Genomic DNA, 85,466 nt, shown 5'->3' with positions numbered 1-85,466 from the left:
TAACCCGAAGGTCGTAGGTTCAAATCCTGCTCCCGCAACCAGACATCAAGAAGAAAGCCACTCTTAGGAGTGGCTTTTTTCGTTGCGCCAGAGAAACTGCTTCAGCAAATCTTCGCCCCCAGGAAGAAATCCTCCCGAGGGACTTGGGAAAACGCGCCACTGCCCCTACTCTGTCGCGCAAAATCGATGAGGTGCCCGATGAGCGCCACCCCCTCCGCACCAGACAGCCCCGCCGCCGGCGAACAGCCGCAGCGCAACGGACTTCTGCACTGGATCAACGCCCATCGCCAGGCGATCGGCCTGGGGGTCACGCTGCTGCTGTTCAGCCTCGCGCTGATCGCCTGCTACCACCTGCTGCGCGACATCGATGCCTATTCCCTGCACGACGCCATCCTCGACGTCCCCACCGCCTCGCTCGCGGGCGCCTTCGCCGCCACCGTCGCGGGATTCATCACCCTGCTGGGCTACGAATGGTCGGCCACCCGCTTCGCCGGGGTGAAACTGTCGCCCTCGGCGCTGCTCACCGGCGGTTTCTCGGCCTTCGCCATCGGCAATGCCGTCGGCCTGTCGATGCTCTCCGGCGGCTCGGTGCGTTACCGCCTCTATGCCCGCCAGGGCCTGGGCGCCGCCGAAGTCGCGCGGATGACCCTGTTCGCCAGCCTCTCGCTGGGCTGCGCCCTGCCGATACTGGCCGCGCTGGCCGCCCTGAGCGACCTGTCCGACGCCGCCCTGGCCCTGCACCTGCCGAGCTGGCTGGTGGCCGTGCTCGCCCTGGGCATCATCGCCTTCTGCATCCTGCTGGTGGTGGGCATCGAGCGCCGCCGCCTGCCGGAACAGCCGTCGCCCGACAGCCACCTGGTGCGCATCGGTCGCCGCACCGTGCGCCTGCCGGGCCTGCGCCTGTCGCTGCTGCAACTGCTGATCACCGCGCTGGACGTGGCCGCCGCCGCCACCGTCCTCTACCTGCTGTTGCCGGAAGCCCCGCCCTTCGGCGCCTTCCTGCTGGTCTACCTGATCGCCCTGGCGGCCGGCGTGCTCAGCCACGTCCCCGGCGGCGTAGGCGTCTTCGAGGCGGTGCTGCTGGCGGCCTTCGCCGGGCAACTGGGTGCCGCACCGCTGGCCGCAGCTCTGCTGCTGTACCGCCTGATCTATGTGGTGCTGCCGCTGATCGTCGCCTGCCTGCTGCTGCTGTTTCTCGAAGCCCGCCGTGTCCTGGTGGCCAGGCAGGCGGTGCGCGTGGCCTCAGGCTTCGCCGCACAGATTCTCTCCCTGCTGGTATTCATCTCCGGCGTCGTGCTGCTGTTCTCCGGCGCCACGCCGTCCATCGATACCCGCCTGAATGAAATCGGCTTCCTGGTGCCGCACCGCCTGATCGATGCCTCGCACCTCGCCGCCAGCCTGATCGGCGTGCTCTGCCTGCTGCTCGCCTACGGCCTGCGCCGCCGCCTGTCCGCCGCCTGGGCGCTGACCCTCGGCCTGCTGGTGGCCGGCGCCGTGCTGTCGCTACTCAAGGGCTTCGACTGGGAAGAAGCGCTGATCCTGAGCGTCACCGCCGTCCTGCTGGTGATCTTCCGCAGCGCCTTCTACCGCCGCAGCCGCCTGATGGATCTGCCCTTCTCGCCGCTCTACCTGGGCGCCGCGGCCTGCGTCATCGGCGCATCGATCTGGCTGCTGCTGTTTGCCTACCAGGACGTGCCCTACAGCCATGAGCTCTGGTGGCAGTTCGCCCTGGATGCCGACGCCCCGCGCGGCCTGCGCGCCGCCCTGGGCAGTTGCCTGCTGCTGGCCGCGCTGGCGCTGTACTGGCTGCTGCGCACCGAGCCGCCGGCGATCCTCGAACCCAGCCGCGAGGAGCTGGATACCGCCGCCGGCATCCTGGCCAACTCGTCGCAGCCGGACGGCGGCCTGGCCCTGTCCGGCGACAAGGCGCTGCTGTTCCACGAAGGCAACGACGCCTTCCTGATGTATGCCCGCCGCGGCCGCAGCCTGGTGGCACTGTTCGACCCGGTGGGGCCGACACAGTCCCGCGCCGAGCTGATCTGGCAGTTCCGCGACCTCTGCGACCTGCACCATGCGCGCCCGGTGTTCTACCAGGTGCGGGCGGAGAACCTGCCGCTGTACATGGACATCGGCCTGACCGCCCTCAAGCTCGGCGAGGAGGCGCGGGTCGACCTGCGCCGCTTCGACCTGGAGAACAAAGGCAAGGAAATGAAGGACCTGCGCTACACCTGGAACCGGGGTCAGCGCGACGGCCTGAGCCTGGAGTTTTACGACGCGGGCCAGGCGCCGATGGAGGAACTACGGGCGGTCTCCGATGCCTGGCTGGGCGGCAAGAACGTCCGCGAGAAGGGTTTCTCCCTGGGCCGCTTCACCCCCGAGTACCTGAACTACTTCCGCGTCGTGGTGATCCGCCACGAAGGCCGTGCCGTCGCCTTCGCCAACCTGCTGGAAACCGCCAGCAAGGACGTGGCGAGCATCGACCTGATGCGCGTGGCGCCTGACGCGCCAAAGCTGACTATGGAATTTCTCATGCTCGGCCTGATCCTGCATTACAAGGAAAGCGGGCACACCCGCTTCAGCCTCGGCATGGTGCCGCTCGCCGGCCTGCAGCCGCGCCGTGGCGCGCCGCTGACCCAGCGCCTGGGCGCCCTGGTCTTCCGCCGGGGCGAGCAGTTCTACAATTTCCAGGGGCTGCGCCGCTTCAAGGACAAGTTCCAGCCCGACTGGGAGCCCCGTTACCTGGCCGTGCCCGCCGGACTGGATCCGCTGGTGGCCCTGGCCGACACCGCCGCGTTGATCGCCGGCGGCCTGAGTGGATTGGTGAAACGCTGAAATGTCGAAACGTCGCTGGCGGCATCTGCTCGCCCTGCTCCTGCTGATCCTCATCGCCGCCGGACTGTTGCTGTGGAGCCGCCCCGCGTCCCAGGCGGTCGTGGAACACCACCAGTTGCCCGACGGCAGCGCCGTCAGTCTGGCCATCCCTGGCAAGCAACCCAATACGCGCGTCCTGCTGGCGGTACAACCGGACCAAAAGCTGGACGACGGCCAACTGCTGGCCCTGGCTCACGACAGCGGGGCCCGCGTGGTGCAGTTCGTCTTCCCGGACAAGGATTGCGCCGCCCAGCAGGCGCGCATCAAGGCCGCTGGCGAGTTGCTCGACGGCCAGCCGACCCTGGTTGCCGGCATCGGTCCGGGCGGCACCTATGCCTGGCGCTGGCTCGCCGGGCAGAGCGACGACAAGGCCCGCGCCCTGTCGGTCGGTTTCTCCCTGGAAAAGCCCGACTGCGCCGCCACACCCCTGCCGCAAAGCGCCGCTCACGGCCACTGGCTGGCCGCCTGGAACGACAACCCGGATGATCCCAGCGCACGCTTCGCCCGTGGCCTGCAGAATGCCGAGACGGTAATCGCCGACTACGACACCCCGCTGCCCAAGGTACTCGCCGACCAGTTGCGCCACCTGCTGCAAGGCGGCAGCGATAACGTGCCGGTAGTGGAAGTCCCCGCTGCCAAGCCGTCGGAAACCGTCACCCTGTTCTACTCCGGCGACGGGGGCTGGCGCGACCTGGACCGCGACGTCGCCGCGCAGATGGCCGAGCTGGGCTACCCGGTGGTGGGCGTCGATGCCCTGCGCTACTTCTGGGAGCACAAGAGCCCCGAGCAGAGCGCCGCCGACCTTGCCGTGCTGATGCAGCACTACCGCGAGAAATGGGGCGCCAAGCATTTCGTGCTGGCGGGCTACTCCTTTGGCGCCGACGTGCTGCCGGCGATCTACAACCGCCTGCCGGCCGACGCCAAGAAGGACGTCAGCGCGGTAATCCTGCTGGCCTTCGCCCGTAGCGGCAGCTTCGAGATCGAAGTGCAGGGCTGGCTGGGCAAGGCCGGTCAGGAAGCCGCCACCGGCCCGGAAATGGCCCGCCTGCCAGGGCCCAAGGTGCTCTGCGTGTACGGTATCGAAGAGAAGGACGAGAGCGGCTGCACCCAGCCGCAGTCGGTCGGGGAGAATCTCCAGCTCCCCGGCGGCCACCACTTCGACGAGAATTATCCGGCCCTTGCCAAGCGCCTGGTCGACGCCATCCGCTCCCGCCAGGCCACCGACAACGAGGGTTGACCTCGATCAAAGGGCCGCGCCAGGCGGCCCTTTCTCCATGCTCCGATGCAGCTTCAGGCTGGCTTAAGGCTCTATGCTGACACTGTCAGCCCCGTCACCGGAACGGGGTCCGTGAAGCCACACAAGGAACCGTCATGAGCCTGACCCGAAAACCCTCCCGTTACGGAAGCCTGTCGATCGCCATGCACTGGCTCATGCTGCTGCTGATTGCGGCGGTATATGCCTGCATAGAACTGCGCGGGAACTTCCCGAAGGGCAGCGAAACCCGCGAGTTGCTCAAGCAGTGGCACTTCATGCTCGGTCTGAGCGTCTTCGTGCTGGTCTGGCTGCGCCTGATCGGCCGCTTCATCTACCCGACTCCGCCTATCCTCCCCGCGCCGCCGAGCTGGCAGATGGTACTGGCCAAGCTGATGCACGTGATGCTGTACGTCCTGATGATCGGCCTGCCGCTGGCCGGCTGGGTGATCCTCAGTGCCGCCGACAAGCCGGTCCCCTTCTGGGGGCTGGAGCTGCCCCACCTGGTGGGCAAGAATCCGGACCTGGCCAAACAGGTCAAGGGCTGGCACGAAAGCATCGCCGTGCTGGGCTACTGGCTGATCGGCCTGCACGCCGCCGCCGCGCTGTTCCACCACTACATCAGCCGCGACAACACCCTGGTGCGAATGCTGCCGGGCAAGGGTGAGGCGAAGCCGGAGTAAGACTCCGCCCTTCGCAGGGCGTGCTTCCGTACAAGCGAGCCTCGTCCGCGATCTCTTCCGGCGCGACGCGGGACAGTAGCGGACGGAAGCCGCTCCTGCATCGTGATTGCCGGTGACTGTGGGGGCCATGCCTGTGATTTGCCCCCAAGGAGCGCTTCTGCAGAAGAGTGCAGCGTTGTGCCGTGCGGTTCGCGAGCGAGCTCGCGCCCACACTACCGGCATACACCGGAGTGCTCTTCGTAGGAGCGAGCTTGCTCGCGAACCCACCCAACGCAGACCCTGCCGACGAGTCGCGGACAAAGTCCGCGACTACCCAATACACCCCAAAGAAAAAGCGCGCCAATCGGCGCGCTTTTTCATGCAGCGAAAACTCAGATCTCCACCTGCGTCCCCAGCTCGATCACCCGGTTCAGCGGCAAATTGAAGTAGCGCAGGTTGCCGTTGGCGTTCTTCAGCAGGAAGGCGAACAACGCCTCGCGCCAGCGCGCCATGCCAATCAGCTTGGATGGGATCACCGTCTCGCGGCTGAGGAAGTAGGTGGTGCGCATCGGGCTGAAGTCCAGCTCGTTGAGGTGGCAGAGCTTGAGCGCCAGCGGAATATCCGGGTCCTCCATGAAACCGAAGTGCAACACAACGCGGAAGAAGCCCTCGCCATAGGCGTCCACCTCGAAGCGGCGATCCGGGCTGACCCGGGGGCTGTCTTCGTTGACCACGGTGAGCAGCACCACCTGCTCATGCAGCACCTGGTTGTGCAGCAGGTTGTGCAACAGCGCGTGAGGCACGGCGTCGGTGCGGGCGGTGAGGAACACGGCGGTACCCTGCACGCGGTGCGGCGGCTGCGAGCGAATGCTGGAAATGAACAGCGGCAGCGGCAGCGAGCCCTCGTCGAGGCGATCCACCAGCAGTTGGCGACCGCGCTTCCAGGTGGTCATCAGGATGAACAGGCCAATACCGGCGATCACCGGGAAGGCACCGCCCTGGACAACCTTGGGCAGGTTGGCGGCGAAGAACAGGCTGTCCACCAGCAGCATCATCAGGAAGAACGGAATGGCCAGCCACAGCGGCCACTTCCACAGCAGCCAGACCACCACGCCCATCAACAGGGTGGTCATCAGCATGGTGCCGGTCACCGCCACGCCGTAAGCCGAGGCCAGTGCGGCGGAAGATTCGAAGCCCAGCACCAGCAGTACCACACCCACCATCAGCGCCCAGTTCACCATGCCGATGTAGATCTGTCCCTGCTCATGGCTGGACGTGTGCTGGATCACCATGCGCGGCACGTAGCCAAGCTGGATGGCCTGCCGGGTCAGCGAGAAGGCGCCGGAAATCACCGCCTGGGACGCAATCACCGTGGCCGCGGTGGACAGTGCCACCATCGGTACCAGCGCCCAGCTCGGCGCAGTGAGATAGAACGGGTTGCGCGCGGCTTCGGCGTTGACCAGGATGGTCGCGCCCTGGCCAAAGTAGTTCAGCACCAGCGCCGGCAGCACCAGGGCGAACCAGGCGCGGGCGATCGGCTTGCGGCCGAAATGGCCCATGTCCGCATACAGCGCCTCGGCGCCGGTCAGCGCCAGCACGGTGGCGCCGAGGATGGCGACGCCGATGCCGGGGTGCGAGACGAAGAAATTGAAGGCCCAGGCCGGGTTCATCGCCTTCAGCACTTCCGGCTGCCGCGACACGCCATAGGCCCCCAGCGCCGCCAGCGCCACGAACCAGGCCACCATCACCGGGCCGAAAAGGATGCCGATGCGCGCAGTGCCGTGCTTCTGGATCAGGAACAGGCCGACCAGCACGATCAGCGACAACGGCACCACCCAGTGCTCCAGGCCGTCGAACGCGATCTCCAGGCCCTCGATGGCCGAGAGCACCGAGATCGCCGGGGTGATCATGCTGTCGCCATAGAACAGCGCCGCGCCAATCAGACCGGCGATCACCACGGTCGCCTGCAGGCGGCGGCGCCCGGTGGCGGCGCGGCGAGCCAGGGCCGACAACGCCATCACCCCGCCCTCGCCCTGGTTGTCGGCGCGCAGGACGAAGATCACGTACTTGATCGACACCACCCAGATCAGCGACCAGAAGATCAGCGACAGCACGCCGAGTACGCCGTCATGGTTGGCCTGCACGCCATAGCCGCCGACGAAGACCTCCTTGAGGGTGTACAGCGGGCTGGTGCCGATATCGCCGTAGCAGACGCCCACGGCGCCGACCATCAGGCCGATCGCGGAGCTGGAATGGGGTTGCTCATGCTCAACGGTGCCGGCGCTTGCATCGGACATGTAACAAGATTCCTCAGGAAAATTCGGCGCATCCTGCTCCGACCCATTCATCGATGCAAGAGCCGGCCGCGTTCGTTCTGAATGACTATAGAGCCTGTTGCCTACAATTACCGGCTGGCAGGCGCCGACAGGAGACTGCGACAGCTTGTCCCAGGGAGACTGGTCAAGCGCGCGGGACGCCGCTAGAATTGCGCACTTTTTGATCAGAGGCGCCGCCAGCGCGCCCTTCGAGGTTAGCCGCACATGTCCACCGCCACACCCAAAGTCGGATTCGTAAGCCTTGGTTGCCCGAAGGCCACGGTCGATTCCGAACGCATCCTCACCCAACTGCGCATGGAAGGGTACGAAATCGTCCCCACCTACCAGGACGCAGACGTGGTAGTGGTGAACACCTGCGGCTTCATCGACAGCGCCAAGGCCGAGTCCCTGGACGCCATCGGCGAAGCCATCGCCGAGAACGGCAAGGTGATCGTCACCGGCTGCATGGGCGTCGCCGAAGACAGCATCCGCGACGTGCACCCCAGCGTGCTGGCCGTGACCGGCCCGCAGCAGTACGAGCAGGTGGTCAATGCCGTCCACGAGGTGATCCCACCCAAGGCCGAGCACAACCCGCTGATCGACCTGGTGCCGCCGCAGGGCATCAAGCTGACCCCACGTCACTACGCCTACCTGAAGATTTCCGAAGGCTGCAACCACAGCTGCAGCTTCTGCATCATCCCGTCCATGCGCGGCAAGCTGGTCAGCCGCCCGGTCGGCGACGTGCTCAGCGAAGCCCAGCGCCTGGTCAAGGCCGGCGTCAAGGAACTGCTGGTCATCTCCCAGGACACCAGCGCCTACGGCGTCGACCTGAAGTACAAGATGGACTTCTGGGACGGCCAGCCGGTCAAGACCCGCATGCTGGAGCTATGCCAGGCGCTCTCCGCGATGGGCGTGTGGGTACGCCTGCACTACGTGTACCCGTACCCCAACGTCGACGACGTGATCCCGCTGATGGCCGAGGGCAAGTTGCTGCCCTACCTGGACATCCCCTTCCAGCACGCCAGCCCGAAAGTGCTGAAGTCCATGAAGCGCCCCGCCTTCGAGGACAAGACCCTGGCGCGCATCAAGAAGTGGCGCGAGATCTGCCCCGAGCTGACCATCCGCTCCACCTTCATCGTCGGCTTCCCCGGCGAGACCGAAGAAGACTTCCAGTACCTGCTGGACTGGCTGACCGAAGCCCAGCTCGACCGCGTCGGCTGCTTCCAGTACTCCCCGGTGGAAGGCGCGCCGGCCAACGACCTGGGCCTGGACGTGGTACCCGATGACATCAAGCAGGACCGTTGGGAGCGCTTCATGGCGCACCAGCAGGCGATCTCCGCCGCCCGCCTGCAACTGAAGATCGGCAAGGAAATCGACGTGCTGATCGACGAAGTGGACGACGAAGGCGCGGTCGGCCGCTCCTACGCCGACGCCCCGGAAATCGACGGCGCCGTGTACATCGACAGCTTCGACGTGAAGCCGGGCGACAAGGTGCGTGTACGCATCACCGACGCCGACGAGTACGACCTCTGGGCCGAACTGGTCTGATCCGCAAGAGCCCCGCTGATGCGGGGCTCTTCATTTGGATGGAAAGAACATGACCAACAACGACGTACTGCGCAGCCTGCGCTACCTGCTGGACATCCGCGATGCGCAAGTCGCCGAGATCACCGCGCTGGCCGGCTTCAACCTCAGCGCGGAGGATGTCGGCGCCTTCCTCGCCCGCGACGACGAGCCGGACTTCGAGCCGTGCAGCGACCGCGTACTGGCGCACTTCCTCGACGGCCTGATCGTGCATCGCCGCGGCCGCGACGAATCGCGCCCGCTGCCGCCGGTGGAGCTGCCGCTGACCAACAACATCACCCTGAAGAAGCTGCGCGTCGCCTTCGAGCTACGCGACGACGACATCCTCGCGATCCTCGACAGCGTAGGTTTCATCGTCACCAAGACGGAACTGGGCGCGTTGTTCCGCAAGCCCGGCCACAACAACTACCGCCCCTGCGGCGACCAGTTGCTGCGCAACTTCCTCAAGGGCCTGACCCAGCGCCAGCAGCGCTGAGGCCGCCGTGCTCTATCGCCTCGCCGCCGACGCCGTGGTGCTGCTGCACCTGGGCTTCATCCTCTTCGTGCTGCTCGGCGGCCTGCTGGCGCTGCGCTGGCCGCGCCTGGCGTGGTTGCATGCGCCGGCGGCGATCTGGGGCATGGCGGTGGAGTTCTTCCACCTCTACTGCCCGCTGACACCGCTGGAAAACCACTTCCGCGCCCTCGCCGGCGATAACGGCTACAGCAGCGGCTTCATCGAGCACTACCTGATCCCGCTGATCTACCCCGCCGACCTGACCGAGGCAACTCAGGCCGTGCTCGGCCTGCTGGTGCTGGCGATCAATCTGCCGCCCTACCTGCTGCTGGCTCGGCGGGCCTTGCGCTCGCACTGAGCGCAACTGGCAGATAGACCAGGCTGAGCTCGCCGGTCGCGTGAGAGCGGATCCTCGGAGGTGCCTCGGTGATGATCAGGAGCCACGCCGGGTACGAAGCAGGCTCTTCCAGATACATCGACAACCGCGCACCGTAGTCGCCGACAATGGTCATGCCGCCGCTAGGGATTTGCCGGAATCCCGTGATGCCTCGTCCGACGCGCACTGAAAAAGCGCGCGGTCCCTCCCGACGATTCGACCAGGGCGCGGCTTCACCTCTGATCGGGTACCATGTTCGCCCCAGCGCCAGCCTCCACCGCCATGCCTCATTCCGTCACGCCCATCGGCCATGTCCGCTCCTGCTTCAAGGAGAAGTTCGCCATCCCGCGCCAGCCGCAACTGGCTCCGGCCGCGACCGGCGTGCTGGAATTGCTGCCGCCGTTCGACACCGGCGATGCGGTGGAAGGCCTGGAGCAGGTCAGCCACGTCTGGCTGATCTTCCTCTTCCACCAGGCGCTGGAAAACAAGCCACGGCTGAAGGTGCGCCCGCCGCGCCTGGGTGGCAACCGCTCCCTCGGCGTGTTCGCCACCCGCGCCACCCACCGCCCCAACGGCATCGGCCAGTCGGTGGTGAAGCTGGAGAAGGTCGAACCCGGCCGCCTCTGGCTATCCGGCATCGACCTGCTGGACGGCACGCCGGTACTCGACGTCAAGCCCTACGTGCCCTACGCCGACATCGTCAGCGATGCGCGCAACGCCATTGCCGACGCGCCGCCCGCCGCCATCGCCGTGCAGTGGAGCGACGAGGCCCTGCGCCAGGCCCACGAGCACGGTGTGCGACTCGGCCAGCCGGTGCGCGAACTGGTCGAACAGTGTCTCGCCCAGGACCCGCGTCCGGCCTACCAGAAGCCGCCGCCCGAGCGCCGCTACGGAGTGCGCCTGTGGGACCTGGACGTGCACTGGCACTACCCGGCCGAGGGCGAGATCCGCGTGCTCGACCTGATTCGCGGCGCCGACTGAAGCGGATCAGCTCACCGGGTTGAGGGCGACCACCTCGCTCTCGAAGCATTCCTGTTCGAGGATCAGCGGCTCCACCAGCGGGCGACTGTCACGGAAGTGCGCGGTCTGGGTGTGCGCGTCATAGGCCGCGTCGTCGCGGTAGATCTCGTAGAGGTAGATCACCTCCGGATCGACGCGGTCCTGGGACACATCGAACACCAGGCACCCCGGCTCATTGGATACCGAAGCGGCGGCATTGACCTTGATGGCGGCCAGGAAATCGTCGGCGGTTCCGGGCTTTACCCGGGTCTTGATAAAGAGACTGTACACAGGGCGCTCCTTTTGTTTTAAATTTAAAACAAATTGTATACAAAAAAGGAACCCCGTCCATGTCCGATCTCCCTGTCCGCCCCGGTCGCCTCAACGGCCTGCGCCACCTCGCCCTGCTGGTGCCGAACCTGGAAGAGTGCGAGCGCTTCTATGTCGACGTACTCGGCATGCAAGTGCTCAACCGCGCCAACGAGGACCTGGTCTACCTCACCTGCGGCAACGACAACCTATCCCTGGGACGCGGCGTCGGTGCGGCCAACGGTCTGCAGACGATGGATCACTACGGCTTCGTGGTCGACAGCGTGGAAGAGCTGGAAGCCTGGTACCAGTACTTCAAGGCCCGTGGCGTAACCCTGCTGGACCGCCCCTTCGACCACGGCGACGGCGCGCGCAGCTTCCATCTGCTCGACCCGGCGGGGAACAAGGTGCAGCCGCTGTATCACCCGGCCGTGTCCGGCCAACGCCTGGCCTGATGCTTCTGTAGGAGCGAGCTTGCTCGCGAACGGTGGTGCACGATACTCCGCAGGTTCGCGAGCAAGCTCGCTCCTACGAAAAGCTCTTCGTGCCGGCTAATACCAGCCTTTCGTCCCGCACCGAACAGTCCCCCTCTGGGAGAGGGCCAGGGTGAGGGCGCTCCCAGCGCACCGACATCCGATCCGACGAAAAACCGCCGCCCTCACGAATCCGGGCCATAAAAAACGCCGCGATCCCATTAAGGACCGCGGCGTTCCTTCAACTCAACAGCGCTGCTTACTTCTCGACGAAGGCGCGCTCGATCAGGTAGTCGCCCGGCTCGCCCATGCGCGGGGAGATCTGCAGACCGAAGCCGTTCAGCACTTCGCTGGTTTCGTCGAGCATGCTCGGGCTACCGCAGATCATCGCGCGGTCGTCCTGCGGGTTCATCGGCGGCAGGCCGATGTCGGCGAACAGCTTGCCGCTGCGCATCAGGTCGGTCTGGCGGCCCATGCTGTGGAACTCTTCACGGGTAACCAGCGGGCAGTAGATCAGCTTCTCTTTCACCATGTCGCCGAAGTACTCATGCTCCGGCAGGACCTTGGTGATGAAGTCCGCATAGGCCAGCTCGCTGACCCAGCGCACGCCGTGAACCAGGATGACCTTCTCGAACTTCTCGTAGACTTCCGGATCCTGGATGACGGAGAGGAACGGCGCCATACCGGTGCCGGTGCTCAGCAGGTACAGGTGTTTGCCGGGCTTGAGGTCGTCCAGCACCAGGGTGCCGGTGGGCTTGCGGCTGACCATCAGTTCGTCGCCTTCCTTCAGGTGCTGCAGGCGCGAAGTCAGCGGACCGTCCGGGACCTTGATACTGAAGAACTCCAGGTGTTCTTCGTAGTTCGGGCTGGCAATGCTGTACGCGCGCATCAGCGGACGACCGTTGACTTCCAGGCCGATCATCACGAACTGACCGGTCTTGAAGCGCAGACCCGGGTTACGGGTGGTCTTGAAGCTGAAGAGGGTATCGTTCCAGTGGTGCACGCTGAGAACGCGTTCGGTGTACAGGTTGCTCATCAAGGACTCCTAGGAGAAACGTGGCGCACCCCAGCAGATCCCGGACGTAGCGCAATTGCGCGACATTTTATAGGCGTCGACAATATCCGCAAAATAAATTATCTGGATATTGCTAATCCAAAACGCAGATAAGGCCGCCCAGTCGCCGCGAAAGGATACCGTCAGGTGCTTCCTACGCCGGGGTGACGAAATGTCGCGCAGCCTTCTCCGGAGCCCCACAGCATGAAGTTCACCCTGCGCCAGCTCGAAGTCTTCGTCGCCGTCGCCCAGCAGGAAAGCGTCTCCCGCGCGGCCGAAGCGCTGTCCATGTCGCAGTCGGCTACCAGCACCGCCCTGGGCGAGCTGGAACGGCAGTTCGACTGCAAGCTGTTCGACCGTTCCGGCAAACGCCTGACCCTAAACGCCCTCGGCCGCCAGTTGCTGCCCCAGGCGGTGGCCCTGCTCGACCGCGGCAGCGAGATCGAGAACATGCTCAACGGCAAGAGCGCCTTCGGCTCGCTGGACCTGGGCGCCACCCTGACCATCGGCAACTACCTGGCGACCCTGCTGATCGGCACCTTCATGCAGCGCCAGCCGGACTGCCGGGTGCGCCTGCACGTGCACAACACCGCCCACGTGGTGCAGCGCATCGCCCACTATGAACTCGACCTGGGCCTGATCGAAGGCGACTGCCAGCACCCGGACATCGAGGTACAACCGTGGATGGAGGACGAACTGGTGGTGTTCTGCGCGCCACAGCACCCGCTGGCCCGCGAAGGCCGCGCGGACCTTGCGCGGTTGATCGAGGAGGCCTGGATCCTGCGGGAGCAGGGCTCCGGCACGCGACTGACCTTCGACCAGGCCATGCGGCACCGCATCGAGCCACTGAACGTGCGCCTGGAACTGGAACACACCGAGGCGATCAAGCGCGCGGTGGAGTCGGGACTGGGGATCGGCTGCATCTCACGCCTGGCCCTGCGCGACGCCTTCCGCCGCGGCAGCCTGGTGGCGGTGGAAACTCCGGATCTGGACCTGCGCCGGCAGTTCTACTTCATCTGGCACCGGCAGAAGTACCAGACCGCGACCATGCGTGAGTTTCTCGACCTGTGCCGCAGCGAAACGGCCGGGGTGACGCGCAGCGACGAGATCGTGCTGCCGATGATTCCATGACGATGCGTTTTTCGTAGGAGCGAGCTTGCTCGCGAACGCTTCACGCCGACGACATCAGGGCCGGGCGATTCGCGAGCAAGGACTGGGCGTCCCCCTCGGTCCTGCAAAGGATGACCGACGCTTAACCCAGCAGGATCCCCGCCCAGGTGACGGTGATGATGGTCAGCGCCACGAACTGGGCGGCGCTGCCCATGTCCTTGGCGTTCTTCGACAGCGGGTGACGCTCCAGGGAAACACGATCGACCACCGCCTCGATGGCAGAGTTGAGCAGCTCGACGATCAGCGCCAGCAGACACACCGCAATCAACAGCGCGCGCTCGCCGCGGGTGACGTCGCAGAAGAACGACAGCGGGATCAGGATGACGTTGATCAGCACTAACTGGCGGAAGGCCGCTTCACCCTTGAAGGCGGCGGCAAAGCCGGCCAGGGAATAACCGGCGGCATTGAAGATGCGTTTCAGGCCGGTCTGGCCTTTGAAGGGGGAAGCGGACACGAGTGTTTCTCACAGGTAAAAGGTCGCGGCACTCTATACCAGCGCGCGTCAAAAAGGAGTCATTCGGTTTGACAGGATGTGACGAAATCACGCCCCCGGGACCGACTCCATCTGCTGCAGCAGCAACGCCGCCTGAGTGCGGGTACGCACGTTGAGCTTACGGAAGATCGCGGTGACGTGGGCCTTCACCGTGGCCTCGGAGACGTTCAGCTCGAAAGCGATCTGCTTGTTCAGCAGGCCTTCGCAGACCATCGTCAGCACGCGGAACTGCTGCGGCGTGAGGCTGGCAAGACCGGCACTGGCGGCACGGACCTCCTCGCTCATCTCGGTCACGGCGTCCACCTGCGGCGGCCACCAGACGTCGCCGTCGAGCACCGCGCGCACCGCCTGCTGCAACACGCTCAGTTCGCTGGACTTGGGAATGAAGCCGCTGGCGCCGAACTCGCGGGAGCGCTGCACCACGGCGGCGTCCTCCTGGGCCGAGACCATCACCACCGGAATCTGCGGATACTGGCCGCGCAGCAGCACCAGACCGGAGAAGCCGTAGGCGCCGGGCATGTTCAGGTCCAGCAGCACCAGGTCCCAGTCCGACTTTTCGTTCAACCTGGCCTCCAGCTCCGCGATGCTCGCCGCCTCCACCAGTCGCGCGTCAGGTCCCAGGCCGATGGTCAGGGCCTGGTGCAGGGCACTGCGGAACAGCGGGTGATCGTCAGCGATCAGGATCTCGTAGGAAGCCATGAAAATTCCTTGAAGGCCGCGCCGAAGTCTTGCCGTGGATAACAGCCAAACCTGCGCAGGGAAGGTCGGAGCCGGATAGAGCACTGCCCGCACATTGTACGCAAAGACAACGCCCGCTGTCCGTGCGAATGCAACGTCAAGGGCACTGTCGTCGCACCCGCAGGCAAGGCGCGCCTCTTTCCAAGCGCCGAGGCTTGCGGCAGAGTTCCGCTTTTTTTCCATCGTTCGAGAACAACAAGATGAAAAGCCACGCGCTGCGCGCCGATATCCTGATGCTGTTTACCGCGATGATCTGGGGCGTGTCCTTCGTCGCACAGCGTCTGGGGATGGACGCCATCGGCCCGTTTCTCTATACCGGCCTGCGCTTCGCCCTGGGCGCGCTGGCGCTGTTGCCACTGCTGGCCTGGTCGAGCAAGCGCGGCGCCCAGCCCTTCAATCGCGGCCTGCTGCTGGCGGGCCTGGCCATCGGCGCCGCGCTCACTCTGGGGATCAACCTGCAGCAGGTCGGCCTGCTGTTCACCAGCGTGACCAACTCCGGCTTCATCACCGGCCTGTACGTGATCATCGTGCCCCTGCTGGGACTGCTGTTCGGCCACCGCACCGGCATGGGAACCTGGCTGGGCGCGGCGCTGGCGGTGATCGGCATGGCGATGCTGAGCATCGGGCCGAACTTCCACGTTGCCTCCGGCGATTGGCTGCAGTTGACCGGCGCCTTCGTCTGGGGCGGCCACGTACTGCTGGTGGGCCTGTTCGCCAGCCGCTACGACCCGATCCGCCTGGCCTTCCTGCAGTTCGTCACCTGCGCGGTCGTGAGCCTGGTCCTGGCGCTGATCTTCGAGGAAATCCGCTGGGCCGCCATCGTCCAGGCCGGCCCCGCACTGCTCTATGGCGGCCTGTTCGGCGTCGCCACCGGCTTCACCCTGCAAGTCGTGGCGCAGAAACACGCCATCGCTTCCCACGCGGCGATCATCCTGTCGCTCGAAGCCGTATTCGCCGCCATCGCCGGCGCCCTGTTCCTCGACGAGACACTGCACCTGCGCGGCTACCTGGGGTGCGCACTAATGCTTACCGGCATGCTGGTGGCGCAGTTGTGGCCGAAAAAGGCCGAGGCGAAGCCGGCCTGATTACAGCGCCGCAACGACGCGGTTCGCGAGCAAGCTCGCTCCTACAAAATCCTCCCGGCTGAGCGCGATGCCAGGACTGTAGGAGCGAGCTTGCTCGCGAACAGCCCGGGAATAGAAGCATCGCGGACAGAGTCCGCTACGAGTCCTGGCCCTGGGTGAAGGGCATCAGCACCTGGTGTGCCGGGCTCTTCTCGTCCAGCGGCTGCTGGCGCTTGGAGCCCAGGTAGCGCTCGCTGAACACATCCAGATAGGCATCCAGCGCATCCCCGGCGCGGCGGTCGCCGGCCAGCCCCAGGCAGAGCGCCGCCACCTCCGCGGTGCACAGGTGCTCATCGAACTTGGAGCGGCGCAGGCGGTAGCGTGACAGCGCATCGGGGGTGATGCTCAGTACCGGGAAGCGGTCCAGGTAAGGGCTCTTGCGGAACATCTTGCGCGCCTCGTTCCAGGTCGCGTCCAGCAGGATGAACAGCGGGCGCTTGCCCTCCTGCGGCATCACCTCGGTCACCACGCGCTCGGGCTGGACGAACTCGCCGGGGAACACCACGTAGGGCTGCCATTGCGGATCGTCCAGCAACGCCAGCAAGGCCGGATCGACCTCGATGCGCGACCAGCCGAACGCCCAGGTCTCGGGCACGGTCTCGGCGATCAGCCAGCCAGTGTTGCTGGGCTTGAGCGGCTCGGTATCGAACATCACCAGACACATCGCCGCGTTCGACTCGACCTGCGGACGCAGGCCACACATGCAGTAGTTCGGCCGCAGACGGCAGCCGGCGCAACGCGGCGAGCGCGAACCACGGGCCACGAACGGCTTGACGCAACGGGCAAGGCGTTCATCGCGAAGACGGGCAACGGCGTGGCTCATGAACGCGCCACCGGGGCGAGGGAAAGCGATTGGAACATCGGCTGCTCGGACAAAACGAAAGGTGCAGGCCGGTGATTGTAACAGAGCCGTCCTATCTCCCGACGCCAGAGGACCGCCGTGCGGCGCCGCCGCGACACGTGCTCCTCGGCACGGACGCGCTTTTCAGGGACAATGGCGACCAGGAACAACCGGCGAACCCCGATGGGTCCGCACGGTCGAATCGGCACCATTGTCAGGAGATGCCCATGCTGCGCCTCACCGCCCTCGCCCTCTGCCTCGTTCTTCCCGCCGCCCACGCCGCGTCGAAGAAGGACTTCGAACTGACCCAGACCCTGGAAAAGGTCGCCAAGGAGAGCAGTGAAGGTACCCCGCGCGCGATCAACGAAGACATCCTCGACCAGGGCTACACCGTCGACGGTCCTCAGTTGATCAACCACCTGAGCGTGCGCGCCAGCCACGCCGAGAAAATGCGTGCCAATCCCGACAGCGTGCGCAGCCAGCTGGGCGACAGCGTCTGCAGCAATACCGCCTACCGCCAGTTGCTGGCTCAGGGCGCGATCCTCACCTACAGCTTCACCGAGTACAAGACCAACGCCCCGGTCGCCACCGAGCGCTTCGACGCCGGCAGCTGCAAGATCAAGCTGCAGAAGTAACCTCGCCCCGCCATGCTCGACAAGCTGCAGCTGTTGAAGATCGCGCGCACGCCGATGCCGTTCGGCAAGTACCAGGGGCGCATGCTGGTGGACCTGCCGGAAGAGTACCTGCTGTGGTTCCACCGCAAGGGCGAGTTCCCCAAGGGTGAACTGGGCCAGTTGATGCAACTGACCCTGGAGCTGAAGATCGACGGTCTCGATAGCCTGATCAAACCGCTGAAACGCTGAACCCCGCGCAACCGCCCTCCGACGGTTGCGCGCGGCCTGTCAACGCAACAACGCCGGATCGCCCTTTCCCGCCACCGCCGCTGCCTCTTCGGGCGTCAACAACGCGGTGCGCGGGACATCCAGCAGGCGCGCGCAGGCGACCAGCACATTAGCCCAACAGGCGCGGTTGGCGAACAGCATGCCCGCCTCGTCCAGCGTACCGCCCTGGTTGCGATAGCCCAGCACCGAAGTTTTCAGCGCATCCGGCAGGATCGGCCAGAGGTGTCCGCGCGCCACTTCGGGGCGCATATGCGTCAGCAGCACCCGGCGCTCGCAGTGGTTGGGGAACAAGCGGGCGGTCAGCGCCTCGTCGGCCACCGACTGCAGTTCCCAGCTGTCGCGAGGGGCGCGGAAGCGGCCCGGCTCCTGTAGATACACCAGCCGATAGGGATAGCCAGCCTCCTCCAGGCGCATTGCTGCGCGACGCATCTCCGCCAGTTGATAACTGCCGTTGGCGATCAGCAGCAACGGAGCGCTGCCCGGATGCTCCTCCAGCACCAGCGCGCCATCGCGGGCCAACTGCTCGGCCTGGGCCCGACTGAACTCCGAGGGGCGCTCGCGCTTGGGAATCACCATGCAGGTCAGTTGCCCACGGCTGCGGTAAATCTCCGGCAGCAGCGCCAGCACACTGTTGTGGTCCGCGGGGAAGACCACCCGCACCATATCGCTCATCTCGCCCAGCAGCGCCTCGCAGAAGGTAGTGTCCTGGTGCGACTGCTGGTTCTTGCCGTTCTCCCAGGTGTGCGAAGTCGCCACCAGCGGCCAGCCGAGCCAGCCGGCGGGGCGGCCAACTTCCTTCTGCTGACGGGCGAAGATGATTGTCTGGCGCACCGCGCCCAGCATCTTCACGCAAAAGGCCTCGTAGCTCGCCACCAGATTGAGGCCGCCCTGGTTGGCCAGGCAGGCGGAGACCACCGCTTCCTCGTTGAGGGCGGTGATCACCCGGCCGTCGACCGCCTCCAGCGCGCTCTCCGGCTCGGAAACCCGGTGCCGGAGCGCCTTGAGGACGCCGCCCAGGCGATTGCTCGCCAGCTCGTCCGGGTTGCCGACGCGGGCCCGCAGGTCAGGGTTCGCCGCGCACAGGTCGACATAGAAGCGGTCCAGTGCCGCCATCGGCGAACAGAGGTCGTTGCGGTAATGCAGCTCGGGGATCGACGGCTCGATAGGACGACGCACCGCCAGCGGATTATCCCGCTCCAGCCCCCGGCCAGCGCGAGAGGCACTGAACAGCGCGCAGGCATCGGCCAGCACCTGCGGTTCGACCCAGAGCGGCGCCACATGCTGGTTGAACAACTCACGCGCCTGCGCATCCTCGCTCGGATTGCCCGGCAGCGGCAGGTTGTGCGCGGCGTTGCTGCCGGCACCGTAGAAACCGAAGCCCTTCACCGTTTCCGCAATGCCGTAGGGAATCGGCAAGGGATAGTGGAGGATGCCGCGGTCCTTGTCTTCCACCCGATGTGCCAGCCGCTGCTCCATTTCCCACAGGGCGCAGACGAAGGCCGCGGGATCGCGCCCGTCGAAGCTGACCGGGTCGAAACCGCAACGGCGCAGGTGCTGCTTGAAGCCCGCCAGGCCTTCGTGGGTCCCCAGGTCGGTACGCTGCTCGATGCGCCGGCCATTGGCGATCATCACCGGCAAAGCCGTCCCGCAGTCCTCGGCCCGCCACCAGCGCGGAATCCAGTCGCTGCCGCGTTGCTCCTCGGCGGCACCGTCGGAGAGAAACGCCACCAGCGTCTCGCCCGGCAACGGCATGTGCGCATACATCAGTTCGGCGAAACCGAGGTAGCCGCCTTCGGCGATACCACCCGCGGTGTGCGCATTGACGTGGCTGCCCAGCGGCGCGGCAACCCTGCCGTCCGGCGCCTGAACGTAGCTGTAGAAGTCCTGTACCAGCCGATTCAGCCCGTCCTCGCCCTGCCCGTAGGCGGTGGCCTGCTCCGGGTGCAGGTTACCGGTCAGCACGTTCAGTGCGTCGATCGCCGACACGCAGTGCCCCTGCCCCATCAGCCAGCCCCGCGTCTTGCCGCTCAAGGCATTGAGCGCCAGGTAGCCGGCGTAGGCCGGCACCATGTTCAGCGCGCCACCGGTGTGCCCCTCGGGCTGTGCCTTGAAATCCTCGGCCTGCAGCGGCTCGCCGTTCAGGCGTACGCGCCGGGCATAGGTCATGTGCGCCACCAGCCAAAGGCCGGCACAGGTCAGTTGATCCAGGGCGCTGAACATCCGGTAGACGCTCGCCAGATCCGGCTGCAGGCGGTACTGGACCAATTGATGAGCCATGCGGAAAACCGCCGCCTGGGTCTGCGCGCTATGCTGAAGCGGACCTCGGCCATGCAGCCATCGGGCGTATGCCGGTTCGGCGGCCGCATGGGCGGCGAGTTCTTCCGGACTGGGCAGGATCTGTGACATATCGGCTCTCCCTCGGGTATGACTGGAAGTCTAGGTCGCCAGATCGGAGAGGCGCTGACATGTATCAACGCCCCGTCCGCCCAATCGGGCAAGGCTGAAAGACAATTCCGACAAGGAGGCGATATGGCGCTACTCACCTTCATCGGCGCGATCCAGGAAGTCACCGGTTCCTGCTACCTGCTGGAAACCCGCGACGGCATACGTGTGCTGCTCGAATGCGGCATGCGTCAGGGACGCAGCGCAAGCAAGGGTACCCGCGACAATGAAGCGAGCAATCGCAGTCCGTTCCCGTTCGATCCCAAGGCGTTGGACGCAGTGGTGCTGTCCCACGCCCACCTCGACCACAGCGGTCTGCTGCCGCGCCTGGTGAAGGAGGGCTACAAGGGGCCGATCTATGCCACCGAGTCCTGCTGCGACCTGCTGGAGCTGATGCTGTTGGACTCGGCGCACATCCAGGAAAAGGACGCCGAATGGGAGAACAAATGGCGCGCGCGCCTCAATCGGGCGCCGGTGAAACCGCTGTACACCCAGGAGGACGCTTCCCGCGCGCTTAACCAGCGTCGACGCGTCAGCTATGGCAGCACGGTCGATGTGGCGCGAGGTATTCGCGTCACCTTCCACAATGCCGGCCACATCCTCGGCTCGGCCATCGTCGAGATCGAAATCCACGAATTTGGCATGACCCGTCGCCTGGTGTTCTCCGGCGACCTGGGCAGCACCTGCTCACCGCTGATGCGCACGCCGACACCATTGGCTCGCGCCGACGTGGTGCTACTGGAGTCCACCTACGGCGACCGCGACCACCGCGACGCCAACGAAACTCTGCTGGAACTGGCCGGCATCCTTGCGCAGGCCCAGCGCGACGGCGGCAACGTGCTGATCCCGGCCTTCGCCGTCGGCCGCACACAGGACCTGATCTACTACCTCGGGCGCTTCTACCAGGAAGGCCGGCTACCGCAGCAAGTGGTCTATCTCGACAGCCCGATGGCCGCCCAGGCCAACCGCATCTACCTGCAGCACATCAGCGAGTTCGCCGACAGCGACCGCGAATACATGCGCGGCACCGGCACGGCGAAGGTAGGCGAATGGCTGCCGATCCTGCACACCACCCAGAGCGTGGAGGAATCCATGATGCTGAACCGCATCCAGAGCGGCGCCATCATCATCGCCGGCAGCGGCATGTGTACCGGCGGCCGGATAGTCCACCACCTCAAGCACAACCTCTGGCGCGAGGAATGCCACATCGTCTTCCCCGGCTTCCAGGCCAAAGGCACACTGGGACGCGCCATCGTCGATGGCGCTGAATCGGTACGCATCCTGCGCCAGCGCATCGGCGTGCGGGCGCAGATCCATACCCTTGGCGGATTCTCCGCCCACGCAGGACAATCGCAATTAATTCAGTGGGTTGGCCACTTCGAGCACAAACCCGAGCTATACCTGATACATGGCGAACGAGAAAAAATGGATGCGCTGCAGACGGCCCTCCACGAACGCCTGAACTGGAACGCGAACATACCGGAACCGGGGGACCGGATAGCGATCTGAAGTGGAGGTCTCACGGACTGTCACATCCCGCGTGTCAGACTGCACAGGCCTCCTGCATGAGACCTGTGCATGACGCAACGCACTACCCGTCCCGGCGACACCTTGCGTGAACGGCCGCGGCGCATGGACAGGCCAACAGGGGTTGATGAACAAGGAGTATCAACATGCCCTATGAGCCCGACGACTACCTCTCCAGACACTTCCAGACCAGCGGCATCGACCTTGCGCAGAAAGTAGAGGAACTGGCCGAACTGGCCGCCCCCGGCGGCAGCCAGAACCTGCCGCTCTACCGCGAAATGCTCACCACCGTCGCCCGCATGGCCCAGGCCGACCGCAACCGCTGGGACGCCAAGATCATGCTGCAGACCCTGCGCGAGATGGAGCACGCCTTCAGCACCCTGGAGCAGTTCAAGCGTCGCCGCAAAGTCACGGTGTTCGGCTCGGCCCGCACGCCGGCCAACCATCCCGTCTATGCCCTGGCCCGCGACCTGGGCGAAACCCTGGCGCGCTACGACCTGATGGTCATCACCGGCGCCGGCGGCGGCATCATGGCCGCCGCCCATGAAGGGGCCGGCCTGGAAAACAGCCTCGGCTTCAACATCACCCTGCCCTTCGAGCAGCACGCCAACCACATCGTAGACGGCACCAGCAACCTGCTGTCGTTCCACTTCTTCTTCCTGCGCAAGCTGTTCTTCGTCAAGGAAGCCGACGCCCTGGTGCTCTGCCCCGGCGGTTTCGGCACCCTCGACGAAGCCCTGGAAGTGCTCACCCTGATCCAGACCGGCAAAAGCCCGCTGGTGCCAGTGGTACTGCTCGACCAGCCCGGCGGCCATTACTGGGACCACGCCCTGGAGTTCATCAAGGAACAGCTCGAAGACAACGGCTACATCCTGCCCAGCGACATGAACCTGATGAAACTGGTGCACACGGCCGAGGAAGCCGTCGAGGAAATCGCCCAGTTCTACAGCAACTTCCACTCCAGTCGCTGGCTCAAGGATCGCTTCGTGATCCGCCTGAACCATCCGCTGAGCACCCGCGCACTGGAACTGCTGGGGCAGGAATTCGGCAACCTCTGCGTTACCGACGGCTTCCATCAACAGCCCTACAGCGAATCGGAACTGGACGAACCGGAGTTCTCCCACCTCACCCGCCTGGCCTTCGCCTTCAATGGGCGCGACCAGGGGCGTCTGCGCGAGCTGCTGAATTTCATCAACCAGCCGGAAAACTGGGAACGCTGATAGCGAGTCCCGTCCCTGAAACGAACAAGGCACCCTCTCGGGTGCCCTGTTCGTTTCAGTCATCCGACCGTCGACCACTCAGGAGTCGACCGATGGCGTCCATCGAATAGCCTCGATAGCTCAGAAACCGTCCCTGCTGGGCGCGCTCACGAGCATCCTGCGGCAGCCGGGCGAACTTGCGGCGCCAGACCTCACGCAGATTCTCGCTCCAATCGACACTCGCCTCGCTCAGCGCACGGTCGATTTCGCTGCGGGGCAAACCACGCTGCGACAGTTCCTCACGGATCCGCACCGGACCGTACCCGGCCCGCGCGCGGCTGGCGATGTAGCTTTCCAGATAGCGGCTTTCATTGAGCAACCCCTCCTCGGCCAAACGGTCGAGGGCGGAGTCGATCAGGTCCTGTGCGGCACCGCGTTGCCGCAGCTTGCGCGAGAGTTCCGCACGACCATGCTCGCGGCGCGCCAGCAGGTCCATAGCGACCCGCCGCACCGCGACGGGGGTATCGAGCTCGACGGCCACGGCTATCAGTAGTCGGCTTCCGCTTCCGCTTCGGCTTCCGCCGCCGCGAGCTCGGCCTTGGTCGGCGCTGGCTGGTTGGTCAGCAGTTGCTCACGGATGGCCTTGTCGAGGGTATTGCAGATCTCGGTGTTCTCTTCCAGGAACTTGGCGGCATTGGCCTTGCCCTGGCCGATCTTGCTGCCCTGGTAGCTGTACCAGGCGCCGGACTTCTCGATCAGGCCCAGTTGCACACCCAGGTCGATGATCTCGCCGGTGCGGTAGATGCCACGGCCGTACATGATCTGGAACTCGGCTTGACGGAAGGGCGGTGCGACCTTGTTCTTCACGACCTTGACGCGGGTTTCGCTGCCGACCACCTCGTCGCCTTCCTTCACCGCGCCGGTACGGCGGATATCGAGACGAACGGAGGAGTAGAACTTCAGCGCGTTACCACCGGTGGTGGTTTCCGGGTTGCCGAACATCACGCCGATCTTCATACGGATCTGGTTGATGAAGATGACCAGGCAGTTGGCGTTCTTGATGTTGCCGGTGATCTTGCGCAGGGCCTGGGACATCAGGCGCGCCTGCAGACCGACGTGCTGATCGCCCATCTCGCCTTCGATTTCGGCCTTGGGTACCAGGGCGGCCACGGAGTCGACGATGATCACGTCAACGGCGTTGGAACGCACCAGCATGTCGGTGATCTCCAGAGCCTGTTCGCCGGTATCCGGCTGGGAAACCAGCAGGTCGTCGACGTTGACGCCCAGCTTGCCGGCGTAGTCCGGGTCCAGCGCGTGTTCGGCGTCGACGAAGGCGCAGGTGGCGCCGGCCTTCTGGGCCTGGGCGATGACCGACAGGGTCAGGGTGGTCTTACCCGAGGATTCCGGGCCGTAGATTTCGACGATTCGGCCCTTCGGCAGACCGCCGATGCCCAGCGCGATGTCCAGGCCCAGCGAGCCGGTGGAGATGGCGGGGATAGCCTGGCGCTCATGGTCGCCCATGCGCATGACCGCGCCTTTGCCGAATTGGCGTTCGATCTGTCCCAGGGCCGCGGCCAGGGCGCGCTTCTTGTTCTCGTCCATTGAAGTCCTCGCGAAGTCAGGGGGCCGGACGGCCACGAACAACTGTATAAGTAGACAGTATTATTCCACAGGGCAAGCCGCTCGCCTACCCCTGGAGCGGATTTTCCCCGTCCGCCAGTCGCAACAGCCCGGCCAGAGCCGTCGCCACGGTCTGCCGGCGCACCGCCTCCCGATCACCGGCATACAGACGGCGTTCGCTGAACACCTGTTCGCCTTTCCTCCAGGCCAACCAGACGGTGCCTACGGGCTTCTCGGCAGAACCTCCATCCGGCCCGGCAACGCCGCTGACCGCTACGGCAATATCCGCCCCACTGCGCGGCAAGGCGCCGGCGACCATCGCCTCGACCACTTCGCGGCTCACCGCGCCCACTCGCGGGAACAGCTCAGCCGGCACATCCAGCTGGCGCGTCTTCTGGCTGTCGGAGTAGGTAACGTAGCCTGCCTCGAACCAGGCAGAGCTGCCGGAAATACGGGTGATCGCCTCGGCGATACCACCCCCCGTGCAGGATTCGGCAGTGGTGACGCGTAGTCGGTTGGCGACGAGTCGTGCGCCCAGCCGGGCAGCCAGTTCGGTGATGGAAAGATCGGTAATAAAGGAATCGGTGACGGGCACGCTGCGCTCCGGGGTTAAAGAAGGTCAGGCGGATACCGTACACTAGGCGCTTTTGCATGTTGAAGCCGGACAGCCAGAAGCCATGAGTCAAAGCGACCTCTCAGCTCACACCCCCATGATGCAACAATACTGGCGGCTGAAGAACCAGCACCCGGACCAGCTGATGTTCTACCGCATGGGCGACTTCTACGAGCTGTTCTACGAGGACGCCAAGAAAGCCGCCAAGCTGCTGGACATCACCCTGACCGCACGTGGCCAGTCCGCCGGCAACTCCATTCCCATGGCCGGCATTCCCTTCCACTCCGCCGAAGGCTACCTGGCCAAGCTGGTGAAGCTCGGCGAATCGGTGGTGATCTGCGAGCAGATCGGCGACCCGGCCACCAGCAAGGGACCGGTGGAGCGCCAGGTAGTGCGCATCCTCACCCCCGGCACCGTCAGTGACGAAGCCCTGCTCGACGAACGCCGCGATAACCTGATCGCCGCCGTGCTGGGTGACGAGCGCCTGTTCGGCCTGGCCGTGCTGGATATCACCAGCGGCCGCTTCAACGTCCAGGAAATAAAAGGCTGGGAAACCCTGCTCGCCGAACTGGAGCGCCTGAATCCCGCCGAGCTGCTGATCCCCGACGACTGGCCCCAGGGCCTGCCGGCGGAAAAACGCCGTGGCGCGCACCGCCGCGCGCCCTGGGACTTCGATCGCGACTCGGCGAAAAAGAGCCTGTGCCAGCAATTCGGCGTGCAGGACCTCAAGGGGTTCGGCTGCCAGGAACTGACCCTGGCCATCGGCGCCGCCGGCTGCCTGCTGGCCTACGCCAAGGAAACCCAGCGCACCGCCCTGCCGCACCTGCGCAGCCTGCGCCATGAACGCATTGACGACACCGTCATCCTCGACGGCGCCAGCCGCCGCAACCTGGAGCTGGACACCAACCTCGCCGGCGGCCGCGACAATACCCTGCAATCGGTGGTCGATCGCTGCCAGACCGCAATGGGCAGCCGCCTGCTGACCCGCTGGCTGAACCGCCCGCTGCGCGACCGCGCCGTCCTCGAAGCCCGCCAGGAGTCCATTGCCTGCCTGCTGGAGCGCTATCGCTTCGAAATCCTTCAGCCACAACTGAAGGAAATCGGCGACGTCGAGCGCATCCTCGCTCGAATCGGCCTGCGTAACGCCCGCCCGCGCGACCTCGCCCGCCTGCGCGACGCACTCGCCGCGCTGCCGGAACTGCAGAACGGTATGACCGAGCTGGAAGCCCCGCACCTGGGCGAGCTGGCCACCAGCATCCGCACCTACCCGGAACTGGCCGACTTGCTGGCCCGCGCCGTGATCGAGAACCCGCCGGCGGTGATCCGCGACGGCGGTGTAATCGCCCGCGGCTACGACGCCGAGCTGGACGAACTGCAGATGCTCAGCGAAAACGCCGGCCAGTATCTGATGGACCTGGAGACTCGCGAGAAGGCACGCACCGGCCTGCCGAACCTGAAGGTCGGCTACAACCGCATCCACGGCTACTACATCGAATTGCCGCGCGTGCAGGCCGAGCAGGCCCCGACCGATTACATTCGCCGCCAGACCCTGAAAGGTGCCGAGCGCTTCATCACGCCGGAACTGAAGGCCTTCGAAGACAAGGCGCTGTCGGCACAGAGTCGCGCCCTGGCCCGGGAGAAGCAGCTTTATGAAGAACTGCTGGAACTGCTGATCGGTCAACTGGCGCCGCTGCAGGACACCGCTGCTGCCCTAGCCGAGCTGGATGTGCTGTCCAACCTCGCAGAGCGCGCACTTAACCTCGACCTGAACCGCCCGCGCTTCGTCGAAGAGTCCGGCATCCTCATCGAGCAAGGCCGCCATCCGGTAGTCGAGCAGGTGCTGGATACGCCGTTCGTCGCCAACGACCTGAACCTCGACCAGGACACCCGCATGCTGGTGATTACCGGCCCGAACATGGGTGGTAAATCGACTTATATGCGGCAAACGGCGCTGATCGTGCTGCTAGCGCACATCGGCAGTTTCGTCCCGGCCGCGCGCTGCGAACTGTCCCTGGTGGACCGCATTTTCACCCGCATCGGCTCCTCCGACGACCTCGCCGGCGGCCGCTCCACCTTCATGGTGGAGATGAGCGAGACCGCGAACATCCTGCACAACGCCAGCGACCGCAGCCTGGTGCTGATGGACGAAGTGGGTCGCGGCACCAGTACCTTCGACGGCCTGTCGCTGGCATGGTCCGCGGCCGAACACCTGGCCAAGCTGCGCGCCTTCACGCTGTTCGCCACCCACTACTTCGAACTGACCGTGCTGCCGGAAAGCGAGCCGGCGGTCGCCAACGTTCACCTGAACGCCACCGAGCACAACGAACGCATCGTGTTCCTGCACCACGTACTGCCCGGCCCGGCCAGCCAGAGCTACGGCCTGGCGGTCGCACAATTGGCCGGTGTGCCAGGTGCGGTAATTCAGCGCGCCCGCGAACACCTGTCGCGCCTGGAAACCACCAGCCTGCCCCACGAAACTCCACGCTCGAACGATCCGAAAAGCCCGGCGCCACTGCAGAGCGACCTGTTTGCCAGCCTGCCGCACCCCATCGTCGAAGAGCTGATGCGTGTCAGCCCGGATGACCTGACACCGCGCCAAGCTCTCGAATTGTTATATGCATGGAAGATGCGAGTCTGACGGACCGCGAAACAAGCTGTTAGAATCGCGCGCGCTTAGCCGCCCGCCTGAGGAGAAAATTAGAAATGACCTTCGTCGTCACCGACAACTGCATCAAGTGCAAATACACCGACTGCGTGGAAGTATGCCCGGTGGACTGCTTCTACGAAGGCCCGAACTTCCTGGTCATCCATCCGGATGAGTGCATCGACTGCGCCCTGTGCGAACCGGAGTGCCCGGCACAGGCGATCTTCTCCGAGGACGAGGTCCCGGATGGCATGCAGGAGTTCATCGAGCTGAACAAGGATCTGGCCGACGTCTGGCCGAACATCACCGAGAAGAAGGATTCGTTGCCGGACGCCGAAGAGTGGGACGGCAAGCCGAACAAGATGCAGTATCTGGAGCGCTGATCTGCGCTACCAGCAAAAACAGAAAAGGCCCGCCCAGTGCGGGCCTTTCTGCATCCAGAACGTCACTTTTCTGCGGGCAAAAAAAGGGGCGGGATAACCCGCCCACTCTTTCTTCCCTGGTTCATCATCCTGATGAATCGCATCCTGCGATGTCCTGACCGACATCCTTACCGGCATGCGCCTTTCCTTGTACGCAGGAGTGATATTACTCAACCTCCGCGCCTTGGCAACCGAGGCAGTTTCACCTCGCCGTCCTCTTCGCGCACTGACGACAAAAATAAAAACCCTTATAAAACAAAAATATAGAAAATAATTCAGCTCAAGCGAGCAATATCTCAAGCTGAACACTCACACACGATGTAAGCGAATGCTTACATCACGACGCATAAAAAGCCCGGAATTATCCGGGCTTTTTCGAGGTCGACTGTTGTTTACTGGAACAGTGCGTCGCTGGAGAGACCATTCTTCTCGAGGATCTCGCGCAAGCGCTTGAGTGCCTCGACCTGAATCTGGCGGACGCGTTCGCGGGTCAAGCCGATTTCCTGCCCAACCTCTTCCAGTGTGCTGCTTTCGTGGCCACGCAGACCGAAGCGGCGAATCACCACTTCACGCTGCTTGTCGGTCAGTTCCGAGAGCCACAGGTCGATGCTCTCGCTGAGATCATCGTCTTGCAGCAGCTCGCAGGGATCGGTAGGCCGATCGTCCGTAAGGGTGTCGAGCAGCGTCTTGTCGGAGTCCGGGCCAAGCGAGACATCCACGGAGGTCACCCGCTCGTTGAGGCCCAGCATGCGCTTGACCTCGCCCACCGGTTTCTCGAGCAGGTTGGCGATTTCCTCGGGCGAAGGCTCGTGGTCCAGCTTGTGGGTCAGCTCGCGAGCCGCCCGCAGGTAGACGTTGAGTTCCTTGACCACATGGATCGGCAGGCGGATGGTGCGGGTCTGGTTCATGATGGCCCGTTCGATGGTCTGTCGAATCCACCAGGTCGCATAGGTGGAGAAGCGGAAGCCGCGCTCCGGGTCGAACTTTTCCACCGCTCGGATCAACCCGAGGTTGCCCTCTTCGATCAGATCGAGCAGCGAGAGGCCGCGATTGACATAACGTCGCGCGATCTTCACCACCAGGCGCAGGTTGCTCTCGATCATTCTCCGCCGACCGGCAGGATCGCCCTTTTGCGCAAGGCGCGCAAAATGGACTTCTTCTTCCGGGGTCAGCAGCGGCGAGAAGCCGATTTCGTTCAGATACAACTGGGTAGCGTCGAGCGCCCGGCTGTAATCGATGTGCTTGTGTTGCTTGAGAGAGGAGAGAGGGGAAGCCTTGGGAGTGACTTGAAGCGATACCTGCTCTTCGGCAAGCGACTCTTCAAAAATGATGCCGGGCTCCAGAAGGAGCACTTCATCATCGACGTCAAACTCCGGCCCTTCTTTTTTAAGTGCCATGTCGTTATCCCTTGCTGAGTTCGACAACAAGCCCAGGTGCGTCCTTATCCTTAGGACACCAGGGCCCGCTCGCCTACGCAGGGGAACAGCAAGCGTCAACGATTTGGCAGGTATTGCAGCGGATCTACAGGCTTACCCTGGCGGCGAATCTCAAAGTGCAGCTTCACCCGGTCAGTCCCTGTGGAGCCCATCTCGGCAATGCTCTGCCCAACTTTGACCTGTTGCCCTTCCCGCACCAGCAACCTGCGGTTGTGACCGTAGGCGCTTACGTAGGTATCGCTGTGCTTGATGATCACGAGTTCGCCGTAGCCCCGCAAACCACTACCGGCGTACACCACCGTGCCATTAGACGCAGCCAGGACAGGCTGGCCCAATTGCCCGGCTATATCAATCCCTTTATTCAAACTGCCGTTTGATGCAAAACGCCCAATCAGGGTGCCATTGGTTGGCCATATCCAACCACTGACACCACCGCCCGACGTGGCCGGGGTTGCACTGCCGGTGCTGGCTTGAGATGAAGGCGCAGCGGTCGACGGGGTCGGTTTACTGGCGCTGGAGCTCGTGGAAGTCGACTTATTGACAACCGCCGGAGCGACGGGCGTAGCATTTTTTGCGACGGATGGTTGTGTCGACGGCGGACCGCCATCGAAGCGAATCGATTGTCCGGGGCGGATGGTATAAGGCGCGGAAATGTTGTTGCGCGCGGCCAGGGCTCTCCAGTCCCAGCCATAGCGGAAGGCAATGGAGTACAGGGTGTCGCCGGGACGCACCACGTACTGCCCGCTGGTCACCGCCTTGCGCGCGGACGCGCCGCGGTCGACCACGGTGGTGCTGCTACGTGACGAGGAAGTACAGGCCGCCAGCAGAGAGCAAACGGCAATGGCCAGCACAGCGTGGCCCAGGCCCTTGATCCAGTTCCGTTGTCGCAGGGTCGCTGTCAAGCTCACCCATCCCCCTTATCCATGAATTACGCCCGGCCCACTGGCCGGTATTGTATCCGCTGCCGTTGCGCGTACTTCAGCCCAGCGGGCCGTTGAGCAACGGAACGAAGCGCACGGAGTCCAGCACCTGGCGCTGGAAGCCATCCTCGGCACGGACGATCAGCAGCAGTTGCTGAACCTCGCCACCGCCCACCGGAATCACCAGCCGCCCACCGGGCGCCAGTTGGTCCAGCAAGGCCTGCGGGACCTCGGCCGCTGCCGCGGTGACGATGATGCCGTTGTATGGCGCCAGGGCCGGCCAGCCTTCCCAGCCATCGCCCCAACGAAAGACAACATTTCTCAGGTTTAGCTCCGCAAGTCGTTCTTTTGCCCGATCCTGCAGCGCCTGGATACGCTCGACGGAGAACACCCGTTCAACCAGTTGCGACAGCACGGCGGTCTGGTAGCCGGAGCCGGTGCCGATCTCCAGCACCTTGTCCAGCGGGCCGGCCGCCAGCAGCAATTCGGTCATCCGCGCCACCATGAAGGGCTGCGAGATGGTCTGGTTGTGCCCGATGGGCAACGCGGTGTCCTCGTAGGCGCGATGCGCCAGCGCCTCGTCGACGAACAGGTGGCGCGGCGTGCGGCGAATCACTTCGAGCACATGGGCATTGGACAGGCCCTCCTCGTACAGGCGCTGGATCAGCCGCTCTCGCGTACGCTGGGAGGTCATGCCGATGCCTCGGCGGGACAATTCATTGGCCATGATCGAGTCCTCCGATCCAATCGCCAAGGACATTGAACGCCTCCCGGAAGGTCCGGTCCATCTGCAGCGGCGTGATGGACACGTAGCCCTGCATCACCGCGTGGAAATCGGTGCCTTCGCCGCCGTCCTCGGCATCGCCGGCAGCGGCGATCCAGTAGCCTTCCTTGCCGCGCGGGTTGACCACCTTGACCGGCGGCTTGGCACGGGCGCGGTGGCCCAGGCGGGTCAGCTGGATGCCCTTGATGCGTTCCAGCGGCAGGTTGGGGACGTTCACGTTGAGCACGGTGCGCGGCGGCAGCTCGAGCTTTTCGTGGGACTCCACCAGCAGGCGGGCGAAATGCATCGCCGTGGGCAGATTGTCCGTCAGGCGCGAGCACAGCGAGAAGGCGAAGGCCGGCCGGGACAGGAAGCGCCCTTCCAGGGCCGCCGCCACGGTGCCCGAATAGAGCACGTCGTCGCCCAGGTTGGCGCCGAGGTTGATACCCGAGACGACCATGTCCGGCAGTTCGTCCAGCAGGCCATTGAGGCCCAGGTGCACGCAGTCGGTTGGCGTACCATTGAGGCTGATAAAGCCATTGCCCAGGCGGTGGGGATGCAGAGGCCGGTCCAGCGTCAGCGAACTGCTCGCTCCGCTGCGATCGGCTTCCGGAGCGATCACGACGCAGTCCGCATAAGCGGACAGCGCGTCGTAAAGCGCGGCGATACCGGGTGCAGTGGCCCCGTCGTCGTTGGCAATCAATATGCGCATGGGTTTTCCGTCTGCCCTGCCGGCACGAGTTCGATCAGCTCGCGCACGACCGCGGTGGCGAAGCAGCCAGCCGGCAGGACGAATTCCAGTTGCAGGATGTCAGAAGCGGGATAATGCCATGTAAGACCGGGGATGGGGAGGCGCAGAATGCGCCGTTCGTGCGCCAGGTCCGCACCGGCAAGCCACTGGCAAAGCGCCATCTCCACCTGTTGCACGCTGCGCTCGATGTTGCCGGGCGTGCCATTGGCCGGTGAATCGCCCTCGCCCCACATCGGCCCGGTAGGGTGCAGATCCAATGCCGCCAGGCGTGGATCGACGCACTCCGCCTCGCCCGCCGGGAAGAAGCTGCGACTGTCGGTGAAGGCCAGCAGATCGCCGACCTGGGCCTGGTTCCAGGTTCCCTCGGCCACGCGCTGCGCCAGTACCCGGTTGAACAGGTAGCTGCGCGCTGCCGAAAGCAGGCGCGAGCGGACATTGCGATGATCCGGCAGCTTGCCGCGTTCGGCGAAGCCACGGGCGTCGAAGACGTTGCCGCCGTCATGGCCGAAGCGCTGGGTGCCGAAGTAGTTGGGCACACCATTGGCCGCTACCGCTTTCAAGCGCGCGTCGAGCTGCTCGCGATCCGCCTGCAGCTCGGTCAGGCGCAGGGTGAAGCCGTTGGCCGAATGCGCGCCGCGCTGCAGCTTGCGGCGATGGCGGTTGCGTTCAAGGATACGCAGGCTGTCGTCTTCGGCGGCGGATAAGTCCGGATCGGCCTTGCCCGGCAGGTGCAGGCTGAACCACTGGCGGGTCAGCGCCTGGCGGTCCTTGAGGCCGGCGTAGCTGATCATCTTCACCGGCACGCCGGCCGCGCGGGCCAGGCGACGCGCCGCCTCTTCGGTATTCAGCCCGCGCTTTTCCACCCACAGCCAAAGGTGTTCGCCATCCCCCGACAGCGGGATGTCCAGCACTTCGTCAACCTGGAAGTCCTCGGCCACGGCTTTCAATACGCCACGTCCGCAAGGCTCCCCGTGGGCGCGCGGCCCCAGCAGCTCCAGCTCGGTCATGCGCGGCTCAGCAGGGCGACGGCGTGCACGGCGATGCCCTCTTCACGGCCGGTGAAGCCGAGTTTCTCGGTGGTGGTCGCCTTGACGTTGACCTGCTCCAGCTCGACCTTCAGGTCAGCGGCGATGGTCTCGCGCATGGTTTGGATGTGCGGGGCCATCTTCGGCGCCTGGGCAATGATGGTGGTGTCGACGTTTTCCACCTTCCAGCCCTTGGCTTCCACCAACGACAGCACGTGGTGCAGCAGCGCGCGGCTGTCGGCGCCCTTGAACTGCGGGTCGGTGTCGGGGAAATGCTTGCCGATGTCGCCCAGCGCGCAGGCGCCGAGCAGCGCATCGGAAAGCGCATGGAGCAGTACGTCGCCGTCGGAATGGGCGATCAGCCCGAACTTGTGGGGGATGCGCACACCGCCGAGGGTGATGAAGTCGCCCTCGCCGAAGCGATGCACGTCGTAGCCATGTCCGATTCGCATGAAAAAACGCCCTGTTGGTATCAGGGCGTCGATTCTACCGGATCATGCGCGCCGGGGTCTGTTGCCATGCGGCGACACCCCGGCCTGTCTCAGCGACAGAGCACGCCGGCATGGTGCCGCAGGTGATCTTCGATGAAGCTGGCGATGAAGTAATAGCTGTGGTCGTATCCCGGCTGCAGGCGTAGTTCCAACGGGTGACCGGCAGCAGCAGCCGCGTCACGCAGGGCTTCGGGCTTGAGCTGGACGGCGAGGAAGTCGTCGCGGTCGCCCTGGTCCACCAGGATCGGCAGGCGCTCGCTGGCGCCGGCCAGCAGTTCCACCGCATCCCACTCGTGCCAGGCGGACGGGTTCTCACCCAGAAAGCGCCCCAGTGCCTTCTGCCCCCAGGGGCAGTCGCTCGGGTGAGCGATCGGGGCGAAGGCCGACAGGGACAGGTAACGCCCCGGATTGCGCAATGCGCAGATCAGCGCGCCGTGGCCGCCCATTGAGTGCCCGCTGATGCCGCGGCGCTGGGACACCGGGAAGTTCGCCTCGATCAGCGCCGGCAGTTCCTGCACCACGTAGTCGTGCATGCGGTAGTGGCGCGACCAGGGCTCCTGGGTGGCATTGACGTAGAAGCCGGCACCGAGACCGAAATCCCAGGCACCGTCCGGGTCGCCCGGCACCTCGGGACCTCTTGGGCTGGTGTCCGGCGCGACGATGACCAGGCCCAGCTCGGCCGCCAGGCGCTGGGCGCCGGCCTTCTGCATGAAGTTCTCGTCGGTGCAGGTCAGGCCGGACAGCCAGTACAGCACCGGCAGGCCCGCCTCGGGCTCGGCCTGGGGCGGCAGGTAGACCGCGAAGGCCATGTCGCAGCCGAGGGTTGCGGAACGGTGGCGGTAGCGCTGGTGCCAGCCGCCGAAGCTTTTCTGGCTGCTGATGAGCTCGATGGAATCCGTCATGGAAATCTCCTTCCTGCAAGGCCGGGGCGCGTGTACGCCCCGACGTGTCTATCAGTAATGGATGACGGAGCGGATGCTCTTGCCTTCGTGCATCAGATCGAAGGCTTCGTTGATCTTCTCCAGGCCCATGGTGTGGGTGATGAAGGTATCCAGCGGGATTTCGCCCTTCTGCGCCTTTTCCACGTAGCTCGGCAGCTCGGTGCGGCCCTTCACACCGCCAAAGGCGGAACCGCGCCAGACGCGGCCGGTGACCAGTTGGAACGGACGGGTGCTGATTTCCTGGCCGGCGCCGGCGACGCCGATGATGGTGGACTCGCCCCAGCCCTTGTGGCAGCACTCCAGCGCCGCACGCATCAGTTGGACGTTACCCACGCACTCGAAGGAATAGTCCACGCCGCCGTCGGTCATTTCGACGATCACTTCCTGGATCGGCTTCTGGTGGTCCTTCGGATTGACGAAGTCGGTGGCGCCCAGTTCCTTGGCGATGTCGAACTTGGCCGGATTGATGTCCACCGCGATGATGCGCGAGGCCTTGGCCATCTTCGCGCCGATGATCGCTGCCAGGCCGATGCCGCCCAGGCCGAAGATGGCGACGGTAGCGCCTTCTTCCACCTTGGCGGTGTTCAGCACGGCGCCGATGCCGGTGGTCACGCCGCAGCCGAGCAGGCAGACCTTCTCCAGCGGGGCTTCCTCGGGGATCTTCGCCAGGGAAATTTCCGGCAGCACGGTGTACTCGGAGAAAGTCGAGCAGCCCATGTAGTGGAAGATCGGCTCGCCCTTGTAGGAGAAGCGGCTGGTGCCATCGGGCATCAGGCCCTTGCCCTGGGTGGCGCGCACGGCCTGGCAGAGGTTGGTCTTGCCGGATTTGCAGAATTTGCACTCGCGGCATTCGGCGGTGTACAGCGGGATCACGTGGTCACCCACCTTCAGCGAGGTTACGCCCTCCCCTACCGCTTCGACGATGCCGCCACCCTCGTGACCCAGGATGCACGGGAACACGCCCTCGGAATCCTGGCCGGACAGGGTATACGCATCGGTGTGGCAGACGCCGGTGGCGACGATGCGCACCAGGACTTCGCCCTTCTGCGGCGGCGCCACATCCACTTCGACGATTTCCAACGGCTTGTTGGGGGCGAAGGCGACGGCGGCACGGGACTTGATCATCTGGAAACTCCTGAACGAAGGAAACGACAACGCCCGCCTGGGGCGGACGGGTTCGGCGCGGCGGCCGAGAAACCGGGACGGGCCGGGGCCACGTCGGGGAGTGTTCGGGGCAACGCGGCAAAAGTACGCCCCAAAGCCTTGGAAGTGTAGAAAACCCCGTTTCAGGGAATAATCAGGCAATAATCAAAACATTATTGCCATACAGGGATAATCCAGATGCACCGCTGGGAAGGACTGGACGAATTCGTCGCCGTCGCCGAAACCGGCCAATTCACCGCCGCCGCCGAACGCCTGGGTGTTTCGTCATCGCATGTCAGCCGCCAGGTCGCTCGACTGGAAGAGCGTCTGCAGACTCGCCTGCTGTATCGCAACACCCGCAAGGTCACGTTGAGCGAGGCTGGCCAGACATTCCTGCAGCATTGCCGGCGCCTGCAGGACGCTCGCGAGGAGGCGTTGCGGGCGGTCAGCGACCTGTCCGCCGAACCCAAGGGCCTGCTGCGCATGACCTGCGCCGTGGCCTACGGCGAGCGCTTCGTGGTGCCGCTGGTGAACGGGTTCATGGCGCAGTTTCCGCAACTGCGGGTGGAGATCGAGCTGTCCAACCGTCAGCTCGACCTGCTCCACGAAGGCTTCGACCTGGCGATACGTCTCGGCCGCCTGACCGATTCACGGCTGGTAGCGACACGTCTGGCGCCGCGCGTGATGTACCTCTGCGCCACGCCGGACTATCTGGCCCGCCACGGCACACCACAGAGCGTCGCGGAGTTGGCGCAGCACAATTGCCTGGTGGGCAGCAGCGACCAGTGGAGCTTCCTCGAGGACAGCCGCGAAACCCAGCACCGGGTGCAGGGCAACTGGCGCTGCAACAGCGGCCAGGCGGTGCTCGATGCGGCACTGCGCGGTTTCGGCCTCTGCCAGCTGCCGGACTACTACGTGCTGGAACACCTGCGCAGCGGCCGCCTGGTCTCCCTGCTGGAGGCCCACCAGCCGCCGAATACCGGCGTCTGGGCGCTCTACCCGCAACAACGGCACCTGTCGCCCAAGGTTCGGCAACTGGTGGATCATTTGAAGGAAGGCCTGCAGAGCCTGCAGCCATCGCCCTTGCCATAGGGCAAGCGGAACCACGCCAGCTTGACTAGAATGGCGGACTTTCCCGCAACACAGGTTCAAGGACGACAGATGTCAGCCCTTTCCTCCTTCCGTGAGCGCTATCTGCTGCGCTTCTGGTCGCCTCTACCGACCCTGGTCGCCCTGGGCGTCATTTCGGCCTACTACTTCGCCATGACCGGCACCTTCTGGGCGGTTACCGGCGAGTTCACCCGCTGGGGCGGCCACGTGCTGTCCTGGTTCGGCCTGCAGCCCCAGGAATGGAGCTACTTCAAGCTCATCGGCCTGCAGGGCACGCCGCTGGATCGCATCGATGGCGTGATGATCATCGGCATGTTCCTCGGCGCGCTGGTCTGCGCGCTCTGGGCCGGCAACGTCAGCCTGCGCTGGCCGACCAGCAAGCGCCGCCTGCTGCAGGGCCTGATCGGCGGGGTCATCGCCGGCTTCGGCGCGCGCCTGGCGATGGGCTGCAACCTCGCCGCCTTCTTCACCGGCATCCCGATGTTCTCGGTGCATGCCTGGGCCTTCATGTTTTCCACGGTAATCGGCGCCTGGTTCGGCGTGAAGATCAGCCTGCTGCCCTTCCTGCGCATTCCGCTGAAGGTCGGCGGCAAGGCTGCGGTGCTACCCAGCGCCGAAGCCCTAGCCCAGCGCGCCAAGTTGCAATGGCGCCTGGGCATGGGCGTGCTGGCCATTGCCGCGCTGTTCGCCGCCTGGCGCTTCGAAGTCTCGCTGGTGCTGGGCATGGCCTGCCTGTTCGGCCTGCTGTTCGGCGGCCTGATCGAGCGCGCGCAGATCTGCTTCACCAGCGCCGCCCGCGATCTCTGGACCACCGGCCGGACCCAGGCCGCACTGGGCATCCTGCTGGGCATGGCCGCCGCCTGCGTCGGCACCTTCGCGGCGATCCACAACGGCCTGCCGCCGAAGATCTTCTGGATGGGCCCGAACGCCGTGATCGGCGGCGTGCTGTTCGGCATCGGCATCGTCCTCGCCGGCGGCTGCGAAACCGGCTGGATGTACCGTTCGATGGAGGGCCAGGTGCACTTCTGGGTGGTCGGTGTCGGCAACGTGATCGGCGGCACCCTGGTCGCGGTGTACTGGGATCAGCTCGGCACCAGCCTCGCCCTGCCCTATCCCAAGCTCAACCTGCTGCAGGAGCTCGGCCCCGGCGGCGGCCTGCTGATCACCTTCGCCGGCCTCGCCCTGTGCATGCTGCTGGTACAACTCAACGCGCAACGCTTTACCCGTAAACGGAAACCGTCCGATGCCCGACACCAAGACGCCGACGCTGTCGCTTGATCTGCGCGGCGAACACTGCCCGTACAACGCCATCGCCACCCTGGAAACCCTGGAGACGCTGAAGCCGGGCGCTCTGCTGGAGGTGATCACCGACTGTTCGCAGTCGGTGCATGGCATTCCGGAAGACACCCAGCGCCACGGCTACCACTGTCTGGCAGTGGAGCAGCATGGAGCGCTGTTCCGCTTCCTGATCGAAGTGCCCTTGCTGGGCTGACGGTTTTTTCGTAGGAGCAACTGTCTTTTCCAGGGAGTTCTTCGCTGGGCCTTCCCCCTCACCCCAGCCCTCTCCCTCAGGGAGAGGGGGCAGTCCGTACCGGCTGACACCGTGGCTTCCTCCTGCACCGAACGGTTCCCTCTCCCGCTTGCGCGAGAGGGTTAGGGTGAGGGGCTCTTGATCTCGTAGGAGCGAGCTTGCTCGCGAGCGGGTTCGCAGCGGGGCTGTTCGCGCGCAAGCTCGCTCCTACAGAGAAGAATTGGGATTAGCGCTTGGCGAAGTTACGCTGCAGGCGCTGCAGGTCTTCCGGAGTGGTGACCTTGATGTTGTCCGCCCGCCCTTCCACCATGCGCGGCGCATAGCCCGCCCATTCCATCGCCGAGGCTTCGTCGGTGATGGCCGCGTCGGCCACCAGCGCATCAGCGAGCGCACGGTGCAGCGCGCCGAGGCGGAACATCTGCGGGGTATAGGCCTGCCAGACCACGCTGCGGTCGATGGTTTCCACCACGCGACCGTCGGCACCCACGCGCTTGAGGGTATCCCGCGCGGGCACGCCGAGCAGGCCACCCACGGCGTCGAATTCCAGTTCACCCAACAGGCGATCCAGATCCGCGCGAGCCAGGTTCGGCCGGGCGGCGTCGTGCACCAGCACCCAGTCGTCGCTGCCAGCGCCCAGTTCGGTCAGGCGCAGCAGGCCATTGAGTACGGAATCGGCGCGCTCGCGGCCGCCGTCGGCACGCTGGATCAGTTCGTTGGAAGCGCTCGGCAAGGTCGGCCACCAGGGATCGTCGGCGGCCAGGCACACCACCAGCCCCTTCAGCCGGGGATGGCCGAGGAAGCAGTCGAGGGTGCGTTCGAGAATGCTGCGACCGGCGAGGTCGAGGTATTGCTTGGGGCGGTCGGCGCGCATCCGCGAACCGATGCCGGCGGCCGGGATCACGGCCCAGAAGGCGGGAGTGGTCATTGCGCGAGCTGGTAGAGGGTTTCCTTGTCCTTGACCATGCCGAGTTCGTGGCGTGCACGCTCCTCGACGGTCTCGGTGCCTTTCTTGAGCTCGGCGACTTCCGCCTCGAGGATGCGGTTACGTTCGAGCAGGCGCTCGTTCTCGCCCTGCTGGTCGGCGATCTGCTTCTGCAGGTCGCGCACCTGCGCCAGGCTGCCATCGCCGATCCACAGGCGATACTGCAGGCCAGCGAGCGCCAGGATCAGCACGACGAACAGCCAGTAAGGGCTACGTAACCTCAAACCATCAGCTCCCTATACGCAAAGGGGTGGCTCCTGCCACCCCTTCACCGTACCAGACTCGGATCAGCCGCGGAATTCCGCACGACCACGGTACGGCGCCTTGGCGCCCAGCTGCTCTTCGATACGCAGCAGCTGGTTGTACTTGGAAACGCGGTCGGAGCGGCAGAGGGAACCGGTCTTGATCTGACCAGCGGCAGTGCCGACGGCCAGGTCGGCGATGGTGCTGTCCTCGGTTTCGCCCGAACGGTGCGAGATCACCGCGGTGAAGCCGGCGGCCTTGGCCATCTGGATAGCTTCCAGGGTCTCGGTCAGCGAGCCGATCTGGTTGAACTTGATCAGAATCGAGTTGCCGATCTTCTCGTCGATGCCGCGCTTGAGGATCTTGGTGTTGGTCACGAACAGGTCGTCGCCAACCAGTTGTACCTTCTCACCGATCTTGTCGGTCAGGACTTTCCAGCCAGCCCAGTCGGACTCGTCCATGCCGTCTTCGATGGAGATGATCGGGTAGCGCTGGGTCAGACCGGCCAGGTAGTCGGCAAAGCCTTCAGCACTGAACACCTTGCCTTCGCCTTCCAGGTCGTACTGGCCGTCCTTGAAGAACTCGGAGGAGGCGCAGTCCAGGGCCAGGGTGACGTCGTCGCCCAGCTTGTAGCCGGCGTTGGCGACGGCTTCGGCGATGGCGGCCAGGGCGTCTTCGTTGGAAGCCAGGTTCGGCGCGAAGCCGCCTTCGTCGCCCACGGCGGTGTTCAGGCCACGGGCCTTCAGCACAGCTTTGAGGTGGTGGAAGATTTCGGCGCCCATGCGCAGCGCGTCGGCGAAGTTCTTGGCGCCAACCGGCTGGACCATGAATTCCTGGATGTCGACGTTGTTATCGGCGTGCTCGCCGCCGTTGATGATGTTCATCATCGGAACCGGCATGGAATACTGGCCCGGGGTGCCGTTCAGGTCGGCGATGTGCGCGTACAGTGGCACGCCCTTGGCCTGAGCGGCAGCCTTGGCGGCGGCCAGGGAGACAGCCAGGATCGCGTTGGCGCCCAGCTTGCCTTTGTTCTCGGTACCGTCGAGATCGATCATCGCGTGATCCAGACCTTTCTGGTCAGCCGCGTCCTTGCCCAGCAGCAGGTCGCGGATCGGGCCATTGATGTTGGCCACGGCTTTCAGCACGCCCTTGCCCAGGTAACGGCTCTTGTCGCCATCGCGCAGTTCGAGAGCCTCGCGGGAACCGGTGGATGCACCGGACGGGGCGCAAGCGCTGCCGACGATGCCGTTGTCCAGGATCACGTCCGCTTCAACGGTCGGGTTGCCGCGGGAGTCCAGGACCTCACGGCCCTTGATGTCGACGATCTTTGCCATTCTAGATAACACTCCGAAGATAGAGATAAACGGGGCGGCTGGTGAGACGTTCAGAACCTGCCCGATGACTGCGCAAGGCAGTCATCGGGCCGATCCTCAGGCAGTCTCGATAGTGGGGAAACTCTTGACCAGGTCGTCCAGCTGCTTGAGCTGGGACAGGAAAGGCTCGAGCTTGTTCAGGCGCAGGGCGCACGGACCGTCGCACTTGGCGTTCTCGGGCTCCGAATGGGCCTCCAGGAACAGACCGGCCAGGCCCTGGCTCATGCCGGCCTTGGCCAGGTCGGTAACCTGGGCACGGCGGCCGCCGGCGGAATCGGCGCGACCGCCCGGCATCTGCAGGGCGTGGGTCACGTCGAAGAACACCGGGTACTCGAACTGCTTCATGATGCCGAAGCCAAGCATGTCCACCACCAGGTTGTTGTACCCGAAGGAGGAGCCACGCTCGCAGAGGATCAGTTGGTCGTTACCCGCCTCCTCGCACTTGCGCAGGATGTGTTTCATCTCCTGCGGCGCGAGGAACTGGGCCTTCTTGATGTTGATCACCGCGCGGGTCTGGGCCATCGCCACGACCAGGTCGGTCTGCCGGGACAGGAAGGCCGGCAGTTGGATGATGTCGCAGACCTCGGCAACCGGCGCAGCCTGGCAGGGCTCGTGCACGTCGGTGATGACCGGCACCTTGAAGGTCTTCTTGATCTCTTCGAAGATCTTCAGCCCTTCCTCCATGCCCGGACCACGGAACGAGGTGATCGAGGAACGGTTGGCCTTGTCGAAGCTGGCCTTGAATACGTAGGGGATGCCGAGTTTCTCGGTAACCTCCACGTACTCTTCGCAGACCTGCATCGCCATGTCGCGCGACTCCAGCACGTTCATGCCGCCGAACAGCACGAACGGCAGGTCGTTGCCGATCTGGATATCCCCGACGCGAATGATCTTCTGGGTCATGCTCAGGCCTTCCCGGCTTGCTTCAGGGCGGCGTTGACGAAGCCGCTGAACAGCGGGTGGCCATCACGCGGGGTGGAGGTGAACTCCGGGTGGAACTGGCAGGCCACGAACCACGGGTGGTCCGGAGCCTCCACGACTTCCACCAGCGCGCCGTCGCCGGAGCGGCCGGAAATCTTCAGGCCGGCGGCTTCCAGTTGCGGACGCAGGTTGTTGTTCACTTCGTAACGGTGACGGTGGCGCTCGACGATCACGTCCTTGCCGTAGCAGTCGTGCACCAGGGTACCGGCGGACAGCAGGCACTCCTGGGCGCCCAGGCGCATGGTGCCGCCCAGGTCGGACGCCTCGGTGCGCACTTCGGTGGCGCCGGTGGCGTCCTGCCATTCGGTGATCAGGCCGACGACCGGGTGGCCGCTGGACTTGTCGAATTCGGTGGAGTTGGCATCGGTCCAGCCCAGCACATTGCGGGCGTATTCGATGACGGCCACCTGCATGCCCAGGCAGATGCCCAGGTATGGAACCTTGTTCTCGCGAGCGTATTGCACGGCGGTGATCTTGCCTTCCACGCCGCGCAGGCCGAAGCCGCCCGGAACCAGGATGGCGTCGGCGCCGTCGAGCAGGCTGGTGCCCTGCTGCTCGATGTCCTCGGAGTCGATGTAGCGCAGGTTGACCTTGGTGCGGCTCTGGATGCCGGCGTGGGTCATGGCTTCGATCAGCGACTTGTAGGCGTCGAGCAGTTCCATGTACTTGCCGACCATGGCGATGGTGACTTCACGCTCGGGGTTGAGCTTGGCGTCGACCACGCGGTCCCACTCGGACAGATCGGCCGGGCCGCACTCGAGGCCGAAGCGCTCGACGACGAAGTCATCGACGCCCTGGGCGTGCAGTACCGACGGAATGCGGTAGATGGTGTCGACGTCTTCCAGCGAAATGACCGCGCGCTCTTCCACGTTGGTGAACAGCGCGATCTTGCGGCGGGAGGACACGTCCACCGGATGGTCGGAACGGCAGACCAGGATATCCGGCTGCAGGCCGATGGAGCGCAGTTCCTTGACCGAGTGCTGGGTCGGCTTGGTCTTGGTCTCGCCAGCGGTGGCGATGTACGGGACCAGCGTCAGGTGCATCAGCATGGCGCGGCGCGAACCGATCTCCACGCGCAGCTGGCGGATAGCCTCGAGGAAGGGTTGCGACTCGATGTCACCGACGGTGCCGCCGACTTCAACCAGGGCCACGTCGGCATCGCCGGCGCCCTTGATGATGCGACGCTTGATCTCGTCGGTGATATGCGGGATCACCTGCACGGTGGCGCCCAGGTAGTCACCACGGCGCTCCTTGCGCAGCACGTCCATGTAGACGCGGCCGGTGGTGAAGTTGTTGTTCTGGGTCATCGTGGTACGAACGAAACGCTCGTAGTGGCCCAGATCGAGGTCGGTCTCAGCGCCGTCGTGGGTGACGAACACCTCACCGTGCTGGAACGGGCTCATGGTGCCCGGATCGACGTTGATGTAGGGGTCCAGCTTGAGCATCGTGATCTTCAAGCCACGCGCTTCCAGAATGGCAGCCAAGGAAGCCGAGGCGATGCCTTTCCCCAATGAAGAAACAACACCACCCGTGACGAAGATGTAGCGCGTCATGAAAAGCCCTGAATGTCAGCGTTTAGGCGGCTCGGCCGCCGGGGAAGCGAAGGTCGGGTCGAAACCCGGTTCACGACAACGTCGTGATCAATAGCGAACTCCCGCTGACTCCGAGGGGAATCAACGGGAGCGATATAAGACGGGAGCGTAGTCTACCGGAAAGCGGCTATCAGCTCAAACCCGAGTCATTCGTCGGAGGCGTCCAATACAGCATCCATGACGAACATTCCCCAGCCCGCCACTCCGGCAGCAACGCCACACCCAGCAGTTCGTCGGCTCGCCAGAGCAGCGGCAAGCGGCCCCGGAGAAACGCCGGAACGCCGGCCTCGTTGAGCAGGCGCTTGAGATCACGACGGCCACGGCCGGGCAATGCCATGACCTCCCCGCCCTGCCGGTAACGGACCTCCAACGGCCCGCGCGGCGGCTCGCCCTGGAAATGCAACGAACCATTGCCAGGCAGGTGCAGCGATTGAGCGGCGTCCACCCAGGGCAGCGTCCGTGGCTCGAAGGCCCGCCAGGCGTTCGCCAGCCACCAGAGCCGGCCATTGGCGCGGCGCAGCTCACCGTCGGCGAGGCGCCAGACCGGCTCGGCATCCACCCGCGCGTCGCGCAAATCCCGCCAACCGGCCCAGTGCGCGCTGTCGGGCAGGCGCGCCAGGGGAGCGAGCCAGTGGCGCAGCGCATTGCGCTGGCGCGACTCGCTCAGGGAGGTCAGCGGGCCGATGGCCAGGGAAGGCAGGGGCATGCTCCGGTAATGTGTCTGCCGGTCCGCCGCGAGCAGATCAGATTGTGCCAACTCCGTCAGCAGGCCCTCGGCTTCCGCCAGATGCTCGGCGCTGCGGGCAATGGTTTCGCCCGCCGCCGGCCAGCGCCGGGCGATGAGCGGCAACAGCTGGTTGCGCAGGAAATTGCGGTCGTAATCGTCACTGGCATTGGAGGGGTCCTCCACCCAGCTCAGGCCGTGGCTGCGGGCATAGCGCTCCAGTTCGTTGCGGGAGACGCCCAGCAGCGGACGCAGCAGCATCCCGTCCCCCAGCGAACGACAGGCGGACATCCCCGCCAAGCCACGTACACCGGCGCCACGGAACAGACGGAACAGCACGGTCTCCGCCTGGTCGTCGCGGTGCTGCCCGGTCAGCAGGCACTCGCCCTCCTCCAACGTCGCCGCGAATGCGGCATAACGCGCGTTCCGGGCGGCTCGCTCCAGACTGGCACCCGCCTCCACCCGCACACGCTCGACACGCAACGGCATGCCGAGGGCGTCGCAAAACCGCTGGCAGTGCTCCGGCCAGGCGTCAGCGACGGCCTGCAGGCCGTGATGGATATGAATGGCGGAAATCGGCGGCAGTTTCTCGCGACGGGCGAGTTGCGCCAGCAGATACACAAGGACGGTGGAATCCAGCCCACCGGACAGCGCCACGCGCCACGCCGGTGCGGAACGCCAGGGAGCGAGGGCCGCTAGAAGTCGGTTTTCCAGGGACAGAACGTCAAGGGACATGGCGCAGTATGACGGGACGGATGACGAGGCAAGGATACCTCGTCATCCACGCTGCGCCGAAGACGTCGGTCAGGCGACGCCGTAGCTCATCAGGCGCTCGTAGCGGCGCGCCAGCAGCTCTTCGGTGCTCAGTTGCTTGAGAACATCCAGTTGGCCGAGCAGGGCCTTGCGGATCGACTGGGACATCGCGGCCGGGTCGCGGTGAGCGCTGCCCAGCGGCTCGGGGATGATGCTGTCGACAATGCCCAGATCCTTCAGGCGGTTGGCAGTGATGCCCATCGCCTCGGCCGCTTCCGGCGCCTTCTCGGCGGTACGCCAGAGAATCGAGGCGCAGCCTTCCGGGGAGATCACCGCGTAGGTGGAGTACTGCAGCATGTTCAGCTGGTCGCACACGCCAATGGCCAGCGCGCCACCGGAACCGCCCTCACCGATAACGGTGGCGATGATCGGGGTCTTCAGGCGCGCCATGACGCGCAGGTTCCAGGCAATCGCCTCGCTCTGACCACGCTCTTCGGCATCGATGCCCGGGTAGGCGCCGGGGGTGTCGATGAAGGTCAGGATCGGCATCTTGAAGCGTTCGGCCATTTCCATCAGGCGGCAGGCCTTGCGGTAGCCTTCCGGACGCGGCATGCCGAAGTTGCGACGCACCTTCTCGCGGACTTCGCGACCCTTCTGGTGACCGATGATCATCACCGGCTGCTCGTCGAGGCGGGCAACGCCGCCAACGATGGCCGCATCATCGGCGAAATGACGGTCGCCGTGCAGCTCTTCGAACTCGCCGAAGATGTGCTCGATGTAGTCGAGGGTGTAGGGGCGACGCGGATGGCGCGCGAGCTGGGCGATCTGCCAGCTGGTCAGGTTGCCGAAGATGTTCTCGGTCAGCGCCTTGCTCTTCTCCTGCAGACGGGAGATTTCGTCGGTGATGTTCAGCGCGTTGTCGTTGCCAACCAGGCGCAGCTCTTCGATCTTGGCGTGCAGGTCGGCAATGGGCTGTTCGAAATCGAGAAAATTCGGGTTCATGGGCTATCCGTCGTTCTGTTGGCGGCTGGGCCTGGTCCGTAGGCGCCCTACCTTACGGTATCGGGCGCCAAGGGTCGAGACTGGCGGGCGGGCGGCCTTTGGCCACCGGCTTCACTAGCGGTAGTTCAGGAAGACGTTGTCGCGGCCGAACTGGTCACGCAACGCTTGAATCAGGTTGTCTGCGGGGTCGATCCGCCATTGCTCGCCGAACTGCAACAGGGCGCGCGCTTGCTCGCCGCTGTAGTCGACGGTGACCGGGCAACTGCCGCGGTGACGGGTGCACAGGTCGGCCAGCCAGCGCAGACGGTCGCCCTTGAGCGCATCGGCATGCACGCGCACGCGCAGGCTTTCCGCCAGCGAGGTGCGTGCCTCTTCCAGGCCCATCACGCGCTTGGCGCGCAGGCGCAGGCCGCCGGAGAAATCGTCCTGGCTGACTTCGCCCTCGATCACCACCAGCGCATCGGTCTGCAGCAGCGCCTGGTTGGCGGCGAAGGCTTCGGCGAACAACGAGGCTTCGATACGTCCGGAGCGGTCGTCCAGGGTCACGAAGCCCATCTTGTCGCCGCGCTTGTTCTTCATCACCCGCAGGTTGACGATCAGGCCGGCGACGGTCTGGGTATCGCGCGCCGGTTTCAGCTCGACGATGCGCTGGCGGGCAAAACGTCGCACTTCGCCTTCGTACTCGTCGATCGGATGGCCGGTCAGGTACAGGCCGAGGGTGTCCTTCTCGCCCTTCAGGCGCTCCTTGAGATTGAGCTCCTTGACCTTGCGATGGTTGGCGTAGACATCGGCCTCGGGCTCGGCGAACACCCCGCCGAACAGGTCCATGTGCCCGCTGTCGTGGCTACGCGAGGTCTGCTCGGCGGCCTTGACGGCCTCCTCCATCGACGCCAGCAGCACGGCGCGGTTGATGTCGACGTGGGCCTGGTAGGCCTTGGGTTCGTCGTAGAAATGCGGGCCGAGGCGGTCCAGCGCGCCGGCGCGGATCAACGCCTCCAGGGTGCGTTTGTTGACGCGCTTGAGGTCGATGCGGTCGCAGAAGTCGAACAACGTCTTGAACGGTCCACCTTCGGCGCGACACTCGGTGATGGCTTCCACCGGGCCTTCGCCAACGCCCTTGATCGCGCCCAGGCCGTAGACGATCTGGTCCTCGTCATCCACGGTGAAGCGGAACTCGGAGTTGTTCACGTCCGGCGCAACGATACGCAGCTTCATGTGGCGGCACTCTTCGATGAGCGTCACCACCTTGTCGGTGTTCTGCATATCCGCGGTGAGGACCGCGGCCATGAACGGGGCTTTCCAGTGGGTCTTCAGCCAGGCGGTCTGGTACGACACCAGGCCGTAGGCGGCCGAGTGCGACTTGTTGAAGCCGTAGCCGGCGAACTTTTCCACCAGGTCGAAGATGTTGCCGGCGAGGTTTCCATCGATGCCGTTGCTGGCGCAACCCTCGATGAAGCCGCCGCGCTGCTTGGCCATCTCCTCGGGCTTCTTCTTGCCCATCGCGCGACGTAGCATGTCCGCGCCGCCGAGGCTGTAGCCCGCCATCACCTGGGCAATCTGCATCACCTGTTCCTGGTACAGGATGATGCCGTAGGTGGGCTTGAGCACCGGTTCGAGGCCGGCGTACTGGTAATCCGGGTGCGGGTAGGAGATTTCCTCGCGACCGTGCTTACGGTTGATGAAGTCGTCCACCATGCCCGACTGCAGCGGGCCGGGACGGAACAGCGCCACCAGTGCGATGAGGTCTTCCAGGCAGTCCGGCTTGAGCTTCTTGATCAGCTCCTTCATGCCGCGCGATTCAAGCTGGAAGACCGCAGTGGTCTCCGCCTTCTGCAGCAGGTCGTAGGTCTTCTTGTCGTCCAGCGGGATACGGTCGATGTCGACCAGGTTGGGGTCGCCGGCCTTCTGCTGCTTGCGATGGATGATCTCCATCGCCCATTTGATGATGGTCAGGGTACGCAGGCCGAGGAAGTCGAACTTCACCAGGCCGGCGGCTTCCACGTCGTCCTTGTCGAACTGGGTCACCAGGCCGGCGCCCTCTTCGTCACAGGCGATGGGAGCGAAGTCGGTCAGCTTGGTCGGTGCGATCACCACGCCACCGGCGTGCTTGCCGGTACCGCGGGTGACGCCTTCCAGCTTGAGCGCCATGTCCCAGATTTCCTGGGCTTCCTCGTCGGTCTTGAGGAAGTCGCGGAGCATTTCCTCCTGCTCGAAGGCCTTCTCCAGGGTCATGCCGACTTCGAAGGGAATCATCTTCGACAGTTTGTCGGCCAGGCCGTAGGACTTGCCCTGCACCCGCGCCACGTCGCGCACCACCGCCTTCGCTGCCATCGAGCCGAAGGTGATGATCTGGCTGACCGCATTACGACCATAGGCGCCCGCAACGTAGTCGATCACCCGGTCGCGACCTTCCATGCAGAAGTCGACGTCGAAGTCGGGCATGGAAATACGTTCGGGGTTGAGGAAACGCTCGAACAGCAGGTCATAGGCCAGCGGGTCGAGGTCGGTGATCTTCAGTACGTAGGCGACCAGCGAGCCGGCACCCGAGCCTCGGCCAGGGCCCACCGGCACGCCGTTGTTCTTCGCCCACTTGATGAAGTCCATCACGATCAGGAAGTAGCCGGGGAAGCCCATCTGGATGATGGTGCCCAGCTCGAACTCCAGGCGGTCGACGTAGATCTGCCGCTTCTCTTCGTAATTGGGCGTGGTTTCCCTCGGCCAGAGCACCGCCAGGCGCTCTTCCAGGCCCTCGTAGGAGACATGGCGCAGGTAATCGTTGATGTCCATGTCGTCGAAGGGGATCGGGAAGTTGGGCAGGAAGTACTTGCCCAGTTGCACCTCGATGTTGCAGCGCTTGGCGATCTCGACGGAATTTTCCAGCGCTTCGGGAATATCGCTGAACAGCTCGGCCATTTCCGCCGGGCTCTTCAGGTACTGCTGGTCGGAATAGCTGCGCGAGCGGCGCGGGTCGTCCAGGGCGCGGCCTTCGCCGATGCACACGCGGGTCTCGTGGGCCTCGAAGTCCTCGGGCTTGATGAAGCGCACGTCGTTGGTCGCCACCAGCGGCGCACCGCTGCGTTCGGACAGGGCCACGGCGGCATGCACGTGCTCTTCGTCGTTGACCCGGTTGGTGCGCTGGATGTCCAGGTAGAAACGGTCCGGGAAGACTTCCAGCCACTCGGCCAGCAGCGAGTCCGCCAGGGCATCGTTGCCCTCCAGCAGCGCCAGGCCGATCTCGCCCTCCTTGGAACCGGACAGTGCGATCAGCCCCTCAGCCGCCTGCTTGACCCACTCGCGCTCGATGATGATCTCGCCGTTGCGCTGGCCTTCCTGCCAACCGCGGGAAATCAGCTCGGTGAGGTTGCGATAACCCTTGCCGTCCATCGCCAGCAGGGTGAGGCGGGTCAGCGGGCCGTCCTCGTCGCGGTTGGCCAGCCAGATGTCGGCGCCGCAGATCGGCTTGATGCCGCCGCCCATCGCGGTCTTGTAGAACTTCACCAGCGAGCACATGTTGCTCAGATCGGTCACCGCCACCGCCGGCATGCCAGCCCCGCCAACCGCCTTGATCAGCGGCTTGACCCGCACCAGGCCGTCGACCAGGGAGAATTCGGTGTGCAGACGCAGGTGAACGAAGGTGGCGGTCATGGTGGTCCTTGGCAAACGCGAAAAACGGCAAACCCCGGATTGTACCGGGGCTGTCCGCAAAGCTACAGGGATCAATGGGCCAGCCGTCGCGCGGGGTGATTCAACTCACCAACAAGCCGTTGGCCGCAAGAAATTCCAGAGTAATAACAGGGTGTTACAGGATGCCAGCAGGGTTTTCCAGCAGCGCGCGCACCGGTCCGAAGGAGCGACGGTGGATCGGCGTCGGGCCCAGACGCCTGAGGGCTTCGAGGTGCACCGGGGTCGGATAGCCCTTGTGCCCACCGATGCCGTAGCCGGGGTAGAGCGCCTCCATTTCCTGCATCTCGCGGTCGCGACTGACCTTGGCCAGGATCGACGCGGCTGCGATGGCCGGCACCTTGGCGTCGCCCTGCACCACGGGCGCGGAAGGCACCTTCAGTTTCGGGCAGCGGTTGCCGTCGATCAGCGCCAGTTTCGGCGTGACACTGAGCCCTTCCACCGCGCGCTGCATGGCCAGCATGGTGGCATGGAGGATGTTCAGCTGGTCGATCTCGTGCACGTCCGCGCGGGCAATGCACCAGGCCAGGGCCTTCTCGCGGATCTCCTCGAACAGCGCCTCGCGGCGCGCTTCGCTGAGTTTCTTGGAGTCGTTGAGCCCCCGGATCGGGCGCGCCGGATCGAGGATCACTGCCGCAGTGACCACCGGGCCGCACAACGGACCACGGCCGACTTCATCGACACCCGCAACCAGCTCTTCCACCAGGGCGAAATCCAGGCCCATCTGCATCAGCGTTTCTCCACCAGGGCGAGCACCGCCTCGGCGGCCTGCGCAGACGCATCCTGGCGCAGAGCGCGATGGATGGCGTCGAAGGATTCGGTCTGCACACGGCCGTCGTCGAGCAACGGCAGCAGGGTACTGGCCAGCGCTTCGGGCGTCGCCGCGTCCTGGATCAGCTCGGGCACCAGCAGGCGACCGGCCAGCAGGTTCGGCAGCGAGATGTACGGGCTTTTCACCAGGCGCTTGAGGATGCGGTAGGTCATCGGCGCCACCTTGTAGGCGACGACCATCGGCCGCTTGTACAGCAGCGCTTCCAGCGTGGCGGTGCCGGAGGCGATCAGCACGGCGTCGCAGGCGGCAAGCGCCTCGTGGGAGGCGCCGTCGAGCAACTGCACCGGTAGATCGCGACCGGCGAGCATTGCTTCGATCTGCGCGCGGCGCTCAGGGCTCGCGCAAGGCAGCACGAAACGCAGACCGGGGTGCTCCTGCAGCAGGCGCTGGGCGGTATCGAGGAACAACGCACCGAGCTTGCCGACCTCCCCTCCCCGGCTCCCTGGCAGCAGCGCAACGACACTGGCGTCCTGCGGCAAGCCGAGACGTTCGCGCGCACCGGCGCGGTCGGCCTCCAGCGGAATGGTATTGGCCAGCGGATGGCCGACGAAACGCACCGGCACCGCATGCTCTTCGTAGAAACGCGCCTCGAAGGGGAAGAGCGCGAGCATCAGGTCGCAGGCTTCCTTGATCTTCAGCACACGCTTCTGCCGCCAGGCCCAGACCGACGGGCTGACGTAGTGCACCGTACGAATACCCGCACGGCGCAGCTTCAATTCGATGTTCAGGTTGAAGTCCGGCGCATCGATACCGATGAACACATCCGGCTTGGCGGCGATCAGCATCTGCACCAGGTCCTTGCGCCGGCGCAGCAGTTCGCGCAGGCGGCCGAGCACCTCGACCAGGCCCATGACGGCCAGGCGTTCCATCGGGAAATGCGACCGCAGCCCTTCGGCCTGCATGCGCGGACCACCGACACCGATGAATTCGATGCCGGGGTGACGCTGCTTGAGCGCCTGCATGAGGCCGGAGCCGAGGATATCGCCGGACGCCTCGCCCGCGACCAGGGCGACGCGCAGCTTGCGTGCGGTCGGTTGCATGGTCAGCGGGTGATGCCGCGGGTGGAGCTCTGGATGGAGTCACGGAATACCGCGACTTCCGGGAATTGCTCCGAAACCTCGGCGAGCTCGGCCAGCGCCTCGTCCACCGTCAGCCCCTGGCGGTAGACCACCTTGTAGGCCCGGCGCAGCGCCTGGATGGCCTCGGCACTGAAACCGCGTCGGCGCAGGCCCTCGAAGTTCATGCTGCGAGCCTCGGCGGGATTGCCGAAGACGGTCACGTAGGCCGGGACGTCCTTGCCGATCGCGCTGCCCATGCCGGAGAAGCTGTGCGCGCCGATACGGCAGAACTGATGCACCAGGGTGTAACCGGAGAGGATCGCCCAGTCATCCACATGGACATGACCGGCCAGTGCCGTGTTGTTCACCAGGATGCACTGGTTGCCGATCACACTGTCATGACCGATGTGCACGTAGGCCATGAGCAGGTTGTGGTCGCCAATGGTGGTTTCCGAACGATCCTGGATGGTGCCGCGATGGATGGTCACACCCTCGCGGATCACGTTGTGATCGCCGATCACCAGGCGAGTCCGCTCGCCCTTGTACTTCAGGTCGGGAGTGTCCTCGCCGACGCTGGAGAACTGAAAAATGCGATTGTGCTTGCCGATCTTCGTGGGGCCCTTGAGCACCACGTGCGGACCGATCACCGTACCTTCGCCGATCTCCACATCCGGCCCGACGATGGACCAGGGGCCCACCTCTACGTCGTCAGCCAGCTTTGCGCGCGGGTCGATGATGGCGCGAGGATCGATCAAACTCATAGTTTGCGTTCCGCACAGATGATTTCGGCCGAGCATACCGGCTTGTCATCGACAGTGGCATGGCAGTCGAACTTCCAGATGCCGCGCTTGACGCTGACGAACTGGGCATGCAGCTGCAGCTGGTCTCCCGGCAGCACCGGCTGGCGGAAGCGCAGCTTGTCGGAGCCGACGAAGTAGTACAGGGTGCCGTCGGCCGGCTTCACATCGAGCATCTTGAAGCCGAGGATGCCGGCCGCCTGGGCCATCGCTTCGATGATCAGCACGCCCGGCATGATCGGGTGCTGCGGGAAGTGGCCATTGAAGAACGGCTCGTTGATGCTGACATTCTTGTAGGCGCGAATGCGCTTGCCTTCGATGTCCAGCTCCACCACCCGATCCACCAGCAGGAAGGGGTAGCGATGAGGCAGGTATTCGCGAATCTCGTTGATGTCCATCATGTTCAGGGGAGCCTGTTCAGAAAAGGGAAACGCCAAAAAATGCGTGGATCACGCATCTGATGGAACGTCTCCGCTTGGGGTCACGGCGGCCACGCGCTTTTCCAGCTGCTGCAGACGACGGGCCATGTCGTCCAACTGGCGTATACGCGCAGCGCTCTTCTTCCATTCGCCGGCCGGCTGCATGGCAGTACCGGATGAATAGGAGCCCGGTTCGGTGATCGAACGGGTCACCATCGTCATCCCGGTGACGAAGACGTTGTCGCAGATCTCGATGTGACCGACCAAGCCGACACCACCGGCGAGCATGCAATGCTTGCCGATCTTGGCGCTACCGGAAATCCCGCAGCAGCCTGCCATCGCGGTGTGATCACCGATCTGCACGTTGTGGGCGATCATGATCTGGTTGTCCAGCTTCACGCCATTGCCCACCAGGGTATCGGACAGCGCACCGCGGTCGATCGTGGTGTTGGCGCCGATCTCGACGTCATCGCCCACGGTCACGCCGCCAATTTGCGCGATCTTCTGCCAAACGCCCTTGTGGCTGGCAAAGCCGAAGCCCTCGCCGCCCAGCACGGCGCCGGACTGGATCACCACGCGCTTGCCGATGCGCACGTCGTGGTAAAGGGTTACTCTCGGGGCCAGCCAGCCACCTTCGCCGATCACGCTGCGCGCGCCGACGAAGCAATGGGCGCTGACGGTAACGCCGGCGCCGATCTGCGCGCCAGCCTCGATCACCGCATAGGGACCGATACTGGCGGTCGGATCGACCTGTGCTCCCTCATCGACCACCGCAGTGGGATGGATACCGGCGGGCACCTTGGGCTTGCGGTCGAACTGATGCGAAAGGCCGGCATACGCGAGGTACGGGTTGGCCACCACCAGCGCATTGCCGGTGAAACCTTCGGCATCGGCCGCCGTCAGCAACACCGCGCCCGCCTTGCTCTCGGGCAGGAACTTGCGGTACTGCGGGTTGGCCAGGAAGCTCAGCTGATCCGCGCCGGCCTCCTGAAGGGTCGCCAGGCCACGAATGACTTGAGCGGAATCGCCACGCAGCTCGGCATCGAGCTGCGCAGCCAGTTCAGCGAGGGTAAAGGACAGCTCGGTCATCATCAGCGCAGTTGGTTCATGCGCTCGATGACTTGACGGGTGATGTCGTACTGCGGCTTCACGTCGACCACGGCACCACGCTCAACCACGAGGTCATAACTGCCTTTCTTGATGGTTTCCTCGACGGCCTGATCCAGCTTCGGCTTGAGCTTCTTGAGCATGTCGCGGTCGGCGACAGCCTTGGCCTCGTTCAGCTCCTTGGACTGGAACTGGAAATCACGGGCCTTCTGCTTGAAATCGCTCTCGGCTCTCTCACGCTCGGACTGGGACATCTTGCTACCGCTGTTGACCAGCTTGTCCTGCAGCGCCTTGGCATCGCTTTCCAGCGATTTCAGCTTGTTCAGCTGGGGGCCGAACTTTTTCTCCGCATCCACGGCGTACTGCTTGGCCGCATCCGACTCGAGGAGTGCCATCTGATAGTTGAGCACCGCGATCTTCATGTCGGCGAACGCGGGGCTCGCCGCCAGGGCTGCGGTGATCAGGACGAACTGGGTCAACTTACGCACGATGCACTCCTGCACAAAGCATGGTTGTCATTACAACGATACGGCCAATTAGAAGGTCTGTCCCAGGGAGAACTGGAAGATCTGGGTTTCGGCGTTGTCCGGCTTCTTGATCGGGGTCGCCAGACTGAAGCTCAACGGGCCCAGCGCGGTGATCCAGGTCAGCCCCACACCCGCGGACATAGCCATATCGTTGAACTTGACGCCATCGCACCCCTGGGTGGTGGACGTCGGGCAATCCGTGTCGAACACGTTACCCACATCCCAGAACACCACGCTGCGCAATTGGCGCTGGTCCTTCACGAACGGCAACGGGAACAGGACTTCGGCACCGCCGGTGATCATGATGCTACCACCGAAGGCTTGCGGATCCTGGTCCGGGTCATACTCGGTCCCCGAATTGGTGCCCTTACTCGGCGTACTGCGCGGGCCAAGGGTGCTGTCCTTGAAGCCCCGCACCGAGTTGAAGCCACCGGCATAGTAGTTCTCGTAGAACGGCAGGCGCTCGGTAGAACCATAGCCATCACCGTAGCCGAGCTCGGTGTGGAAGCGCATGGTGTAGTTTTCGGTTAGCGGGGCGAAGACCTGGCCACGGTAGTCGAGTTTGTAGAACGACAGGTCGCTACCCGGAATGGTGGATTCCAGCACCAGGCTCTGCGAGTGGCCGCGGTTGGCCAGCACGCCCTTGTTCAGGGTCGATTCGGACCAACCGATGGAACCCTTGAAGTTAGTGAAGCTGTCGCCTTCGTTCTGAATGAAGTCGAAGATCTCGTCGACGGTGTAGACGCCGGTATCGATCTCATCCTTCTGTACGGTCAGGCCGTAGGTCAGGCGCGACGTTTCGCTGATCGGATAGCCGATGCTCACGCCAGCGCCATAGCTGTTGACGGAGTAGCTGGAAACGTCGACGTCCAGATCGCTGTAGTCGGTCTTGCGGTAGAAGGCGTTGTAGCCCAGGCTCACGCCGTCGACGGTCCAGTAGGGGTCGACGAAGCCGAAGTTGTAGCGGGTCTGGTAGTCAGACTTGGTCAGGCCAAGGCTGACCTTGTTACCAGTACCCAGGAAGTTGTTCTGGCTGATCGAGCCGCCGAGGATCAGACCGGCGCTCTGGGCGAAGCCGATACTCGCGGTGATGGAGCCGGACGGCTGCTCTTCCACGCTGTAGTTCACGTCGACCTGGTCGTCGGTACCGGGCACGGCCGGGGTCTCGACGTTGACTTCCTTGAAGTAGCCCAGGCGCTCCAGGCGCTGCTTGGACTGATCGATCAGGTAGGTCGACGCCCAGCCGCCTTCCATCTGGCGCATTTCGCGACGGAGTACTTCGTCCTCGGTCTTGGTGTTGCCACGGAAGTTGATGCGGTTGACGTAGGCACGCTTGCCCGGATCGACCACGTAGGTGATCGAGACGGTCTTGTCGTCGTCATGGGGCTCCGGCACGCCGTTGACGTTGGCGAAGGTGTAGCCCTCGTTACCCAGGCGGCGGGTGATCAGGTCGGAGGTGGTGGTCATCACCTTGCGCGAGAAGACCTGGCCTTTCTTCACCAGCAGCAGCTTCTTGATCTCGTCTTCCGGAACCTTCAGGTCGCCGGAGAGCTTAACGTCGCTGACGGTGTACTTCTCGCCTTCGTTGACGTTGACGGTGATGTAGACGTGTTTCTTGTCCGGGGTGATGGATACCTGGGTCGAGGCGATATCCATGTGGATGTAGCCACGGTCCAGGTAGTAGGAACGCAGACGCTCCAGGTCACCGGAGAGCTTTTCGCGGGAATACTTGTCATCGTTCTTGAAGAAGGACAGCCAGTTGGTGGTCTTCAGCTCGAACAGGTCGGTCAGGTCTTCCTCGGAGAAAACGGTGTTGCCCACCACGTTGACGTGGGCGATGGCCGCCACGGTGCCTTCGTTGATGGTGATTTTCAGGGCGACGCGGTTGCGCGGCTGCGGCACCACCTCGGTCTCGATCTCGGCCGAGTAGCGACCCTGGGCCACGTACTGGCGCTGCAGCTCGTTGCGCACACCTTCGAGGGTCGCGCGCTGGAAGATCTCGCCTTCGGCCAGGCCCGACTGCTTCAGGCCCTTCATCAGGTCTTCGGTGGTGATGGCCTTGTTGCCTTCGATCTCGATGCTGGAGATCGAAGGACGCTCGACCACGTTGACGATCAGCACATTACCGTCGCGGCTGAGCTGGATGTCCTGGAAGAAACCGGTCTTGAACAGGGAGCGAGTCGCCTCGACCAGGCGACGGTCATCGATCTGCTCCCCCACGTTCAGCGGCAGTGCGGCGAACACGCTGCCGGCGGAGACACGCTGCAGACCATTGACCCGGATGTCGGAGACAGTGAAGGACTCGGCGTGAACCTGGGCGATCATCAGCGCGGAAAGGGCCGCGGGTAGCAGAAAGCGTTTCATGGAGTCCTTTTATTCCAACTGACAAATAAAGAATCTGCCGCATGAGGCGGCAGATCCGAAATTCAACGGCGCGTTACAGTCGACTCAGATCGTTGACCAGGGCCAGCAACATGACCCCCACGACCAGGCTGATGCCGATCTGCATCCCCCAAGCCTGGACCCGTTCCGACAGCGGGCGACCTCGCACCCACTCGACCAGGTAGAACAGCAGATGCCCGCCATCTAGCACGGGAATCGGCAACAGGTTGAGAACCCCCAAACTGATACTCAGATAGGCGAGGAAATGCAGAAAATCCCCCACGCCGGACTGGGCTGAAGCGCCCGCCACTTTAGCAATGGTTATCGGCCCGCTCAAGTTTTTTACCGAGAGCTGCCCGAGCACCATTTTCTTTAGAGAATCCAGAGTTAGCAGGCTCATCGACCAGGTTCGAGAGAGTGCCTGCCCGACTGCGTCCACCGGTCCGTAGCTGATTTCGCGAAGCATTTCCGCCGGCCACTGGCCACCCGCGACCCCTGCCCCGAGGTATCCGGTACGGGCCTTGCCCTCCCCTTTCGCCGCCAGGGTCAGCGCGACGTCCTGTCGCTGTCCAGCACGCTCGATGCCCAGCACGATGCGCTCTTCGGGACGGGCACGGACCTTGTCCACCACCTGCTGCCAATCGTCCACAGACTGGCCATCGACACTCAGCAGACGATCGCCGACCTTGAGCCCGGCCGCCTTGGCCGGTCCCTTCTCGTCGAGCTCCGACAGGAGCGGCACGATGGCGGGACGCCACGGCCGAATCCCCAATCCGGCAATGGGATCGGGATTGTCCGCGCTCTTCAGCCAGGCATCGAGATGCAGTTGGCGCACCACTGGCACGGAGGAACCCGGCTCGAGCACAGAAACGCTCAGCTCCCCGGTTTCGCCGAGACGGCGCACCAGTTGCAGATTGACGCCATTCCAGCCTTCCACCGCCTTGCCATCGACGGCCACGACTTCCTGGCCGGCAGCCAGGCCACCCAGCGCCGCGGGGCTGTCGGCAACGATGGAACCGATGACGGGCTTGATCTGCTGGCTGCCCAGCATCGCCAGCACCCAGAAGAACAGGATTGCCAGGAGGAAGTTCGCCACCGGTCCGGCGGCGACGATGGCAATGCGCTGAAAGACCGGTTTGCGATTGAAGGCGTGGTCGAGCAGTTCCGGCGGAACATCGCCCTCGCGCTCATCGAGCATCTTGACGTAGCCGCCCAGCGGTATGGCGGCGACGACGAACTCGGTTCCCTGGCGATCGTGCCAACGCACCAACGGCGTACCGAATCCCACGGAGAAACGCAGCACTTTCACGCCACAGCGGCGCGCCACCCAGAAATGCCCAAATTCGTGGAAGGTAACCAGCACACCCAGTGCGACCAACAGGCCGACGATCATGTAGAGGGCGCTCATCACTATCTCCTGGGCGTCAACGCCCGCGTTCCTGCAACCACGCCTGCGCGGCGTCACGTGCGCGCCGATCGGCCGCCAGCACCGCATCGAGGGTTTCGACCGGGGCGTGCGCCTCGCGGTTCAGCACGTCTTCGATGATAACCGCGATATCGGTGAAGCGGATGCGTCGTTCGAGGAAGGCCGCCACCGCGACTTCATTGGCGGCGTTGAGCATGGCCGGGACGCTACCACCGACTTCAGCCGCCTGTCGGGCCAGGCGCAGACAGGGGAAACGCCGTTCGTCCGGCGGACAGAAGTCCAGTCGGGCGATGGCGAACAGATCCAGCGGCGAAACCCCGGAGTCGATCCGCTGCGGCCAGGCCAGCGCATGGGCGATGGGGGTACGCATGTCCGGATTGCCCAGCTGCGCGAGCACCGAGCCGTCCACATAGTCCACCAGGGAATGAATGACGCTCTGTGGATGGATCACCACCTCGACCTTCGACGGCGGCGCATCGAACAGCCAGCAGGCCTCGATCAGCTCCAATCCCTTGTTCATCATGCTGGCGGAGTCGACGGAGATCTTCCGTCCCATCGACCAGTTGGGATGGGCGCAGGCCTGCTCAGGAGAAACGCCCGACAGAGCCTCCAGAGGCGTCTCACGGAATGGACCGCCCGAGGCCGTCAACAGAATCCGACGCACCCCAACCTCGCCGAGACCGCGCGCGTAGTCCCGGGGCATGCACTGGAAGATCGCATTGTGTTCGCTGTCGATAGGCAGCAGCACCGCACCACTGCAACGCACAGCATCCATGAACAGCGCACCGGACATCACCAGCGCTTCCTTGTTGGCCAGCAGCACCCGCTTGCCGGCCTCGACGGCGGCCAGCGTGGGCTTCAGCCCGGCGGCACCGACGATGGCCGCCATGACGGCATCCACCTCGGAATGGCTGGCAATCTCGCACAGCCCCGCCTCGCCGACGAGCACCCGAGTCTCCAATCCCGCCGCCAGCAGGCCGCCCTGCAGGTGCCGGGCCTGATTAGCCTCCGGCACGACAGCGAAACGCGGACGATGCTGCAGGCACAGCGCTTCCAGCTCAGCGAGCCGAGAGAAGCCGCTCAGGGCGAAGACACGGTAGCGACCGGGATGGCGAGCGATGACGTCGAGGGTACTGAGGCCGATCGAACCGGTCGCCCCCAGCACGGTGATCCACTGCGAACGGTTCACGGCGTACCCCAGCCCACGGCCCAGAGCAGCGCGGTGAACACCGGGATCGCCGCAGTCAGGCTGTCGATTCGATCCAGCACGCCACCATGCCCCGGCAGCAGATTACTGCTGTCCTTGAGGCCGGACTGGCGCTTGAACATGCTTTCGGTCAGGTCGCCGATGACCGACAGGGCCACCACGATGGCCGCGCACGGCAGTGCCAGCAGCAGCTCGCGGACACTCCAGTCGCGGTAGATGGAGACGGCGACGGTGATCGCCAGGCACAGCGCCATGCCACCGAAGAAACCTTCCCAGCTCTTGCCCGGACTGACCCGTGGCGCCAGCTTGCGCTTGCCAAAGGCCTTGCCGGAGAAATAGGCGCCGATATCGGCGGCCCAGACCAGCACCATCACCGCGACGATCAGCCAGTTGGCCAGCGGCCACTGCTTGAGCAGCACCAGCCCCTGCCAGGCCGGCACCAGGATCAGCAGGCCGATCAGCAGGCGGCGCCAGCGGCCACCCCAGCTCGACGCGCTATCCGGATAGGTCAGCACCATGATGGTCGCCAGCAGCCACCAGAGCAACGCCAGCACCAGCACCGCCCCGGCCAGTTGCGGCAGCCAGGAGAGGGTGAACATCAGCGCGGCCACCACGGCGGCATAGCCAACCCGTGCGGGCTGCTCGTTGTAACCCGCCAGGCGCGCCCATTCCCAGGCACCGAGACTGACCACCAGACCGATGAACAGCGAGAACGCCGCCCCATCGAGGAGGAAGAAACCACCCAGCGCGACCGGCAACAGGATCAGCGCCGTGATGATTCGTTGTTTCAACATGTCGGGGGAGCCTCGGCCTCGACCTGATCGCTGGTCTTGCCAAAGCGACGCTGGCGAGAGGCGTAGTCGACCAGCGCAGCCTGCATGGCATCGCGCTTGAAGTCGGGCCAGTAGAGATCGGAGAAATACAGCTCGGCATACGCCAGCTGCCAGAGAAGGAAGTTGCTGATGCGATGTTCGCCGCCGGTACGGATGCACAGGTCGGGCAACGGCTGGTCACCGGTGGAGAGACAACCCTGGATCAGTTCCGGGGTGATCTCATCCGGCGCCAGATGACCGGCCTGTACCTCGCGAGCGAGCCGCTGGGCAGCCTGGGTGATGTCCCACTGGCCGCCATAGTTGGCCGCCACCTGCAGCAGCATGGCGGAGCCATTGGCCGTCAGGTTTTCCGCCTCGCGCATCGCCGTTTGCAACTCGGGAGCGAAACGGCCGCGATCGCCGATGATCCGCAGGCGAATGCCGTTGGCGCTGAGCTTGCGCACCTCACGGCGCAAGGCCATGAGGAACAGCTCCATCAGCGCGCCGACCTCATCGGCCGGGCGCTGCCAGTTCTCGCTGGAGAAGGCGAACAGCGTCAGCACTTCGACGCCCGCCTCGGCGCAGGTCTTGATCACCGCGCGAACGGCATCCACACCCGCCTTGTGCCCGGCGACACCGGGCATCAGGCGTTTCTTCGCCCAGCGGTTGTTGCCATCCATGATGATCGCCACGTGCCGAGGCACGGGCGTCACCTGCTTGGTCTTTTCCATGACGAGAACCCGGCCGTCAGACGGCCATCAGATCCGCTTCCTTGGCCTCGAGGGCCTTTTCGATCTCGGCGACGAACTTGTCGGTGATCTTCTGCACATCATCACCAGCACGACGCTCGTCGTCCTCGCTGATTTCCTTCTCTTTCTGCAGGTCCTTCAGCTGAGCCAGGGCATCGCGACGGATGTTGCGCACGGAAACGCGAGCCTGCTCGGCCTCGGCACGGGCCTGCTTGGTGAAGCCCTTGCGGGTTTCCTCGGTCAGGGCCGGCATCGGGACGCGAATGGTGGTGCCGGCGGTCGCCGGGTTCAGGCCCAGGTCGGAGGTCATGATGGCCTTCTCGACCGCCTGGATCATGCTCTTGTCGAACACGCTCAGGGCCAGGGTGCGGGAATCTTCCACGGTGACGTTGGCGACCTGGCGCAGCGGGGTATCGGAACCGTAGTAGGACACCATGACGCTATCCAGGATGCTCGGATGAGCACGGCCGGTACGAATCTTGGCGAAGGCGTGGCCCAGGGCTTCCAGGGTTTTGCCCATGCGATCCTGCGCTTCCTTCTTGATCTCGTTGATCATCTCAATCCTCCTCGATCAGGGTGCCTTCAGCACCACCTACAACAATATTCAGCAGCGCGCCGGGCTTGTTCATGTTGAACACACGCAGCGGCATTTTCTGGTCCCGGCACAGGCAGATGGCGGTGAGGTCCATCACACCCAGCTTGCGATCGAGCACTTCATCGTACGTCAGACGTTCGAATTTCTCGGCATTCGGGTCCTTGAACGGGTCGGCAGTGTACACGCCGTCCACCTTGGTCGCCTTGAGTACTACGTCAGCATCTATTTCGATGGCGCGCAGGCAGGCGGCGGAGTCGGTGGTGAAGAACGGGTTGCCGGTACCGGCGGAGAAGATCACGACCTCGCCGCTGTTCAGGTGGCGCATGGCCTTGCGGCGGTCGTAATGATCGGTGACGCCGACCATGGAAATGGCCGACATGACGATGGCGGTGATGTTCGAACGCTCCAGCGCATCGCGCATGGCCAGGCCGTTCATCACGGTGGCCAGCATGCCCATGTGGTCGCCGGTAACGCGATCCATTCCCGCCGCGGACAGCGCCGCGCCACGGAACAGGTTGCCACCGCCGATGACCAGGCCGACCTGGACACCGATCCCCACGAGCTGGCCGATTTCCAGGGCCATCCGATCGAGCACCTTGGGGTCGATGCCGAATTCCTCGGCCCCCATCAGGGCTTCGCCGCTCAGTTTTAGAAGAATGCGTTTATAGCGAGGTTGACGAGCGCTCAGCTGCTGAGCCATGACCTATTTCTCCTGCGGCGATTGAATGCTTGGCGCCCACGGCGCCTTGGTTTGGAAGCGTGGACCCGCCACGCTTACGGCGCTGTCAACCCGCCGTGCGGGCCTGCGCTGTGGAAACCGCCCCATTTGGCTTCCCCAGTTTGGCAAAGAGGCCGCGCGCGTTAGCGGGCAGCCTCTTGCGGGGCGACAGTCGTGAGACCGTCTATTACTGCTTGGAAGCGGCTACTTGAGCAGCAACCTCGGCAGCGAAGTCGGCTTCGGCCTTCTCGATGCCTTCGCCTACTTCATAACGGATGAAGGAAACGATTTCGGCGCCGGCTTTCTTGGCCAGTTCACCGACCTTGACTTCCGGATCCTTGACGAACGCCTGCTCGACCAGGCTGGCCTCGGCCAGGAACTTCGAGATACGGCCTTTGACCATGTTCTCGACGATATTCTCCGGCTTGCCGGCGATCTTGTCGGCGTTCAGAGCCAGGAAGATTTCCTTCTCCTTGGCAACGGCTTCTTCGGAAACCTGCGACGGATCGAGGAACTGCGGGTTGCTGGCAGCGATGTGCATGGCGATGTCGCGAGCCAGGTCAGCGTTGCCGCCCTTCAGGGTGACCAGAACGCCGATGCGGTGGCCGTGCAGGTAGGCGCCAACCACGTCACCTTCGGCGCGAGCCAGACGACGGATGTTGACGTTTTCGCCGCACTTGGCGACCAGGGCTTCACGGGCCGGCTCTTGTTCCGCGATCAGCGGAGCGGCATCGGTCAGCTTCTGGGCAAAAGCCTTGTCCAGGCAAGCAGCCACGAAGCCTTTGAAGTCATCCTGCAGGGCCAGGAAGTCGGTCTGCGAGTTGACTTCGATGATGGTAGCGGCCTTGGCGTCATCAGCCACTTTAACGGCGATGGAGCCTTCGGCGGCGATGTTGCCAGCCTTCTTGGCAGCCTTGATGGCGCCGGAAGCGCGCATGTCGTCGATGGCCTTCTCGATATCGCCTTCGGCGGCTACCAGGGCCTTCTTGCACTCCATCATGCCCTGGCCGGTACGCTCACGCAGTTCCTTGACCAGTGCTGCAGTAATTTCTGCCATTTCGAAATCCTCTTGAGTTGCTCTCAAAACCAGATCGCCCGGATGCCCGGGCGGAATTACAGGGTGGCAAAAAGGGGGCCTAGCCCCCTTTCCGCGCACCACAGGACGTCTGGACGTCCTGGAATCAGCCTTCGGCGGATTCGGCCGGCGCTTCTTCTACGAACTCGTCAGCAGTCACGCCACCGGCGGACTTGCCACGCAGTACGGCTTCGGCCATGGAGCCCAGGTACAGCTGTACGGCGCGGATGGCGTCGTCGTTACCCGGGATAACATAGTCAACGCCTTCCGGGCTGCTGTTGGTATCGACGATGCCGATGACCGGGATGCCCAGCTTGTTGGCTTCGGTGATAGCAATGCGCTCGTGGTCGACGTCGATCACGAACAGAGCGTCCGGCAGGCCGCCCATGTCCTTGATGCCGCCCAGGCTGCGATCCAGTTTTTCCAGATCACGGGAGCGCATCAGGGCTTCTTTCTTGGTCAGCTTGGCGAAGGTGCCGTCCTGAGCCTGGGTTTCCAGCTCGCGCAGACGCTTGATCGACTGACGGATGGTCTTGTAGTTGGTGAGCATGCCGCCCAGCCAACGGTGGTCGACGTACGGCATGCCGCAACGGGCAGCTTCTTCGCGAACGATCTTGCCGGCGGAACGCTTGGTGCCGACGAACAGGATCTTGTTCTTGCCCTGGGCCAGGCGCTCAACGAAGGTCAGGGCCTCGTTGAACATCGGCAGGGTTTTTTCGAGGTTGATGATGTGGATCTTGTTACGCGCGCCGAAAATGAACTTGCCCATTTTCGGGTTCCAGTAACGGGTCTGGTGGCCGAAGTGCACACCGGCCTTCAGCATATCGCGCATATTGACTTGGGACATGATAGTTCCTCGATAAGTCGGGTTAGGCCTCCATGCATCCCAACGGCCAACCCTCCGAACCAGTCGAAAGGCACCCAGGCCATCGTGTCGATGCATGTGTGGGTTAATGCCTCGAAACGGCCGTAGCCTTCGAAGCGGGGCGCTTTATACCACAACCCCGGCCTCAGCGAAACCCGAACAGATATCCGGCACCACCCGACCACCCTGCCGTCCCTTATATAGGAGACCGCCAAGTCTGATAGACTTGCGTATTCCTCTCATTTGACCCGCGCGTACGCTGCGCCTGATAGAGAAATCGCATGACCGTTACCATCAAGACGCCCGAAGACATCGAGAAAATGCGCGTCGCCGGCCGTCTGGCCGCCGAAGTGCTGGAAATGATCGGCGAGCACGTCAAGCCTGGCGTCACCACCGACGAACTGGACCGCATCTGCCACGACTACATCGTCGACGTGCAGAAGGCCATTCCCGCGCCGCTGAACTACAAGGGCTTCCCCAAGTCCATCTGCACCTCGATCAACCACGTGGTGTGCCACGGTATCCCCAACGACAAGCCGCTCAAGGAAGGCGATATCGTCAACCTCGATATCACCGTGATCAAGGACGGCTACCACGGCGACACCAGCAAGATGTTCCTGGTCGGCAAGACCCCGGAATGGGCTGACCGCCTGTGCCAGATCACCCAGGAATGCATGTACAAGGGCATCGACGTGGTCAAGCCGGGTGCGCGCCTGGGCGACATCGGCGAAGTGATCCAGAAGTACGCCGAGAAGAACGGCTTCTCGGTGGTGCGCGAGTACTGCGGCCACGGCATCGGCAAGGTGTTCCACGAGGAGCCCCAGGTGCTGCATTACGGCCGCGCCGGCACTGGCCTGGAGCTCAAGGAAGGCATGATTTTCACCATCGAGCCGATGATCAACCAGGGCCGCCCGGAAACCCGCCTGCTGGGCGACGGCTGGACCGCCATCACCAAGGACCGCAAGCTGTCCGCGCAGTGGGAGCACACCGTGCTGGTCACCGCCGACGGCTACGAGATCCTGACCCTGCGTAACGACGAAAGCTTCCCGCGCACCTCGGCCTGAATGGTTGTTCAAAATCTTGCGAGCTAGAGCAGAACAAGGCGCAACGACCAGCGGGAGTAACAGCCACAGGCTGGCCCGAAGGGTGAGCGCCAGCGAATCAAACAGGCGAGGACGCGGAGTTTACGCGCTGTAAATGAGCAGTCCTCGCCTGTTTTTAACGCAGTTATGCCGACGCGCAGCAGATTTTGTGTGGTTTGCAATCTCGCCGACGGCTGGGTAGAACATACAAATCCCGGCCCGGCACAGCCATCGGGCCTGGCGCCAAGCGCACAGGCCCGGTTGCCCTCTTGCCCCTGCCCTCCCCTAAGCCATTGATCAGGAAGGCCGCCATGCCGCAGGTGGATCCCGAGTTGTTCGACCGTGGGCAGTTCCAGGCGGAACTGGCCCTCAAATCCAGCCCCATCGCCGCCTTCAAGAAGGCCATTCGTCAGGCCAACGAGGTGCTCGACGCCCGCTTCAATGGCGGCCGCGACATCCGCCGGCTGATCGAGGACCGCGCCTGGTTCGTCGACCAGATCCTGCAGCGGGCCTGGAATCGCTTCGACTGGGGCGACGACGCCGACATCGCGCTGGTCGCCGTGGGCGGCTACGGGCGCGGCGAACTGCACCCGCACTCGGACATCGACCTGCTGATCCTGCTCGACAGCGAGGACCAGGAGACTTTCCGCGAGCCCATCGAAGGTTTCCTCACCCTGCTCTGGGACATCGGCCTGGAAGTCGGCCAGAGCGTGCGCTCGGTGGCCGAGTGTGCCGAGGAGGCCCGCGCCGACCTCACCGTGGTCACCAACCTGATGGAGTGCCGGACCATCTCCGGCCCCGACAACCTGCGCCAGCGCATGCTCGACGCCACCAGTGCGCAGCAGATGTGGCCCAGCGGTCAGTTCTACCTGGCCAAGCGCAAGGAACAGATCCACCGCCACACCAAATACAACGACACCGAATACAACCTCGAGCCCAACGTGAAGGGCTCCCCCGGCGGCCTGCGCGACATCCAGACGCTGCTCTGGGTTGCCCGCCGCCATTTCGGCAGCCTCAACCTGCACGCCCTGGTGCGCGAAGGCTTCCTGGTGGAGAGCGAATGCTCGGTGCTGGCCTCCAGCCAGGAATTCCTCTGGAAGGTCCGCTACGCCCTGCACATGCTCGCTGGCCGCGCCGAAGACCGCCTGCTTTTTGACCACCAGCGCAGCATCGCGAAGATACTCGGCTACGAGGGCAACGACGCCAAGCTGGCCGTCGAGCGCTTCATGCAGAAGTACTACCGCGTGGTAATGGCCGTTTCCGAGCTGAACGACCTGATCATGCAGCACTTCGAGGAAGTGATCCTGCGCGCAGGTGAGAATGGCCAGATCCAGCCGCTCAACAGCCGCTTCCAGCTGCGCGACGGCTACCTGGAAGTCACCCACGCCAACGTCTTCAAGCGCACCCCGTTCGCCCTGCTGGAAATCTTCGTGCTACTCGCACAACACCCGGAGATCAAGGGCGTGCGCGCCGATACGATCCGCCTGCTGCGCGACAGCCGGCACCTGATCGACGACGACTTCCGCCACGACATCCGCAACACCAGCCTGTTCATCGAGCTGTTCAAGTGCCAGGAAGGCATCCACCGCAACCTGCGGCGGATGAACCGCTACGGCATCCTCGGCCGCTACCTGCCGGAGTTCGGCCTGATCGTCGGGCAGATGCAGCACGACCTGTTCCACATCTATACGGTCGACGCGCACACCCTCAACCTGATCAAGCACCTGCGCAAGCTGCGCCGCCCGGACATGGCGGAGAAGTACCCACTGGCCAGCAAGATCATGGAGCGCCTGCCCAAGCCGGAACTGATCTACATCGCCGGCCTCTACCACGACATCGCCAAGGGCCGTGGCGGCGACCATTCGGAACTGGGCGCGGTGGATGCCGAGCACTTCTGCCAGCGCCACCAGTTGCCGCCGTGGGACACGAATCTGGTGTCCTGGCTGGTGCAGAACCACCTGATCATGTCCACCACCGCGCAGCGCAAGGATTTGTCCGACCCGCAGGTGATCTACGACTTCGCCCAACTCATGGGCAACCAGACCTACCTCGACTACCTCTACGTGCTCACCGTGGCCGACATCAACGCCACCAACCCGACGCTGTGGAACTCCTGGCGCGCCAGCCTGCTGCGCCAGCTCTACACCGAGACCAAGCGCGCGCTGCGCCGCGGCCTGGAGAACCCGGTGGACCGCGAGGAGCAGATCCGCCAGACGCAGAGCGCGGCCATCGACATCCTGGTGCGCGGCGGCATCGACCAGGACGATGCCGAGCAGCTCTGGAGCCAGCTGGGCGACGACTACTTCCTGCGCCACACCGCCGCCGACGTGGCCTGGCACACCGAGGCCATCCTCCAGCACCCGGACGACGGCACCCCACTGGTACTGATCAGGGAAACCGCCCAGCGCGAGTTCGAGGGTGGCACGCAGATCTTCATCTACGCCGCCGACCAGCACGACTTCTTCGCCGTGACCGTGGCGGCGATGGACCAGCTCAACCTGAACATCCAGGATGCGCGGATCATCACCTCGACCAGCCTGTTCACCCTCGACACCTACATCGTGCTCGACGCCGATGGTGGTTCGATCGGTGACAATCCCGCCCGTGTCGCTGAAATTCGCGAAGGCCTGGTGAGTGCCCTGAAGGACCCGGACGAGTACCCGACCATCATCCAGCGCCGCGTACCGCGCCAGCTCAAGCACTTCGCCTTCGCCCCGCAGGTGACCATCTCCACCGACGCGGCCCGCCAGGTCAGCGTACTGGAAGTCACCGCGCCGGACCGTCCGGGCCTGCTGGCACGCATCGGCGGGCTGTTCCTGGACTTCGACCTGTCGGTACAGAACGCCAAGATCGCCACCCTGGGCGAGCGCGTGGAGGACGTGTTCTTCGTCACCGATGCGCACAACCAGCCGCTCTCCGACCCGGATTTGTGCAAACGCATCCAGACCGCCCTGGTGGACATCCTCTCGGACAGCGGCCAGTACACCATGCCGGTGCGCATCAGCATCTAAGCCGTCTTTTGTAAGAATCAAGATAGAAAGAGCCTTGCCATGAATCCTGCCCTCGACTCGCTCCAGCCCTACCCCTTCGAGAAGCTCCGCGCCCTGCTGGCCGGCGCCCAGCCGCCGGCGGAGCTGAAGCCCATCGCGCTGTCCATCGGCGAGCCCAAGCACCGCTCGCCGGACTTCGTCGCCAAGGCCCTGGCCGATAACCTCGACCAGTTGGCGGTCTACCCGACCACCCTGGGCATTCCCGCCCTGCGCGAAGCCATCGCCGCTTGGTGCGAGCGCCGCTTCAAGGTGCCGGCCGGCTGGCTGGACGCCGCGCGCCACGTGCTGCCGGTGAACGGCACCCGTGAGGCGCTGTTCGCCTTCACCCAGACCGTGGTGGACCGCAACGCCAAGGGCCTGGTGATCAGTCCGAATCCGTTCTACCAGATCTACGAAGGTGCGGCCCTGCTGGCCGGTGCCGAGCCGCACTACCTGCCCTGCCTGGAAGACAACGGCTTCAACCCGGACTTCGACGCCGTGCCGGCGGAGGTGTGGGCGCGCTGCCAGATCCTCTTCCTCTGCTCGCCGGGCAACCCCACCGGTGCTCTGGTGCCGCTGGAGACCCTGAAGAAGCTGATCGCCCTGGCCGACGAACACGACTTCGTGATCGCCGCCGACGAGTGCTACAGCGAGCTGTACTTCGACGAGCAGAACCCGCCGGCCGGCCTGCTGACCGCCTGCGCCGAACTGGGCCGCTCGGACTTTGCGCGCTGCGTGGTGTTCCACAGCCTGTCCAAGCGCTCCAACCTGCCGGGCCTGCGTTCGGGCTTCGTCGCCGGTGACGCCGAGGTGCTGAAGAAATTCCTCCTGTACCGCACCTACCACGGCTGCGCCATGCCGGTTCAAACCCAGCTGGCCAGCGTCGCGGCCTGGAAGGACGAGGATCACGTGCGCGCCAACCGCGACCTGTACCGCGAGAAGTTCGACGCCGTGCTGGACATCCTCGGCGGCGTGCTCGACGTGCAACGCCCGGACGGCAGCTTCTACCTGTGGGCCAAGACCCCGGTCGCCGACACCGAGTTCTGCCGCGGCCTGTTCGATGCGCAGCACGTTACCGTGGTGCCGGGCTCCTACCTGTCCCGCGAGGTGAACGGCGAGAACCCCGGCGCCAACCGCGTGCGCATGGCGCTGGTGGCTCCGCTGGCCGAATGCGTGGATGCGGCCGAGCGGATCAAGCGCTACGTACAGGGCCTGTAAAGCTGCACACCCTGTAGGAACGAGCTTGCTCGCGAACGGATTCCTGCCGGACACCGGTGCCAGGCGGTTCGCGAAGCAAGCTCACCCCTGCGAAAGCAATCAAAGCCGGTTTACACCCACCGCCCCGCCTTGCTGGTCACCCAGGCTTCCTGGGTGTCCAGCTCCCCCAGCACCTCGCGCAGAGTCTCGTCGTCGATCTCGTGCTCGCGGCGCATCCGGTACAGCTCCAGCCGCTGCGCGCGCAGCGCCTTGATGCGCAGCGCCTGATCGGCGAGTTCCAGACTGCGGGCGCGCTCGCGGGCCTCCAGGCTGTCCGGAGCAGGATCCAGCTGATGGCGGTATTCGGCCATCAGCTTCGCCTTGACCTCAGCCAACCGCGCCGTTACCTCGGCATCGGTGTTTTCCCTGGCTGGCAGCTCCTCGCTTTCCAGCATGCGGATCGCCGCCACCGCAGTCTTGCGCCAGACCTGCCGCACCTCCAGCTCGCGGCGGTCATTGCTGGCCGCCGGCAGTCCGCGCAGCAGGATCGGCAGGCCGATGGTCGCCGCCAGCAACGACACCAGGATCACTCCGGCGGCGATGAAGATGATCAGATCGCGCTGCGGAAACGGCGAGCCATCCCCCAGCAGCAACGGCACCGAGAGCACGCCCGCCAGGGTCACCGCCCCGCGCACCCCGCCCAGCGCGGAAATGGCCGACAGCCGCAGGGTCGGCTCCCCCGGACGACCGCCCAGTTCGACGCCCCACCAGCGCTCGAAGCGCACCGCGACCTTCCAGTAGCACCAGACCCAGGCGAAACGCAGCAGCAGCAACGCCGCGAAGACCGCCAGCACATAGAACAGCAGTTGCGACGAATGCCAGAGCATGTCGTCGGCATGGTGCGCCACCGACTTGAGGATGTCGGGCAACTGCAGGCCGAGCAGGAGGAACACCACCCCGTTGAAGGCGAACTCCAGCATCGACCACACGCTGCGGTTGAGCAGCCGGGTATTGGTCTGTCGCGGCAACAGGTCGACCCAGCTCTGCATCATGCCGGCCGCCACCGCGGCGAGGATGCCGGAGACGCCCACCTCCTCGGCCACCATGTAGGAGGCGAACGGCAACAGCAGCATCAGCACCACGTGGGTCGCCGGATCGTCCCAGCCGCGACGGATCATCCAGCCACGGATGCGCCCCAGCAGCCAGCTCAGCAGCACGCCGCAGGCCAGGCCGCCCACCGCCACCAGCAGGAACGACAGGCTGGCATCCATCAGCGAGAAGGTTCCGGTCATGGCGGCGGCGATGGCGAACTTGAACGCCACCAGGCCCGAGGCATCGTTCATCAGCGCCTCGCCCTGCAGGACGTGCATCAAGCGCCTGGGCAGGCGATTCTGCGCAATGGCCGAGACCGCCAGCGCATCGGTGGGCGACAGCACCGCCGCCAGGGCGAAGGCCGCCGCCCAGGGAATCTCCGGTATCAACACGTGGATGAAGGCGCCACCGACCACCACCGTGACCAACACCAGGGCGAATGCCAGCGCCAGGATCGGCCCGCGCATCTTCCAGAACTCGCCCTTGGGCATGCGCCAGCCATCGACGAACAGCAGCGGCGGGATGAACAGGAACATGAAGAGTTCGGGATCGAGCGCCACGTGCAGCCCCAGGCTCGGCCAAGCCAGCGCGGCGCCGGCGGCGATCTGGATCAATGGCAGCGGCAGCGGGATCAGCTGCGCGGCGAGCCGCGTGCCCCCGACGGTCAGCAGCAGGATCAGCACGGTGTAAACGGTTTGCATCGACGAACTCCCGGCACAGCGCTGCATTGAACCATCGGTGCAACGACGGATCAGCCTCCGGATCGGCAACAGACTGTTGCAATCCGCCGATTCCCCCGCCGGCATCCCGCAAGGCAACGGGAAGTGGCATAATCCCGCGCCTGAATAAAGCATGAAAAAGGAGATGCGCCCCGTGAGTCAGCGGACGCTGTATGGAATCAAGGCGTGCGACACCATGAAGAAAGCCCGCACCTGGCTGGACGAACATGGCGTCGAGTACGCATTCCACGACTACAAGACTAGCGGAATAGACCGCGCGCACCTGGAGCAATGGTGCGCCGAGCACGGTTGGGAAACCCTCCTGAACCGCGCCGGCACCACCTTCCGCAAGCTCGACGACGCCCGCAAAGCCGATCTCGACCAGGCCAAGACCATCGAACTGATGCTCGCCCAGCCGTCGATGATCAAGCGCCCGGTTCTGGATCTGGGCGGCCGCACCCTGGTCGGCTTCAAGCCCGACAACTACGCCGCCGCGCTGGCCTGAGCCGTCCCGCCATGAGCATCGCCTGGGCCCTGTTCCTCCCCGCCTGCTTCGCCCTGAACCTGGCGCCGGGACCGAACAACCTGCTGTCGCTGAACAACGCCGCGCGCTTCGGCCTGCTGCGCGCGACCCTCGCCGGCAGCGGTCGGCTGCTGGCGTTCGCCGGCATGCTGGCCCTGGCCGCCTCCGGCCTGGCGCTGGTGCTGCAGACCTCGGCCTGGCTGTTCCTGGTGATCAAGGTGATTGGCGCCGCCTACCTGCTGTGGCTGGCCGTGCAACTCTGGCGCGCCCCCACCGCCGACCTGCAGGTGAATGGCGCCGCCGTCCCGGCCAGCAGCCTCTGGCGCCTGACGCGCCAGGAGTTCTGGGTCGCCGCCGGCAATCCCAAGGCAATTTTGATCTTCACCGCCTTCCTGCCGCAGTTCGTCGATCCGCACCAGGCCGTGGCCGCCCAGTTCGCCCAGCTCGGTACGGCCTTCCTGCTGCTGGAATGGCTGGCCATCGCCCTCTACGGGCTTGCCGGGCTCCACCTCGGCAAGCTGCTCGCCGGCGCACGCGCCCGGCGCCTGTTCAACCGTGGTTGCGCCGCGCTGCTGGGCAGCGCCGGGCTGGGCCTGCTGCTCAGCCGTCGTCCGGCCTGACCGAATACCCTCTTCGAGATTCTCTTTTCAAGGAAGCACCCACATGTCGAAATCCCTGTTCAGCCTGGCCTTCGGTGTCGGCACCCAGAACCGCCAGGGCAACTGGCTGGAAGTCTTCTACGCACAGCCGCTGCTCAAGCCCAGCGCCGAACTGGTCGCCGCGATCAGCCCGCTGCTGGCCTATCAGGGCGGCAACCAGGCGATCGCCTTCACTGCCCACCAGGCCTACCAGCTGGCCGACGCCGTCAAGGGCGTCGATGCAGCCCAGGCCGCCCTGCTCAACCGCCTGGCCGAGAGCCAGAAGCCGCTGGTCGCCACTGTGCTGGCCGAAGACGCCGCCCCCACCTCCACCCCGGAGGCGTATCTCAAGCTGCACCTGCTGTCCCATCGCCTGGCCAAGCCGCACGGCCTGAACCTGACCGGCATCTTCCCGCTGCTGCCGAACGTGGCCTGGACCAACCAGGGCGCCGTCGACCTGGCCGAACTGGCCGAGCTGCAACTGGAGGCGCGCCTGAAGGGCAAGCTGCTGGAAGTCTTCTCCGTCGACAAGTTCCCGAAGATGACCGACTACGTGGTCCCGAGCGGCGTGCGCATCGCCGACACCGCTCGCGTGCGCCTGGGCGCCTACATTGGTGAAGGCACCACCGTGATGCACGAAGGCTTCGTCAACTTCAACGGCGGCACCGAAGGCCCGGGCATGATCGAAGGCCGCGTCTCCGCGGGCGTGTTCGTCGGCAAGGGCTCTGACCTGGGCGGCGGCTGCTCCACCATGGGCACCCTGTCCGGCGGCGGCAACATCGTCATCAGCGTCGGCGAAGGCTGCCTGATCGGCGCCAACGCCGGCATCGGCATCCCGCTGGGCGACCGCAACATCGTCGAAGCCGGCCTGTACGTCACCGCCGGCACCAAGATCGCCGTGCTGGACGACCAGAACAACCTGGTGAAAGTGGTCAAGGGCCGCGACCTGGCTGGCCAGCCGGACCTGCTGTTCCGCCGCAACTCCCAGACCGGTGCGGTCGAGTGCAAGACCAACAAGACCGCGATCGAATTGAACGAAGCGCTGCACGCGCACAACTAAGCTTGAGCAGCCCGCTCGCGCGGGGTTCGCACTAAGCTTGAAAAACGGGGGCTGCGGCCCCCGTTTTCCATTTTCCGCAACCGGCCACACGCCCATGTCCATTCCCTCGCCCTGGCGCTCCGACTTCCCGGCCCTTGCCACCTTCGAGGCCGAAGGCCAGACCTACCTCGACAGCGCCGCCACCGCACAGAAGCCCCAGGCCATGATCGATGCCCTGGCCGGCTACTACGCCAGCGGCGCCGCCAACGTACACCGCGCCCAGCACCTGCCCGGCGAACGCGCCACCCGTGCCTTCGAGGCCACCCGCACCCTGGCGGCCAATTGGCTGAACGGCGGCAGCCCGGCGCAGATCATCTTCACCGGCGGCGCCACCGAAGCGCTGAACCTGCTGGCCTATGGCCTGGAAAGCCAGTTCCAGACCGGCGACGAGATCGTCATCAGCGCCCTGGAGCACCACGCCAACCTGCTGCCCTGGCAACAACTGGCACTCCGACGCGGGCTGAAACTGGTGGTCCTGCCCCTGGATCGTAGCGGGCGCATCGACCTGGAGCGCGCCGCCAGCCTGATCGGCCCGCGCACGCGACTGCTCGCCGTCAGCCAGCTGTCCAACGTGCTCGGCACCTGGCAACCGCTGCCGGAACTGCTGCAGATGGCTCGGCAGCACGCTGCGTTGACCGTGGTCGACGGCGCCCAGGGCGTGGTCCACGGCCGGCACAACCTGTCCGCGCTGGGCTGCGACTTCTACGTCTGCTCCAGCCACAAGCTCTACGGCCCGGAAGGGCTCGGCCTGCTCTGGGGCCGCCCGGAGGCACTGGAACGCCTGGCGCACTGGCAGTTCGGCGGCGAGATGGTCCGCGTGGCGGACTACTTCGATGCACAGTTCCACAACGCCCCCATCGGCTTCGAAGCGGGCACCCCGCCCATCGGCGCGGTCATCGCCCTGGGTGCCACGCTGGAATGGCTGGCGCGCCTGGACGGCGCCGAAGTCAGTGCCCACGAGGCCATCCTCCACGCCCACCTGCTCGCCGGCCTGCGCGCCCGCGATGGCGTGCGCGTGCTGGGCGAGCCGGAAGTGGCGCTGGCCAGCTTCGTGGTGGAGGGCGTGCACGTCGCCGACCTCGGCCACCTGCTCACCGAGCAGGGCATCGCCGTACGCGCCGGGCACCACTGCGCCATGCCGCTGATGAAGACCCTGGATGTCGCCGGTGCCCTGCGAGTCTCCCTCGGCCTGTACAACGACGGCGCCGACCTGGAGCGTTTCTTCCACGCGCTGGACAGTGCCCTGGAGCTGCTGCAATGAACCTGCCCGCCGCTGCCGCCGAGGCGCTGCAGGCCTTCACCGCGCTGCAAGGCTGGGAGCAGCGCGCGCGCCTGCTGATGCAATGGGGTGAACGCCTGGAGCCGCTGAGCGATACCGAGCGCAGCGACGAACACCGCGTGCACGGCTGCGAGAGCAATGTCTGGCTGGTGGCGGATTCGCGCGCTGGCCGTTGGCACTTCCGCGCCTACAGCGATGCGCGCCTGCTGCGCGGGCTGCTGGCGTTGCTGCTGGTGCGGGTGGATGGCTTGCCGGGGCCGGAGCTGGCGGAGGTCGATCTGGCGGGCTGGTTCAACCAACTGGGGCTCGGCCGACAGCTATCGCCCTCGCGCAGCAATGGCTTGAATGCGGTGCTCAAGCGGATGCAGGATCTGATCGTAGATTTGTAGGAGCGAGCTTGCTCGCGAACCGCTTGATTCCGTAGCTGCCGGAACCCGTTCGCGAGCAAGCTCGCTCCTACAAGAGCATTCAGCCCGCAGCGCGCTCCGAGGGCCGACGCGCGCCGGCGACAATCTTGTCCACCGCCCGCGCCGCCGCGACCATGCCGAAGGTGGCGGTGACCATCATCACCGCGCCGAAGCCGCCGGCGCAATCCAGCTTCACCCCTTCGCCGACGAAGCTCTTGGACTGGCACACGGTGCCGTCCGGCTTCGGGTAACGCAGCTGCTCGGTGGAAAACACGCACTGCACGCTGTAATGCCGGCCCGGCGTGCGCGAGAAGTTGTAGTCGCGGCGCAGCGTCGAGCGGACCTTGGCGGCCAACGGATCGTTGAAGGTCTTGTTCAGGTCGGCGACCTGGATCTGCGTCGGGTCCACCTGCCCGCCCGCGCCACCGGTGGTGATGATCTGCAACTTGCGGCGCTTGCACCAGGCGATCAGCGCGGCCTTGGCGGCGACGCTGTCGATGCAGTCGATCACGCAGTCCAGCTCGGGAGTGATGTAGTCTGCCATCGTCTCGCGGGTGACGAAATCGGTGACAGCGTGTACGACGATACCAGGGTTGATCGCCTTCAGGCGCTCGGCCATCACCTCGACCTTGGGCTTGCCCACGGCGCCCTGCAGCGCATGCACCTGGCGATTGGTGTTGGTGACGCAAACGTCGTCCAGGTCGAACAGCGAAATCTCGCCCACGCCGCTGCGCGCCAGGGCCTCGGCCGCCCAGGAACCCACGCCGCCGATCCCGACCACCGCCACATGGCTGGCCGCCAGCCGCTCCAGGCCCTCACGGCCGTAAAGCCGGGCGATTCCGCCGAAACGCTGTTCATCCAGTTGCATCGCCCACACCTCGCATCGAAACGGCCGGCATTCTATAACGACCGGACTCCTGTAACGACCGGCCCCCTATAACAATCGGCCTGGGCCCGCCTGCAACAAAGCCCGATTGCCACAGTCTCAGTCACGCGCCTGCCCCACATTCTAAACTGTCGGAAAATGCCCACGAACGCCCGCGCGGCGGACCGCCGGCAACCTGTACAGCCCCCGGAGTGCGGGGTAGGATGCGCCCCGTCCGAGCTATCCCGTACAGAGATTGTCCCGGCCCCTCCCCGTTCCACCCTTTGGAACCCGATCGCACCATGCCTGCACGCAAGTTCGGCCTCAACCTGGTGGTCTTCGTCGCCCTCGCGGCACTCTTCACCGGTTTCTGGGCCCTGTACAACCGCCCCGTCACGGTTCCCGCCTGGCCGGAAAGCATCTCCGGATTCTCCTTCTCGCCCTTTCGCCTGAACCAGAATCCACAGAAGAACCAGTTCCCCAGCGACGACGAGATCCGCTCGGACCTGGAACTGGTGGCGAAACAGACCGACAACATCCGCACCTATTCGGTGAAAGGCTCGCTGGCCGACATCCCGCGCCTGGCCGAGGAGCTCGGTATGCGCGTCAGCCTCGGCATCTGGATCGGTCCGGACGAGGCCGAGAACGAAGCCGAGATCGAGCGCGGCATCGAGATCGCCAACAACTCGCGCAGCGTGGTGCGAGTGATCGTCGGCAACGAGGCGCTGTTCCGCCGCGAGGTCACGGTCGAACAGATGACCGCCTACCTGGACCGCGTACGCAAGGCGGTGAAGGTGCCGGTGACCACCGCCGAGCAGTGGCACATCTATGAGAAGTACCCGGAGCTGGCCAAGCACGTCGACCTGATCGCCGCCCACGTGCTGCCCTACTGGGAGTTCACCCCGATGGACGACTCGGTACAGTTCGTCCTCGACCGCGCCCGCGAGCTGCGCGCCAGGTTCCCGCGCAAGCCGCTGCTGCTGGCCGAAGTCGGTTGGCCGAGCAATGGCCGCATGCGCGGCGGCGCCGACGCCACCGGCGCCGACCAGGCCATCTACCTGCGCCGGCTGACCAACGCACTGAACAAGAAGGGCTACAACTACTTCGTCGTCGAGGCCTTCGACCAGCCGTGGAAAGTCGGTGACGAAGGTTCGGTCGGTGCCTACTGGGGCGTCTACAACGCCCAGCGCCAGCCCAAGTTCAACTTCGAGGGGCCGGTGGTGAACATCCCGCAGTGGCGCGCCCTGGCAGTGGCCTCGGTGGTGATGGCACTGCTCGCCCTGACCCTGCTGATGATCGACGGCAGCGCCCTGCGCCAGCGCGGGCGGACCTTCCTCACCGTGGTCGCCTTCGCCGGCGGCTCGGTGCTGGTATGGATCGCCTACGACTACAGCCAGCAATACAGCACCTGGTTCAGCCTGACCGTCGGCGGCCTGCTGGGCATCGGCGCGCTGGGCGTGTTCATCGTCCTGCTCACCGAGGCCCACGAACTAGCCGAGACCGTCTGGGTGCGCAAGCGCCGCCGGCCGTTCGACCCGGTGCTGACCGACACCAGCTATCGCCCCAAGGTCTCGGTGCACGTGCCGTGCTACAACGAGCCGCCGGAGATGCTGAAGAAGACCCTGGATGCCCTGGCCAAGCTCGATTACCCGGACTACGAAGTCCTGATCATCGACAACAACACCAAGGACCCGGCCGTCTGGGAACCGGTGCGCGACTACTGCGAAGTGCTCGGCCCGCGCTTCCGCTTCTTCCACGTCGCGCCGCTGGCCGGCTTCAAGGGCGGCGCGCTGAACTACATCCTGCCGCACACCGCGCCGGACGCCGAAGTCGTCGCGGTGATCGACGCCGACTACTGCGTCGAGCCGAACTGGCTCAAGCAGATGGTGCCGCACTTCAGTGATCCGAAGATCGCCGTGGTGCAATCGCCGCAGGACTATCGCGACGGCGAGGAGAACGTCTTCAAGAAGCTCTGCTACGCCGAGTACAAGGGCTTCTTCCACATCGGCATGGTCACCCGCAACGACCGCGACGCGATCATCCAGCACGGCACCATGACCATGATCCGCCGTACCGTGATGGACGAGCTGAAGTGGGCCGACTGGACCATCTGCGAGGACGCCGAGCTGGGCCTGCGAGTGTTCGAGAAAGGCTATTCGGCCGCCTACTCGCACCAGAGTTTCGGCAAGGGGCTGATGCCGGATACCTTCATCGACTACAAGAAGCAGCGCTTCCGCTGGGCCTACGGCGCCATCCAGATCATGAAGGGCCACGCCCGCGCCCTGTTCCAGGGCAAAGACAGCAAGCTCACCCTCGGCCAGCGCTACCACTTCATCGCCGGCTGGCTGCCGTGGATCGCCGATGGCATGAACATCTTCTTCACCGTCGGTGCGCTGCTCTGGTCCTCGGCGATGATCATCGTGCCCAAGCGGGTCGACCCGCCGCTGCTGATCTTCGCCATCCCGCCGCTGGCGCTGTTCTTCTTCAAGTTCGGCAAGATCATGTTCCTCTACCGCCGCGCGGTGGGCGTGAACCTGCTGCGCTCGTTCCAGGCGGCCGTGGCCGGTCTGGCCCTGTCGCACACCATCGCCAAGGCGGTGCTCTACGGGGCGTTCACCAAGACCATCCCGTTCTTCCGCACGCCGAAGATGGCCTCCAACCACGGCATCCTCGTAGCCCTCGCCGAGGCGCGGGAGGAAGTCTTCATCATGCTGCTGCTGTGGGGCGCGGCGCTGGGCATCGTGCTGGTGCAGGGCGTACCGAGCCGGGACATGATGTTCTGGGTGTCCATGCTGCTGGTGCAGTCCCTGCCCTACCTCGCCGCACTGGTGATGGCGCTGCTGTCGTCGGCGCCAGGGCCGCAGCCGGCGCCGGCCGCGGACGCCGCGCCAGCCCGCTGAACCTTGTAGGAGCGAGCTGGCTCGCTCCTACCAAGGCCGTCACCGTCCATCTCCTCGTAGCAACGCCGGCCAAACGCCGGCGTTTTTGCTTTAAGATGGGCGCCTTTTTCCGTTCCACCCCCAGGATGCCCCTCATGTCCCTCTCGCCGACACTGGCCCTCGCCTGCGAGCTGATTCGCCGTCCCTCCGTCACACCGGTCGATGCCGACTGCCAGCAGTTGATGATGCAGCGCCTGGACGCCTGCGGCTTCGCCCTGGAGCCCATGCGCATCGAGGAAGTGGACAACTTCTGGGCCCTGCGCCAGGGCCGCGACGGCGCCAACGGCCCGGTGCTGTGCTTCGCCGGCCACACCGACGTGGTCCCCACCGGCCCCGAACAGGCCTGGCAGCACCAGCCGTTCGACGCCCTGATCGACGCCGACGGCATGCTCTGCGGCCGAGGAGCTGCGGACATGAAAGGCAGCCTGGCGTCGATGATCATCGCCACCGAGCGCTTCGTCGCCGACCACCCGGACCATCGCGGCAGCATCGCCTACCTGATCACCAGCGACGAGGAAGGCCCGGCCCATCACGGCACCAAGGCCGTGGTCGAGCGCCTGAAGGCGCGCAACGAGCGCCTGGACTGGTGCATCGTCGGCGAACCCTCCAGCACCACCCTGGTCGGCGACGTGGTGAAGAACGGTCGCCGTGGCTCCCTGGGCGCCACCCTTAGCGTGCGTGGCAAGCAGGGCCACGTGGCCTACCCGCACCTGGCGAAGAACCCGATCCATCTCGCCGCCCCGGCCCTGGCGGAGCTGGCTGCCGAGCACTGGGACAACGGCAACGACTACTTCCCGCCGACCAGCTTCCAGATCTCCAACATCAACGGCGGCACCGGCGCGACCAACGTGATCCCGGGCGAACTGAAGGTGATCTTCAACTTCCGCTTCTCCACCGAATCCACCGTGGAAGGCCTGCAGCAGCGCGTCGCCGCCATCCTCGACAAGCACGGCCTGGACTGGCACATCGACTGGGCGCTGTCCGGCCTGCCGTTCCTCACCCAACCGGGTGAGCTGCTCGACGGCGTGGCCGCCGCGATTCTTGCCGTCACGGGCCGCGAGACCACCCCCTCGACCTCGGGCGGCACTTCCGACGGCCGCTTCATCGCCACGATGGGCACCCAGGTGGTCGAGCTCGGGCCGGTGAACGCCACCATCCACCAGGTGGACGAACGCGTACTGGCCAGCGACCTCGATGTGCTGACCGAAATCTACTACCAGACCCTGGTGCGACTGCTGGCATGAGTGGAACCAACAAAGGCTTCTGCCTGGGCGCCATCCAGCCCGACACCCCGCCGCCCACGCCTGCCGCCGAGCGCCGCTACGCCCTGCGCGTGTACCAGATCGCCCAGCGTCGCCGTTCGCTGCCGACCGTGCTGCGCAGCGACCTGCCGCAGCCGCTGGGGAAAAAGGAATGCTGATCTGTCCGCTGTGCCGCGAGGCGCTCAGTACCGTCGACAATGGCGTGGCCTGCCCCGCCGGCCACCGTTTCGACCGCGCCCGCCAGGGCTATCTGAACCTGCTGCCGGTACAGCACAAGAAGAGTCTCGATCCGGGTGACAACGCAGCGATGGTCGAGGCACGCCGGCACTTCCTCGGCGCCGGCCACTACGCGCCGCTGGCCGGACGACTGGCCGGACTGGCCACCGAGCGCGCACCGGGCCGCTGGCTGGATATCGGTTGCGGCGAGGGCTACTACACCGCGCAACTGGGCGAAGCTCTTCCCGAGGCCGACGGCTATGCACTGGACATTTCCCGCGAGGCCGTCAAACGCGCCTGCCGCCGCGCCCCGCAACTGACCTGGATGGTCGCCAGCATGGCCCGCGTGCCGCTGGCCGATGCCTCCTGCCAGTTGCTGGCCAGCGTGTTCAGCCCGATCGACTGGAAGGAAGCGGCACGCCTGCTCACTCCAGGCGGCGGCGTGCTGCGTCTGGGTCCGGCGCGCGATCACCTGCTGGAACTGCGTCAGCGCCTGTACGACGAAGTCCGCGAGTACGTCGAAGACAAGCACCTCGCCGACTTGCCCGAAGAACTGAAGCTGGCACACAGCGAACAGCTGAGCTTCAAGCTGCCGCTGCACACCCGTGAAGCCCGCGAACACCTGCTGGCGATGACACCCCACGGCTGGCGGGTCAACCCCGAACGGCGCGAGCGCATCCTCGCCGAGCCTTTCGAGGTGACGGTCGCGGTACGCTACGATTGGCTGGAACGCCAAGAACCCTGACGAGGACGCCATGCGCCAACCGGATATCGAGATCTACCTCAAGGATGCCGACCAGGCCGCCGTCGGCGCCTGGCTGGAAAAGGCCCTTGGCCCCCGCTCCGAATGGCGCGCCCAGGGCGAGACACTCAAGTGCACCGCCGGCAGCATCCCGGTTACCTGGCTGCCGAAAGCCGTGGGCAAGTGGAACAGCCTGTTCCTGGACAGCGACGCCACGCCGTGGGACGACGACGTCGCCTGCGCCCGCGATGCCTGCGCCGCGCTGGAGGTGGAAGTACGCTGCGCACCGGGCGGCTGGAGCGAGGATCAGGGCGAAGAGGACGCGGACCGCTGGCTGAAGGTGACCACCGCGGGCGTCGAAGAGATTACCTGGCGCACGGGCTGAACCCGACCCGGGCAAGGCTTGAAAAACAAAGGCCCATCCATTGGACGGGCCTTTGTCTTCGGGGGCTCAGACCTTGGCGACGTCTTCCGCCTGGAGGCCTTTCTGACCCTGGATCACCGAGAACTCCACTTTCTGGCCTTCGACCAGGGAGCGGTGACCATCGCCACGAATGGCACGGTAGTGAACGAAAACGTCCGGACCGCTATCGCGTTGAATGAATCCATAACCTTTGGCGTCATTGAACCACTTGACGGTTCCGACCTCACGATCAGCCATTACCACACTCTCCAACTTGCCTATTATTTTTGGGTGGCCCCCGAAATGAGGACTTCAACGGTTCGTCCGGCAGAACGTTTTCCTCATCATCCGACCTGGGCCAGAGCCGCGTTGGAAGGCAATTCGAATAACGCCCGCAGGCGACCGCGATCCCGAGTATATAAACCAAAAGTTACAGCTGGAAAGCACTTTTTCATCAACTCCGCGGCCCTATGACCAAACAGGCCAAAGTGCCATTTTTCGGGGCCTGCAGGGCCATTTTGGGGCTCGTTACCCTGCGTAACGAAAGTGTTTCGAACTTGGACTCGCTCACAACTTTGCACGATAGTTCCGGGCGTTTTCGCAACACCCGGCGCCTGTTTCCCAATCAGGGTTTGCGTCCCTGCATATCCTCCAGACGTCGCGCCAGCGCACCGGCCTGCTCCGGTTCGATGCGATAGGCCCAGTCGCTGCGCGCCAGGACCTGTCCCTCGGCAAAGCCTTCCACCCGATCCAGCAGCAACCACGGCTGCCCGCCCTGGCGCTGCAGATGGGCCGAGAGCCGCCCGCCGTCGAGCGTCTTCAGCGTCAGCGAAAGCTGCGGCGGGCCCTTGAACTGCACCTGATCCAACGGCGCAGCCTCGTTGAACAGCAGGTTGCCGAACGGCAGCGCCATTCCGTTCGCCGCCGCCTCATCGGGCAGCCGCGCGTCCTTGGGCAACTGACGCACCCGCAGGTTGGGTTCGCCGGGCTTGTCGCGGTAGACCGTCAAGGTCTCACCCTTGGGGTAGCGCACCGAGACTTCGGCGATGTCCTCGAAGGCAATACGGGTCACCCGCCGGTCCAGCCAGTCCAGTTCGTCGGGGGGCAGGTTCAGGAACTGATCGATCAGCCAGACCTGGTCGTCTCCCGGCTGGCGCACCAGGCGGCCGCCCTGCTGCGCGTTCTTGCCCAGCAGCACGTCGATGGGGGCGCCGGAGACCCGCTCCAGGGTCAGGCGCACGGCGGCGCCCTCGCCCTTCTCCGCCAGCCCGAGTCGGGCGAAGTTGGCCGGATCGCGTGTCTTGGGCTCGACCTTGCGCGCCTGCGCCAGGTCCTGCAGCAGGTCGCCGATCAGGCGTCCCGCCGCCCGGTAGTCTTCCTTCGCCGGCATCACCCAGCCGCCGTCCTTGCGCGCCACCTGGATCGGCGGCTGGCCGGGACGTTCGATACGCACGCCGCTGACCTGCTGCGGGTCGAGCCCCGGCAGGTAGTGGGTGTCTTCTACCGGCAAGGGTTCGGGCCCGCGCTGCAGCCAGAAGAACAGGCCGCCGAGGGCCATCACCAGCACTACCAGCAATAACAGGCTCTTGCGCTGCATGACGATCTCCTCAGGCGTGCCGGCGCCGGCGGCGCCATAACCACAGGGCGAGTACGCCGACCGTCAGCAGCACCGGCACCAGGGCGATGTTGATGACTTTCAGGCGCGTGCCGAGGGCGTCGATATCGGCATTGAGCTGAAACTGCACCTCGCGCAGCTCCTTGCGGATGCGTACGCGTTCCTGGATGAACTGCTGCACGGCATGCTGCTGTTCCGGCGTCAGTTCGGTGACCTTGCTCGGGTCCTGGTTCTGCAGCGCGGCCAGCTTCTGCTCGGTCTCGGCCAGGCGCTGCTTGAGCGCATCCTCCTTCTCGCGGAAGTGCGATTCGGCCTGGCGCTGCAGGTCGTCGACCACGCTGAACGGTCGGCTGAAGCGACCGCGCGAGCGCACGCTGATCAAGGCGTCGGAACCGGTCAGGTTGTCCAGGGTGTTGATCACGTAGTTGGCGTTATCCGCCCAGGGCTGCGGCACGCGCTCGCCGAAGAAGTCCTGCACCTGTACCCACAGGCGGTCGGTGAGCAGGTCGGTGTCGGCCACGGCAATCACATTGATGTTCTCCGCGCTCCCGAGTCCGTCCTTGTGCCCCTCGATGCCCTGCGGGAACGCGCTCTGCGCCGGTCCCTGGATGCGTGCGGCGAGGGTGTAGCGCTCGCCGCTGGGCTTGAGTTCGCGCATCAGCGCGCCGGGGTCCTGCAGGTTGACGAACAGTCGCGCCTCGAACGGCATGGCGTAGGTGGAACTGCTCAGCAGCGGGGTGAAGCGGGTCTTCGCGCCGTCCAGCGGCTTGAGGATGCCGGCCGTGGCCAGGGTGATGCTGCTCAGCCCGGCGGTGGTGACGTCATCCGGGTCCAGCGCGCGTCTGTCCAGGTTCAGCCAGGCCGGATGGTGCGTCGTACGCTGGCCCTGGCCCATACCTACGTTCATGGCGTAGCGGCCGTCGCCCAGCACCTGGCCCGGCAACAGTTGCACACCCCAGGCCTTGAACAGCGGTTCGAGATCCGACGCCGGTTCACCGGCCCCTTCCAGTACCGCCATCGGCGAGGCCTTGTCCGCCTCGCTGTAGGGGTCGACGAACACCAGCAGTTTGCCGCCGCGCAGGACGAACTGGTCGATGGCGTAGAGCGTCTGCTGCGGCAGTTGCTTGGGGTGCACCAGCATCAGCACGCTGACGTCGTCGGGAATGCGGTCGACGTCCGTCTTCAGGCTCTTCAGGTCGAACTGCTGGCGCACTTCCTCCAGCAACATCCACGGCGAGGTGGGCTGCTGGGTCTGCATGTCGAAGCCACCGTTCAGGTTCAGCGTCGAGATCAATCCCACCACCGGCCGTTTGGGTTGCGCCAGCCCCTGGATCAGGCGGCTGACGTCGTACTCGAGGAACTGCTCCTGGTCCGGCTGGAAGAACGGGATCACCTGCACATCGTCCAGCGCATTGGTGCCGGCCAGGCCGAAGTACAGCGAATCGCCGCCACCCGGCAGCGGCACGCCCTGCAATCCGAACTCGGTGGCCTTGTCCTCGTCCTCGGAGAACGGCTGCGGGTCGATCAGGTGCAGGCGGATCCTGCCGTCGGCCTGGCGCTCGTAGGCCTTGAGCAGTTCCTCGACGCGCTTGGCGTAGTTGCGCAGCGGGACCAGGTCGCGGCTGCCTTTGTCGGAGTAGAAGAAGTACAGGTTCACCGGCTCCTTGAGCGAGCCGAGGATCTGCCTCGTTCCGTCGGAGATGGTGTAGAGCTTCTGTTGCGTCAGGTCCAGCCGCGCGCCGGTGAACAACAGGCCGGAGAGCATGTTGAACGCCAGGAACAGCAGCGCGATCACCACGAGTCCGGCCCCGGAAAGCATCATCTTTTTCATCTGGGCGTCCTCAGTCGGCTTTCTTCAGGTCGACCACCACCGCGGTGGCGGCCAGCCAGGCGGCGATCAGGCTGGCGAAGTACAGCAGGTCGCGCAGGTCGATCACGCCCTTGCCGATGGCGTCGAAGCGAGTGAGGAAACTCAGCGAGGCCACCGCATCGAGCAACCACTGCGGCGCCCAGGCACTGAAGGCGTCCAGCACCAGCGGGAAGCCACTGGCGATGAAGATGAAACACACCACCACCGCGAGGATGAAGGCGATCACCTGGTTCTTCGCCAGCGCCGACATGCACGAGCCAATTGCCAGGTAGGCCCCGGCCAGCAGCCAACTGCCCAGGTAGCCGGCGAGTATCGCGCCGTTGTCCGGCTCGCCCAGGTAATTGACGGTGATCAC

Annotated in this window: 79 protein-coding genes (1 of these 79 running past the window's edge); 32 read left to right on the top strand and 47 right to left on the bottom strand. The window is 64.9% G+C overall.

All coding sequences use genetic code 11. From position 1 onward, the window contains the following. The first annotated feature begins 186 nt into the window (after window positions 1-186). The 3 genes from mprF (at window position 187) to ACYCAX_RS13830 (ending at window position 4,806) form a co-directional block, all read left to right on the top strand. Complete coding sequence (gene mprF, locus ACYCAX_RS13840; RefSeq protein ID WP_460248246.1) at window positions 187-2,832, top strand: bifunctional lysylphosphatidylglycerol flippase/synthetase MprF; 2,646 nt, start codon at window positions 187-189, stop codon at window positions 2,830-2,832. A 1-nt stretch (window position 2,833) separates the two neighbouring features. Next, window positions 2,834-4,108: a virulence factor family protein gene (locus tag ACYCAX_RS13835; RefSeq protein WP_460248245.1), complete on the top strand. Its 1,275-nt coding sequence runs from the start codon at window positions 2,834-2,836 to the stop codon at window positions 4,106-4,108. A 134-nt stretch (window positions 4,109-4,242) separates the two neighbouring features. Further along, window positions 4,243-4,806 carry a cytochrome b gene (locus ACYCAX_RS13830; RefSeq protein WP_015476315.1) on the top strand — a complete coding sequence of 188 codons (564 nt, stop codon included), beginning with the start codon at window positions 4,243-4,245 and terminating at the stop codon, window positions 4,804-4,806. Between the two features lie 371 nt (window positions 4,807-5,177). On the opposite strand, the gene ACYCAX_RS13825 is transcribed toward ACYCAX_RS13830, so the two are convergent. After that, window positions 5,178-7,082, bottom strand: a complete 1,905-nt coding sequence (locus ACYCAX_RS13825; RefSeq protein ID WP_015476314.1) for a potassium transporter Kup — start codon at window positions 7,080-7,082, stop codon at window positions 5,178-5,180. Window positions 7,083-7,325: 243 nt separating this feature from the next. Between ACYCAX_RS13825 and rimO the strand changes: the two genes are divergently transcribed. The 4 genes from rimO to tsaA all read left to right on the top strand — a co-directional run bounded on the left by rimO (window position 7,326) and on the right by tsaA (window position 10,534). Beyond that, window positions 7,326-8,648, top strand: coding sequence for a 30S ribosomal protein S12 methylthiotransferase RimO (gene rimO / locus ACYCAX_RS13820; RefSeq protein WP_460248244.1), 1,323 nt, complete (start codon window positions 7,326-7,328; stop codon window positions 8,646-8,648). 49 nt (window positions 8,649-8,697) lie between these two features. Beyond that, window positions 8,698-9,159 carry a YehS family protein gene (locus tag ACYCAX_RS13815; protein WP_015476312.1) on the top strand — a complete coding sequence of 154 codons (462 nt, stop codon included), beginning with the start codon at window positions 8,698-8,700 and terminating at the stop codon, window positions 9,157-9,159. Window positions 9,160-9,166: 7 nt separating this feature from the next. Next, window positions 9,167-9,535, top strand: coding sequence for a DUF2784 domain-containing protein (locus ACYCAX_RS13810; protein ID WP_460248243.1), 369 nt, complete (start codon window positions 9,167-9,169; stop codon window positions 9,533-9,535). A gap of 300 nt (window positions 9,536-9,835) precedes the next feature. Then, on the top strand, window positions 9,836-10,534 hold the full coding sequence (gene tsaA, locus ACYCAX_RS13805) for a tRNA (N6-threonylcarbamoyladenosine(37)-N6)-methyltransferase TrmO (protein WP_460248242.1): 699 nt from the start codon (window positions 9,836-9,838) through the stop codon (window positions 10,532-10,534). Between the two features lie 6 nt (window positions 10,535-10,540). Here tsaA and ACYCAX_RS13800 read toward each other — a convergent pair whose 3' ends face one another. After that, the gene (locus tag ACYCAX_RS13800) at window positions 10,541-10,843 is read right to left on the bottom strand and encodes a putative quinol monooxygenase (RefSeq protein WP_015476309.1); all 303 of its coding nucleotides are present in this window, start codon (window positions 10,841-10,843) and stop codon (window positions 10,541-10,543) included. A gap of 59 nt (window positions 10,844-10,902) precedes the next feature. Between ACYCAX_RS13800 and ACYCAX_RS13795 the strand changes: the two genes are divergently transcribed. Next, the gene (locus ACYCAX_RS13795) at window positions 10,903-11,316 is read left to right on the top strand and encodes a VOC family protein (RefSeq protein WP_015476308.1); all 414 of its coding nucleotides are present in this window, start codon (window positions 10,903-10,905) and stop codon (window positions 11,314-11,316) included. A 277-nt stretch (window positions 11,317-11,593) separates the two neighbouring features. Here ACYCAX_RS13795 and fpr read toward each other — a convergent pair whose 3' ends face one another. Then, entirely contained in the window at window positions 11,594-12,370 is a 777-nt protein-coding gene (gene fpr, locus ACYCAX_RS13790; RefSeq protein ID WP_015476307.1) for a ferredoxin-NADP reductase, read from the bottom strand. Window positions 12,371-12,592: 222 nt separating this feature from the next. On the opposite strand from fpr, the gene ACYCAX_RS13785 reads away from it, so the two are divergent. Continuing rightward, window positions 12,593-13,519, top strand: coding sequence for a LysR family transcriptional regulator (locus ACYCAX_RS13785; protein WP_294976723.1), 927 nt, complete (start codon window positions 12,593-12,595; stop codon window positions 13,517-13,519). Window positions 13,520-13,640: 121 nt separating this feature from the next. On the opposite strand, the gene ACYCAX_RS13780 is transcribed toward ACYCAX_RS13785, so the two are convergent. Together ACYCAX_RS13780 and erdR are read right to left on the bottom strand one after the other, a co-directional pair. Beyond that, complete coding sequence (locus ACYCAX_RS13780; RefSeq protein ID WP_015476305.1) at window positions 13,641-14,012, bottom strand: diacylglycerol kinase; 372 nt, start codon at window positions 14,010-14,012, stop codon at window positions 13,641-13,643. An 87-nt stretch (window positions 14,013-14,099) separates the two neighbouring features. Beyond that, window positions 14,100-14,750, bottom strand: a complete 651-nt coding sequence (gene erdR, locus ACYCAX_RS13775) for a response regulator transcription factor ErdR (RefSeq protein WP_015476304.1) — start codon at window positions 14,748-14,750, stop codon at window positions 14,100-14,102. Between the two features lie 239 nt (window positions 14,751-14,989). On the opposite strand from erdR, the gene ACYCAX_RS13770 reads away from it, so the two are divergent. Further along, window positions 14,990-15,874 (top strand): DMT family transporter, encoded by an 885-nt coding sequence (locus ACYCAX_RS13770; protein ID WP_015476303.1) that lies wholly within the window; start codon window positions 14,990-14,992, stop codon window positions 15,872-15,874. A gap of 136 nt (window positions 15,875-16,010) precedes the next feature. Here the strand turns inward: ACYCAX_RS13770 and ACYCAX_RS13765 are convergent, their stop codons facing one another. Then, a complete protein-coding gene (locus tag ACYCAX_RS13765; RefSeq protein ID WP_294976729.1) occupies window positions 16,011-16,736 on the bottom strand; it encodes a tRNA-uridine aminocarboxypropyltransferase in 726 nt (241 codons plus the stop codon). 245 nt (window positions 16,737-16,981) lie between these two features. Here ACYCAX_RS13765 and ACYCAX_RS13760 point away from each other — a divergent pair, with 245 nt between their 5' ends. Both ACYCAX_RS13760 and ACYCAX_RS13755 read left to right on the top strand, forming a co-directional pair. Beyond that, entirely contained in the window at window positions 16,982-17,389 is a 408-nt protein-coding gene (locus ACYCAX_RS13760; protein WP_015476301.1) for a quorum-sensing-regulated virulence factor family protein, read from the top strand. Between the two features lie 12 nt (window positions 17,390-17,401). After that, a complete protein-coding gene (locus ACYCAX_RS13755; RefSeq protein WP_015476300.1) occupies window positions 17,402-17,617 on the top strand; it encodes a DUF3820 family protein in 216 nt (71 codons plus the stop codon). A gap of 39 nt (window positions 17,618-17,656) precedes the next feature. Here ACYCAX_RS13755 and ACYCAX_RS13750 read toward each other — a convergent pair whose 3' ends face one another. Next, on the bottom strand, window positions 17,657-20,062 hold the full coding sequence (locus ACYCAX_RS13750) for a phosphoketolase family protein (RefSeq protein ID WP_460248241.1): 2,406 nt from the start codon (window positions 20,060-20,062) through the stop codon (window positions 17,657-17,659). A 123-nt stretch (window positions 20,063-20,185) separates the two neighbouring features. On the opposite strand from ACYCAX_RS13750, the gene ACYCAX_RS13745 reads away from it, so the two are divergent. After that, a complete protein-coding gene (locus ACYCAX_RS13745; RefSeq protein ID WP_015476298.1) occupies window positions 20,186-21,607 on the top strand; it encodes an MBL fold metallo-hydrolase RNA specificity domain-containing protein in 1,422 nt (473 codons plus the stop codon). 164 nt (window positions 21,608-21,771) lie between these two features. Further along, window positions 21,772-22,845 carry an LOG family protein gene (locus tag ACYCAX_RS13740; protein WP_015476297.1) on the top strand — a complete coding sequence of 358 codons (1,074 nt, stop codon included), beginning with the start codon at window positions 21,772-21,774 and terminating at the stop codon, window positions 22,843-22,845. A 55-nt stretch (window positions 22,846-22,900) separates the two neighbouring features. On the opposite strand, the gene recX is transcribed toward ACYCAX_RS13740, so the two are convergent. The 3 genes from recX to ACYCAX_RS13725 form a co-directional block, all read right to left on the bottom strand. Beyond that, a complete protein-coding gene (gene recX / locus ACYCAX_RS13735; protein WP_015476296.1) occupies window positions 22,901-23,365 on the bottom strand; it encodes a recombination regulator RecX in 465 nt (154 codons plus the stop codon). Between the two features lie 5 nt (window positions 23,366-23,370). After that, window positions 23,371-24,426, bottom strand: coding sequence for a recombinase RecA (gene recA, locus ACYCAX_RS13730; protein ID WP_015476295.1), 1,056 nt, complete (start codon window positions 24,424-24,426; stop codon window positions 23,371-23,373). Between the two features lie 85 nt (window positions 24,427-24,511). Next, window positions 24,512-25,039, bottom strand: coding sequence for a CinA family protein (locus tag ACYCAX_RS13725; protein ID WP_015476294.1), 528 nt, complete (start codon window positions 25,037-25,039; stop codon window positions 24,512-24,514). Between the two features lie 82 nt (window positions 25,040-25,121). Here ACYCAX_RS13725 and mutS point away from each other — a divergent pair, with 82 nt between their 5' ends. Beyond that, window positions 25,122-27,695, top strand: a complete 2,574-nt coding sequence (gene mutS / locus ACYCAX_RS13720) for a DNA mismatch repair protein MutS (protein ID WP_460248240.1) — start codon at window positions 25,122-25,124, stop codon at window positions 27,693-27,695. 65 nt (window positions 27,696-27,760) lie between these two features. Continuing rightward, window positions 27,761-28,084 (top strand): ferredoxin FdxA, encoded by a 324-nt coding sequence (gene fdxA, locus ACYCAX_RS13715; RefSeq protein WP_015476292.1) that lies wholly within the window; start codon window positions 27,761-27,763, stop codon window positions 28,082-28,084. A 431-nt stretch (window positions 28,085-28,515) separates the two neighbouring features. On the opposite strand, the gene rpoS is transcribed toward fdxA, so the two are convergent. From rpoS to ACYCAX_RS13675, 8 genes are all read right to left on the bottom strand, one after another. Beyond that, window positions 28,516-29,520, bottom strand: a complete 1,005-nt coding sequence (gene rpoS / locus ACYCAX_RS13710; protein WP_015476291.1) for an RNA polymerase sigma factor RpoS — start codon at window positions 29,518-29,520, stop codon at window positions 28,516-28,518. Window positions 29,521-29,615: 95 nt separating this feature from the next. Beyond that, window positions 29,616-30,467: a peptidoglycan DD-metalloendopeptidase family protein gene (locus ACYCAX_RS13705; protein WP_051070428.1), complete on the bottom strand. Its 852-nt coding sequence runs from the start codon at window positions 30,465-30,467 to the stop codon at window positions 29,616-29,618. Window positions 30,468-30,537: 70 nt separating this feature from the next. Then, complete coding sequence (locus ACYCAX_RS13700; RefSeq protein WP_015476289.1) at window positions 30,538-31,173, bottom strand: protein-L-isoaspartate(D-aspartate) O-methyltransferase; 636 nt, start codon at window positions 31,171-31,173, stop codon at window positions 30,538-30,540. A gap of 22 nt (window positions 31,174-31,195) precedes the next feature. After that, window positions 31,196-31,954, bottom strand: coding sequence for a 5'/3'-nucleotidase SurE (surE, locus tag ACYCAX_RS13695; RefSeq protein WP_015476288.1), 759 nt, complete (start codon window positions 31,952-31,954; stop codon window positions 31,196-31,198). After that, the gene (truD, locus tag ACYCAX_RS13690) at window positions 31,942-33,000 is read right to left on the bottom strand and encodes a tRNA pseudouridine(13) synthase TruD (RefSeq protein WP_460248239.1); all 1,059 of its coding nucleotides are present in this window, start codon (window positions 32,998-33,000) and stop codon (window positions 31,942-31,944) included. Before truD ends, surE begins: the two co-directional genes overlap by 13 nt. Continuing rightward, complete coding sequence (ispF, locus tag ACYCAX_RS13685) at window positions 32,997-33,470, bottom strand: 2-C-methyl-D-erythritol 2,4-cyclodiphosphate synthase (RefSeq protein ID WP_460248238.1); 474 nt, start codon at window positions 33,468-33,470, stop codon at window positions 32,997-32,999. The genes truD and ispF overlap by 4 nt, the downstream gene beginning before the upstream one ends. An 89-nt stretch (window positions 33,471-33,559) precedes the next feature. Next, complete coding sequence (gene fghA / locus ACYCAX_RS13680) at window positions 33,560-34,411, bottom strand: S-formylglutathione hydrolase (RefSeq protein ID WP_460248237.1); 852 nt, start codon at window positions 34,409-34,411, stop codon at window positions 33,560-33,562. 51 nt (window positions 34,412-34,462) lie between these two features. Then, window positions 34,463-35,575 (bottom strand): S-(hydroxymethyl)glutathione dehydrogenase/class III alcohol dehydrogenase, encoded by a 1,113-nt coding sequence (locus ACYCAX_RS13675; RefSeq protein WP_138522672.1) that lies wholly within the window; start codon window positions 35,573-35,575, stop codon window positions 34,463-34,465. 216 nt (window positions 35,576-35,791) lie between these two features. On the opposite strand from ACYCAX_RS13675, the gene ACYCAX_RS13670 reads away from it, so the two are divergent. From ACYCAX_RS13670 to yedF, 3 genes are read left to right on the top strand one after another with little or no spacing between them, the layout of a single operon-like run. After that, window positions 35,792-36,685 (top strand): LysR substrate-binding domain-containing protein, encoded by an 894-nt coding sequence (locus tag ACYCAX_RS13670; protein WP_460248236.1) that lies wholly within the window; start codon window positions 35,792-35,794, stop codon window positions 36,683-36,685. Window positions 36,686-36,715: 30 nt separating this feature from the next. Continuing rightward, window positions 36,716-37,981 (top strand): selenium metabolism membrane protein YedE/FdhT, encoded by a 1,266-nt coding sequence (gene yedE / locus ACYCAX_RS13665; protein WP_460248235.1) that lies wholly within the window; start codon window positions 36,716-36,718, stop codon window positions 37,979-37,981. Beyond that, entirely contained in the window at window positions 37,947-38,195 is a 249-nt protein-coding gene (yedF, locus tag ACYCAX_RS13660) for a sulfurtransferase-like selenium metabolism protein YedF (RefSeq protein WP_460248234.1), read from the top strand. Before yedE ends, yedF begins: the two co-directional genes overlap by 35 nt. A gap of 265 nt (window positions 38,196-38,460) precedes the next feature. Here yedF and ispD read toward each other — a convergent pair whose 3' ends face one another. The 23 genes from ispD to rpsB all read right to left on the bottom strand — a co-directional run bounded on the left by ispD (window position 38,461) and on the right by rpsB (window position 64,116). Further along, window positions 38,461-39,159: a 2-C-methyl-D-erythritol 4-phosphate cytidylyltransferase gene (gene ispD / locus ACYCAX_RS13655; RefSeq protein ID WP_294976775.1), complete on the bottom strand. Its 699-nt coding sequence runs from the start codon at window positions 39,157-39,159 to the stop codon at window positions 38,461-38,463. Next, on the bottom strand, window positions 39,156-39,440 hold the full coding sequence (gene ftsB / locus ACYCAX_RS13650; protein WP_041711814.1) for a cell division protein FtsB: 285 nt from the start codon (window positions 39,438-39,440) through the stop codon (window positions 39,156-39,158). The genes ispD and ftsB overlap by 4 nt, the downstream gene beginning before the upstream one ends. Before the next feature lie 63 nt (window positions 39,441-39,503). Next, window positions 39,504-40,793 (bottom strand): phosphopyruvate hydratase, encoded by a 1,290-nt coding sequence (eno, locus tag ACYCAX_RS13645; RefSeq protein ID WP_015476278.1) that lies wholly within the window; start codon window positions 40,791-40,793, stop codon window positions 39,504-39,506. Window positions 40,794-40,889: 96 nt separating this feature from the next. Next, on the bottom strand, window positions 40,890-41,735 hold the full coding sequence (gene kdsA / locus ACYCAX_RS13640) for a 3-deoxy-8-phosphooctulonate synthase (protein WP_460248233.1): 846 nt from the start codon (window positions 41,733-41,735) through the stop codon (window positions 40,890-40,892). A gap of 2 nt (window positions 41,736-41,737) precedes the next feature. Beyond that, window positions 41,738-43,366: a CTP synthase gene (locus ACYCAX_RS13635; RefSeq protein ID WP_015476276.1), complete on the bottom strand. Its 1,629-nt coding sequence runs from the start codon at window positions 43,364-43,366 to the stop codon at window positions 41,738-41,740. A gap of 169 nt (window positions 43,367-43,535) precedes the next feature. Next, the gene (tilS, locus tag ACYCAX_RS13630) at window positions 43,536-44,864 is read right to left on the bottom strand and encodes a tRNA lysidine(34) synthetase TilS (protein ID WP_460248232.1); all 1,329 of its coding nucleotides are present in this window, start codon (window positions 44,862-44,864) and stop codon (window positions 43,536-43,538) included. Between the two features lie 69 nt (window positions 44,865-44,933). Continuing rightward, complete coding sequence (gene accA, locus ACYCAX_RS13625) at window positions 44,934-45,884, bottom strand: acetyl-CoA carboxylase carboxyl transferase subunit alpha (protein ID WP_015476274.1); 951 nt, start codon at window positions 45,882-45,884, stop codon at window positions 44,934-44,936. A 114-nt stretch (window positions 45,885-45,998) separates the two neighbouring features. Then, complete coding sequence (gene dnaE / locus ACYCAX_RS13620) at window positions 45,999-49,529, bottom strand: DNA polymerase III subunit alpha (protein ID WP_460248231.1); 3,531 nt, start codon at window positions 49,527-49,529, stop codon at window positions 45,999-46,001. Window positions 49,530-49,683: 154 nt separating this feature from the next. Further along, window positions 49,684-50,295 (bottom strand): ribonuclease HII, encoded by a 612-nt coding sequence (gene rnhB / locus ACYCAX_RS13615; RefSeq protein ID WP_460248230.1) that lies wholly within the window; start codon window positions 50,293-50,295, stop codon window positions 49,684-49,686. Next, the gene (lpxB, locus tag ACYCAX_RS13610) at window positions 50,295-51,437 is read right to left on the bottom strand and encodes a lipid-A-disaccharide synthase (RefSeq protein ID WP_460248229.1); all 1,143 of its coding nucleotides are present in this window, start codon (window positions 51,435-51,437) and stop codon (window positions 50,295-50,297) included. Before lpxB ends, rnhB begins: the two co-directional genes overlap by 1 nt. 2 nt (window positions 51,438-51,439) lie before the next feature. Beyond that, window positions 51,440-52,216, bottom strand: a complete 777-nt coding sequence (gene lpxA, locus ACYCAX_RS13605) for an acyl-ACP--UDP-N-acetylglucosamine O-acyltransferase (RefSeq protein ID WP_015476270.1) — start codon at window positions 52,214-52,216, stop codon at window positions 51,440-51,442. Next, window positions 52,213-52,653 carry a 3-hydroxyacyl-ACP dehydratase FabZ gene (gene fabZ / locus ACYCAX_RS13600; protein WP_015476269.1) on the bottom strand — a complete coding sequence of 147 codons (441 nt, stop codon included), beginning with the start codon at window positions 52,651-52,653 and terminating at the stop codon, window positions 52,213-52,215. The genes lpxA and fabZ overlap by 4 nt, the downstream gene beginning before the upstream one ends. Before the next feature lie 48 nt (window positions 52,654-52,701). Then, window positions 52,702-53,763, bottom strand: coding sequence for a UDP-3-O-(3-hydroxymyristoyl)glucosamine N-acyltransferase (lpxD, locus tag ACYCAX_RS13595; RefSeq protein ID WP_015476268.1), 1,062 nt, complete (start codon window positions 53,761-53,763; stop codon window positions 52,702-52,704). Beyond that, entirely contained in the window at window positions 53,763-54,266 is a 504-nt protein-coding gene (locus tag ACYCAX_RS13590; protein ID WP_015476267.1) for an OmpH family outer membrane protein, read from the bottom strand. Before ACYCAX_RS13590 ends, lpxD begins: the two co-directional genes overlap by 1 nt. 48 nt (window positions 54,267-54,314) lie before the next feature. Further along, complete coding sequence (bamA, locus tag ACYCAX_RS13585) at window positions 54,315-56,669, bottom strand: outer membrane protein assembly factor BamA (RefSeq protein ID WP_015476266.1); 2,355 nt, start codon at window positions 56,667-56,669, stop codon at window positions 54,315-54,317. Window positions 56,670-56,742: 73 nt separating this feature from the next. After that, window positions 56,743-58,095: a sigma E protease regulator RseP gene (rseP, locus tag ACYCAX_RS13580; protein WP_460248228.1), complete on the bottom strand. Its 1,353-nt coding sequence runs from the start codon at window positions 58,093-58,095 to the stop codon at window positions 56,743-56,745. A gap of 16 nt (window positions 58,096-58,111) precedes the next feature. Beyond that, window positions 58,112-59,302 carry a 1-deoxy-D-xylulose-5-phosphate reductoisomerase gene (gene ispC, locus ACYCAX_RS13575; RefSeq protein WP_294979257.1) on the bottom strand — a complete coding sequence of 397 codons (1,191 nt, stop codon included), beginning with the start codon at window positions 59,300-59,302 and terminating at the stop codon, window positions 58,112-58,114. Beyond that, on the bottom strand, window positions 59,299-60,114 hold the full coding sequence (locus ACYCAX_RS13570) for a phosphatidate cytidylyltransferase (protein WP_294979260.1): 816 nt from the start codon (window positions 60,112-60,114) through the stop codon (window positions 59,299-59,301). Before ACYCAX_RS13570 ends, ispC begins: the two co-directional genes overlap by 4 nt. Beyond that, window positions 60,108-60,863: a polyprenyl diphosphate synthase gene (uppS, locus tag ACYCAX_RS13565; protein ID WP_294979263.1), complete on the bottom strand. Its 756-nt coding sequence runs from the start codon at window positions 60,861-60,863 to the stop codon at window positions 60,108-60,110. Before uppS ends, ACYCAX_RS13570 begins: the two co-directional genes overlap by 7 nt. Window positions 60,864-60,879: 16 nt before the next feature. Next, on the bottom strand, window positions 60,880-61,437 hold the full coding sequence (gene frr, locus ACYCAX_RS13560) for a ribosome recycling factor (RefSeq protein ID WP_015476261.1): 558 nt from the start codon (window positions 61,435-61,437) through the stop codon (window positions 60,880-60,882). A gap of 1 nt (window position 61,438) precedes the next feature. Then, the gene (gene pyrH, locus ACYCAX_RS13555) at window positions 61,439-62,176 is read right to left on the bottom strand and encodes a UMP kinase (RefSeq protein ID WP_015476260.1); all 738 of its coding nucleotides are present in this window, start codon (window positions 62,174-62,176) and stop codon (window positions 61,439-61,441) included. 205 nt (window positions 62,177-62,381) lie between these two features. After that, window positions 62,382-63,251 carry a translation elongation factor Ts gene (tsf, locus tag ACYCAX_RS13550; protein ID WP_015476259.1) on the bottom strand — a complete coding sequence of 290 codons (870 nt, stop codon included), beginning with the start codon at window positions 63,249-63,251 and terminating at the stop codon, window positions 62,382-62,384. Between the two features lie 124 nt (window positions 63,252-63,375). Continuing rightward, on the bottom strand, window positions 63,376-64,116 hold the full coding sequence (gene rpsB / locus ACYCAX_RS13545; RefSeq protein ID WP_015476258.1) for a 30S ribosomal protein S2: 741 nt from the start codon (window positions 64,114-64,116) through the stop codon (window positions 63,376-63,378). 299 nt (window positions 64,117-64,415) lie between these two features. On the opposite strand from rpsB, the gene map reads away from it, so the two are divergent. From map to dapC, 3 genes are all read left to right on the top strand, one after another. After that, entirely contained in the window at window positions 64,416-65,198 is a 783-nt protein-coding gene (gene map / locus ACYCAX_RS13540; RefSeq protein WP_294979273.1) for a type I methionyl aminopeptidase, read from the top strand. A 329-nt stretch (window positions 65,199-65,527) separates the two neighbouring features. After that, entirely contained in the window at window positions 65,528-68,227 is a 2,700-nt protein-coding gene (locus tag ACYCAX_RS13535; protein WP_460248227.1) for a [protein-PII] uridylyltransferase, read from the top strand. Window positions 68,228-68,266: 39 nt separating this feature from the next. Beyond that, the gene (dapC, locus tag ACYCAX_RS13530) at window positions 68,267-69,463 is read left to right on the top strand and encodes a succinyldiaminopimelate transaminase (RefSeq protein ID WP_460248226.1); all 1,197 of its coding nucleotides are present in this window, start codon (window positions 68,267-68,269) and stop codon (window positions 69,461-69,463) included. A gap of 110 nt (window positions 69,464-69,573) precedes the next feature. Here the strand turns inward: dapC and ACYCAX_RS13525 are convergent, their stop codons facing one another. Beyond that, complete coding sequence (locus tag ACYCAX_RS13525) at window positions 69,574-71,235, bottom strand: Na+/H+ antiporter (protein ID WP_294979697.1); 1,662 nt, start codon at window positions 71,233-71,235, stop codon at window positions 69,574-69,576. A 163-nt stretch (window positions 71,236-71,398) separates the two neighbouring features. On the opposite strand from ACYCAX_RS13525, the gene ACYCAX_RS13520 reads away from it, so the two are divergent. From ACYCAX_RS13520 to ACYCAX_RS13500, 5 genes are all read left to right on the top strand, one after another. Then, entirely contained in the window at window positions 71,399-71,758 is a 360-nt protein-coding gene (locus ACYCAX_RS13520) for an ArsC family reductase (RefSeq protein ID WP_460248225.1), read from the top strand. An 11-nt stretch (window positions 71,759-71,769) separates the two neighbouring features. Continuing rightward, complete coding sequence (locus tag ACYCAX_RS13515; protein WP_015476252.1) at window positions 71,770-72,396, top strand: LysE family translocator; 627 nt, start codon at window positions 71,770-71,772, stop codon at window positions 72,394-72,396. 43 nt (window positions 72,397-72,439) lie between these two features. Further along, on the top strand, window positions 72,440-73,474 hold the full coding sequence (gene dapD / locus ACYCAX_RS13510; RefSeq protein ID WP_015476251.1) for a 2,3,4,5-tetrahydropyridine-2,6-dicarboxylate N-succinyltransferase: 1,035 nt from the start codon (window positions 72,440-72,442) through the stop codon (window positions 73,472-73,474). A 94-nt stretch (window positions 73,475-73,568) separates the two neighbouring features. Beyond that, window positions 73,569-74,774, top strand: a complete 1,206-nt coding sequence (locus tag ACYCAX_RS13505; protein WP_460248224.1) for an aminotransferase class V-fold PLP-dependent enzyme — start codon at window positions 73,569-73,571, stop codon at window positions 74,772-74,774. Then, a complete protein-coding gene (locus tag ACYCAX_RS13500; RefSeq protein WP_460248223.1) occupies window positions 74,771-75,181 on the top strand; it encodes a SufE family protein in 411 nt (136 codons plus the stop codon). Before ACYCAX_RS13505 ends, ACYCAX_RS13500 begins: the two co-directional genes overlap by 4 nt. 79 nt (window positions 75,182-75,260) lie before the next feature. On the opposite strand, the gene tcdA is transcribed toward ACYCAX_RS13500, so the two are convergent. Further along, entirely contained in the window at window positions 75,261-76,067 is an 807-nt protein-coding gene (gene tcdA / locus ACYCAX_RS13495) for a tRNA cyclic N6-threonylcarbamoyladenosine(37) synthase TcdA (protein ID WP_015476248.1), read from the bottom strand. 299 nt (window positions 76,068-76,366) lie between these two features. On the opposite strand from tcdA, the gene ACYCAX_RS13490 reads away from it, so the two are divergent. The 5 genes from ACYCAX_RS13490 to ACYCAX_RS13470 all read left to right on the top strand — a co-directional run bounded on the left by ACYCAX_RS13490 (window position 76,367) and on the right by ACYCAX_RS13470 (window position 81,608). Beyond that, the gene (locus ACYCAX_RS13490) at window positions 76,367-78,964 is read left to right on the top strand and encodes a glycosyltransferase (RefSeq protein WP_015476247.1); all 2,598 of its coding nucleotides are present in this window, start codon (window positions 76,367-76,369) and stop codon (window positions 78,962-78,964) included. Window positions 78,965-79,089: 125 nt separating this feature from the next. Further along, window positions 79,090-80,247 (top strand): succinyl-diaminopimelate desuccinylase, encoded by a 1,158-nt coding sequence (dapE, locus tag ACYCAX_RS13485; RefSeq protein ID WP_460248222.1) that lies wholly within the window; start codon window positions 79,090-79,092, stop codon window positions 80,245-80,247. Then, on the top strand, window positions 80,244-80,423 hold the full coding sequence (locus ACYCAX_RS13480) for a hypothetical protein (RefSeq protein ID WP_041711810.1): 180 nt from the start codon (window positions 80,244-80,246) through the stop codon (window positions 80,421-80,423). Before dapE ends, ACYCAX_RS13480 begins: the two co-directional genes overlap by 4 nt. Continuing rightward, on the top strand, window positions 80,417-81,226 hold the full coding sequence (locus tag ACYCAX_RS13475; protein WP_015476245.1) for a putative RNA methyltransferase: 810 nt from the start codon (window positions 80,417-80,419) through the stop codon (window positions 81,224-81,226). The genes ACYCAX_RS13480 and ACYCAX_RS13475 overlap by 7 nt, the downstream gene beginning before the upstream one ends. A gap of 10 nt (window positions 81,227-81,236) precedes the next feature. Continuing rightward, window positions 81,237-81,608 (top strand): hypothetical protein, encoded by a 372-nt coding sequence (locus tag ACYCAX_RS13470; protein ID WP_294973252.1) that lies wholly within the window; start codon window positions 81,237-81,239, stop codon window positions 81,606-81,608. A 66-nt stretch (window positions 81,609-81,674) separates the two neighbouring features. On the opposite strand, the gene ACYCAX_RS13465 is transcribed toward ACYCAX_RS13470, so the two are convergent. From ACYCAX_RS13465 to ACYCAX_RS13450, 4 genes are all read right to left on the bottom strand, one after another. Continuing rightward, window positions 81,675-81,884 (bottom strand): cold-shock protein, encoded by a 210-nt coding sequence (locus ACYCAX_RS13465; protein ID WP_015476243.1) that lies wholly within the window; start codon window positions 81,882-81,884, stop codon window positions 81,675-81,677. A 367-nt stretch (window positions 81,885-82,251) separates the two neighbouring features. Continuing rightward, a complete protein-coding gene (locus ACYCAX_RS13460) occupies window positions 82,252-83,223 on the bottom strand; it encodes a DUF4340 domain-containing protein (RefSeq protein WP_460248221.1) in 972 nt (323 codons plus the stop codon). Between the two features lie 10 nt (window positions 83,224-83,233). Then, window positions 83,234-85,072: a GldG family protein gene (locus ACYCAX_RS13455; protein WP_460248220.1), complete on the bottom strand. Its 1,839-nt coding sequence runs from the start codon at window positions 85,070-85,072 to the stop codon at window positions 83,234-83,236. Between the two features lie 10 nt (window positions 85,073-85,082). Continuing rightward, window positions 85,083-85,466, bottom strand: partial view of an ABC transporter permease subunit gene (locus ACYCAX_RS13450; RefSeq protein WP_294973244.1) — the 3' portion only. 351 nt of this gene lie beyond the right edge of the window; only the last 384 of its 735 coding nucleotides appear in the window; its start codon lies beyond the right edge, outside the window — the gene reads right to left on this strand; the stop codon is at window positions 85,083-85,085.

The sequence above is a fragment of the Pseudomonas sp. MT3 genome, from assembly GCF_054720805.1.
This window is presented reverse-complemented; position numbering and strand designations above follow the sequence as displayed.

What these genes read in the sequence shown, in the direction of transcription:
- ACYCAX_RS13505 (WP_460248224.1), top strand. Translation starts at nt 73,569, where the DNA reads ATGTCCATTCCCTCGCCCTGGCGCTCCGACTTCCCGGCCCTTGCCACC.
- tsaA (WP_460248242.1), top strand. Translation starts at nt 9,836, where the DNA reads ATGCCTCATTCCGTCACGCCCATCGGCCATGTCCGCTCCTGCTTCAAG.
- lpxA (WP_015476270.1), bottom strand. Translation starts at nt 52,216, where the DNA reads ATGAGTTTGATCGATCCTCGCGCCATCATCGACCCGCGCGCAAAGCTG.
- uppS (WP_294979263.1), bottom strand. Translation starts at nt 60,863, where the DNA reads ATGGAAAAGACCAAGCAGGTGACGCCCGTGCCTCGGCACGTGGCGATC.
- fabZ (WP_015476269.1), bottom strand. Translation starts at nt 52,653, where the DNA reads ATGATGGACATCAACGAGATTCGCGAATACCTGCCTCATCGCTACCCC.
- ACYCAX_RS13500 (WP_460248223.1), top strand. Translation starts at nt 74,771, where the DNA reads ATGAACCTGCCCGCCGCTGCCGCCGAGGCGCTGCAGGCCTTCACCGCG.
- mutS (WP_460248240.1), top strand. Translation starts at nt 25,122, where the DNA reads ATGAGTCAAAGCGACCTCTCAGCTCACACCCCCATGATGCAACAATAC.
- yedE (WP_460248235.1), top strand. Translation starts at nt 36,716, where the DNA reads ATGGCGGACTTTCCCGCAACACAGGTTCAAGGACGACAGATGTCAGCC.
- ACYCAX_RS13795 (WP_015476308.1), top strand. Translation starts at nt 10,903, where the DNA reads ATGTCCGATCTCCCTGTCCGCCCCGGTCGCCTCAACGGCCTGCGCCAC.
- ACYCAX_RS13635 (WP_015476276.1), bottom strand. Translation starts at nt 43,366, where the DNA reads ATGACGCGCTACATCTTCGTCACGGGTGGTGTTGTTTCTTCATTGGGG.
- tcdA (WP_015476248.1), bottom strand. Translation starts at nt 76,067, where the DNA reads ATGCAACTGGATGAACAGCGTTTCGGCGGAATCGCCCGGCTTTACGGC.
- ACYCAX_RS13750 (WP_460248241.1), bottom strand. Translation starts at nt 20,062, where the DNA reads ATGTCACAGATCCTGCCCAGTCCGGAAGAACTCGCCGCCCATGCGGCC.
- ACYCAX_RS13675 (WP_138522672.1), bottom strand. Translation starts at nt 35,575, where the DNA reads ATGATCAAGTCCCGTGCCGCCGTCGCCTTCGCCCCCAACAAGCCGTTG.
- ACYCAX_RS13480 (WP_041711810.1), top strand. Translation starts at nt 80,244, where the DNA reads ATGAGTGGAACCAACAAAGGCTTCTGCCTGGGCGCCATCCAGCCCGAC.
- ACYCAX_RS13455 (WP_460248220.1), bottom strand. Translation starts at nt 85,072, where the DNA reads ATGAAAAAGATGATGCTTTCCGGGGCCGGACTCGTGGTGATCGCGCTG.
- dapD (WP_015476251.1), top strand. Translation starts at nt 72,440, where the DNA reads ATGTCGAAATCCCTGTTCAGCCTGGCCTTCGGTGTCGGCACCCAGAAC.
- rpoS (WP_015476291.1), bottom strand. Translation starts at nt 29,520, where the DNA reads ATGGCACTTAAAAAAGAAGGGCCGGAGTTTGACGTCGATGATGAAGTG.
- ACYCAX_RS13770 (WP_015476303.1), top strand. Translation starts at nt 14,990, where the DNA reads ATGAAAAGCCACGCGCTGCGCGCCGATATCCTGATGCTGTTTACCGCG.
- dapE (WP_460248222.1), top strand. Translation starts at nt 79,090, where the DNA reads ATGCCCCTCATGTCCCTCTCGCCGACACTGGCCCTCGCCTGCGAGCTG.
- ACYCAX_RS13470 (WP_294973252.1), top strand. Translation starts at nt 81,237, where the DNA reads ATGCGCCAACCGGATATCGAGATCTACCTCAAGGATGCCGACCAGGCC.
- ACYCAX_RS13535 (WP_460248227.1), top strand. Translation starts at nt 65,528, where the DNA reads ATGCCGCAGGTGGATCCCGAGTTGTTCGACCGTGGGCAGTTCCAGGCG.
- frr (WP_015476261.1), bottom strand. Translation starts at nt 61,437, where the DNA reads ATGATCAACGAGATCAAGAAGGAAGCGCAGGATCGCATGGGCAAAACC.
- ACYCAX_RS13830 (WP_015476315.1), top strand. Translation starts at nt 4,243, where the DNA reads ATGAGCCTGACCCGAAAACCCTCCCGTTACGGAAGCCTGTCGATCGCC.
- ACYCAX_RS13835 (WP_460248245.1), top strand. Translation starts at nt 2,834, where the DNA reads ATGTCGAAACGTCGCTGGCGGCATCTGCTCGCCCTGCTCCTGCTGATC.
- ACYCAX_RS13700 (WP_015476289.1), bottom strand. Translation starts at nt 31,173, where the DNA reads ATGACCTCCCAGCGTACGCGAGAGCGGCTGATCCAGCGCCTGTACGAG.
- ACYCAX_RS13525 (WP_294979697.1), bottom strand. Translation starts at nt 71,235, where the DNA reads ATGCAAACCGTTTACACCGTGCTGATCCTGCTGCTGACCGTCGGGGGC.
- bamA (WP_015476266.1), bottom strand. Translation starts at nt 56,669, where the DNA reads ATGAAACGCTTTCTGCTACCCGCGGCCCTTTCCGCGCTGATGATCGCC.
- fghA (WP_460248237.1), bottom strand. Translation starts at nt 34,411, where the DNA reads ATGACGGATTCCATCGAGCTCATCAGCAGCCAGAAAAGCTTCGGCGGC.
- ACYCAX_RS13765 (WP_294976729.1), bottom strand. Translation starts at nt 16,736, where the DNA reads ATGAGCCACGCCGTTGCCCGTCTTCGCGATGAACGCCTTGCCCGTTGC.
- tsf (WP_015476259.1), bottom strand. Translation starts at nt 63,251, where the DNA reads ATGGCAGAAATTACTGCAGCACTGGTCAAGGAACTGCGTGAGCGTACC.
- accA (WP_015476274.1), bottom strand. Translation starts at nt 45,884, where the DNA reads ATGAACCCGAATTTTCTCGATTTCGAACAGCCCATTGCCGACCTGCAC.
- ACYCAX_RS13745 (WP_015476298.1), top strand. Translation starts at nt 20,186, where the DNA reads ATGGCGCTACTCACCTTCATCGGCGCGATCCAGGAAGTCACCGGTTCC.
- surE (WP_015476288.1), bottom strand. Translation starts at nt 31,954, where the DNA reads ATGCGCATATTGATTGCCAACGACGACGGGGCCACTGCACCCGGTATC.
- ispD (WP_294976775.1), bottom strand. Translation starts at nt 39,159, where the DNA reads ATGACCACTCCCGCCTTCTGGGCCGTGATCCCGGCCGCCGGCATCGGT.
- kdsA (WP_460248233.1), bottom strand. Translation starts at nt 41,735, where the DNA reads ATGACCCAGAAGATCATTCGCGTCGGGGATATCCAGATCGGCAACGAC.
- ACYCAX_RS13825 (WP_015476314.1), bottom strand. Translation starts at nt 7,082, where the DNA reads ATGTCCGATGCAAGCGCCGGCACCGTTGAGCATGAGCAACCCCATTCC.
- ACYCAX_RS13785 (WP_294976723.1), top strand. Translation starts at nt 12,593, where the DNA reads ATGAAGTTCACCCTGCGCCAGCTCGAAGTCTTCGTCGCCGTCGCCCAG.
- ACYCAX_RS13740 (WP_015476297.1), top strand. Translation starts at nt 21,772, where the DNA reads ATGCCCTATGAGCCCGACGACTACCTCTCCAGACACTTCCAGACCAGC.
- rnhB (WP_460248230.1), bottom strand. Translation starts at nt 50,295, where the DNA reads ATGCAGATGGGCCTGGATTTCGCCCTGGTGGAAGAGCTGGTTGCGGGT.
- rimO (WP_460248244.1), top strand. Translation starts at nt 7,326, where the DNA reads ATGTCCACCGCCACACCCAAAGTCGGATTCGTAAGCCTTGGTTGCCCG.
- fpr (WP_015476307.1), bottom strand. Translation starts at nt 12,370, where the DNA reads ATGAGCAACCTGTACACCGAACGCGTTCTCAGCGTGCACCACTGGAAC.
- ispF (WP_460248238.1), bottom strand. Translation starts at nt 33,470, where the DNA reads ATGCGAATCGGACATGGCTACGACGTGCATCGCTTCGGCGAGGGCGAC.
- ACYCAX_RS13755 (WP_015476300.1), top strand. Translation starts at nt 17,402, where the DNA reads ATGCTCGACAAGCTGCAGCTGTTGAAGATCGCGCGCACGCCGATGCCG.
- ACYCAX_RS13520 (WP_460248225.1), top strand. Translation starts at nt 71,399, where the DNA reads ATGCGCCCCGTGAGTCAGCGGACGCTGTATGGAATCAAGGCGTGCGAC.
- rpsB (WP_015476258.1), bottom strand. Translation starts at nt 64,116, where the DNA reads ATGTCCCAAGTCAATATGCGCGATATGCTGAAGGCCGGTGTGCACTTC.
- pyrH (WP_015476260.1), bottom strand. Translation starts at nt 62,176, where the DNA reads ATGGCTCAGCAGCTGAGCGCTCGTCAACCTCGCTATAAACGCATTCTT.
- tilS (WP_460248232.1), bottom strand. Translation starts at nt 44,864, where the DNA reads ATGTCCCTTGACGTTCTGTCCCTGGAAAACCGACTTCTAGCGGCCCTC.
- rseP (WP_460248228.1), bottom strand. Translation starts at nt 58,095, where the DNA reads ATGAGCGCCCTCTACATGATCGTCGGCCTGTTGGTCGCACTGGGTGTG.
- map (WP_294979273.1), top strand. Translation starts at nt 64,416, where the DNA reads ATGACCGTTACCATCAAGACGCCCGAAGACATCGAGAAAATGCGCGTC.
- ACYCAX_RS13815 (WP_015476312.1), top strand. Translation starts at nt 8,698, where the DNA reads ATGACCAACAACGACGTACTGCGCAGCCTGCGCTACCTGCTGGACATC.
- fdxA (WP_015476292.1), top strand. Translation starts at nt 27,761, where the DNA reads ATGACCTTCGTCGTCACCGACAACTGCATCAAGTGCAAATACACCGAC.
- lpxB (WP_460248229.1), bottom strand. Translation starts at nt 51,437, where the DNA reads ATGCAACCGACCGCACGCAAGCTGCGCGTCGCCCTGGTCGCGGGCGAG.
- ACYCAX_RS13465 (WP_015476243.1), bottom strand. Translation starts at nt 81,884, where the DNA reads ATGGCTGATCGTGAGGTCGGAACCGTCAAGTGGTTCAATGACGCCAAA.
- recA (WP_015476295.1), bottom strand. Translation starts at nt 24,426, where the DNA reads ATGGACGAGAACAAGAAGCGCGCCCTGGCCGCGGCCCTGGGACAGATC.
- ACYCAX_RS13515 (WP_015476252.1), top strand. Translation starts at nt 71,770, where the DNA reads ATGAGCATCGCCTGGGCCCTGTTCCTCCCCGCCTGCTTCGCCCTGAAC.
- dapC (WP_460248226.1), top strand. Translation starts at nt 68,267, where the DNA reads ATGAATCCTGCCCTCGACTCGCTCCAGCCCTACCCCTTCGAGAAGCTC.
- ACYCAX_RS13570 (WP_294979260.1), bottom strand. Translation starts at nt 60,114, where the DNA reads ATGTTGAAACAACGAATCATCACGGCGCTGATCCTGTTGCCGGTCGCG.
- truD (WP_460248239.1), bottom strand. Translation starts at nt 33,000, where the DNA reads ATGACCGAGCTGGAGCTGCTGGGGCCGCGCGCCCACGGGGAGCCTTGC.
- erdR (WP_015476304.1), bottom strand. Translation starts at nt 14,750, where the DNA reads ATGGCTTCCTACGAGATCCTGATCGCTGACGATCACCCGCTGTTCCGC.
- yedF (WP_460248234.1), top strand. Translation starts at nt 37,947, where the DNA reads ATGCCCGACACCAAGACGCCGACGCTGTCGCTTGATCTGCGCGGCGAA.
- ACYCAX_RS13760 (WP_015476301.1), top strand. Translation starts at nt 16,982, where the DNA reads ATGCTGCGCCTCACCGCCCTCGCCCTCTGCCTCGTTCTTCCCGCCGCC.
- ACYCAX_RS13460 (WP_460248221.1), bottom strand. Translation starts at nt 83,223, where the DNA reads ATGCAGCGCAAGAGCCTGTTATTGCTGGTAGTGCTGGTGATGGCCCTC.
- dnaE (WP_460248231.1), bottom strand. Translation starts at nt 49,529, where the DNA reads ATGACCGCCACCTTCGTTCACCTGCGTCTGCACACCGAATTCTCCCTG.
- ACYCAX_RS13670 (WP_460248236.1), top strand. Translation starts at nt 35,792, where the DNA reads ATGCACCGCTGGGAAGGACTGGACGAATTCGTCGCCGTCGCCGAAACC.
- eno (WP_015476278.1), bottom strand. Translation starts at nt 40,793, where the DNA reads ATGGCAAAGATCGTCGACATCAAGGGCCGTGAGGTCCTGGACTCCCGC.
- mprF (WP_460248246.1), top strand. Translation starts at nt 187, where the DNA reads ATGAGGTGCCCGATGAGCGCCACCCCCTCCGCACCAGACAGCCCCGCC.
- ACYCAX_RS13475 (WP_015476245.1), top strand. Translation starts at nt 80,417, where the DNA reads ATGCTGATCTGTCCGCTGTGCCGCGAGGCGCTCAGTACCGTCGACAAT.
- ACYCAX_RS13490 (WP_015476247.1), top strand. Translation starts at nt 76,367, where the DNA reads ATGCCTGCACGCAAGTTCGGCCTCAACCTGGTGGTCTTCGTCGCCCTC.
- lpxD (WP_015476268.1), bottom strand. Translation starts at nt 53,763, where the DNA reads ATGATGACCGAGCTGTCCTTTACCCTCGCTGAACTGGCTGCGCAGCTC.